The organism is Limnothrix sp. FACHB-1083, assembly GCF_014696485.1.
Lineage (GTDB): Bacteria > Cyanobacteriota > Cyanobacteriia > CACIAM-69d > CACIAM-69d > CACIAM-69d.
In genome coordinates, this window is record NZ_JACJQD010000004.1 from 229,808 (window position 1) to 345,150 (window position 115,343).

Here is a 115,343-nt window from a genome sequence, read left to right on the forward strand (position 1 = left end):
CCAGATTTGGGGCTGCCCGATCGCTTCGAGGCGGATCCCTTTGCGGCATCGGCATCGCCCACCAGCGATGATGCTTTTGGGGCCAGCATGGATTTTGGTGATCAGTCTTTCGACTTAGATCAAGCTGATTTTGGGGCAACCAGTGGGGCGGATCCCCTGGCCGCATCAGCCTTTGGAGTTGATGACTTCGCGAGCGATTTGCCCGGCGACACAGCCGATGGTGATCAATTTGGCGCAGGTCAATTTGGCGCCGCGTTGGCTGACCTCGACTTCGGCGAATCGGCCGGCTTTGATGAGGCGGTGGGCTTTGGAGCGGCTGGCTCAGAAGACTTTGCCGCGTCCACCTCTGAAGCTCCGGTGTTTGGGGACTTGGATGCTGATCCCATTGAAGATTTTGGTGATCTTGGAGGTGACTTTGGGGCAACATCTCCCGCAGCGCCCTTTGAAGCCAGCTTTGAGCCGCCTAATTTTGCCGATTCGACGGAGACCGATGACTTGGCGACCGATGGCTTCGGTGACTTTGAGGGCTTTGACCTCGAAACCCCGGCTGATCCGGCCGCGGCGGCCTTTGCAGAAGACTGGGCAGCACCGGCAGGCTCTGAATCATCTGCCCCTGAAGATTTTGGATTTGGCGTGTTTGATGCGGATGGGCTAGCGAGTCAACCCCTGGCCGCTGAGGCTGATTTTGATTTTGGTGGCACTGATTTTGGTGGCGCTGAGGTTGCCGCAGGGGCCGAAAATCCCTTTGGCTCCGAGACGTTTGGGGACGGCTTTGGCGATTTCTCAGAGCCAGCGGCTCCGGCCGCTGCTGGGCCGCTGGCGGGCGCGAATGCTTTTGATGAACCCTTTGGCGTGTTTGTGGGGGACAGTGCCGACGACGATCGCACCCTCTTCATGCCGCCGCCGGCCGGCACGCAAGAACCAGCGGTTAAGGAGCCAGCGGCCAGAATCGAGTTGCCTTTTGCGGCCCCGATCGAGGGATCTTTCCCGATCGATGATGAGGTGGAAGAAACCCTGTTCATGATGGCGGGGCCCAGCACCCTTCAGGGAGCCACAGCCCAAGACTTGGCGGAATTTGGCAGTGGGAACTTCAACGGGGCAGAGTTCAACCCGGATGAGTTCAACGAGTTCAACCCTGAAGACTTGAGTGCCACAGCCTTTGGGGGCGGCTCCTGGGACGCACAGCCGGAGCCGGCCTTGGGGGCGATCGAACCGGAGGACAACGAAGCAGGTGACTTTGGCATCTTCAATGATCCGCCGGTCATGGAGCCGGAGTCCGATGATGATGCATTCCCCCTCGACATGATCAATGGGGCCCCGGGCATGGCTTTCGCTAGCCCTGCTCGATCGGTGGATGATCCGGCCTCTGGGGCCCTGTCCGCGATCGCGGATGACGGAGCCGCCGCCGCCAGCGACTTCATGGATGACTTCGATGAATTCGACGACCTCGGCAGCCTACCGGACTTCAGCTTGACCAACACCTCCTCGGAATTCGTGCCGCGATCGGACGGTGGCGACGAATTTTCCCTTGGGGAACCCTCCCTGGGCGTGATGGGAGAACCCCTCTCTAACTTTGTTGGGGGGGACAACGAGGTTTTCAACATCGCCACCAGTTCCAATAACGAAGAACTGCTGAGCTTTGACCAGCCCGAAAGCCGCGCCGCCGAACCGGTCACCCCATCCGAAGATGGTTGGCTGGCTTCCTTCGACAATGCCCGCCTGACAACCAAGCAAACCGTTACGGCGGTGATGGCTGGGATTGTGTCATTCCTGGCCGTGGCGGGCACCACGCACTTAACCATGACCCATGTGCGCGATCGGGGCATCAGTCCGCAACTGATGGGCGACATTCGCACCATCGGTCTGGTTTCCTCCCTGTTGGCGGGAGCCACCGGAGGCGGGGTGGCCCTGTTCCTGGGCCGTCGCACTGCCCAGCATGTGGAGCGGGCCACGGGCGATTTGCAAGCCCAGTTGGATGCCGTTTGCCAAGGCAGTCTCCATGCCACGGCTCGGGTTTTTGGGGATGACGAGTTTGGGGAACTGGCCAACTCCTTTAACCAAATGACCCGGGTGATTTTGAGCACCATGGGCGAGGCCCAGCGCAAAGCCCAAGAACAGGAGCAGGCTCGCGAAGACCTCCAACGGCAAGTGATTCGGCTGCTGGACGACGTGGAAGGGGCTGCCCGAGGCGACCTGACCGTACAGGCGGAAGTGACCGCCGACGTGCTGGGCGCAGTGGCCGACTCGTTCAACCTGACCATTCAAAACCTGCGAGAAATTGTGCAGCAGGTGAAAACGGCCGCTTTGCAGGTGAACAAGCGCTCCTCGGAAAACGAGTCTTTTGCCCGATCGCTCTCCTCCGATGCACTTCGGCAGGCGGAAGAGTTGGCCGTGACCCTCAATTCTGTGCAGGTGATGACCGACTCGATTCAGCGGGTGGCCGAAAGTGCCCGCGAAGCCGAGGAAGTGGCTCGTTCCGCCTCCGCGACCGCTTTGAAGGGGGGCGAAGCGGTGGAACGCACCGTGGCCGGGATTTTGCAGATTCGGGAAACGGTGGCGGAAACCGCCCGCAAGGTGAAACGACTGGCGGAATCCACCCAGGAAATTTCCAAGATTGTGGCCTTGATTGCCACGATCGCCTCCCGTACCAACCTGCTTGCCCTCAACGCCAGTATCGAAGCGGCCAGGGCTGGCGAAGCGGGCAAGGGCTTTGCAATTGTGGCGGATGAAGTGCGACAGTTGGCCGATCGCGCCGCCAAGGCTTCTAAGGAAATTGAAAAGATCGTGATGCAAATCCAAAGTGAAACCAACTTGGTGATGCGAGCGATGGAAGACGGTACACAACAGGTGCTGGAAGGAACCAAGCTGGCGGAACAGGCCAAGCGCGCACTCGATGACATCATCCAGGTGTCAAACCGGATTGATGTGCTGGTGCGATCGATTACGGCGGACACCGTGGAGCAAACGGACACCTCCCGCTCCGTAGCCCAAGTGGTGCGATCGGTCGAAAAGACCGCCCAAGACACCTCCCAAGAATCGCAGCGGGTGTCCGAGTCCCTGCAAATTCTGGTGCGCGTGGCGGGCGATCTGCTCTCCTCCGTGGAGCGTTTCCGTGTTGACAGCAGCAATCAGTAGTCCCGGGGTATCCTGAGTCCCCATTGGAGGGGGCATCAGGGGCGATCGTGGCCAATTGCGAACTGATCAGCGGCCCATTGCCCAATCACGGCTCAAAATTTTGGAGGGTGAATGCTGTTGTTTCCTGGGCTGTCTTGAGTCCTCGCCCTCTGGGGTTGGGATCAATTAGATTCGGGTCGATTTAGACCAGCCTAATTTGGGTCAGTCCCATATTGAACAAGTCCAATTTGAACGAATCAAACCCAAGTGGATCAGACGGTTCAAGATGTATCCATGGAGGCTGATCTGAAATGGATCGAGTACAGTAGATTCCAAGCTGGAGATTCCATGCTGAATTCTAAAGTCATTGTCACGGCTTGGAAGGTTCAGCGGCTCGCCCCGTGAGCGAGTTTGAGTCGCCAGCAACCCTTTGTCGATCCATCTTTTGATTCGCCCCAAATCCGCATCGAGTTGGCTGGCAGTGCCCTTGATCATGCGGGCAAACGCTTCGGAGGCTATGTTCCATGCAAGATCAACAGCAACGCATCGTCGGTTATTTCATTGAGGAAGCCAAGGACTACCTCACAACCATCGAGCAAGGCCTCATGAACTTGCAGGGGACGATCGAAGACCCGGAGCTGATGGATGAGGTCTTTCGGGCGGCCCACTCGATCAAGGGGGGCGCGGGCATGTTGGAATTCGAGAGCATCCAACAGGCCGCCCACCGGATTGAAGACTTTTTCAAAGTCCTGAAAGAACATCCGATCCATATCGATCGAGAGTTGGAAAGTCTCTTCTTGCGGGCCTTTGACACCCTGGTGGAACTGCTCGACCATCTCCAGGGCCCCTTTGGCCTCACCACCGAAGTGGGCAACCGCGTGCTACAGGATTCGGAGCCGGCGTTTAACGCCCTGGCAGAACGTTTGGGCCTCGCCGTCCATGAAGTGGACATGCCCAGCGTGCTGCATCGTACCCTCTCATCCCAAAGTGAGGATGCTTGGGCGGCCGATCGCACCCATCAGGTTTTTCAGCAACAGGTGCCCCAACTGTTGCGGGAAATGTTGGATCTGTTTCGCCAAGGGGACAGTCCTCAGCAGCGCGCGCAGCTCCAATGGATGTGTCAGCGCTTGTCTGACTTGGGCAAAAGCAGTCGCATTACCGGCTGGGTGGAGCTACTGGATGCGGCCAGCCAGGCGATCGGTTGCCCCACCAACTCCTACAAAACCCTAGCGCCCACCATTATTCGCGACCTGAAGCAGGCTCAAGATCTGGTTCTGGACGATCGCAGCCAGGAGATCTGCTTGGGCAGTGAGTTACGGGCCTTGGTTCCCCAGCCGGTTGCCCCCAGCCCCAGCAGCCTAGATGTGGATCTATTTGACTTCGACGACTTACTCAACGACGAATTAGCACCCGAAATTACCGACATCACCCACAGCCAGGGCGATGAGTTTGAGCAAGATTGGTTTACAGAAACCAGCAACACCGTCGTAACCCGGATGGATGAGCTGGATTTAAGCCCCACCCCATCACCCACCCAAACCAGTCGGGTGGAACGGCCAAGGGCAGAACCGGGCACGGGGCCGGAAGTGGGCGTGGCCGAATTGGACGTGTTGGCGGACTTGTTTCGCCAAAGCTCCCAGGATTTGGAGGCTGATCTGCCGGGGCAAAGTTCGGAGTCAGGGGCTGGGTTACCCCTAAATCAGGCCGCAGACTATGACCTGTCAGATCTAATCTTTACCCATGAGGAATCGTCAGCGGATGCTGATGCCTTGACCAGTTCTCTGGATGCACTGGGCTACGATCTGCTGGATGAGATGGATACCACCGATTCGGTGGCGGATATGGGCTTAGAGTCCATCGATGACCTGTTGTCCTTTGGGGATGAGCCATCGAGTGGCAATGGACTGCTGGCGAATGCGGTTCAAGGCTCAGGGGCGATCGATCTCATTGGTGATGATGATCTGGATGCGCTGCTGGATGCGGTGGAAACGGCCACGGAAGTCAACCTGATCGCCTCGGATGACCTGTTCGATCTGGGCTTGGATGCGGAAGAGGAACCCACCGATCTGCGGGTGGTGCCCAGCGGCGACCTGACCTTCTCCACGGAGCTGATCAGTAATCCCACGGCGATCGAACCGATCCCCAATGAACTCCAAAAGTTGGGAGATGATGACCCGGATTTGACGACGGTGATTGATCCGGCGCTGGGGAATCTGGATGATCTCGATGGCAATTTCGGCTCAGACCTGGGGTTGGATCTGATTGATGGCCTGACGGGTGAGATTGCGCCTCCAGAGCTGACCCTCGATCCGTTACCAGAGACTGGGGCGATCGATGACATGGCTGATCTGGATGCTTGGGCCGCAGATTTGGCCAACGTAGATCTGGCCCATGCAGACCTAGACTTTGGCAATGCAGGACTGGCTGATCTAGCTGATCTAGATGTGGCGGCCGCAGCGACCCCGGAAGCAACCGCAGATCGTTGGGGGGATGGGTTGGATCTCGGGGATATGTCGCCAGGGGAGTTGCCTGACTTGGCCGCGATCGACCTGGACGATAATTGGTCGGACTCCGCCCCTGATTTGGACTTCAACGATTTCAATAATCTGAGTGACTTCAGCGCCGTTGACCTGACCGATGATTTCAATAATCTGAGCGACTTCAGCGCTGTTGATCTGACCGATGAGGATCTCGCGCCGACTACCGCCATGCCGGCCCTGGTGGATCCGTCCCTAGACGACTTACCCGCCCTTGATCAGTTCGACTTGGATGGCATCTTGAATGCCAATCCCTTGGAGGAGGTGGATCCCTTCGCGAATCTGTTGGTGGAATCGCCCGATGTGATGTTGCCGGATGCGGAAACCTCAACCGCTGAGAACTTTATCCAAGACATCGATACCCTGCTGGACGATCCGCTTTCTGCGGAGCCGGCCGAGCCGGTCTATGAGGCGGCTGACCTCAGTTACGACGTGAATGGGGCCAAAGCCATTCGGATCGATCGCTCCACCCTCAGTTCCGAAGGTCTGGAAGATCTGTTCTCCGATCGGCGAACGACCGATCTGAGCGGTCTAGAAGAAGATCTAGACCTGGCCGAGGCCGAAGCAGATCTCGCAGGGGCCAATGATGATGCAGCCGCCCTCTGGACTCCGGAAAACTTCACGGAGCCGCCCATTCTCTCGGATTTGGATGCCCTGTTGGCCCCCGCTGCCGCGTCGGCCCCTGCTCCTGCGCTGGATGATGATTGGGCAGCCTTGGACGATTTGGACTTTGGGGAAGCGACCAGCCTGGAAGCCACCGCTGATGGCGAAGCCCCTGACTTCTTGATGGGAACGGCCGACTGGAGCAGCCCCTTGGATCTCAGTGAGCCACAGGAGGCAACCAGTGCCGATCGCGCCGATGACTTTGACTTCGGGGGCCTGGGTGATCTAAACGACTTGAGTGGCTTAGGAGACTTGGGGACTTTGGGTGATTTTGGTAATTTGGGTGACCTAGGATTACCCGTTGATGCGGTTGATCCGCTGGCCGGTTCGGACTTGGAAGATTTGGATGCGCTCTTGGGTGCGCCCCCCACCAGTGAGCCGATGATGGACGGCCTCAGCGGTTTGGGTGATTTGGGCGATCTGGATCAACTGCTGAATCAGGAGCCGGGATCTGTGCCGGCCGGTGACAGCACCCTCGATGACCTGCTCAATGCCCTAGAGGGTTCCGCTGCACCGGCTCCGACGAGCCAAGCGGCCAGCGATGCCGATGAGCTGGATAATCTGCTGAAGAATCTGAATCTGTCAACGACGGCCGCCACCAATAGCCCTGATCGCTTTGAGGATCTATTTGGCGATGTGGCGGCCCCAGCCACAACCCCCGCGCCCGCTGGCAGCACCGGTGGCCTCGATCTAGACTTTGACGCTTTGGTGGAGATACTGGAGGCCCCGGCCAAGGCTGCCCCAGCGACCGGCCCCAGCCCTGCGGGATCTCCAGCTCGATCGGCCCCAACTCCCGTGGCGAACGGTCAGCGCGAAATGGAAGCGGCCGCCAACCGCAATTTACGGGCCGAGCAAATCATCAAAGTGCCGGTGCGGAACTTGGACAACCTCAACAACCTGGTTGGGGAAATGGTGGTGAACCGCAACAGCATGGAACAGGGCCAAGAGCGCCTGCGCCAGTCCTTGGAAAACTTGACCCAACGGGTGCAGCAGTTGGGGGATGTGGGGCAACGGATGCAGGACTTTTACGAGCGATCGCTCCTGGAAATGTCCCTGCTGTCGGGGCGGCGCGGCGGCAGTGGCGGCGGACATTCCGAGACCCATCACAGCGGTGAGTCTGACACCCACGGTGGCCGGATGGGCTTGGGAGAACTGGAGCTGGATCGCTTCACCCCCTTCCACACCCAATCCCAAGAAATCATTGAGTTGATTGTGCGGGTGCGGGAGTCTGCCTCCGACATTGACTTCGTGGTCGAACAAACCGATCAACTGGTGCGGAACCTGCGGCAAATCACCACCCAGATTCAAGAGAACTTGAATAAGTCGCGCATGGTGACCTTTGCGCGCACGGTGGAACGGTTGCCCCGGGCAGTGCGATCGGTGTCTGAGCGCTGTGGCAAGGACGTGGATCTGATCATTGAGGGCAAAGAAACGGCGATCGATGAGTTCCTATCCCAGGAGCTATCGAGTCCAATTACCCACATGATCAATAACGCCCTGGTGCATGGCATTGAAACGCCTGAAGCGCGGGTGGCGGCAGGCAAACCCCCCACCGGCAAGCTGACCATTCGGGCGTTTTATCAAGGGAACCAAACGGTGATTTCCCTGTCCGATGATGGGGCGGGAATTAATACGGAGCGGGTGAAACAAAAGGCGATCGAGAAGGGCTTGATTGACCCCAACCAGGCCCGCAATATGGTGCGCCAAGAAATCTATGAAATGCTGTTTCTGCCGGGCTTCAGCACCAAAGACCAAGCCGATGAGTTTGGCGGACGCGGCGTGGGCATGGATGTGGTGATGCGCAAAATTCAGGAACTGCGCGGCAGCATCAGCATTGATTCAGAATTGGGACGGGGAACGACCTTCACCATCCGGTTGCCCCTGAACCTGAGTATTTGTAAGGCGCTGCGGTGCTTGAGCGATCACGCCACGATCGCGTTTCCGATGGATGGGGTGGAAGACACGCCGCCCGATATTCACCCGGAGGATGTGCAGACCGATAAGGAAGGCCGCCGCTGCATTGCCTGGCGCGATCGAATCTTGACGCTGCATCCCCTCACTGAGTTGCTGAAATACAACCGCCACCTGAGTCGCGGCAACATCTACGGCGGCAACCAGGAGGATGACTCCTTGGCGATCGTGGTGTTGCGCAGTGCCGGTGAGTTCATTGCGATCGAGGTCGATCGGGTGCTGGGCGAGCAAGAAATCGTAATTAAGCAACCGGAAGGCCCCGTGCCCAAGCCCCTGGGCATTGCCGGGATGACGGTGCTGGGTGATGGGCGCGTCATGCCGATCGCCGATGTGCTGGAGCTAATTGACCTGGCGAAGGGTCGCATCCGGCGCGATACCGTCAGCGGCCGTTGGGAATCTGACAACATCCACATCGTGGAGCCGCCGACGGAGCAAAAGGATCCGATGGTGTTGATTGTGGACGACTCGATCACGGTGCGCGAGCTGCTGAAGATGACCTTCCAGAAAGCGGGTTATCAGGTGGAGCAGGCCCGCGACGGTCAAGAGGCCTGGGAAAAACTGCGATCGGGCTTGCCCTGCGACTTGGTGTTCTGTGATATTGAAATGCCGCGCATGGACGGCTTGCAGCTCTTGCAGCGATTGCAGACGGAAGAAACCCTCTGTGAACTGCCTGTGGCCATGCTCACCTCTCGGGGAGCCGACAAGCACCGAAAAATGGCCGTTGACTTGGGCGCAAAGGGTTACTTCACCAAGCCCTACCTGGAAGAAGCCCTCCTGGATGCGGCGCGGCGAATGCTGCGGGGTGAGGTGCTGATCACGGCCAATGCTTAACGCCTAAATTCCCGACCAGCGCCTAAGCAGTGCCTAACTAGTGCCTAAACTGCTCGGCCGAGCAATGCTCAATGGATCCTGAACCAACGGATCCTGCGCGAACGGCTTGATTGCCCTATTGGTAGAGAGCCTGGAGTTCGGCCACCGGTTCGATCGCCAATCGATGCACCCGGTGGCCATCTAGCACTGCATGGAAGGGAACCACCTCCACCACGCTGTTGGAATAGGCGATCGCCTCGAATTCTTCCACCCAATCGGCAGTCCAGGGTTGGTCAACGCCGATCGGTTGCCCGTGACGTTGGAGTTGGCGAATTAGGTGCGATCGAGCAATGCCCGGTAAGCAATCTCCCAGGGGCGGAGTCCACCAACGCCCATCCCGAAGTCCCCAAAGATTGCCCGTGCTGGTTTCCAGCCAGCGCCCATCCTCATCAACCAAAATGGCTTCGGATGCCGGTTCGGGGCCCAAAAACTGTCGCTGGGCCGTTTGCAATGCCAGCCAACAGGGAAGATAATTGCCCGTTTTGTGAGTGGCGATCGAACGGCGGTAGTGGGCTGCCTGGGCCACCCAAGCCACAATGCCCTGTGTTTGTTTTTGGGCCAAATTGGAGGGCAATTCGCGCCCCACAATCCATTCCCGCCCATCGGAAAAAAGAGTGACCCGCAACACCGGATATTCAGCCGCCAACAGGGTTGCTCCCTGTTCCACCTGTTCCCAATCCGGCTGGGGCAGGCCCAACTGACTGCGAGTGTTGTAGAGCCGATCGCGGTGAGCCAGCCATTGGGTCATGGGCCCGTGGAGATCGCGATCGTAAACGCGCAAGGTTGTGAAGGTTGTGGCCCCAAATATCAACCCTGGATCCGTGACATCCAGAGTAATGGTGCGCTGATCGAGGGATTGACCGTGATACCACTGGGCAGGCATGAAACCAATTGCGGGTAAGCTCAAAAAATACTGACGGGATCATTGCCCCGCTTGTTTACCGTAATCGTTGCGCTGAATTTTGTCCCCTTGCTGGAACCTTGATTGGGTTAACCAACCGTTTGCATCGATCGAGTTGAGTGCCAAGCCGGTTGAGCTAATCCGGTTGAGCTAATCAGCATGATGGCGATCGAGTTCAGGACTCAACCAAAACAGCGCCATTGCGGAGAACTAGAACTACCTCAGGTTTTCGGTTGCCAGGAGCGATCGACCGGAGGCCATTGGGAAACTATAGGAAAACGGGATCTGGGGAGATGCTTGACTGGGGCTTGATTTGGGCGCTGGGTTTTTTGGGGAGTTTTGGTCACTGTGCAGGCATGTGTGGGCCTTTGGCGGTGGCCTTTGCCCTGTCGGGAGACCCTCGAACCCTGCCGCAAGCAGGAGCCAAAACCTGGTGGCAGTTGGGCCGCTTCCATCTGTTGCTGAATTTGGGGCGAATTTTCAGCTATGCCGTGGCGGGCGGGGCGATCGGGAGTTTGGGATCTCTGCTGGTGGCGGGCGGACAACTGACGGGGATTGATAGCCCCCTGCGCCAAAGCCTGAGCGTCCTGACGGGGTTGATGTTGATTTGGTTTGGCCTTGCCCAAGCGCGACCCCAATGGTTGCCCCGCTTGCCTCTCTGGCATCCCCTGGCCCGGGGGCCCCAGCGCGATCGCCTCGAAAAAACCATGCTCACCATTGCTGGCCAAACCTGTTGGTGGATGCCGTTGGCCGTGGGGCTGGTTTGGGGGCTAATTCCCTGTGGATTTTTGTATGCGGCCCAGATTAAGGCAGCGGAAACGGGCAGCGCGATCGGGGGCAGCCTGACCATGTTGGTTTTTGGGCTGGGAACCTTGCCCACCATGGTTTTAACGGGCGCTTGGGCTGGCTCCATTGGCCAAGATCGACGCAGCCAACTCTTTCGGATGGCCGGTTGGGTGACGATCGCGATCGGGCTGTTAACCCTGGGTCGCACCAGCGCCATGCAAGATCTGACGGGCTATGGTTCCTTGGTGCTGCTGAGTTTATCCCTGATCGCCCGGCCCATCAGTCGGTTGTGGGCGGCCCCCCTGCGCTATCGTCGGGCGATCGGGGTGGGCGCTTGGTTGTTGGCCCTGGCCCATACGGGCCACATGCTCGATCACTCCCTGGATTGGGATTGGGAGGCGGTGGGCTTTTTGCACCCTCGCCAGCAGGTGGGGATTTGGGCCGGTGTGGGGGCGATCGGGCTGCTAACGTTGTTGGCCCTCACCAGTTTCGATCGAGCTATGCGCTGGTTAGGCTCCCACTGGCGCACCTTACACCTGGCGGCCATTCCGGCCCTGGTAGCGATCGGGATGCACATGACCCTGGCGGGTGGGCCAACCATGATCGGGGATGGGGGATCGGTTTGGCGGCGGGCGATGGGGGTTGGCTGTGGGCTAGCTCTGGTTTTGTTGATGCGGGTGCGTTGGTTTTGGCAACTGTGGGGCCTGGGTGCGCTCTATCACGGCGTGGCCGGTGCGTCTGCGTCCCTGACCGCCGCCCCATCCCAGGAGTTCACTAGCTCCAGCGATCGGGTCTGATAGCCCAAAGATTGATAAAGGGCGATCGCCGCTTGGTTACTGGCTCCCACTTGCAGCCCCAGGCGATCGCAACCGGCCTGTTTGGCCTGCTGTTCCGCTTGATGCAGCAGGGATCGAGCCAAACCACGCCGCCGTTCCGTCGGTTGCACATAGAGCCAAAGCAGTTGGGCCCGTCGTTGGCCAGTTTCCGGGTCGATCGCCCAGCCCAACCACAGACCCGCAACCCAAAATTGACCGCTAGATTGACCGTCGCTGGCTTGAGCCGTGGCCGCTTCCACCCACCACAGTTGCCCATCGGCCGTCCAGAGTCGATCGACCAACAGGGCGATCGACTCTGGGTCTGGACTCAGGGGCATTAGCTCCCGGTAGGTGGCCGCCAAGCCCGCCAACAATTGGGGGCGATCGGCCCGGCTCCCTCGCCGTAATCGGTAGCCTGTGGGTAACTGATTGGATGGTTGCCCCATCCCAGGCTCCGGCCCTGGGTCGGATGGCTGATTCATGGCGGCATTAGTCCGCAGACTTCAACCCGCAGGCTACAAACTGGCAGAGAGATCCAAATCGGGCGCAGACCCTTGCACCAACGCAGACAGGGAAGGCGGCAACGGTGCAGAGGGCGTAGTTTGTTGAGCAATGGGGGAAGGGAAGTCGATCGCCCCGATCGGTGCGGGCGCGGCCAAATCATTGGGCAAGAAGATCCGCGCACTCACGGCGATCAATGCCACCGCGAAGATCAACACCACCAGGAAGGGAGCCACATACTGCCGGAAAAACGCCATCACCGACCTCTCTAATTTTGATAACGTTCTGTAATATTTCTTGGCACTTATTTTGACAGAAAACCCGCCCAATCCCGCATTGGGTTTCTCAGAATTTCTCGCGGAAATTTTTCGTCGGCATTTCCCGTGAACATTTCCCGCAGATATTTCTACCACCGACAATCCAAAACCAACGATCCAACCCAATTGCTATGGATGCAGCCACCCCTCGATCGCCCCTGTTAGCTTGCCAAGGCGCAACCCAAGGCGGTCGATCGCCCTTGGGGCCGATTACGGGGGCGATCGAACCCGGAGAGCGGCTGTTGATTGTGGGGGCACAGGCCCCGGAGATTTTGCGCTGGTGGGTGCGGCTGTCGGAGCCAACGGCTGGCGATGTGCTGGTTCAGGGACAGCGGGTGCAGGCGCTGGATCCCGTTGCCCTGCGGCGGCGGGTGGCTTGGGTGGCTCCTCGATCGACCTTGCTGGCTCCGACGGTGGCGGCAACCCTCGCCTATCCTCTGGCGTTGCTGGGCCAAGACTCCCGGGCGATCGAGGCGGCCATTCAGGAAACCTGCGATCGCTTTGGAATTCCCACCAGTTGGTTAACCCGCCAAGCCTTTCAACTGACCGCCGCCGAGCAACATTGGGTGGCGATCGCGCGGGCTAGTTTGTTGCAACCGTTGGTGTTGCTGTTGGGCGATGGGTTTGAGGGCTTAACCAAGGAACAGAGCGATCGCCTGCAAAACCTATTGCAAAATCAAGCATTCAGCTCCCAAACCGCCGCAGTTGTTTGCACCGCCACCACGATCGCCGGACTGAGGGCTGCCCCGATCGCCACCCGCTGTTGGGTGTTAACGCAGGGGCAACTGACGACCGATCGGCCGGCTTCCGAAATGGACTGGGCTGCTCTGGAAAAACAATTCCCCTCGGTTAATCAGGCCGGCCTTAATTCCGGCATGAATTCTGGAATAGATTCCGATCCCGAAGCCGATTGGTTTTGAAGTGGTTTGGCTATGCTCTGCCAGTGGCCCTGCATGGCCTGTGTCGTCATCGGGCCCGTGGCATTTCAATCGGCTGGCAAGACGACACGCGGAGCCAATAGCGGCCCCGCCTCTTCCGTCGTTAGGGCCCCAACTCCCAACAACCGACCGGACTGATCCAAAACACGGGCGATCGGGTCGGTTTGCTCCTGCTTGAGGGATGCGCCGCATTGCGGTGTTGGGGGCCATTCCGCGAGGGTGATCGCTTGGCCAAAAAACCAGCGCTTCACGGCCTCTTCCGCCAAGGTCACCGTGGGCAGATGGGTCAAGCCCAAGGCTGGGTCGATCGGTTGCCACCCTTGCCCGATCGCCGCTTCCAATTGCTCCAGCGTCAGGCTGTCTTCCAAGGTGAAGCCGCCGCTGGCCGTTCGTTTCAAATGGGCCAACGTGCCCCCCACGCCCAAGGCCGCGCCCAGATCTCGGGCGATCGAGCGGATATAGGTTCCGGGGCCACAGTCGATGGTTAAGTCCAACTCCGGCTCGGTTCCCGGTCGCCAAGCCTCGATCGTGATTCGATCGACCTGCACTTGTCGCTCCGGCACTTCCACGGTCTTACCTTGTCGCGCTAAATCGTAGAGCCGCTGCCCATCCACCTGAATAGCGCTGTATTGGGGGGGAATCTGTCGAATTGGGCCGATGAATTGCGATATTTGGCTGGAAATGGCTTCTAAGGTGAGGCTGGTTAAGGCCTCGGGCGATCGCGCCGTCAGCACTTCCCCTTCCAGGTCATCGGTGGTGGTGGTGATGCCAAGGCGCACCGTGGCTGCGTAGGATTTGGCCCCCGGCAAAAATTGCAACAGACGGGTGGCGGGTCCCAGGGCGATCGGCAACACCCCGATCGCGGCCGGATCCAACGTGCCCCCATGGCCCGTCCGTTTGCACCGCGTCAGCCGCCGTACTTTGGCCACGCAATCGTGGGACGTGAAACCCGCCGGTTTGCACAAGTTCAAAAATCCACAAACCATCGCCTAATTGCACCTACAGGGGACAAACACCTGATTTTTGATTTCTAATTTCTAATTTCTAATTTCTGAATTCTTGGTTCTAATTCTTGCTAATGCTGGATTGCTGCTAGCGTTCTGTTTGGTCAGATGTGGGCCGAGAGCAGCCGTTTCAGCCAGCCTCAGACACGCAAAGGGGTAGAGATGCAGCCCACATCTCCACCCCCTGTGATTGCAGCCTGCGCCCACCGCGATCGCCCGAAAACGACCTTGAACGCAAACCAAATTTCATGGGTTTTTGGTCTCTGAAGGAACGGCCCTAGGCCGCCATTCCCTGAATGATGTAGTCGAAGTAAGGCTCGGTGGCGGCGGCATCTTCGGTGCTCAGAAGGCCCAAAGTGGCTTCCTTGAGACAACGCACGGCTTCCACCATCCCCGGCAGCGGGACACCCAAGGAGTTGTACATTTCGCGTGCGCCCACCAGACCAATGGTTTCGATCGGTTCTTTGTCGCCCGCCAACACGCCGTAGGTCACCAGTCGCAGATACCAGCCATAGTCCCGAAGGCACTGGTTCCGCTCCCGTTGGCCATAGGCATTGCCGCCGGGAGCAATAAAGTCCGGACGACGTTGCCACAGCTTGCGGCTGGCTTCTTGCACAATCTTTTTCTCACTGTCGGCCAGCGTTTGGGCAATCCGAATACGCTGCTCGCCGGTTTTTAAAAATTCCGAGATGCTCTTAAGCTCGCCACTGCTAGGGTAGCGAAGCTCATCGTCGGCTTTCAGAATGACTTGGCTAACTACGCTCATAATATCGAGAGTATCGGAATATCGTTTCCACTCTACCAAAGTTTTTTCGCGGCAAAACCTTCGGGCGAATTGACCCCTGATTGGGGCGATCGCCCGGGGCTGGAATGGGCCGAGACCCCTTAGCAAAAATGGGGTCAAACCATTGCCCAGTCGGTTTTCGTCGATCGGGAAATCGTTGGCTTGGATTTACTTAGGGGCGATCGATTCAGAGGGCTGTTGCTGATCCCAGATCCTCCACAAAAGGCCTTGGTCGGGGGTGTCAATCGGTGGCAGCTTTGGTGAAGATTTGTAACAGATACCCCGAAGCCTGTCTCAGGTTTGGCGACGACTGCCGGGGACTGGGCCAGGAGTAGCCAAGATTCAGAAAGATTCGGATTCTGACCTGGATCTGATCCAGATCAGATCTAGACAGGAATGGGCAAAAGGGGCAGGAGGAAATTTTGCTGGAATTGCATTGTCATACGACGTTTTCCGATGGCACGCTGACTCCGACGGAGTTGGTGGCGGCGGCGATCGAGGCGGGGGTGCGGGCCCTGGCCATTACGGATCACGATACCTGCGCTGGTTTGGATGAAGCGATCGAGGCGGCGGGCGATCGGCTCGAGATTGTGCCGGGATTGGAACTGAGCGTGGTTCACAACGGGCGATCGCTCCATATTTTGGGGTTTTATCCCGATCGCGATCAAATTCATGAACCGCTGGCCGTGCGCTTGGCCGGCCGTCGCCAGCGGGCCCAACGCATGGCGGAAAAGCTGGCGGAGTTGGGCTACCCGATCGAGCTGCCGGAATTACCAGGCAACATGGCTCCTGGACGACCGCACATCGCCCAAGCGCTGGTGGCGGCGGGCCATGTCACGTCGGCCCAGGAAGCGTTTACCCGATTTTTGGGGGATGATCGCCCGGCCCATGTGCAGTACGACAAATTTTCGATCGTGGAGGGCATGAACCTGCTCCGATCGGCTGGGGCCGTGCCCGTTTGGGCCCATCCTTACCTGTTTCGTGGGGGCAATGTGGAAGACACCTTGCCGGAACTGGTGGCGGCGGGGCTGCTGGGCTTGGAGGTTTATCATCCCAACCACAGCCTGACGGAGCAAAAGCGCCTTTTGGAACTGTGCGATCGCTATGGATTGTTGGCCACGGGCGGCAGTGACTACCACGGCCCCGCCCCGAGTACCAGGGCTGAACGCCGCGACAGCTTAAATCAATTTCAATTGCCCCTGGCCCTGCTCGATCGCCTAAAACAGGTCAAGGCTACCTTGGAAATGGAAACCGATTATTGATTGGGCAGCCACCCAAACCCGATCGATCCCAAAATCGCCACCCCAAAGATCAATCGATAGATCACAAAAACCCAAGTGTTTTGGGTCTGCAAAAACTTCAGTAACCAAGCGATCGCCGCATAGGACGACACCGCCGACACCACAACACCCACCGTCAGTGACAACCCCGCGCCGGCCGGCAACCCTTCTTTCAAAACACCCACCAGTTCCACCAATCCCGCCAGGGTAATGGCGGGAATGCCCAGCAGAAAGGAGAAACGCGCCGCCGCTGCCCGATCGATGCCGGACAACAGGCCCGCCGTCAGGGTTGATCCCGATCGCGAGACCCCGGGAATCAGGGCCAGGGCTTGGGCTGCCCCTAAAATTAATCCATCGTTTAGACCCAGGGCGTTGTAGTGGCGGTGGCGGCTGCCGGTCACTTCCGCCAAACCCAGCAGCAGGGCCATGACGATCGAGGCGATCGCGATCGCTCCCAAGCTCCGTAGCGGGGAATTGTCAAAATCGGGGATGAATTTCTTAATTGCTAAGCCGCCAGCCACAATGGGCAACGTTCCCAGACCAATGCCAAGGGCAATCCGAAACTGCCGATCGCCCCAATCCTTGCGGGAAATGGCTTGGGCTGACCCGATCGCCAGGGCCGTTAAATCTGCCCAAAAATAAGTCAGCACCGCCGCGATGCTCCCCAGTTGGATCACCGCCGTGTAGGCCACGCCCGGATCGCCCCAACCGAGCACCACGGGCACAACCTTCAAGTGGGCCGTGCTGCTGATCGGTAAAAACTCCGTCAGCCCCTGCACCAGCCCCAGGCCGATCGCCTCCAGCCAGCTCACGCCATCACTCACCGAAACCGTTGGGTCAGCCGCTTGGGCCGCAGCCCCCAAGCCCACCAGCCAAACCCCCAGCCCCATCCCGGCCCACCAGCGGTAAACCCGCTTGATTTGACTCTGCCCTTTGCTGCTTGATCGCCCTTGCTGTGAATTACCCATCGTTAAACCTGATTGGCCCCAACCATGCCTGAAAATGCTCAGCACCTTCAACCACTGTTCTGAATTTCTGCTGGATTTCTAAGGACTGATGCTAAGGACTGAATACGATGTCCTTGATTCGCAATCCGCCTTCCTTGCCATGCTACCCAACGGCGTTCCTCCGCCATCATTCCAATCGCGGCTGATATTGTGGCTGATTTTGCCGCATCTCGAAAACCAACTGCTATCGGTGATGCACCGTGGGGGCTATGGTATGTTAAGAAAACTAAAGATAAAAATTAATAAACCTAACCAAAGTCGCAGGTTTTCTCATTTTGGTTGCCTATCCCTCCTCTGCCAGCGCCATTACGCCGTTTCGTCGATCGGCTGGCCCCGGTCGTTTGATGTCCGCGAGTTTGGCGGCGGATGCCTCGGCTAGTGATTGCCCTGATGAGACAACCCTGATTCCCCCCGCCCCGCCGATCGCCAGCCGATCGCCCGTGGCCTTGGGCTGGATGTTTGTGGCGGGGTTGTTCCTGGTGTCAGGCCCCGTGTTTGTGGAAGCCCCCTTGGTGCGATCGTTCCCCATCCTTTGCACCGCCCTCACCCTGCTTTGGAGTCTGTTGGGGGCCCGGTGGCTGGAGTCGCCCAAGTGGCGGGTTTGGGGCGACCTGTTGGTGGGGTTTAGCTGGAGTTGGCTGGCGGGTTCGCTCTATTGGGGCTGGTTGCGTTGGGAACCCACAGTTCACCTGCCCATGGAGGCGATCGCCCTGCCCCTGGCGCTAATCTCCGTGCGATCGAGCTGGGGACGCATTGGCAGCCTGTTCTATCTCGGCTCCTTGTTGGGAACCGCCATCACCGATAGCTATTTCTATTGCGTGGATTTGATGCCCGCCTGGCGCGAGGCGATCGCCGCCGAAAGTGCCGATCTTCACACCGTTGCCCCGATCCTGCACGGAGCCTTGGCCAAAATGCATACCCCCTTTGGCCTGGGCTGGGCCGCGTTGCTGGCGGGTACGTTGCTGTTTGCTGGCCTGGGCGCGGGTTGGTGGGCCAAGCGATCCCAGGATGCTGGCTGGATGGTGTTTAGTGCGGCCCTGTTGGGCACTCTCTTTGTCGATGGCCTATTCTGGCTGAGTGCCCTGTTTGCCTAATTTGCCTACTCGGCCCCGTTGGCCCCAACCGTGGCGTAGCCCAAAATCTGCACAGGCTGTACGGAGGAGCTGTCAATGGCGGTGTATATTGTGCCGGACTAAAACAACACCTAGTCTCCAGGACTTTCACTTGTGCGCGCGTGGTTACGCTCCAGCCCTGTCCGCATTTAATTCTGAGAACCGAATCCGGCAGCCGGTACTTACCCCTTGTCGGTAGCGCTTGCTGGACGATCGGTCGTAGCCCAGACAATGATTTTGTGCTGGGCGATCCTTGGATCTCGCGCAACCATGCCATGCTCCAGTGCATGGAGGATGGCGCGTTCTATTTGATTGATCTGGGAAGTCGCAATGGTTCCTTCGTGAATGGCCGCCGGGTGAGCATTCCCGTCACCCTGCAAAGCGGCGATCGCCTGACCTTTGGCCAAACGGAACTGGATTTTTATGCGCCCGCCCACGATCGGGACTACAGCACCAGCGATAGTTTTGAATTTTCTGTGACTGCAACGCTCCATGTGCGACGGCTGATCACGATTTTGGTGGCTGACATTCGGAATTTCACGGGGCTGACCCGACAAACGGACGAAAAAGTCCTCTCGGAGGCGATCGGGACTTGGTTTCGCCAAGCGGGCAACATCATCCGTGAATCCGGCAGTTGGGTGGATAAATATATCGGCGATGCTGTGATGGCCGTGTGGATTCACGGGGAGCAGGAAGTGAGTCCCCGGGAAGTGCTGCAAATTTTTGAGGCGGTCAATGCACTGCAAAAAATGACCCGCGACTTGCATTTGCACTATCCTTTGCCCTTTCCGTTGCGAATTGGCACCGGGGCCAACACGGGCTATGCCATGGTTGGCAACACCGGCAGCAACGATCGCCCTGATTACACCGCCCTGGGCGACACGGTGAACGCCGCCTTTCGGTTAGAGTCTTGCACCAAGGAATTGCAACTGGACGTGGCGATCGGGAAAACCACCTACCAGTATCTCTGTGCCTTGAATGGCTCTGCCTGCGAGATTTTTCAGGAATATCGCGTGAACCTCAAGGGCTATGACACCGAAAGCGTCACCTATGCCGCCACCTACGACAATCTCGATCGGTTTTTAACCGCCCATCATCGATCCCTGGAACTGGATTTTTAAAATTCAACTTGATTAAAATCCAAATTAAAATCCAATCAATTGCCTCCCTTGACCCAAGTTTGGCCAAACTGGTGAATTGAGATGAAGACCAGGGCCGCGTGGAAAATCCTGGGGCCGATCGTTGGTCAATTGTTCTCGATCGAGATTCAAAACTTTGATCAATCCCATGGGCGCAAACGGTATTACTCAACACGACCCTAACCATGATTTTGGGCTTCTGTTGCTATAGTGGAATGAAATTTTGTTGGGTTTTGCATCCAAGCAATGGGACAAAGAATCGACTATTGGCAACTTTTACTGACTTGAGTCACTGATTTCTTTCAAACAGCGATCCAAAAAACAACCATAAGGAATGATCATTCCTGGAGTTTTTGATGAACGTCCTGCTGCTATATCCTCTTTTTCCGAAAAGCTTTTGGTCTTTTGAGAAAACCCTAGCCTTGCTCGATCGCAAGGCAATGCTCCCGCCCTTGGGATTGGTGACGGTGGCGGCGCTTTTGCCCCAAAGCTGGAATTTTAAGCTGGTGGATTGTAATGTCCGTGACATCACTGAAGCGGAGTGGGATTGGGCTGATTTGGTGATTTTGTCAGCGATGATTGTGCAAAAAGATGATTTGCTCGATCGCATCAGAGCCGCAAAACAACGGGGCAAACGGGTTGCCGTGGGCGGCCCCTACGCCACGGCCCTGCCGCAGGAAGTGAGCGACGTGGGGGCCGATTATCTGATTTTGGATGAAGGGGAAATTACCCTGCCCCTGTTTGTGGAGGCGATTGAACGAGGCGAGCTAGCGGGCACTTTCCGCGCCAACGGGGTGAAGCCCGACGTAACCGAAACGCCCATTCCGCGCTTCGACCTGCTGGAATTTGATGCTTATGCGGAAATGTCGGTGCAATTTTCGCGGGGCTGCCCATTCCAGTGCGAATTCTGCGACATTATTGTGCTCTATGGTCGCAAGCCGCGCACCAAAACGCCTCAACAACTCTTGCGAGAATTGGACTACCTGTATGAGTTGGGATGGCGGCGCAGCATCTTCATGGTGGATGACAACTTCATTGGCAACAAACGCAATGTGAAGCTGTTCCTAAAAGAGCTGTTGCCTTGGATGGTGGAGCATCAATATCCCTTCTCCTTTGCCACGGAAGCTTCGGTGGACTTGGCTCAGGATCAAGAACTGATGGATATGATGGTGCAGTGCAATTTTGGGGCTGTGTTTTTGGGCATTGAAACGCCCGATGAGGAGAGCCTGACCCTGACCCAAAAGCATCAAAATACCCGAGATTCCTTGAGCGAGGCGGTGATTGCCATTGCCCGATCGGGCCTGCGGGTGATGGCCGGTTTTATCATCGGTTTTGATGGGGAAAAAGCCGGTGCGGGCGCAAGAATTGTGCAATTTGTGGAAAAAACGGCAATTCCCACCGCCCTGTTCAGCATGTTGCAAGCCTTGCCGGATACGGCCCTTTGGCATCGATTGGAGCGGGAAGGGCGGCTGCGCAGCAAGTCGGCCAACATCAACCAAACCACATTGATGAACTTTGTGCCCACGCGCCCCCTTGAAGACATTGCGCGGGAATATGTGGCGGCTTTCTATGAACTCTACGATCCGGAACGGTTTTTAGATCGGGTTTATCGCCACTTCCGCTTGCTGGGGGAAGCGACCTATCCCAAGAAGGGCAAGGGATCGCGCAAGCCCATTAACTGGGTGACGGTTCGGGCGTTGCTGACCATTTGTTGGCGGCAGGGGGCGTTGCGGAAAACGCGCTGGCAGTTCTGGCGCAACCTTTGGAATATGTGGCGGCATAACCCCGGTGGCATCAGCAGCTATCTATCGGTTTGCGCCCAAATTGAACATTTCATGGAATATCGCGAAATTGTGCGATCGGAAATTGAAGAGCAAGTGCAGCAGTTCTTGGCGGAGGAATTGCGCCTGAAGAATAGTCAACGGGCGGAAGCGATGGTTTAAGGATCGGGAGCCTGTTGGGCCTAAGGGTGGCAGCCAAGAATGGGCGATCGCACGCCCAAAATCTATGCAACAATTAGCTCTCGACTGGCTCTCGCCCGTTTGTCTGTTTGCGAGCAATAGCGAAAAAGGTTGGTGGGGCTTCCATCAGCCCGGTCGCAGGTGGCTCGAAACTTGAGATACTGGTGATATTATTCGACTTTTTCACCAGCGAAGGCCGTTGCCCAGTCTCGGTGCCCATGGGTAACTGAGAGCGAAGCGCGATCGCGTTGGTGGTTCCGCCATGATTTGCTGTGTCTTGTAAGGAGGTACCGGTTCTCATGAAACGGTTTGTTCGCCTGGTATTTGCGATCGCCCTGGTCGCGCTCACGTGGATTGGCGCGGGCTATCCTCAGGCTGCATGGGCTGAAGCATCTTTAAACAATGCCGATGCCAAGTTGGCGACGGAATTTGGCAAAAAAATTGATTTGAACAATACCAATATCAGCAACTTCAAGGCTTACCGGGGTCTGTACCCGACGTTGGCGCAAAAGATTATTGCGAATGCGCCCTACAGTGCGCCGGAAGAAGTGCTGAAGATTGGCGGCCTGAGCGATCGGCAACAGAGCCTTTTAAAGGATTACTTGGATGCGGGCACCTTCACGGTGACGGAACAGGATCCGATCTTCAATGAAGGGGATCACCGCATTAACGATGGCGTTTACAAATAACGTTAGGTTGTCCCTGATTGGTTTCCAGGACTAATCAAAGGGCTAATCAAGGGTTCCGGTCATCGCAATATTGCCACTGGAACTGAAGATAGTGATTCACCCCGCCCGATGATCGGCTTGGCCGGTTTGATTGCTCCATCGGGTTTGGGGCCCCGCACTCGGAATTCCCGTATCCGGAATCCGTGAACTAGATTATTAAAGGCGATTGCGCAGCGGTAGTTTAGCTCCCGGCGTGATCGCCTTTTGCTTAAATCTGGTTGAATCTCGTTAGGTCTCGGGCAGTGATCCGAGAAATTCAACGTCTGTTGCGGCTTGGCGGCGGTGATCGCTGGCTGTGGCGCTTTTGCTTGGCAATCCCACGATTTTTAGCTTTCTGTGCCCAATGATGCATGACCCTTTGCCGGCTGTGGAAATTGAGCGCCCAACGGTCGATCGCTTTGATGTGATCGTGGTGGGTTGTGGGGCGGCGGGGTTATATTCAGCCCTCTGTTTACCGGCTGAGCTGTCGGTGGCGGTGGTGACCAAGGCCACGGTGTCGCGATCGGCGAGTGATTGGGCCCAAGGGGGGCTGGCGGCGGTGACGGCTCCCGATGATTCGGTGGCGTTGCATGTGGCCGACACGCTGGCGGCGGGGGCAGGCCTGTGCGATCGGGTGGCGGTGGAATTTTTGGTGGCGGAAGCGCCGGCCTGCGTGGCGCAGTTGGTGGAGCTGGGGGTGGCGTTCGATCGTGATCAGGGACAGTTGGCCGTCACCCTGGAGGCGGCTCACTCCCGACGGCGGGTGCTCCATGCGGCAGATGCAACGGGGCGAGCGGTGGTGAGTGCCTTGGTGGCGCGGGTGTTGGAGCGATCGAACATTACGGTGCTGTCGGAAACCCTGGCGATTGACCTGTGGTTGACCCCCGATCGACAAAGTTGCCAAGGAATTGCCTGTTTGCAGGAAGGGCAACTGCGGTGGCTGGCGGCTGGAGCCACGATCTTGGCCACGGGCGGCGGCGGCCAGGTATTTGCCCACACCACCAATCCCAGCGTTAGCACGGGCGACGGCGTGGCCATGGCCTATCGCGCTGGGGCCGTGCTGCGCGATTTGGAATTTGTGCAGTTTCACCCCACGGCCTTGGATATTCCCGGCGCACCGCACTTTCTAATCAGCGAGGCGGTGCGGGGTGAGGGGGCCCACTTGGTGGATGACCAAGGGCGGCGGTTTGCTTTTGATTTTCATGAAGCGGGAGAGTTGGCCCCGCGTGATGCGGTCAGTCGGGCCGTCTATTCCCACTTGCAACGGCATGGGGGCGATCGGGTGTGGTTGGACTTACAACCCATTCCCGAAGCGCAAATTTTGCACCGGTTTCCCAATATCTTGAAGGCTTGTCGTGATTGGGGCATCGATCCGCTGCGGGAACCAATTCCCGTGTCGCCTGCGGCCCACTATTGGATGGGGGGCATTGCGACTGATCGAGCCAATTGCACCTCCTTAGGGGGGCTATACGCCGTGGGCGAAACCGCCAGCACCGGGGTGCATGGGGCCAATCGCTTGGCCAGTAATTCCTTGTTGGAATGTATTGTGTTTGGGGCCCAGTTCCGAGACTTGACCGTGGCCCAAGGGTCGGTGCTGCCGATCGAGCGGTGCTTGTCGCTGCCGACCATCGCCTTTGAGCCATCGCCGGACTTGGCGCACTGGCGAAATTATTTGCCCAAGCTGGTTTGGAGTGCGGCGGGCATTTGTCGCAAATCATCGACCCTGATCGACGCGATCGCCCAGTTGCAAGCGGCCCAATCCACCCTGCGCAACTTGCCGATTCAACAATTGTTGACCCAATTGCAGCCGGGTGAAACCTGCCAAATTTTGGACGATCGCGCAATCTCGGCGGTACATCAGTGGGTGGAAACACGTAACTTGCTGGATGTGGCCACCTCGCTGCTGGAGAGTGCCCTGTTCCGAACGGAAAGTCGCGGCGGCCACTATCGAGTGGATCACCCCAATACGGATCCAGCTTGGGCTTGTCACACCCTGTTGCAGGGGAACAAGCGCTGGATTTCCCAATCGGGTTTGGGCGATCGCACCAGTCTCCCTTGGGTCTGATCGTTCGATCGCCTTATGACAACTTAGCTCAGGAGTTGGGCGATCGCCTGGCGATACTCACTCTTTTGCTTCACGCCGCGAAACTCCGCTGCCTTGGCCTTGTTGTGGAAAATCATCACCGTTGGCGTTCCGGTGACCCCCGCCCCTTCGGCAATTTGCGGCTCATCCTTCACATCCACCTCCACAAAGTGAATTTGCCCCTCAAATTCATCCACCACCTTATCCAGCATGGGTTTCAGGATGTGGCAAGGGCCGCAATCGGGGGCAACAAACTTCACCACCAAGGGGCGATCGGTCTCGTGGTAAAGCTTGCGAACCGCGTAGCCGCCAAAGTGGCGTGTGGCTTGTGGATTGAAAGTTTCTTCCGTATCCGCCACGATCGGCTTGTCTTCGGTCACGGAGGCCGCCGTTGGCTCGGTGCTGTCGCGCTTCACCTCCTGGGCCAAGCCCTGAGCCGAAAGCCACCGTTCCGCCAACAGGGCCGCTGCGCAACCGGTTCCGGCCGCCGTGATCGCTTGCCGATATTCATGATCTTGCACATCACCGGCCGCAAACACCCCCTCCACGCTGGTTTCCACGCTGTGGGGACGGGTTTTGATATAGCCCACCTCGTCTAGGTCAAGCTGCCCCACAAACAAATCGGTGTTGGGTTTGTGCCCGATCGCGTAGAACAAACCACGGGCGGCGATCGTTGATTCTTCGCCGGTTTGCTGGTGCTGGACCCGTAGGCCGGTCATGCCCGTTTCGTCCCCCACCACATCGATCGCGGTGGTGTGCCAATGAACCGTGATCTTGGCATTGGCCAACACCCGGTCTTGCATGGCCTTGCTGGCCCGCATTTTGTCCGATCGCACCAACAAATGCACCCGTGAGCCATATTTCGTCAGGTACATCGCTTCTTCGGCGGCCGAGTCGCCCCCACCAATCACCACCAGCTCGGCGTTTTGGAACATGGGCATGGCTCCATCACAAATGGCGCAGGCGGAAATGCCCCGGTTCCAAAATTCCGTTTCGCTGGGCAGCCCCAGCCGCTTGGCCGTGGCTCCGGTGGCGATGATGACGCTGTGGGCCCGCAATTCCCGATCGGTCGATCGCACCACAAAGGGCCGCTGGCTCAAGTCCACAAAGGTGACATCTTCCGTCACCACCTCCGTGCCCCACCGTTCCGCCTGGGCGCGCATCCGATCCATCAATTGCGGGCCCGTGATGCCCTCCGGGAAGCCGGGGAAATTTTCCACTTCCGTGGTGGTCATCAGTTGGCCACCGGGCAGACCGCCCGCCTGGAAGCCCGCAAACATAAAAGGTTTCAAGTTGGCACGAGCGGCATAGATGGCAGCCGTGTAACCGGCGGGGCCGGAACCGATGATCACGACATTTTCAACGGTGTTGGGTGCAGAAGCGGCGCTGGTCATGGATGCTTTATCTAAACTCATACCGACTATGAATAAAATAGCATAGTCAGAATTCCGTTGCCATCCCAGCAATTGATTCAGCAGTTCAGGCATTCGTTCAGGTATTGATTAACCCTTGCCCCGTTGCTTCAAGGCAGGAAGGATGTCACCCTAAAATCAATGTGATGGTGTGGTGTGCGTGGTGAGTAACGTTCCTGCGTTTAATCTAACGGAGCAATTTCCGCAAATTCGCGACGAAGTGAATGCGGCGGTCTTGGAGGTATTGGCTTCCGGTAAATACATTGGCGGTGCGGCGATCGAGTCCTTTGAGCAGGATTTTGCCCGCTATGTGGGTACGGAATTCTGTGTGGCCTGTAATTCCGGAACCGATGCTCTGTATTTAGCGTTGCGGGCCCTGGGTGTTGGCCCGGGGGATGAGGTGATTGTGCCGCCTTTCACCTTCATTGCCACCACGGAAACCGTGAGCGCAGTGGGTGCGGTTCCGGTGTTTGTGGATGTGGATGCGGAGACCTTTAACCTGGATCTGGACGCGGTGGAACGGGCGATCGGGCCGCGCACCAAAGCGATTATTCCCGTACACCTGTTTGGCCAGCCGGTGAATATGGAGCGGCTGATGACGATCGCCCGGGCCAGCAACCTGTGGGTGATTGAAGATTGTGCCCAGGCCACGGGAGCAAAGTGGGGCGATCGACGGGTGGGCAGCATTGGCCACGTGGGTTGCTTTAGTTTCTATCCCACCAAAAATTTGGGCGCTTGCGGTGATGGCGGGGCCATGACGGTGAACGATCCTCAACTGGCGGCGGATTTGCGGATGTTGCGGGAGCATGGCCAGCGCCAACGCTACTACCACGAGGCGATCGGGGTGAATAGTCGCCTCGATGCCATTCAGGCGGTGATTCTGCAAATTAAGTTGCGATCGCTCGATCAGTGGAACCAACAGCGCACCGCGATCGCCCAGCGCTATCAACAGGGTCTCGCCGGTTTGCCGGGCCTGCGTTTGCCCCAGGCGATCGCTGGCGGAACCAGCGTTTGGAATCAATACACAATCCAAGTGGGCGAGGGCAGCGCCGGCCCAGAACTGCGCGATCGGTTGCGGCAAGCCCTGCAAGAGCGGGGTGTGGGGACAGCGGTTTACTATCCTTTGCCGCTGCACCTACAAGCGGTCTACGCCAACTTGGGCTATCAGCCGGGATCTTTGCCCGTTTCCGAGCAACTGGGCCATTGTGTCTTGTCCTTGCCCATGTTCCCAGAGCTGACCCCAGAGCAACAGGATCGCGTCATCAACGACCTGCGAGAGGTGTTGACTGCGGTTCCTTTGCCGACGAACTGTGTTGGGGTTTAGGGCAAGCGATTAACCAATGCATTGATTGACAAATGCATTGATTGACAAACCCATTGATTGGCCAATAAGTCAAGGAATGGGTGAGTGAATAATCGATGAAGTGATGAATTAAGGACTGTGAATGAGTCGTGAATTGGTCGTGAATTAATGGTTGGCGGATTGATTTTGGGCCCGCCGAAGGGCCCAGCGGCGCATTGCCCAAATGCCCAGCCCAAACAGTAACCAATAGGGGGTGTAGGCCAACAGCCATAGGGTGATTTGCAAGAGGCCGATCGTGACTTGGCCCACCGATTGCGTCGCCTTACCCCAGGTTTCCGCCAACTGGGCCGTAATGGGGTTGGCATCGGCCAAACCAGCCACGCTCTGTTCGATCGTTAAGTTCACGGTGGAATAGGCCACGCGGGTGCGCAGATTTTTCAGTTGGGCTTCAATTTGCTCAATCTGTTGGCGAGTTTGGCTGACCTGCTGATTCACCGCCAAGATGTCGCGCACGGAGCCAGATTTTTGCAGCAAGGCGAGCAAGCTGTCTTCGGTGCGGCGCAAGTTGCGTAACCGAGCATCGGCATCCACCAGTTGATCGGTCACGTCTTCCGCTTGCATGGCTCGGTTTTGCAGGTAACCCAATTGGGTGACGGCGGCCACGGCGCGATCGAGTTGGTTGGCGGGAACCCGAAACTGTAATTCTGCAATCCGGCTGGTGTCGGTGCGGCGATCGTTGAGACTAATCACATCGCCCTGCTTTTCCTTGACAATCGCTTGGGTGGCTTCCAGGGCTTTGGTGACCGAATCTGCCTTCAGGGCCAGGGTGACGGTTTTGATCAGTTGCGGTTGGGCGATCGGGCTAGGGGGCGACTGCGCACTGGTCGCCAAATCGCTATCGTTGGGGGCTAATGCCTGGCGCTCTTGGCCGCCCGCTGCGGGAGCCATGGCCTCGGGCATGGGTGCTGCGGCTTTGTTGGCCATGCTGCCCCCGCCACAGCCGGTTAACGCAACACCCAACAGGAGGGCCCACAGGGGCGATCGACTGTTACGGGTCACTTGGGGAGAATTCACCAGCACCAACGATCGAGCCATGGAAGTTGCCTGCTCTGTGTGTTTCAGACTTGGGAGTTCAAACTTGTTGTGCTTCCGACGGTTTCAGCGATTAATCAACCAATTAATCAACCAATTACAGATTAACCAGTGACCAATCAACCGGTGACCAATCAACCCATCAATCAACAAATTTGGGAAGTCGATTTTTATCGTCGGCCCATGACCGACACCGCAGGGCAACCCCTTTGGGAATTAGTCCTGTGCGATCGGGCCCAAACGTTTGTGTTTCGAGATGTTTGCCCCCAAAGCTCGATCGACACCAATTGGTTAACGGAGCGGCTGGTGGCGGCTATGGGTGACAATGCTACCCCGCCCGATCGGCTCTGTGTGTTTCGGCCCCAATCCCTGAGTTTGGTGGAAGCGGCGGCCTCGCGGTTGGGTTGGCCCGTGACCGCCACACGTCGCACCCAAGCGCTGAAGGATTGGTTGCAAAAACGGGCGATCGAGTCCCCCCTGCTCGACCCGGCCACCGGTCAGCCTTACGATCCCTTGGCGATCGATTCGCCGCCACCTTTGCCCCTGGCGGACTCGCTATGGGGGGATTCTTGGGGGTTTGCCAGTTTGTCGGCGGAGGTGTTGGCTCGGCAGTTAGCCCAGCGGCCCATCCCCTACGGCGATCGCCCTTCGGAATTATTTCCCGATCGCCTGGGATTGTCTGCCAAGGCTCCCATTCCCGGGGTTGTGGTGAACGGTGGGCGGCGATCGCGTGCGTTGGCCCAATGGCTCAATGGTGTGCAGCCCGTTGCCCTCAGCTTCGTGCCCGGCGAGCCGGATGGGGTAATCTTGGAAGCCGGCCTGTGCGATCGATGGATTTTAGCCACCAGCCAAGATTCGGAATTGCGCCAAGCTGGCCTCGCTTTTGAGTCTCGAAAGTCCACCGTGCGCCACCTGCATTTCTTGCTCATTCAACCGGATAATTCCGGCATGACCTATACGGGGCTTTGGTTTTTGCAACCTGCCTGAGCTGATCACTGCTCGGTGATGGCGAGGGATTGACCTGCCGGATCGTTCGGTTTTGTTCAATTTCAATCTTGTTCAATCGTGTTTGATCAAATGCGCCTAATTAAACACGTCTAATCAAACGCACTTAATTAAAAAACTTGTTCAAACACGCTCGATCGCCGTCGATCACGCGCGATCGGCTTGGTATCACGAGCTGTGTTCGATCGACTCTCTCCGTTGTGCGGCATTGCTTTGTAACAATTTCTTTAGATTCATTTACATTGCTTATTGTTGATTTTACGAAACTCAATCGTTGTTTATTTTACTTCAAATTCAATCAAGCTTTTTCATAAAAATATATTCAACTTCGTGGACGTTACGGAAGGTAAGTCTCTAGGATCTAAAAAGCAATTTGGATTGACATAATTCATCAATTTCCAATTGCCTCATTTCCATTCTTCAACACGGATTCATTTACAAATGACTGCAACGATCACCCGTCAAGGTGGTAGCAGTTGGGATCGCTTCTGCGATTGGATCACCAGCACCAACAACCGGATCTATGTCGGTTGGTTTGGTGTGTTGATGATCCCCAACCTGCTGACCGCAACCATCTGCTACATCATCGCCTTCATCGGCGCTCCCCCGGTTGACATCGACGGCATCCGCGAACCCGTGGCTGGTTCGCTGCTGTACGGGAACAACATCATCTCTGGTGCTGTGATCCCCTCGTCGAACGCCATCGGTCTGCACTTCTACCCCATCTGGGAAGCTGCTTCCTTGGATGAGTGGCTGTACAACGGCGGCCCCTATCAGTTGGTGGTTTTCCACTTCCTGATTGGCATCTTCTGCTACATGGGTCGTCAGTGGGAACTGAGCTACCGCCTCGGTATGCGTCCTTGGATCTGCGTGGCTTACAGCGCTCCTGTGGCTGCTGCAACCTCCGTGTTCCTGATCTACCCGATCGGTCAAGGTTCGTTCTCTGACGGTATGCCTTTGGGCATCTCGGGCACCTTCAACTTCATGTTGGTGTTCCAAGCTGAGCACAACATTCTGATGCACCCCTTCCACATGTTGGGCGTTGCTGGTGTGTTTGGTGGCTCGCTGTTCTCGGCAATGCACGGCTCCTTGGTGACCAGCTCGCTGGTGCGTGAAACCTCGGAAGTGGAAAGCCAAAACTACGGCTACAAGTTCGGTCAAGAGGAAGAAACCTACAACATCGTTGCAGCCCACGGCTACTTCGGTCGTTTGATCTTCCAATACGCTTCGTTCAACAACAGCCGCTCGCTGCACTTCTTCTTGGGTGCTTGGCCGGTTGTGGGTATCTGGTTCACTGCACTCGGTATCTCGACGATGGCGTTCAACCTGAACGGCTTCAACTTCAACCAATCGGTTGTTGATTCGCAAGGTCACGTGATCAACACCTGGGCTGACGTGATCAACCGCGCCAACCTGGGTATGGAAGTGATGCACGAGCGTAATGCTCACAACTTCCCGCTGGATCTGGCTGCTGGCGCTGAAGCTCCGGTTGCCCTGCAAGCTCCGGCAATCAACGGCTAAACCTGCCTTGGCTCGATCGCTCGATCGAGCCAACAACACAACTGAATCTTGCTGGAAAGGGGAGTGGTTTTGCTGCTCCCCTTTTGATTGGTTTGGGGGGTGTTTTGGGAATGTTGGGTTTGGTTGGATGATTGCGGATTGCAGCCCTGAGTCTGTGTGGATGCATCGGCGAATCCGAGCGTCTTAATCGAGGACTGAAAACCGTTGGCAAATGGTTCAACTGGGCGATCGCCCCTTAGAAGCCCCTTGGAAAAAGTTGGGATGGCCCCGACAATTGATCTAAAAAGTGCCTCAAATCGAAGATAGGAGCCTGAATTGCGCACATTAACCGCAAATATGGATCCTGAGTGCGCCAACAGCTTCTGAACCAGTCTGATAAGATCGTGGCAGTTGGAGCCATCGTCATTCAATCTCGCTCCCCGTTCGATCAGATAGCACTAGTGCCTAGTTAGCGAACCGATCGGGTGAGTGCTGAAGGGGAAGCAGCATTTCATAAACGCTTGAACGTCTGAACGTCTAAACGTCAAAATTCTAAACGTCGAGATTCAGCCTGCGGCTATCAACACTACCAACGCTATCAATAGTTATCGAAAGCATTAGAGTTTTTAGCCATCAGGAAGAGGGGATATCGATCAACACTGAACTGTTCATCTCCCATGAAACTTTCTGATGTTATTAGACGATGTGTTAGAGACTTCTGGAAAAAGACAGCCGTAGTTGCGGTTGCCTACTGTGGAACCGGCTTATTGTCGGGCTATTTTGCCATTCCACCGGGCTATGCTTCGCCGGTTTGGCCAGCAGCGGGGATCGCCTTGCTGGCTGCCTTGTATTGGAAAAAATATTCCTATTTAGGCATTTGGCTAGGGTCTTTTGTCCTGAATGTGTTGATCGGCACAAGGGCGATCGGCACGATTAATCTCAGCATTGTTTTGGTGGGAGCTGGCATTGCTCTGGGCGCAATTTTGCAAGCCTATGTTGGCAATGTTTTATTACAAAAACTGTTTAAGCATCCCATTTGGCGAGAAGAATTTTTAGGAATTCTGGCGCTACTGGTGTTGGCGGGGCCCATCAGTTGCATGGTGGGAGCAACGGTGGGCAATGGTGTGTTGCTCGCCAGCCATTCCATTGCTTGGTCTCAGATTTTGGAGTCTTGGTGGAATTGGTGGATTGGTGATTCGTTGGGAGTTTTGGCGGTTTTGCCCGTTGGCATCGTGTATATGCTCAAGCGCCAACGCATTGTCTTGAAGCTACACCGCGAGTCTAACCGCGATCGACAATTTGCGTCCTATATTCTGCCAGCTTTGTTGGTTTTAATCTCCACCATTTTGGCTTTTCAAATCACAAAAAATGCGGAACGACAGCGCCTCTATGCTGTGTTTGAAAATGACACGGAAATTATTACTCAACGGCTACACGAGAATTTGGACAAGGCCACGCAGATTCTCTTTAGTTTGCAAGGGCTGTTTGATACGGCTGACCGCGATCGGGGTTTGATTCCGGTGAGTCGGCAACAGTTCAAAATCTTTACGGATCCCTATTTTGAGCGAGTTCGAGGCATCCAAGCCGTTGGTTGGAATCCGGTGGTGAAACGGGGCGATCGGGCGAAATATGAAGCCTACATTCGCGAAGAAGGCTTTGTGAACTTTCAATTTCAACAACGAGATGAAAATAATCGGCTGATTCCCGATCGCGATCGAGAAACCTATTACCCCGTGTTGTACATCGAACCGCTGAATGGAAATCAGCGTGCTTTTGGGTTCAACTTAGGGTCAGAAAGTCGCCGTCTTCGGACTCTAGAGCTGGCTCGGGACTCTGGCGGCTTAACGGCCACACCGCCAATTAAACTCGCCCAAGAAACGGGTCAGCAGCAGGGCGTAATTCTCTATTTACCGGTTTATGAATTGCCGCTGCCAACCACCACAGCCGATCGGCAAAAATCTCTGTCTGGCTATTTATCTGTTGTTTTCCGAGTGGGGGATTTGCTGGAAACTTCTTTTCGGAATTTAGTTTCCAAGGGAATTGAATTTACCCTGTATGATCAGCCGCTTTCGGAAATGCTGTACCAGTCCAACCTTCAGGAGACTCAACAGAATAAAAATGCCTATATGGCCCGAGAGCAAATGATTCGCTTTGGGGGACGAGCTTGGGAAATTCGGTTTTGGGCGACGGAAGCTTATATTCGTGAATTAAGTACCAATGAACCCATGGTGGTGTTGCTTTCTGGGTTTTTCATTACGGGGTTAACGGGGGCTTTTTCGATCGCCCAAATTCGCAACTCCATTTTGGTGAACCTGTTGGTAGAAAAGCGAACCTATGAATTGGAAAGAAGCCAAGAAGCGGCTCTGCAAGCGGCCAGCAATGCTGAAAAGGCGAATCGAGCAAAAAGTAATTTTCTGGCGATCATGAGCCATGAATTGCGCACGCCCCTCAACTCTGTTCTGGGTTTTACGGAATGCTTGAAAGAGGATATGTTTGGCCCTGTGACGGAGGAGCAACGCAATGCTCTGGAGACCGTTGAGCGGAATGGTCGCCATTTGCTGGCTCTGATCACAGATATTTTGGATCTATCGAAAATCGAAGAAGGCAAGTTTGAAATTGAGCTGGCTCCAGTGGATATTGAGCTGCTTTGTCGGTTTTGCCTAACGTTAGTCAAACAACAGGCGATCGCGAAAAGCATTACGGTCAATCTTGATCTGCCGTTGGTGATACCAACCCATGGAAATTTGCAATTGATGGCAGATGAACGACGGCTGCAACAATCGATCGTGAACTTGCTGAGTAATGCGGTGAAATTCACCTCTGAAGGTGGCTCAATTACGCTGCAAGTGTTGCTACCAGACCCTGATCATCCATTCATCCGCTTTGCTGTCATTGACACTGGAATTGGAATTGCAGAAGCAGATTTTCACCGGTTGTTTCACCCCTTCACGCAACTGGATGAGGCGCTGAATCGTCAATACGAAGGAACAGGCTTGGGCTTGTCCTTAGTGAAGCGCTTGGTTGAATTGCATGGTGGACGAGTTGGCGTTACCAGTCGGGTGGGCTTCGGCAGTTGTTTCACGATCGACCTTCCCAGCGCATTGTTGATTTCCGTGTCGGATGATGTTGAGAGTCCTGTTGAGTTGGATGATGAAACTGAGCCAAATTCAGGATCAACACCGGAATCAAGATCGGATTGCGATCGAGCAAATCATCTTGATCCACTCAGGGGAGAAGATTTGGTGAATTTGTGGGCCCCAACGCTGAAAATTTCTCCCCACTTGCCAATTGTTCCGCCGCTTATTTTGCTGGCCGATGATAATTTTGAAAATGCCCAAACCATTGCTCGATATTTAACTAATCGAGGTTATCGATTCTTGCGGGCTGGCAATGGCCGGGAAGCCGTTGAAATGGCAATCGACTATCAGCCTGATTTGATTTTGATGGATATCCAAATGCCAGAAATGAATGGGTTGGAGGCTATGGAACTCATTCGCGAAAATTCCCAAACGGCTCATATTCCAATGATTGCTTTGACGGCTTTTGCCATGGCTGGCGATCGGGCCCGTTGTTTGGCTGCTGGGGCTAATGAATATCTTTCCAAACCTGTGGAATTGGCCCATTTAAACAAGGTGATTCGTGGCTTTTTTGAATAGTGTTTTTGAATAGATGAGTGTTTTAAAGTGTTTTTAAATAAATCTTTAAAGTGTTTTTAAATAAATAAGGTGTATGCAAAATACCGACACGAAATGCACACACGAAATGCGCATACCAAACGCTCAAACCCTAACGTCCCAACCCTAACGCCCCAACTGATTAACAGCGGCCTTAGCTTCTCGGCGTAACCCTTCGGCATTGCGGAAAAACTCCTGGCCGTCGTGGAGCCGGGTTTCGTCATAATTCAGCGGGAAGTAGGCTAACTCTTCTAATCCATCGCCCAGGTGGTTCAAGCTGTAGTACAAATTGGCGGCAATGCCAGCGGTGCTGCGGGGATTGGGCATGGATTGCAAAGTGGCCTTGGCCCGATCGAGTGCCGTGGTCATCCGTTCCAAATAGGCTTCAAAGTTTGCCATCAATTCGTCGTCGTAGGGATCGGCGGCGAGGGCGTTCACGGCTCCCTTGAGCGATCGGGCAATTTCGCGAATGGCGCGATCAACCGGTGTATGAACCCGCCGTAACCATTGTTCCAAGTCTTCATCAGCAGCTCGACCCGTTTGGCGCGATCGCCGCTGTTGACGATGCTGTTCCGTGGCGGTGGTGCTGCGTTGTTCCCGTTGCCGATCGGCCGCATAGGGCTGGTGGTTCCAATTGTCGGGGCGATCGAATTGCCCATAGCGCAATGCCACGTCATAGTCAGCACGCCGTTGGTCATCGCTGAGCACTTCGTAGGCGACGTTAATGGCGGCAATGAGGTCATTGTTGGGCAAATCAGGATTGCAGTCCGGGTGAAATTGCTTCACCAAACGCCGATAGGCCTGCTTAATTTGAGCGGCGGTGGCAGTGCGATCGACCTGAAGGGTTTCGTAGTGGTTGGAAGCGGCCATGGGTGGAAAACAAAAGGCAAGCGGGCAATGATCCACCCATCATCGACATCTGACAAGCATTGGCCGATACGGTTGAAGGGGAATCTGCGTATTAAGATAGTTTGCGAACCACCCTTGTAAGCAAAGTGTAGGCAACGCTTGTGACTGCCCGATCGCATGAAGCGACTCTCTTCGTCGATGGCTACAACGCCATTGGTCAGTGGTCGCAAATGCGAAAATGCTCCATGCATCGACACCTCGAACGGGACGACTTGGAGGCAGCCCGTTGGGAGTTGATTCAGCAACTTTGCAACTATAGTGCCTATCGGGCGTTTGCAACTTATCTGGTCTTTGATGCCCAATACCGAGCAGAGCGAGCTTCTGCGGAGACCATCACAGATCACCTAACGGTGCATTACACGGAATTTGGGCAAACGGCTGACACCTACATTGAACGGGCCTGTGCGCTCTACAGCCGCGAAGTGAATCGAGCCAGTCGGCGCGTGATTGTGGCCACGTCCGATCGCGCCCAACAGATGACCACGATCGGCTACGGTGCTGAGTGGATGTCTGTTCAGCAATTGCTCCACGACATTGAATTAGCGGAACAACAGGTGCGTCGTCGGCAGCGATCGACCCAAACCAGCAGCGGCCGCTTCCTGAGCAGTCGCCTGGATGATGCGGTGCGTCAGCAGCTTGAACGATTGCGCTATGGCGATTCCGCTTCCTCTTGATTTTTGTTTGATGGCCCTAGGGCTGGTCGTTAGATCGCCTGAAACCCTGATTCCACCGTTGGTAGATCGTGGGGGACAAGGGGCTTAAGCCCCTTGTTACGACGACTGGGGCATGAAAAATCAATCATTTTTGCTTGACTCCAGGAAATGGCGACGGGCCCTAAGCCATTGCCCGGCCTGTCCAGATCAACATCAATCTTCAAAAGTCTGCTCATCCCATAACTGTCGCAGCCGATCGAGCAAACGCAGGGGCAAGGTTTCCCAGTCTGCCGCCGTTTCCGACTCCCCAGTCGTAGGCTGCGATCCATAGGAACTCCGGCGATCGCGCACTTGGGGCGTTAAGGATGATGACTTTTGCCCATAGGTCATTGGGGGGCGCGATGTGCCTCCTGGTAGCTCTCTGGCGGCATCGGCATCGGCTCCCGGCCCCTCCGTGCGATCGGGCTTCAGGTTAGGGGGTAAGTTCGTTGAAAACCATTCAGTTAATCGATCGGGCAGTCGATCGTTGAAATTCCCGGGAATTTGCGACTCTGAAGGTGATGGGTTCCGTGTGGATTGGTAAAGCCGCTCCAGGTACATCACAACAGCAGCCCGTTGCTTTGGAGCGATCGCCTGGCGAGTTTGACGGGCGATCGGATCCGTAGCTTCCGCAATCCAAACCAAGCCCGATCGAACCCGCGCCAAATAGGTTTCCAAGGCCTCCCAATCCTGAAGCGATGTCACTGGTAATCGTTCTGGCGCGTGGGGTGGCAAGGGCAAATCGCCCACGGCCAACCAGCCCCAGAGCCAAGCCTCCGTCAGTTGCGCATTAATTCCCACGGGCACAAAGGCCACCACATGATCGGGCCAATCCAGCGGCATGGCCAACGGCTCAAGGATGCTGGAGTCTTGCACCTTCGGGATTTGTGTCGCCCCTGGCGCTTCGGTTTGGGACTCCATCACAAAGGGCAACAGGGCGATCGACCCCACTTGCGGCACGGCCAAACAAGCCACCTCGCCGGGCAGCCTGGAAACCGGCCGTAACTCACCCGACGGTTCAAGGGCCAACCACTGCCAAAGATGCCCCAACGCATCCATCGCCAAACTTTCCAAAAATACCGCTCGTCCTTGATGGGGGTTGGCCGCCTGACCCGCTTGGGCCAAGGCCCTTTGCCGATCGGTCTGATCCAAAGACAGGATAAGTGGATCCCAGTCCATTACGGCGCTCCTGTTTTGGGGGTGATCAAGCCTAGTAATTCCATAAATTGGGTTGGCTGGGTGCAAATCTCCTGGGCGATCGCCTGCAACATGGGATAGCACCGTCGCTTCCAGTGACTATGAATCGTTTGTTCATTCATTTGCAACTGCTGAGCTAAAGAACGCCAAGTCACCTTTTTCTCGGGCGGTTGTCGCTCCACCCGATCGCCCCGAGTCTGCAACAAAATCGACTGAGCCAAGAACTGACAATTAAGCTGTGGATCCTTCATGCCACAACAACCACTGAGGCGGCCTTCTGGATCTCGCTCAATATAAAGCTCCACCAGCAACCCTTGGCGCTGCACAGTTTGACGTTGCTGCTGTTCAATCAGGGTTTCAATGCCATCTAAGCGCAACCCGGCTGGCACGCAGTCTCCCAATGTGGAACTAGCGCGATCGCCCCGATCGGTTCCCACCGGAGCATCCAAGCTGAGGGCATTGAGCGGCATTTTGGCGCGGCGATAGAGATCAATAATTCGATACTTCAACTGACCATTCACCCAGGTCACAAATCGTCGGCGCACCAACTCCGGGCTGCTGTGGTCTAAGTCGCACCGAAAGGCAGCGATGTTTTTTTGGACATATTCCAACGCCAGGTTCAGCGCTTCCAAATAGTCCGGGTGTGAATCTTTCCGCAGACCCGGCAGCTTGGGAATTAGGGCCAATAACTGCTCAAGGGCCCGTTTGCGGTTCCGGGACTTGGGGGGCTGAAGTTGGCGCAGCAGCCGGATCAGCGCCAGGTCAGGATCCGCCGGCTCCGCTGGGTCGGGGGAATTTGGGGAGTCTGGGGAATCTATTGAGTTTGAGTTGATCGATCGAGCCACGTTTGCCGCTCCTAGGAACGAGAGGGAATCGGTGGAATAAGAGGGCTAATTAACAATTGACGATGGAATCAAGATTGCAGCCGCTTTGGTAATCCCCCCTAACGGGTCTGCATAAGTTTCTGGGACTTAGCCGATTAATAGAAGCCACAGTTGCATGTTTCCTGGCTGATTACTGCCGGTGAATGACTCCCGGTGAATGACCCTCGGTGAATAACTCCCGGTGCATTCTGCCTGGGCTGATTACTGCCGGTGAGCAACTTCCGGTTCATTTTCTTCAGCTTATTTTTCCTGGCCCATTGGCTCATTATTACGGGAGACTAACCCATGACAATGCAGGGGATTGCTAGTGATTATTCTGTTGCCCAGTCGCAGTTCACCTCAGATCCAGCCACCGCTCCATCTGATCAAACCATGAGCACCCAGCCTCTGGCTAACAATTCCCACGGGGCCAGCTCGATTCACGGACGCTTGCGACAAATTGACTGGCGACCGATTTTGTTCAAACTCACGGATGCAACCCATGGGTTGGGTTGGTCGATGGAGCGTGCAATCCCAGCGTTGCAAGGCTATTTGCAATTTTTACGAGCCATCGATCGCTATCCTCACATGGCCCTTGTACCCAGCGAGGACGTGGATGAAGTGTGGCACTGCCATTTGCTGGACACGCAAAAATATGCGGCCGATTGCCAGTGGCTCTTTGGTCGTTTTATTCACCACAATCCCTATTTGGGCACGCCAACCACGGGGGGCAAGGAGGCTTTGGCTCAGGCTTGGCAAGAAACTCGCCGGTTGCTCCAAACCTCAGCGGATGAACTGGCGGGCGGGTCTTGGGGCTGGTTGAGCGACGGCCCTTCCACTTGTGTGTTGTCCTTTCAAGATTTGGGCGATCGCCCTGGTTTGCCTCTCCGAATTCGGGCGGATCTGTCGGTGGAATTGCTGCCCTGTGCTTAGGGGATGTCTGGCAAGGATTGGGGGGCACTGGCCAATTGGGACACTAGCAAAGCACCAATCGTCGTGGGGGCAAGATTGCGAGGGCAAGATTATGGGGGCAAGGGGCTTAAGCCCCTTGTCTTTGGCGGTTGGTGAGACCCGCAAGGTAGCAATTTGGGCTGTTCAGACACCCTCTGAGGAGTTGAGTCTAATGCTCTGCTGCCCGGTACGGTGCTACTGGGGAGTGCGCTGCAAGTCCGATCGCTCTTCGGGGACGATCGCCCCTTCCACCGGACAAACTTGGAGGCAAATGCCGCAATCAATACAGGTAGCAAAATCAATCCAGAACCAATCGGTTCCCTTGTTGTTTTTGCCAGGGCCGGGGTGAATGCAAGCGACGGGACAAGCTTCCACGCAGTCGCCCACGCCTTCACAGGTGTGGGTCACAATTGAATGAGCCATAGGACAATTAGGGGCGGTTCTTCAGGTGTGTTCTTCTCAGGCCATGAGGCGCTCTTCAGTGTATCGCGACGTTAAGTAATGTAACGCGCGGCAGAATCGTGCAAAAGCATGGCGAGAACTCTCGGGAATCTGCTGACTGGTGGGCCGGGAGGGGATGTCCATGAAACAATGTCCAGAAAGCAACTGTTGTGGAAGGATGATTGGCGTTGGTTTCTGAGAACCTACAACTCGTAAAGCGCGATCGGGAGCCTGTCAGTAGTTGGGCGCTTTACCATCTCCTGAAGTGGTCGGTGATTAGCCCGGTGTTGCATTCCTATTTTCGGGTGCGCATCTACGGAGCCGAGCGGGTGCCGAAGACTGGGCCGCTGATTGTGGCCAGCAACCACGCAAGCGATTTTGACCCCCCGATCGTGGCTAATTGCACGGGCCGGCCGGTGGCTTTTATGGCCAAGGAAGAGCTGTTTAATGTGCCACTGTTGGCTCCCGCGATTCGGCTCTATGGGGCCTATCCGGTCAAGCGTGGTACGGGCGATCGGGGAGCCATCCGAGCCGCCATGGATTATTTAGATGCGGGCTGGGCTGCGGGTGTATTCATTGACGGCACGCGCCGGCCCGATGGCCGCATTCACAACCCCAAGCTGGGGGCAGCGCTGATTGCGGCTAAAACTCAAACGCCTTTGTTGCCCATGAGCTTGTGGGGGACGGAGCAGATTTTTGCGAAGGGGAACGTTCCCTGCCCGGTGTCGGTGACGGTGCGCATTGGTGAGCTGATTGACCCACCCCGATCGAGCAATCGTGCTGAACTGGAAGCCGTCACCCAGCGCTGTACGGATGCGATCCATGCTCTCCATGCTCTGGGTCGTTAGGGGCCAAACGGTTATGCCGTAGGAAGCATAAAGGGATAGGGGCATACAACCGTATGCCCCTACTGGAAACTGTGTTGGGGGGTGAAGCCGCAAGGGCACCCCCCATTTGTTGTCAAAAATCGTTGCCAAGCAACGATCGCCTAGTGCGGGTCTAGGACACGCTCGACAACTGCGCCAAGTTGGCTTTCAGGGCCTCCACCTTGTCCAGGGCTTCCCAGGGCAAATCCAAGTCTGAGCGGCCCAAGTGCCCGTAGGCCGCCACCTCTTGATAGAACCGGCCACCCCGATCGCCCGGTAACCGTTGCAGATCGTAGGTTTGGATGATGCCAGCGGGCCGCAGCTCAAAGCAATTGCGAATGGCTGTGAGCAGTTGGTCTTCGTCTACCTTGGCAGTGCCAAAGGTTTCGATCGAGATACTGACCGGGCGGGCCACCCCGATCGCGTAGCTGACTTGCACTTCGCATTTTTCTGCCAAGCCAGCGGCCACCACGTTTTTGGCCACATGGCGACAGGCATAGGCCGCGCTGCGATCGACCTTGGTGGGATCCTTACCCGAGAAAGCGCCGCCCCCGTGGCGAGCATAGCCACCGTAAGTGTCCACAATGATCTTGCGGCCCGTTAAGCCCGAGTCTCCTTGGGGCCCACCGATCACAAACTTACCTGTTGGGTTCACCAGAAAACGGGTTTCGCTCGAAGGCTTCACGCTCAAGTCCGTGAACACCGGCTCCACCACCGCTGACCAAAGATCCTCCCGGATTTTGGCTTGCACGGCCGCTTCTTCGGAAATATCCCCGATCGAAGCGGTGTGTTGCGTCGAAATCAGAATCGTATCGATCGCCACCGGCCGGCCGTCCTCATAGACCACCGATACTTGAGTTTTGCCATCGGGCCGCAGGTAAGCCAATTGACCCGTTTTGCGAACCGCCGCCAACCGTCGCGCCAACCGGTGAGCAATGCTAATCGGCAGGGGCATCAATTCCGGCGTTTCGTTACAGGCATAGCCAAACATCAAGCCCTGATCGCCTGCCCCGATCGCATCCAGGGCCTCATCACTCATCGCCTCCCGAGTTTCCTGGGCCGCATTCACCCCTTGGGCAATGTCCGGCGATTGTTCATCCAACGCCACAATCACAGAGCAGCTCTCGGCCGCGAACCCATTGCTGGAATCGGTGTAGCCAATTTCGGCAATTTTGCGCCGAGCAATCTCAACAAAGTTCACATGGGCCTTGGAGGAAATTTCCCCTGTAATCAACACTAAGCCCGTGTTAACCACCACTTCAGCCGCCACCCGCGCCTTCGGGTCAACGGTGAGCAGCGCATCCAAAATGGCATCGGAAATTTGGTCACAAATTTTGTCGGGGTGACCTTCCGTGACCGACTCAGACGTAAATAGGGAGCGACGAGACAAGGACACTGGCCCTCCAACAGCGAGACAGACTGATTGCTGATAAGCGAAGCGATTATATCACTGGTCTCTATTTGCCTTAGGTGACCATTCGTACTTGCGCTTTTCCATGAAAACTCTGAGAGCTATGATTCACGAATGAGTTCAACCAATTGTTTGGGTTAATTCATGGAACTCATGTGGGCTTAATTGATGAAACCCATTCTTGAACGGGTTAATTAACGGTTGAATCAATGGGGCGATGTATTGCTCGGCTTGGCAGTTAATTGAGAAATGAATCTGAAAAATTAGTTTATTAATAAATTTGAAATCGGTTTGAGAACTGATTTGTTAATTTATGCGATCGAAACCTAGGCGATCGAAACCTGAAGTGCATCCAAACTCTGAATCAGAAAATCAGCCTGCAGTTCCGATCGAGCCTGGTTGCGCATCTCTTGAACATCAATCGCCTTGGGGGGAATGGTGCGCGAAACGATCGTGTTGGGGATTGCGTAGGTGCGGTCGATCCCGATCGCGGCGGCCAGCCCCGCAGCCCTCGCTGCCTGCATGTCAATTGCAGAGTCACCCACGAGCAAGACCCGATCGGGCGCAACTCCCAATTGCTCACACAAGCGCCAAACACTAGCCGGGTCTGGCTTGGCGGGCCCCGTGTTCGCCGCGCCAATCACCTGAATCCATTGGGCCAGGTCATACCGCACCAGAAACGCTTGGGTATGTTCCAGCGTATCCCCCGTCAAAATCCCTAATTCCAAGCCCGATCGCGCCAAGCGCTCCAGGCAAAATTCCGTATCCTCGTAGGGCCAAGTTTGCAACGCCTTGTCCCCACAGATTCGATCGGCTTCGGCAAAGGCCTGTTGCACCAGGGCGATCGCTGTGGACCAGCTACAGCCGGTTTCCGCCACGTAGGCCGCTGCCGCCACACAGTTTTGCTCACGAGTTCCCACCGCCATCAGCCCGGCCGGATTCCAGCGATCGGCACCGGCCCCCATGGCCAACAGCAGGCGATCGTCCACCTCAGGAATGCGGGACTGAATAGCCTTGACCCTCGCTTGGGCCAACAGCCGCAAAAAACTGCTTGTGTCGGCCAGCGTTCCGTCCTTGTCGAACAGAACTGCCTCAATTCCCTCTAGGGGGTGACCATCTACCCAAACTGTTAACACGAGTGGTTTTCCCAAGGGCGATCGCCCATAAAGACTACCCCCCCAAATGTTGATCTGGCCTGAATTTTGGATTCAGCCACCCAATTCCCACACCAAGGGCAAGCAAGATTTCAAACAGAATTCAAAAACCAGACTTCAAAAACCAGAACTCAAGAATGCAGCGAAAATGCAACCCAAAGACGCGATCGAAAAACGCCGTTTAAGTCCCTGATCTCTAATCCAGAAACCCTAATCCAGAAACCCTAATCCAAAAAACCTAACCCAAAAACACAACAGGCAAGGGTTTTTTGTTCCTTGCCTGTCGGGTCTCGTCAATCTTACTCGTCTGCTGCGGTGGCGTAAGCGGCTTCGTCTGCGCTTTCTTCCACCTCTTCCGGCGCTGCTTCTGCAACCGGCTCAGCGGCAGCACTAGCACTGCCCCCTTGCTGTTGCAGTTTCATTTGCTCGCGGTACTTCGCTGCCATTTCTTCCGCCTTGTCATAGACCAATTGGCGGTTCTTGAGCATGTCACCGGGTTCCGGCTCAAGCTGCTTGGTCGAAAGCGAAATCCGGCCGCGCTCGGCATCCAAATCGATAATCATCACCTTCACTTCGTCGTTGACGTTGAAGATGCTGTGGGGCGTATCGATGTGCTCGTGCGAAATTTCGGAAATGTGCAGCAGACCGCTCACGCCGCCGATGTCGATGAACGCACCGTAGGGCTTGATGCCACGGACGGTACCGATCACCACTTCGCCCACTTCCAGGCGGTTCATCTTGCGCTCCACCAATGCACGGCGGTGGCTCAAGACCAGGCGGTTGCGATCTTCGTCCACTTCCAGGAACTTGAGGGGCAGCTCTTCGCCCACCAGTTCTTCCTTGGGCTTGCGGGTGCTGATGTGGGAACCGGGGATGAAGCCGCGCAGGCCTTCGATCCGCACCAGCGCACCACCCCGGTTGGTGGCAAACACAGCCGATCGCACGGTGGCATCTTCCGCTTGCAGTTGGCGCACCCGTTCCCAGGCCCGCATGTACTCAATGCGGCGGATTGAAAGGGTTAATTGCCCATCCTCATTCTCATCAGCCAAGATGAAGAATTCGCGCGTTTCGTTGGGCTGCAATACCTCATCCGGATTTTCGATCCGGTTGATGGACATCTCCTGGATGGGGATATAAGCAGAGGTCTTGGCACCGATGTCAATCAATGCGCCGCGCGGTTCGATGCTGAACACCGTCCCTGCCACGATGTCACCAGGGCTAAAGTGATAGTCGTACTTATCAAGCAGGGCGGCAAAATCGTCGTGGCCGAAGCCAACGTCAATGCTGTTGATGGCTGAGATTTCTTGGGTGGGCATGCTAACGTGATGGTTTGAGTGCAGTCCGCTCACAGGTTCGCCGGTTACTCGAATGCTAGGCCGTCTACTAGCGAACACGACGATGGGCTATGGCAAGCTGCGAATGCTAGTCACTGGTCTAGATTCGCCTACAGAGACGGCGTGGGGCGAACTCCAGCAACCAGGGTTGACCGACTTAATATACTAGCACGATGGGTTGGTTCCGGTGGCTTGGTTGCACGGATTGGCCGGACAAGCTTCCCCAGTGTTGTTGGCCATGGCCGAAATACCGCCGAAATGCCGTTGAATGGGGTTCCCAAAAGACGGCCTCAGTCCCCATAGAGCATGACCCATAGAGCATTCTCGATCGCCTAGCTAGAATCGGGGGCATCAGGTGGCCCCGCGTGGGCCCAGGAGGGGGGAAATCTTGAGTACGAATCTTCCAAGCAGCAATTATCGGCAAGCGATCGGCAGCATGACCCAACAGGTACAAACCCTGGAGGCCAAGCTACCCCTGAAGCATCCGGACTGTCGATCGCGCTTTTGGTTACACGATCGCCCAGTGCAGCGCGTCTGTCTGCTATTTCACGGGTTTACCGCTGCGCCCTATCAATTTGTCCCGATCGGGGAAGCGCTCTATCGGGCCGGTTACAACGTTTTGGCTCCCCTGATGCCGGGCCATGGGCAAGCGGGCAAATGGAACAGCCAAACCCCGCCTCCCCTCCCGATCGACCCCAAGGTTTATCAGGACTTTGGGTTGGAGTGGGTGGCCAAAGCACGCACCTTTGGCCAACAGGTGTCGATCGGGGGGCTTTCCGGCGGCGGCACATTGGCTGCTTGGTTAGCGCAAGAACGCCCCCAGGATATCTACCGCGCCCTTCTGTTTGCGCCCTACCTCAGCAGCAGCAGCAAAGTGGTTGACTTGTTCGTTTCCAAAACCCAAGGCTACTTTTCTTGGGGCAAAGGGGCCGAAAGCAGCAGCTTCGATCGCCCCGGCTATCCGGGTTTTGCAGTGCCCGCCCTGGCCACCATGCTGAAAATGGGGCAACAGGTGCTCGATCGGGCCCGTCGCCAGCCCAGCGCCCCCCTATTTGTGATCTCCAGCCAAAGCGACCAAGCCGTCGGCATTTGGGATCACCGTGCCCTTTGGGAAGACACCCGCAAACGCCAACCCATTACCTGGCAACTGGTGTTTAACCGTGTGCTCGATATTCCGCACACGATGATGACCCAAGAGGAAGGCAACCGCTACGCCTCCCTGTTGATTACCCTCACCCAGGCCTTCATTGAAAGTAGTCTCACCTGGTCAGATGTGGAGGCGATCGCCCGGCGGATGATGAACAGCGAAACCTTCATGGATGCCGCCACCAAACTGCGACTCACCGATCGCGTTTCCGTGCATATGCCTGCTGCCATGACCTTGTTCGACAAGCGGGCCTTTGCGATGGATGACTTACTCGGAGAAAATCGCGACTGATTGTGGCGTGACTGACTTGGCGTGACTGACTTGGAAAAATCGCGATCGATCCTGAGCACTGCGGATTTTTTGCGGTGAACGCTTGGATTAACACCTGAATTGACCCCTGGATTGGCCCTTGGATTCCTGATCCTTGCGGGGCTGGGTTTTGATGCGATCGCATTCAGACTCGGCCGGTTCTTTCGCAACTGATTTTTTCGCAACTGATCCAACAATCCCAAACCTCAGGTATTCTGCAAAAACTAAAAACTCGCTGATGGCAATGCCTAATTTATGACCCCAGCCAGAACCATTTGCCTGGGCTTTTTAATGGTGATTACGGTAGGCGCAATTCTCCTCATGCTGCCTATTTCTCTGACTAATCATCAGTGGAGCGATCCGATTACCGCGCTTTTTATCTCCACTTCGGCTGTTTGTGTGACCGGACTTTCAGTGGTTGATGTGGGGAAATATTACTCATTCTTTGGTGAGTTTGTAGTTGCTCTCCTAGCCCAAATTGGTGGATTGGGCTATATGACCGCCACGACTTTCCTGTTGCTGATTTTGGGTCGTCGTTTTGGCTTAAAGGATAAACTCGCCCTGCAACAATCGCTAGATATGCCCGGCATTTCAGGCGTTTTGCAACTGGTGAAATCCATCATTGGCGCAACCCTCCTGTTTGAGCTAACCGGTGCATTTTTATTGCTGGGGGCTTTTGTTCCTCAATTAGGTTGGAATTTGCAGGCAATTTGGTTCTCGGTATTCCACAGCGTCAGCGCCTTTAATAATGCCGGCTTTGGGCTATATGCCGATAGCTTCGTGAAGTTTGTAGAATCTCCTTTGCTGAACTTCACCATCACAGGCTTGATTATTTTTGGAGGAATTGGTTATCAGGCAATTATGGAGCTGTTCTTTTGGGGGCGATCGCGCTTAGGTCGTAATCACGCCGCTAGCCTGCGTCCCGATCGCTTCATGTTTTCGCTCAACTTCAAAATTGTCACCACCACAACCTTGGCCCTCCTGGTGATTGGAACAGTTGCCATTTTGATTACCGAGTTTAATAATTTGGACACACTCGGTAACCTCAGTTGGAATGGCAAACTTCTGGCTGCCTGGTTCCAGTCGGTTACCACCCGCACGGCTGGTTTCAACACAATTGATAATGGAAAATTGGGATCGGCTGCGCTGTTTGTGACTATTGCCCTGATGTTTGTGGGAGCCAGTCCTGGCAGTACTGGCGGCGGCATCAAAACCACCACCATCCGAATTTTAACCGGCGTGACTCGAGCAGTTCTGCAAGGTCAAAGCTCCGTCATTTTGTTTAATCGCCAAATTCCAATGGCGTTGATTATGAAGGCGATCGCGGTTTTTTTGGGATCCCTCAGCGTGGTTGTGGTTTCTACCATTTTGTTAACACTATTTGACCCAACGATTCCGTTTGTTCAGTTGTTTTTTGAAGTAGTTTCTGCTTTTGCAACCGTTGGCCTATCCACAGGTATTACAGCGCAGCTCTCCGTTGGTGGCAAATTAGTTCTCATTGGCACGATGTACATTGGTCGGGTTGGCATTTTGATGCTCATGAGTACTTTAATTAGTGAAAATGCTCGCAGTGTGATCCGCTATCCCGAAGAGGAATTGCTAGTGGGATAATTTGGCTCTGGCGCAATTTTCTTTTCCGATTAGCCCATTTTTCGATGAGCTGATTTGATGCGATCGGCCTGATTAATTCACTAGATTAAAGAAATTGATTGGCTAGCTCGATCGGCTCGATTAAATCAGTTTGCTTGATTCGCCTCATAGGCTCGATTTAAATCATCTTGATTTTGTTATTGATGGAGATCTCAAATGCAGTTTGGTTCCCTTGGTTTTTGGCGCAATTTTCGCAGCACCAACAAACAATACGTGGTGCTGGGCTTGGGTCGTTTTGGCCGTGCTGTTTGCTCAACGCTGCACCAAATGGGCTATGAAGTGATGGGAATTGACTCGGGTGAGAAACAGGTAACTCAGGCGCTGAATGATAATATTGTGTCCCACGCATTGCAATTAGATACAACCGATCGCCAGGCCCTTGCAGAAGCTGGAGTCTTTGAATTTGAAACAGCAATTGTGGCGATCGGGAATTACATTGAAGCCAGCACCATCACCACTCTAAACCTCAAAGATGGCGGCGTGAATTACGTGGTTGCTAAGGCATCCACTGAAATTCATGGGCAATTGCTGGATAAGGTGGGAGCAAATTTGGTCATTTTTCCCGAGCGCGAGATGGGCTGCCAAGTGGCACGAATGCTCACTCGGCCCAACGTGCTGGAACGACTAGATTTGGATGCCAACAATAGCGTGGTTGAGCTGGTGATTCCTGAGGAATTTGAAGGAAAAACGCTGCAAGAACTGCAACTGCGATCGCGCTATGGTGTAAATGTTTTGGCTGTGGCTCAACAATGCACAAAGGGCGGCGTGGAGAATATCCAAGTTAACCCCAATCCCTACGATCGACTGCACAAGGGAATGGTGCTCATTGTGATTGGGTCCAATGAAGGAATCGAACGGTTGCCGATGTAGATAATCTAGGTCAATTGCTGATTCAACTTGGCAATTCAACTTGACAATTCAATTTGGCAACTCAACTTGATGACCTAGATCAGCGATTGAGATGGGTGATCTAAACTGCTAAGGCAATTGCCCCCTGAATCTTGTGCCCGCCTAAATAGCTTCTTGCCAGGGAAAACCGCTACCGTTGCCATCACCCAAAGGCAACGTCATGAAGGGAATACCATTGGCAAAAACTGAAAGATGGCGGGCCACATTCAAAGCTGTGATTGGCTCCACCAAAGCCCCATAAAGACCCAACAATTTTTCAGCAACCGATCGATTGGGACAGTGAATTTCCAAGGTGCGCCACCGCCGCCGAATTCGACATTGGCGCAAAATTTGTAAGCGGCGGTTCAGGTCAGGATCTTCGCGGTAAAAATCCAAAATGACGCGCCCAAAGTCGAGGTTGAAATTCATAGTCTATCCTCCCGCGATCGAAACGGGCGATCGCCCTCATCACACTAATGATGGTCGGTGGCGATTCCCATGGGCATCACCTTTGGTGGCTGGGGATTAGGAGCCAATAACCGTATTTCGATTGAAACGCGCTTTCGGAAAGGCGGCCAGGAACTGACAAAAGAGTTCACGACCGGTTGCACCTCGTTACGAAAATCGTTAAAGTCCGCAATTTTCCGTTTCAATTGACATGGATGAACCCAAATTGACGGGATCCACTGATCAGCGGCCGATTCAAAGCTGATCAGATTCTAATCAAAGTGATCAAAAGGTGATCAAGCTGATCAATTTGCTCAATCTGATCAAAACTTGAGCGATTGGTGGTCAAATGCCGGTCGATCGCTGGTTAAAATTTGGGCCGCTGGCGGTCTAGAGGATGGCCAGTTCAAAGGCACACAAAATTGCATCAAATCGCACAAATTGACGAAAAATTACAGTAAATTACAGTCGATCGGGGTGAATCGAGACGGATGCTGCCATCGGAGCTATTAATTCATCGACGACGCGGCGAACAAATTATCCCGAAGCGCTTGCCTTTGGGCCCAGAGCACCTCAGCCAAGCCCAGGCCACAATCGCCCAATTTCAAGCGGCCGTGGGTCAGCCTAAATTGCAACTCGATCGCACCTTGGCTGAACTAGAAGGCACTAGCCCAGATTTCAAAGTGCAGCGAGGATTTGCGCATTTGTTGGAATCGGGATTTTCGACCTTTGAAGTGGTCAGCCCGATCGAGCCGTTGGCCCTCCGTCAGCGGGTCTTTGCCTTGGCCAATGCTCAGCCTCCCAGCCGCGATCGCGCTGTGGCCGTTTGGGAACAGGTGGCCCGGGAGTTGTCCATGGAGGGCGATCGGGAAGTTTTGCCCTCGGAATTACAGCAATCTTTATATGCTGATTTGCCCCAAAACCGAATTTTGACGCAGTTTGATCCTCCCACCCCCGAAGCCCTGATTCATCGCTATAACCTGTCCCAAGTTCAGGGAATTTTCTATCGTGCAAGTCACCTAAAAATTGATGCCTATCGCAATGATCCCGGTGAGTATAAATTGCTCTTTCGCTATTTAAAACTCTTTCAGTTAATGACCTATATTGAAGGCGATGAAGATACGGGATTTACGATTAGTGTGGATGGGCCCGCCAGTTTGTTCAAAGCCAGCACGCGCTATGGTTTATCGCTGGCAAAGGCGATCCCAGCCCTGTTGCATGTGACGAAATGGCGGGCAACGGCCACCTTGCAGGATCCCGATCCCCTCACCCGATCGCCCCAAGAACGGTTCTATGAGCTGACAGCAGATTGCGGCTTAGTCAGTCACTATCCAGCCGGTAAACCCTTTGACAGCTTAATTGAAGAATCTTTTGCCAAGCGCTGGGAAAGCACCAAAACTGATTGGAAGCTGGAACGCGAAGTGAACCTGATTCCCATTCCTGGCAGCGTGGCCATTCCGGATTTTCGGTTGGTGCATCCCGATGGGCGATCGTGGATCTTAGAAATTGTGGGCTATTGGCGACCGGACTATCTGCGCAAAAAGTTCGCCCAGGTGATCAAGGCCGATCGCCCCGATTGGGTTTTGGCCATTTCCGAGCGCTTAAACCTAGAAAAGGCGGGTCTCGATGCGCGCCAACTACCCGCCAAGGTGATTTGGTTCAAGGATCGGTTGGCTCCCAAGGCGGTTTTAGAGGCGATCGGGGAAACCGATCCCTAGGGGAAAAACGCCGATCGCCTAGGGGCTGTTGAGGAAGATGCCCAGCGCACCATGCACTCGGGCCGCGCTGCGGGACGGGCGATCGACAATCCGCCCACCCACAACCAACGTGGTGGAACTGCCGCCATCGAGGTTCACCCCGTTCACAATCCCCATTTGCCGCATTAATTGCGCCATTTCCGAGAGCGACGGGCCGCGACCGCCCACGCGATTTTGCACAGCCACCACCAACAACCGACCATCAGCCGTTTGTCCAAAGCCACTGCGTGCCGCCAACTCCACAATGAAGGCATCGCTGAAGCCTTCGCGCTTGGCATCCAAGACAATTTGCCCGTTTTGCAGCATCAGAGGGCCAGCGGCAACAATCTGGGGTAAGCCGTCAAAGCCGCTAGGGTTGCTGCTGCTTTGCAACCGCACAGTGGTTCCCACAGGCAAGGCCGCCGCCACGCTGGAGAGCGATCGCGCCACGAGCAGATAGCCATTGGCCGGAATCGGAAAATTGCTGCTGCCGGCTGTGCCCCCCGTGAGCTGTTGCGCCACCCGATCGCCCTGCACCAAAATGCCTAGTTCCCCATCGCTGAGGGTTTTGTAGCTGCTGCCCCAATCGCTGGTGTAGCGAGCGATGCCCCCTTGGATGTAGCCACTGTTGAGGGTGGTGAGCGTCCAATTTTGGCTGCCAGCGCTGATTTGCTCCCGCAGTTGCAGGCGATCGAACAAAAATTGCCCCGCATCATTCCAACCCACGGCCCCACGACCCAGGATCGGCCCCGATAGCCACCGGCCATCGCGCCGCAGGGCCCCCAAGGGCAGTTGGGTGTTGCGGTTGAAGTAACCGCCATTGATACCAGCAGGCGCTTCCCAGTGGCGGATGGTTTGCACAAGGGGGGCAATACCCGTTTGGCCGGCCGCATTGGGCGGCAGGGGCCGCAGCCGCAGACCCGGTTGGCGCGGGTTTAGCTCCAGCCATTGCACCGGAAACCGGGCAGACCCAAGGCTGAGGTATTGTTGCCGCCAAGTGAGGCCATTGGCCCAGGCGATCGAGCGGCTGGGGAGCCAATCGGGCCGCAGATCAATCACCAGTCGATCGGGCTGCACCAGGGTGAACGCCCTGGGCCGCGATCCGCTGGGAATGGGAATCCGGATGATGGTGCGGTTTCCGGCGGCGGTGATGTCGAGGGTGCTGCTGTTGGGCGGCAGGGCCGATCGGGCATCGAGGGCCACGATCAGGGTGCTGCCGTCTTCTTCCAGTTGCACCGCCGTGGGCCGATCGAAGTCCAACACATAGCGCGGGCCCCAAGCCTGATTGCCTTGGCGCAAGGTGCGGAGGGTGGAAACGGCGGCGGTGATGTCCAGGGTGCTGCCGTTGGGCCGCAACTGCCACCCCCGATCGCGGGCCCAATCGGTAATGTCCAAATAGCGAAAAGCACCAATTTGCCGAGCCGCCAGGGTCACGGGCATGGGCGAAAACCACTGAATTGGCTGGCGATCGGGCGCATTGGTATCCAGCAAATCAGCCCCCACCAACTGGGCGATCGCCCCGTCGGATAGGCCAATGCGGGTTTGGCCGTTCTCGCTCCAGCGGGCCCAACTGGCCCAACTGTTGGGAATCGATCGGCCATTCACCGTGATTTGGGTGCTGGTTTCCGCCCCGGCCGCCACTTGGGCAATCACCGACAGCGGCAACAGGGAATCGGCTTCGCTCAAGGACTCGGAACCGGTGAATTCAGAACCGTTTGACACAGAACCGTTTGACACAGAACCCATCGATCCAAAATTTGCGGGTTTTTCAGATGCTTTTGCTAATTCAGCGGCTAATTCAGAATTGTCAGAATTGGCGGACTCAGAACCCATGGGCCCGGATGCTGCACTGGGTAAGGCGATCGGTGCAACGGACTTCAGGCTAGCGGCTTGCATTCGGGGTTGGGGAGCCGTTTGGGCCAGGCCAGGCATTGCCCCCCACCCCAGGACGATCGCCCCACCCACGCCCAGCCACCAGCGGCCCGAGCCTGTTGAGTCGAATTGCTGACCCGATCGCCCGTAGCCACGTCGGCTCGATCGACTTCGTGCTTGCTTGCTCTGCACCGTTGTCACCCCAATTCTTGCCATGACTGCAAATTACCGATCGCCAGTCCACTGATTGCCAATGATTGCTAATCGATCGATCCCGATCGCCTGATCGCCCCGCACTGCTCGCCACATCCGTCAGCAATAAGCCATTGATTAGCCCACTGGAAAGCCCGCCGCCTCGATCGCCTCGCGGATCGTGCCTTCTGCCGACTGGGTTTCCACAATCACCTGCTTGGTGGCCGGATCGCCCTGCACCGTCGCTTGGGGATCCACCTCCTGCACCGCGCGGGTAATGGCCGCCGCACAGGAAGCACAGGCCATGCTAGGAACCGTAAATTGCAGTGTCATAGACTCTTGAAAATCTTAAAAATGACGTTGAGATGGCCTTGAAACCACATTGAATAATCACGCTCCAAGAGCGCGGCCGGGGCGCAAGCTAATTTCCAGACGCTTGGCCAAGCGGTACACTGGCAACCGTCGCCCAGCCTAGCATTATCGCCCTCGATCGCTCATGGATCTGCAACTGGTTCAGTTTCTAATTAACGGGGTCGCCGTCGGCTGCATCATTGCCCTTGCCTCCGTGGGTTTAACCCTCACCTACGGCATTTTGCGCTTGTCAAACTTCGCCCATGGGGACTTGATGACCCTCGGAGCCTATCTGGCTTGGGTCGCCAACAGCGCGGGGGTAAATATTTGGCTGGCGATCGCCCTCGGAGCCGTGGGAACCATTGGCGTGTCCCTGTTGAGCGAAGTGGCGATTTGGCAACCCATGCGCCAACGCCGGGCCAACTCCACCACCTTGATCATCATCTCGATCGGGGTGGCCTTGTTCCTTCGCAACGCGATCGTCCTGATTTGGGGCGGCAACAACCAAAACTATGACCTGCCCGTGGCTGCGGCCTTTGACCTGTGGGGGCTGAAGGTCAAGTTTTACAACATTGTGGTGGTAGGTTTGGCGGCCCTGGCGATCGCCGGTTTGCATTACCTTCTGCAAAATACCAAGGTCGGCAAGGCCATGCGAGCCGTGGCCGATGACGTGGATTTGGCACGGGTGACCGGCATCAACGTGGATTGGGTGGTGCTGTGGACTTGGATCATTGCCGCTGGCCTGACGGCTTTGGGCGGCGGCATGTATGGGCTGCTAACGGCCGTGCGCCCCAACATGGGCTGGTTTTTGATTGTGCCGATGTTTGCCTCGGTAATTTTGGGTGGCATTGGCAATCCCTACGGGGCGATCGTGGGTGGCCTGGCGATCGGGATTGCCCAGGAAGTCAGCACCTATTGGCTGCCTACGGAATACAAGATGGCTGTGGCCTTGGTGATGATGGTTTTGGTGCTGCTGGTGCGGCCGCAAGGTCTGTTTCGGGGCACAACTTAAAAGTGGCAGCCTGAGAAATCAAGACAAACTCGAAAAAACCAACTCAAAACGACCAGCTCAAAACGACCAACTCAAAACCACAAACTCGAAAAACAAGATCCACAGACCACTATTGCGAATCGATCGGCTAGCTTGCGATACATCGGTAACCGTTGAATAGCCCCGATCCGGTTGACCTCCCCCCACCCGCTGACGGCCGTTTCGGCGGTTTGAAGCATCACAGCGGCGCAGGGATACGGAAAAACAGTAGTGGTTGCTACATCAACCTTGACGAACTCCGTTCGCAATTGCCGTTATTTAACCTGCTCGCCTGGAAATTCTCCTGAAACTGGCCCCACTGACTGGAAGCAGTAGATCAGCCAGCCAGGAGGGGATTTCATGCTTGCTCAAGCCACACCGCCAGGGTTACCAGATACCCAACCAACGGATGTTTTGTTGGGGCAAATTGAAGCGGAACTAACGCGCAGTTTGGTTTATCAGCAGGCGATCGCCTCCTTGCAGGATTTGTTGGGTGAATCGGCGGAGGCGGCGCGGCGAGCGTTGGTGACGGTGGGCCGAGAGGCGGCGCGGCTTGCTTTGCACCGCAGCCAGTCGATGGCTGTGCCGATCGCCCTGCAAGAGCCAATGACCCCGGCCGCCGGTTTAGCGATCGCCCGCCAACAGGCCGGGGCGATTGGTCTCTGGCCGGATCCCGCTATGGTTCCGGCTCCCACTGACAACCCTTTTGATTTGCCTGAGTTGTTGATGAACGTGTTTGAAGGAACTTGGGCCACGCCGGATTACCAGAACACCGCTACCCAGCAGCCGATCATTGATGCCACACCCCAGGGCAAAGCGCCCCGGAAGGCAGGGTTAAACGGGTCAAGGCTAAATGATGCAGATTTGAGCGATTCAGGGCTGAATCATTCAGGGCCGAATCACTCGGGACTGAATCATTCACCGCTCAACGATGCAGCGCCCAGACCCTTGAGCAGTCCCCTGAGCAATCCCCGATCGGTCGTCGCCATTACCCTACCGGAGATGGATCCAATGGATTGGGATGAGAGTTTGCGGGCCATGGGTCGCACCTTGGCCGAGGTTCGGCAACAGTTGGGCTTCAACTTGGAACAAATCCATGTGCGCACCCACATTCCTTTGCGCCATTTACAGGCGATCGAGTCCGGCGACCTGAGCCGTTTACCGGAGCAGATTTATGTGCGTGGTTTTGTGCAGCGGATGGCGGAAGCGTTGGGCCTGGATGGCAAGGCATTGGCGGCCGCGTTGCCCCGCACGGAATCGGTGGCGGTGGTTCCCGATTGGTCGCAGCGCGATCGCAGCACCAACCCTGCTTTGGAACTGAAGCCTTGGCATCTCTACGCGGGCTATGGGGTGATGGTGGCCAGTGGGTTGGCTTGGGTTTCCCATGCGGCTCCTGGTGCCAGCTCGCAACCGCTCAAGCCAGTGATTCTCGATCGCGAAGCGGTGGTGTCTCCGCCCACCAAGGCCGACCAGCCCCAGTCGGCTCCCGCCACCGAGGCCGAAACCCTGGATTCTTTCATTGCTCCGCCGGAAGCCACGCGCTAGGGCCTGTCGTCGATCAGGCGGAAATGATTGATTTTCCATGTCCCAGTTGTTGTAACAAGGGGCTTGAGCATCTTGTCCCCCACGATCGGCTAACGGCGGAATCAAGGTTTCGGGCGATTTGACAACACGCGCTAGGTTCAAGGCTGCTTGATGGGGCGAAATTTTGGGTGCAATCTTGGGCGAATTCGGCAGGGTGGAGCGGTTACGCTGCTCTGGCCCTGGGCGATCGCCTTGAAATTAGCCATCTTTAGCCATCCGTTGATTAGCCCTTAAACTGGCGATCGTTGCGTTTGGCTTCCCCTATGATGGCTTCGATCGCCCCATCCCCCGCCCAGTTGGCAGCATTTGACCAGGCCTTGGAACGGGCTTTGTCCGGTGCGTTGCTGTCGCCCTCTGAAGGGTTGGTGTTGCTGGAAACAGCCTATCAATCCAAGGATTCGGCCCCGCGCGATCGACTGCGATCGGTGGCGGATCAGCTTCGGCAGCGGCAAGCGGGTGAAACGGTCACCTACGTGATTAATCGAAATATTAATTTCACCAATATCTGCGAGCAGCATTGCAATTTCTGTGCGTTTCGGCGGGATGCGGATCAGGCGGGGGCCTATTGGCTCGATCGGGCGCAAATTCTGGAAAAAGCCGCCGACGCGGTGGCCCGGGGAGCCACAGAAATTTGTATGCAAGGGGGACTGAACCCCGAGGCGAAATATCAGGGGCGATCGCTGGATTACTACTTGCAACTGGTGCGATCGATTAAAGACACCTTTCCCCAACTGCATCTGCACGCCTTTTCGCCCCAAGAAGTGCAGTTCATTGCCCGAGAAGATGGCCTGACCTTTGCGGCTGTGATTGGGGCCCTGCGCGATGCGGGAGTGGGGTCAATGCCCGGCACGGCGGCGGAGGTGTTGGTGGATTCGGTGCGGCGGATTTTGTGCCCGGAAAAAATCAACAGTGCCACTTGGTTGGAGATTGTGGAAACGGCCCATCGCCTGGGATTGCCCACCACCAGCACCCTGCTCTCGGGTCACATTGAAACCCCCGCTGAACAAATCGCCCACTTGGAACACCTGCGATTGCTCCAGCAACGATCGCGCGATCGGGGCGATCGGGGCATCACGGAGTTTATTCTGCTGCCCTTTGTGGGCCAGGATGCGCCACCGACCTTACGGCGACGGGTGGGCCGCGATCAGCCAATTCTGATTGATGCGCTAATTTTGATGGCCGTGGCGCGGCTATACCTGGGCCCGGTGATTGCCAACCACCAGCCCAGTTGGGTGAAGTTGGGTCTGGCGGGGGCCACCGAAGCCCTGCGCTGGGGTTGCAATGATTTGGGCGGAACCCTGATGGAAGAGCACATCACCACCATGGCCGGAGCCACGGGCGGGACTTGCCAAAGCCCGGAGGATTTGCGTGGGGCGATCGCTGCCTTGGGCCGACCGGCTCGCCAACGGGACACCCTCTATGAGGCGATCGACGGCCCAATCAATGGGGCAACTGACCCAGCCATCGACAGGGCGATCGATCCTTCCCGATCGGCCGCATAATGATCCGGCTGTTGCGATCGCCCGCACCCCCATGGACTATCCCGATGCAATGCCTGCCGACTTGGCCCCCGACGCGATCGAGCCGGTGGCCCGCCCGCCCCTAACCACCGAGGATTTGGAGCCACCCACGGATCTGAGTTTGCAGTTGCCGGATCCGGAGGACGACAAAATCAGCTTCAGCGATTTCCAAATCCAAATTGACAATGCCTGGCGCGTTTGCGATCGCTTCGACCTGCAAACGGATATTTGGCGGGGACGGATTTTGCGGATTGTGCGCGATCGGGAAAAACGCAGCGGTGATGGCCGGGGCACGGGCTTCCTGAACTGGCTGAAGGATCGTGAAATCAGCAAAAGTCAAGCCTATAGCCTGATTGAGCTGGCCGACAGCGCCGATCGACTGATGGATCAAGACGCGCTGGAACCGGAAACCCTTCGCCACTTCAGCAAGCGTGCCTTTGTGGCCACGGCCAAAGCCCCCGCCGAAGTGCAACACATGGTGGTGGCCGCAGCTCATCAGGGCGATCGAATCGCCACCAACACCGTTCGTCGCCTCACCGATGAGTGGCAGGCCGCCACCTCCGAGCTGCTGCCCGAAAACATTCGCATCAAAGCCGCCGAGCATTCCCTGCCGGCCCGCTACCTTGCGCCCCTGGTGCGGGAAATGGAAAAGCTACCCGAGGTGCATCAGGTGGCCCTGCGCGAGGAAATTGAAGACCAACCGGATAAGGAAACGGTGAAACAGGCCACGGCCCAAGCGAAATTTTTGGCGCGATATTTGGATGCGGCTACGCGAGTTGCGGCACTCGATCGCCCGGAACTGGATCTCGAACAGGCCCTGGAGGAAGCCCTGCGGCTCGGCAGCTTGAATTTGGCGGCGGACTTGGTGAACCAAGCAGCTCAACTGGAACAGGCGATCGCCAAAACCTACAGCAGTTGGAAACGGGTGCGCGACCTGGCCGATCGGCTCTGGGTAGATAGCGGAGCCAGCACCCCCCACCTCCGCAACCTGATTAGTTGTCTGGGAACTCTTTCCAGCGAGCAAGTCAGCGTTCCCCTGGCCGGTGGGGGCGATCGGGTCGTGCGCTTGCAAGTGCTAGAAGAAGCCGGAGTTGGAGCCGAAGTCGAACCATTCCCAGCGCCATAAACCAGTTCCCAAGGAATATCAAAAGCCAGGGCAAGATGATTGGGTTTATGAATTAAATTCGCCAATTTGATGGATCAGGTGAATTTTTAGAACCGATCCAGGTATTTGGAAGAAATCACCCCTCCTATTGTCGAAAAATGCCCAAAAACCGACAAAAACGCCCATCATCGTCAATCGTTAGAATCACGCAGGATCCGTGAGGATCCATCGCTAGGCAATTACTAAGCCGCATGTCAAAATCGCGATGATGGTTGACGGCGGCACAGTACTTAGCGCAGACGGTGACACGGGCTATGGCAACAAAACGGACGAACGTGAAGACGGCGTTAGGGCGAATTGCGATCGCCCAGGGCCTGGGATCTCTGCTCTGGTTGGGGGGGCTGTGGGGGCCGATCGCACCGGGTTGGGCGATCGAGCCGGAAGCCGCCCAAACGCCCCAACGGCTGGCCCAACTCCCCCCCGACACCCGCCCGGTTCCCGACCTCAACCGCGATCGGTTTCCCAAAACGGGCCCAGACCCGCTGCAACCCCTGCCGGACGATCGCCCCGCGATCGACTCGCCCAACCCGATTACGCCACCCCAGCCCTTGGATCCCAATGCGCCCCGCTTTTTGGTGAAGCGAATTGTGGTGGAAGGCAGCACCTGGCTCTCGGCCGCCGAACTGGCCGCCCTGACCCAACCCAGCGAGGGCCGCGAACTCACCCTCAGTGAACTGCAATCCCTGGCCGACCGCATCACCCAGCGCTATTTGGACGCGGGCTATCTCACCTCCCGTGCCTACGTGCCCGAACAGACGATCGGCCCCGATGGGATTGCCAAAATCGCCGTTATTGAGGGCTACCTTTCGGATATTCGGATCGAAGGAACCCAGCGCCTGAGCCAAAACTACCTGCGATCGCGCATTCAACTGGGAGCCGGCCGCCCCCTCAACGCCGCCCACCTGGAAGACCAACTGCGGCTGCTGAAAGCGAATCCACTGCTAGAGACGATCGAGGCCAGCTTGCGAGCCGGCAACGATCCTGGCGAAAGCGTCCTTACCGTCCGAGTCACCGAAGCCAAAGCCTTGCGCGGCAGCATCAGCACCGACAACTACTCACCCCCCAGTATTGGCTCCGAACGCGGCATCCTTGCCCTGCAATATCGCAACTTGACGGGCATTGGCGATGAAGCCAGCTTCAGCTACAGCCACACCTGGCAAGACGGAGCCGACGTGTTGGATTTTGGCTATCGTCTGCCCGTGAACCCCATGGAAGGCACGATCCAGTTTCGGTTCTCGCCCAACTGGAACGAAATTGTGCAGCCCCAGTTTGCGGAATTGGGAATTCGTGGCAAATCCCAGCTTTATGAAGTGACTTACCGCCAGCCCCTCGTGCGATCGCCCCGCGAAGAATTTGCCCTTTCCCTAGGATTCAGTCACCAGCGCGGTCAAACCTTCCTGTTTGATGACGTGGGCTTTCCCTTTGGCATTGGCCCCGACGAAGACGGCCGCAGCATCACCAGCGTGTTGCGGTTTGGGCAAGATTACCTGCGCCGCGACCCCAATGGGGCCTGGTTGTTGCGATCGCAGTTCAACCTAGGAACCGGCCTGTTTGATGCCACCACCAACGACGGCGACGACCCCGACGGGCAGTTTTTTAGCTGGAATGGCACGGTTCAGCGAATTCAGCGTCTGAATCCCACCCATCTCTTGATTCTGCAAGCGGATTTGCAATTGGCCTTTGATGAACTATTAGCCTCGCAGCAGTTTGTGATCGGTGGGGGGCAGTCCGTGCGCGGGTTCCGACAAAACGTGCGATCGGGCGATAGCGGCTTTCGATTGTCCGTGGAAGATCGCATTACCCTGCTGCGCGACTCTTCCGGCGCACCCACCCTCACCTTGGCTCCCTTCATTGACGCGGGATATGTTTGGAACCATGGCAACAACCCCAACTCCATCCCAGATCAGCGGTTTCTGGTCGGTGCGGGAGCAGGACTGTTGTGGGAACCCTTCACGGATTTTCTGGTGCGTTTAGATTACGGTCTGCCGTTGGTGGATTTGGACGATCGCGGCTCCAATGCTCAAGATTCCGGAGTCTATTTCAGCGTCACCTACCGGTTCTAAATCGTGTTTGTGCCATTTTTCCTGTGAGTTTGATGGGGTTTGCTGCTGAAAACAATTCCCCGCCCGATCGACCGATCGGGCGGGGAAGCAATAGGCTGGAAACTTGAAAAAAGGGACAGGCAAAACCAACGACCACCACCCTGCAAAAGGGTTGCGCAATATTACAGGTCGATCGGGATTACAGGTCGATCGGAGCCACCACTTCCACCAACTCCGCTTCTAACCGCAGGGATCCCGAGGGCATCTCTTCCACCTCAGCCCGCTGCTGGCGAGCACTCCAGGCAATCAACCCCGGCAAAACCAAGCACAGCACGCCGCTACCAATGCCGCACAGCGTAGCAATCGTCACTCCGCTATCCATAGCAACCCCTCCTGGCTTTGTATTGAGATTTGTATTGAAAACGAATTGGCTATGTTCGGTTCTGTTGTCAGGGAACCGGTGCCCAAAAGTCGGGTCAAGCTGGGCCAAGTTGAGCGCTTCAACCTGAATTTCATTGTCGCTAAATTTCTGATCAAAACAGAAGGCTTTGGCGATTCAAAAAAGCTGTTTTGTGTATAAATTCCGCTAATGCTTGATGCCCATTGACTCCAATTGTTAATCAATAAATTCATAATTCTTTAAGATTTGAGACCCATTTCAGAGCCAAAATTCTTAGATTTTTTAAGACATTCCAAAAGAAAGAAACTTATGCCATCAGTCTTTGGGGGAATTGCTGGGCGGAGGGCGATCGACTCTGCCGAAGGGGCAAGGGGGCGATCGATCCGGGCGAGCATCGAAAAACTCCCGTTCATCACCTCAAAAATTGTCACAACACTTATTCCTAGCCGCAGGAGCACCCCAAACAAGAGGCTGAACCCCCTTGCCCGCAAGATTTCGCAACGGTAGAACCAGAGTTTGGAGGATCCGAGAACAGGCTCTCCGCCCCAGACCGCAGGCTCAAACGCAGCCCCAGATCGACGACTGAAACAAACCCTAGGACAGTTGCGTCATTGGCTTCAGCAGTTACCGAGCAAAATCGCCCAAAATGCCGGTTTTTGCCCGCTAAACGTTGGGTCAGGCTGTGGCGTTCATGGAAGCGGCTAATCGTCCGCATCATGCCCAACTCAACTCGCGACAATCATCACTAGCTTTCATCACTCGCTCATCACTCGCTTTGATGCCTTGCTTCCATGCCTCCGCAGGCTGTCTTTGGGTCGCCTGGCCCTTGGATGACAGTCGGCGGGTGGCGGCGCTTGGGTGACGATATGTAGATGAAGGTGCGATCAGTCCTCGATCGACTTCCCGATCGGGTGTTTGCCACCGCCCATTGCCGTCCTTCGTTTAGTTTTCCCTATCACCAGGAGTTGAATCATGCCTACCGTCACTGTTGCCGGGACGATCAATGCCGTTGATGCCAATAACAGCGGTCTCTATCCTTTACGCACTGTGCCCTTTGGGGAATACACGATCACGGGATTAACGGCAGGCAGCACCCAAATTGTCGCCTCGGCCAATGCCAGCACCCTCGATCCCTACCTGCAAGTTTTTAAGAAAAGCGGCACAACCTTGACCCTGGTGGCCGATAACTATGACTCTTCGCCCACCAACAAAAATTCCTTGGTGCAATTTGCCGCCGAAGCGGGAACTCAGTACGTGGTGCGCATCGCCCGCAGCAGCGCCGATGCTGGAGGGTTCAACCTACAAGTGACCAATGATGCCAGTGCCGTGATTGCGGGGCCCACGGCCGCCGGGACGGCCGATCTGTCGGTGGGTGACATCACGAGTCAATCTTTCGCGTTCCCTTCCTTCCCCACGGTGGCGGAACTAGCCTCGCCCAATGGCATTCCTAGCGGCCCTTCCACAGGACGCGATGACCTGTCGGGATTGCCCCTGTTTTACCTGTCTGACGATGCGGATAACACCAACTTGGGTGTGCGGGTCGAAACTAAGGGCTTTTTCGTGGTGGGTCTGAATGGCAACGACACCATTACTGGCTCCTCGGAGAATGATTTCTTCAACGGCAACCGGGGTAACGATGTGTTGCTGGGTGGGGATGGCATTGATCAAATTCGGGGTGGCAAAGACTCCGACAGCATTGATGGCGGAATCGGCAACGAAATTATTCTCAATGGCAACGATGGCAACGATTTGGTGCGGGGCGGCGAAGGCAATGACACGGTGAATGGTGGCCGCAACTCCGATTTACTGTTTGGGGACAATGGGGACGATCAACTGTCGGGCGATTTTGGCCAGGATATTTTGACCGGGGGCGCGGGGGCTGATTCCTTTGTGCTGCGGGCCGATCGCGACACCACGGCGGGCTTGTCCAACACGGCAACCAGTGCCAACAGCGCCGATATTGTGGCGGATTTTGTGCTGGGAACAGACAAGATTCGGCTGAACACGAGCGATAGCCTGACGCTGGAGAAGCTGAGTTTTGAGTTTGTGGCGATTAATGTGTCCACGGAGATCACCGGGGCCCTCACAACGGGGGTGAAAACGGGCACAGCCATCAAGGTGAATGACCCAACTTCGGCGGTGAATGGTCAGTATTTGGGTGTGGTGTTGGGAGTGTTGCCGGGGGCGCTGAATCAGTCGGCTAACTTTACGGTTGGTTAGGGGTTGGGGTGCTGGGTTGATGGGTTTCCCTCTGACCCGCTGCACCTGATCCTTTGTGCCTCGGCCTTAAAAAGGGGATGAACCTGTGATCAGTTCATCCCCAATTACGTTTGGATTGGTCAAGTTTGTTCAGTCAAACTTGCACCATTTCGGTTGTGTTGATTCGGCCGCGCTTGCTCATCACCCACGATTGATCTGTGATCCGGCGAAGAGCAGCGGTCGATCGCCAACCCTAGCCAGACTAAGGAGTCGTGGTGGGGCTGGGGCTAGCAGCGGGGCTAGCGGCGGGGCTGGCAGCAGGGCTAGCTTCGGGGCTAGCAGCGGGGCTAGCAGCGGGGCTGGCTTCGGGGCTAGCAGCAGGGCTGGCTTCGGGGCTAGCAGGGGCTTCACCGCCGCCACCACCGCAAGCAGTTGCCAGACCGGCAACCAAGCTTGCAGCCACAACACCACGGGCAACGCGGGAAACCAAAGTCTTCAGGGTAGATTTCATGTTTGTTGTCACTCCTCAACAGCACAAAATGGGGTAGTCAAATGAACCCGACTGTCATCTTAAACGATGCGATCGGGAATCCGGGTAATTTGGCGGAGATCAGATTCCTGAGGATTCTATGACAACCGCCGCAATGGAGGTCGTGACCGCTCTCCATTGGGTTTTGGTCACGTTAACCCATCGTTAACCAAGAAACCTAACGCTGATTCTAGATCGACCTGTCGCTTTTGGTACGACAAGCGGGGCATTCTCGTGCAATGGTAGTTCGATTTTGCACTTTTCCTCAGCAATCGGTTGTAATTCGCCTAGGGCTGTGGGCCTGCGGTGGCGGAAACGCCTGACGTGGCAACCGATGCAGCCCCTTGGGGCCAGTTCAAGACGCGGTTGAGCTTGCCGCTCACGAGTCCTTCCAAGTCCAGGCAAACATACAAAAACCCCAGTTCTTGGAAATCTTGGACTAGTTTGGGCAGGTCGATCGCCCCCACAAAGTCCTTAATCAGCGCTGGCGGCAGTTCAATGCGGGCCGTGTCGCCCTCCGATCTCACCCGCAAATCGCGATAGCCCAACTGTCGGAGATAGCGCTCGGCTCGACCCACCCGCTGCAATTTTTCGAGGGTGATGGTTTCGCCGTAGGGAAAGCGGGAACTCAGGCAGGGTTGGGCCGGTTTGTCCCACCAGGGCAAGGCCAATTGCTTCGAGAGTTCGCGCACTTCGAGCTTGCTGATCCCCAGCTCGGCCAGGGGCGATCGCGCGCCTCGTTCCTTGGCGGCCTGGATTCCCGGTCGGTAGTCCCGGAGATCATCCGCATTCACCCCATCCACCACGTAGGGATAACCCCGGGCGATCGCGATCGGCTTCAAGGTGTCGTGTAGTTCGCTCTTGCAGAAGTAGCAGCGATTGGTGGGGTTAGCGGCGTAGTTGGGGTTATTTAGTTCATGGGTTTGCACAATTTCATGGGCAATGCCGATGGCCGCCGCTTGGGCTTGGGCCTCCAGCAAGTCATCGGGCAACAGGGAAGGGGACTCGGCAGTGATGGCCACTGCGCGATCGCCCAGCACATCAAAGGCCACCTTTGCGACGAGGGTGCTGTCAATGCCACCGGAGTAGGCAATGAGGGCGCGATCCATCTCTTGAAACAACGATCGAAGGCGATCCAGTTTGGCGGTGATCGTCATTTACCCATGCTCCATGGAACTTGCGAGAGAACTAGTTTAAAAGTTCCGTCGCGGCCTTTCCCAGCTATGTACACCCAATCTTGGATGTTTTGGGGTGATAGGGGCCTTGGTGGGTTCAGAATGGTTTCAGCCACAGGGCATGATCAGCCACAGGGCATCATCAACCACGGCGCATGATCAGCCACGGGGCATTATTTGAAAAAGCCCGTGAACGTGTAGCCCACACCCAACAGGAGGGCCACATCGGTGTTGTCGTCTAAGAAGGCGGCGGCCACTCGTCCGGTGGCTGTCCAGCGGTAGCTGAGGGGGACATCAATGCCGCCCGTGAGCGCGAAGCCCACGTCTGTGTCATCGCCGAATAGGTCACTGATGGCTAAGCCGCCACCCACGAAGGGCACGATCGAGATGTCGCCCGTTTCCTGATTGCGAATGGGAAAATCAGCGGTTAGGGCAATCACCGAAGTGCCACCATTGCCCAAAATGCTGGCGTTGTGTAGGGAAAGGTTTTCGCTGAAAGCCGTTTTGCTCAGAAGGGCAAAGCCGCCTTCACCCAGGGCGCTGGAATCGTCATCGCCGCTCAGGCCGATCGCCCCACCAACACCGATGTAGCTAAATTTGCTGCTGGTGCGGCGGCCATTGGCGGCGCGATCGGGCTGTTGAGCAAGCTGACCATCGAAATGCGAGTCAGCTTCCAAAGCAGCAGGGGCAACGGCGAGGGTGGGTACTGCTTCCTGCAACCGATTGGCCTGAGTGGACGGCGCACCGAATTGATCAAGGGCGATCGGCTGGCGGCTGTCTTGCTCGGTGGCGGGCAAGTCTGCCGCCAATTCCGTCAGCTCAGCAGCGAGGGTTGCTTGGGCCGGTTGGCCAACGGCTCCTAACCCGATCGTGAACGCCAGGGCCAAGCCAGCCCGTAGGGGATCCAACATCAAAGGCATGGTCTACACTCCTCCACAATCAACGGCAACAGACGACAAGACAAGCAACTCAAGGTGAGCAACTCAAGATCAGCAACTGTTGAGCAGCCCATCACGGAGACTTGTTGGGCGATGGGTTGAGCTGCTTGCCCGATCGTGATGGGTTGAACCGTGGGCAATGGGTTGCCAGCGGCCAAAACCGGGTTCCCCAGGTCTCAACAGGTCTCCATGGATGTGGGCTGAGGGGTCAGTCCCTCCAGTTGCCGCGATTATAGGAATTGCCCTTGAGCGCACCATGGGGTGAGTGCCAGCCCCCCATCTGGGCTAAGGGGGTTGGGCCAGTTGCCCGGCAGACTATGCCACCCATGAAAGGTTCTGAACTGAGGACTCTAAATTTGCAGCACCCCCTCCGGCCGAACAGTCAACAGGGTGCGGCGTTGTAATCCTTCCTCATGACAAATTTCATTGGCTGCCAGCAGGCCACTGCTAATGGCCCGTTCCATCAGACCGCAAGGGAAGGGCATTTTCACCCAATCGCCCGCAAACATGAGGTTGCTTGCGCCCGATCGCGTGGCAGGGCGTTGGGAATAACTGCCGGGGGGGAAGCCAGAGAAATTCTTTTGGTTCACCAGCTCGCGATGCAAAATTGTGGCTCCTTTGAGGGCCGGCACCAACTCGTATAGCTCCTGCTCAAAGGTGGTGAGCAGGGCTTCTTGGGTGGGGAATTCGGCTTCTTTGTAGCAGTAAGCATGGAGTTCAACCACGCTGCCCCCTGTGCGATCGGCCCAGGCTTTGTAGTCCTCTTGGATTTTGTGATAGCGGGTGATGCTGTCCGTTAGGCGGTAGCCCGAGAGGGAGGTGAACTCGCTTTGATCCCAATCAAAGTCGCGATCGAACCAGATGCGAGCCACCGCAAAGGGATCCGCCACGGTGAGCTGGGCCACTTGCGATCGGGTGGGTTCAGCCACGTCTCCTTCGGCAATGTCAAACAGATGGCGAATGCCTTTCACATCCGCTGCAAACACGAAATAGTCCGCTTCCACCACCTGGCTCGGAGTCCGATCGACCGCTGCGGCCGCCAATTGCACCCGATCGCCCGATCGCTGCTCCACGTTGTAGCGAGCTAGGGGCTTGGTAGCGGGCCCCTGAAGCACCTTGCCCTCGCGATCGAACCGGGCCCCATGGCAAGGACATTGGAACGTGCCGTCCGCCTGGGGAGCCACCGTACAGCCCTGGTGCGTGCAGGTTAACGACAGCGCCGATCCCTCCGCCACCGCATAGACCTCATCGCCGCCCCCAAAATATTCCGGGCGATTCGCCAGCGGTTGAGCTGTGACCGGCTGCTCGGTGGCCGCAACCTTCTGGGTTTCTGGGCGCTGGGAAGTGGCTTGGGCACTGGCTTCGTTCAGCGAACTGTGGCGATCGACCCAGAACGGAACTGGAATGGCGGATCCCGTTTGGCGGTAGCTCAGGGACGTGATTTGTTGATCCTGCCACGCCACCTGATCGACCTGAGCATTGGCGATGACTTTGCCCCCGTTGGCCTCGATCGCCCGCATCATCGGCTCCACCAACGTGCGGCCCATGTCCTGCTTCGTGCCGTTAAAGGCCAGCCCCTCCGGATTGCCAAAGAAATAGAAATGGAAAAACTGCATTAACTCGCCCGCACTCAGCACATCCGGCGAGTTGAGCGTGGATTTGCCAAAGGGTAGGAAATACAGGTCATATAGGCCCTTGGGGAAGTCATTGGCCGCCCAGTCTGTCACGGCGATCGCATCGAGTTCCTCGTAGGTCTTCGTGGGTTCAAATCCCGTAATGGCCCGAAACACGGCCCAATGGGCGGGGCTGGTGAGATTTAACCCCCAACGAAACCGATTCGGCGAAGAAATGGCCAAATCGACAATATTCCAAGGGAAGGATGAATGGGTGGGGCGAAATACTTCCGGTGCATAGGTTTTATCCTTGTACAGCACCGAATAGCGCTCCAAGGACAGAAAATCTTGACGGATATTCATTTCTTCCGTCAGGGCCCACAGGTTGTAGTACTGCGGGAAAAAGCCATGAAACCCATGCTCCATCATCAGCGATTCACCATTGACCGTGATGGGCCAACTGGCAATTTTGCCGCCTAGGTGGGGCGATCGCTCCAGTAGTGTCACCACAAATCCACGTCGGCTCAATTCATAGGCCGCTGCCAAACCCGCCAAGCCACCGCCGACCACAGCCACCCGCTTAGGGCGATCGTCCGGTAACCGCGTTGGCAACGTCAGGCGATCGGGTTGATATTGACTAGGCTCCGGCTTCATGAACCGTGAGTAGCCGAGGGCGCTGCCCACCGCACCCACACCAAGCAACTGCAAAGCTGTGCGACGCGAAAACGTTGATGCAGGATCCATTGATGCCGAGTCTGTTGATCCAGAATCCGCAGAATTCGGCTGGGGAAAAAGAGTCATGGGGAAAGGAAGACAGTAAACGGCACAAGTTACGGCACAAATTCCTGAACTGGTTCAGGAACCGTTTTCCGAGTTGCCAACAGGGCCAAGTGGTGCGGCGGGCGCGTGGTGCTCCCTCTTTGCCGCCACTCGCGAATCCTAGCCTACGATTGTGCCGAATTCCCTGGGGTTCTGTCACCTACATCCGGTTTAGGAATCCCGTGGTGGCAAGTTCCCGCGCGATCGCTCCAGCCCTGAGCAATGACCAATTAATGACCAATCCAGGATCAGCATCGATTCAGCACCGATGTGGGTCTGCTGTAGATCTGCTGCGGATCTGCCAATCTCTAGGGTTCTTGATCCTGCACCAAAGCAGGGTTCCAAAAATCGCCATAAATTGCCAAAATTGATGCTTATTCGGTGTTTTTGCTGAAAATTTTGAATTCTGTGCCAAGCGATCGATCTTCCTTCCCCAAGACAGACCCGGTAACTTTACCGGTAACTTTAATTGAAGACCTCAACTCAACCTTGGGTTCGAGATCACTTCAAAACCACTACGGGGTGAAATCAAAAATATGGCGCTTCTGACTGCATCCGAAATTCAAGACCACCTGACTGCTCTGCCCAACTGGGTGCTGGAGGGAAGCACTATTGTTTGTCGTCGCCGGTTTGCGGACTTCATCACGGCGATCGCCTTTGTTAATCAGCTTGTGGAACCCGCCGAAGCAGCCAACCACCATCCGGATTTGGAAATCAGCTATAACAAAGTGACGATCACCCTCAGCACCCATGACGAAGGGGGCTTGACGGCCAAGGATTTTGATCTGGCTGCCAAGATTGATCAGTTAGGCTAAGAGGATGTCTGAAAAGTATTTGTTGGCATAGGTCAAGCAATAATCGCCGCCGGGGCAAGGGACTTAAGCCCCCTGTCGTCGTCGGTTGGCAAGACCTGCAAGGCAGCTATTTAAGCTTTTCAGACATCTTCTAGAGATGGACGAAACGAGGACAAACTGCTGAGATCAACCCGGCAAGAGGTTGAAAATAGAAACATTGGGGAAAAGCTGTCTGAAGTTGCCTATTTCCTTAATTAATTGAATCCTCTTGCGCTGCAATGCTCAACTGATTATCTGCAGTTCACTTCAGACTTGATTGCTAAATCATTGAGCAACACCAGTCCTTTCATTCGTCATTCTTTTGATGCATTATTCCTGCGATCTTGGTAAATGTGCTTGACTGCAAGGCTTGACTGCAGATTAATGACCAGTCTCTGAGGGGGTTTTGCATCGTTTTTAATAACTAAGCTTCCCTTCCCACCCTGTTATGCTATCGAGCGAATCGGTGAATTCAGTTTCTATCTGGGGCGAACGGGATTTCTTACAGGAAGCAGCCAGCCAAGCTTCTTTGGTTGAAGAGTTGCTGGCGATCGCCACGGCCCTGTCGGCGGTTAGCGACCTGGATGAATTGTTGGCGCTGATTCTCACCACTTGCCGAGAGCTGACTTGGAGTGATGCGGGCAGTGTCTATCTAATCGATCGCAGTGATGACACACCTAAGCTGATTTTCAAAGTTGCCCAAAATGCCTCGCAGCCCAATGCCTCGTTTCGAGAATTCGCCATGCCCCTGGCCCGACGCAGCTTGGCGGGCTATGTGGCGCTCACGGGCAAAAGCCTGAGCATTCCCGATGCTTACTGTTTGCCAGCGGGAGTTCCCTACCAGTTCAATCACAACTTCGATAGTGGCTTTTCCTACCGAACCCGATCGGTGATTGTGGTGCCCATGCAAAACCTGAATGGCGAAACGATCGGGGTGTTGCAACTGATTAATCGCAAAACGGATCCCCGCGTGATCGTGGATCCTTGGAATGCGATGGAGGTGACCCGTCCCTATACGGAATGGGAAGAGCGCGTGGTGCAGGCCCTGGCTAGTTTGGCGGCCATTTCGATCGAGCGCAGCAATCTACAGGAAAGTATTGAAGCTCTCTTTGAGGGGTTTGTGCGGGCGGCGGTTCAGGCGATCGAGTCTCGAGATCCTTGCACCTCCGGCCACTCGGAGCGGGTGGCCACCTTGGCGGTACGCCTGTGCGAAGTGGTGAACGAAATCCACACAGGGCCCTTGGCGGCCACCTACTTCACCCCTCGCCAAATTCAGGAAATTCGCTACGCCAGCCTGTTGCACGACTTTGGTAAGGTTTGTGTGCCCGAAGCGGTGTTGGTGAAACAGAAAAAGCTTTATCCCGATCAGCTAGAGGTGATTCGTCACCGGTTTGCCCTGGCCCGGCGGACGCTGGAACTGGATTGTTTGCAGGTGAAGTACCGCTACTGGGTTGAGCACCCGGAATTATTAACCGCTTACCAAAGTCGGTCGTCGGCTCCTGAGTCCTCGAATGGGGCCTCTAGCTCTGGGGCTTCTAAGCTGGCGGAGTCGAACGGCCATGAGCTAGCGGCCGCCAAGGCGACCCAAACCATGGCCCCTCATAACCCCCATACAACGATCGCCAATGCGGTGGCGGTGAACCCGCTCGATCGTCTGGACTCGGAGCTAACGGCGGCCTTGGATGAGTTGGATCAATATTGGACATTACTCCTAGAAGCCAATGAGCCGCAGGTGCTGGAAGCGGAACCGCTGGCCCAGCTTCAGGAATTGGCGAGTTACACCTATCGCGATGTGGATGGGCAACAAAAACCCCTGGTGACGGCGGCGGAAATTGAGCAGCTCACCGTTCCCCGAGGCACGTTGACCAGTGTGGAACGAAATGCGATTCAGTCCCATGTGACCCACACGTACCAATTTCTGAAGCGCATTCCCTGGACGAGCTATCTGCGTCAAGTGCCAGAAATTGCCTATGGCCACCACGAAAAGCTGGACGGCTCGGGCTACCCCCGGGGACTGCAAGCGGGTGAAATTCCGATTCAAACGCGCATCATGTCGATCGCGGATGTTTACGATGCATTGACGGCGGCCGATCGCCCCTATAAGCGGGCAATTTCCACCAGTTCTGCCCTCACGATCTTGCGGCAAGAGGCCCAAATTAATCGGCTGGATTCGATGCTGGTGAGCCTGTTTGAGGAAAAAGCGGTTTACCAGGCGATCGGTCATGCACTCGACCATCAATTGCTCCGGCCCCAGTCGGCGCTAGACGGCCCGTTCTGGAGCTGAAAGGGCCAGAAAACCCGCCCAGCCTCCGCAAAAGATTTTTTGAAAACTTTAAAAACTTCGGAAAGTCTTGCGATCGCCCGCCCACAAACCGATTGGGATTTTCGGCAGCGGTCACTAATTTTCAGTGGTACTCTATAAAGGTGATATGGAAAAATCGGCCCGAGTCGCCTTGCTGCGATTTTTCAGACCATCTTCCAGACAGGTGTGAGGATAGGAGAGCGTAATGTCAAAGTTGATTTGGAAAGCCCTGCTGGCTAGCCCGGCGATCCTGGGCGCTGCGGTTGTGGCAGCCTCGCCGGCTTCAGCCCAACAAGTTTCTTCAACCACCGTGCCGTCGGTGAGCGCTCTGGAAGCGACTGGCGACGGTTCGACCCTGAGCAACCTCGACCAGCTCAACCAGTATGGCCGCGAGGGCCGTGCTCGCCGCACCAACAGCGCCGAGCAAGTGACCTCCGTGTCGCAACTGTCGGACGTGCAACCCACCGATTGGGCCTTCCAAGCTCTGCAATCGCTGGTTGAGCGCTACGGTTGCATCGCCGGTTATCCCGACGGAACCTACAAGGGCAACCGGGCCATGACTCGCTACGAGTTTGCGGCTGGTTTGAATGCTTGCCTCGATCGAATCCAAGAATTGCTCGTGACCAACGTGGCCGACTACGCCACCAAGGCCGATCTGGAAGTCCTGAAGAAATTGCAGGACATGTTCAAGACCGAGCTGGCTGCCCTGCGCGGTCGCGTAGACACCTTGGAAGGTCGGATTTCTTACCTGGAGAAAACCCAATTCTCCACCACCACCAAGCTGACCGGCGAAGCCATCATGATGCTGGCCGGCGCTACTTCGGCCAACCTGGATGATCTGGGCGATGCCTTCAGCGGCAACAACGGTGACGACAACCAAGTGGTGTTCCAAAACCGTGTTCGCCTGAACTTCAACACCAGCTTCAGCGGCAAAGACCTGTTGATCACCCGCTTGCAAGTGGGTAACTCCAAGGGCTTCAACGGCGTGGCTGGCGAAACCGTGTTGACCAACCAAGTGTTTGGCGACACCGGTAACCAGTTCACCTTGGATACGCTGCAATACCAATTCCCGATCGGGGAAAAAGGTCGCGGCTACCTGATGGCCAACGCAGGCGTGTGGGATGACATCTCCAACACCCTGAACCCCTACTTCGAAGACTACGACGGTGGTCGTGGTTCCCTGTCCACCTTCTCCCAACGCAGCCCCATCTACCGTCTGGGCGGTGGTGCTGGGATCGGCGTGAAGTACGACTTCAGCGAAAACTGGCAACTGTCGGCTGGTTACCTGGCCGGTGAAGCGGCTAACCCCCGCAGTGGCGACGGTGTGGGCGAAGGTGGTCTGTTCGACGGTCAATTCTCGGCCATGGCCCAGTTGACCTACACGAACGATGCCAAAACCTTTGGCTTGGGTCTGACCTATAACTACTCCTACTTTGGCGAAGGCGAGTTCGGCTTTGATAACGCCGGTTTCGTCAGCGGCTTCACGGGCACTCTGGCGGCCAACCTGTTGCCCCAACAGGATGCTGTAACCTCCAACTCGGTTGGTCTGCAAGGTTACTACCAATTCAGCCCCAAGGTGGCTCTGACCGGCTTCGTGGGCTACACGGGTGTTGACTCGAAGGGCGGCCGCTTCGATGATGCCGACATCTGGTACTACGCTTTGGGCTTGGCCCTGCCTGACCTCGGTAAGGAAGGGAACCTGGGTGGCATCTTCGTGGGTGCTCAACCCTACCTGACCAACATCGATGGCGATGATGTGGATACCGATATCCCGCTGCAAGTGGAAGTGTTCTACAAGTACGCGGTTAACGACTGGATCTCGATCACCCCGGGTGTGATCTGGCAGATGAACCCGAACCAAGACAACGACAACGATGATGTCGTGATTGGTACGCTGCGGACGACCTTCGTGTTCTAGAACGCTTTGCGCTGGCGCAACCGCTAGCGCTGTTGAGGCTGATGGTGAGTTTCCCTAAATCTACAATTTTTGATTGGATTTAGGGCGGCTCCCCGGACTATCACGGTGGCTCAGCCTTCTGTTGAATCAGTCATTTCAGCCCCCTTTTAGCCTCACCTGTCACGGGTGGGGCTTTTGCTTTGTCAGCAGGCCGCGGGCAGCGATCCCAGTTCCCACAAATCTTTACAGCCGGGTTCTGGTAGAAGAGTTCGGCGCGATCGCCCCCCTTTGATAGACTAACTGAGCAAGCCCGAACGACTCTGGGGTTTCGTTGGCCAGCACTTGGGAAGGAGATTTTTGTGGAAACTACCCTCGGTTTAGAAATTATTGAGGTCGTCGAACAAGCAGCAATTGCGTCTGCTCGTTGGATGGGCAAAGGCGAAAAGAACACCGCTGACGAAGTGGCTGTGGAAGCCATGCGGGAGCGGATGAATAAGATTCATATGCGCGGCCGCATTGTGATTGGTGAGGGCGAGCGCGATGATGCGCCTATGCTCTACATCGGTGAAGAAGTGGGGATCTGCGCAACGCCCGACGGTGCCCAGAGCTGCAACCCTGACGAGTTGGTAGAAATTGACATTGCTGTTGACCCCTGCGAGGGTACGAACTTGGTGGCCTATGGCCAAAACGGTTCGATGGCGGTGTTGGCGATCGCCGATAAGGGCGGTCTGTTTGCGGCTCCCGACTTCTACATGAAGAAGTTGGCAGCGCCTCCGGCAGCCAAGGGCAAGGTGGACATTAACAAGTCGGCCACCGAAAACCTGAAGATCCTGTCGGAATGTTTGCACCGCTCGATCGAGGAGTTGGTGGTGATCGTGATGGATCGCCCCCGGCACAAGGATCTGATTGCTGAAATCCGGGAAGCCGGTGCGCGCGTTCGGTTGATCAGCGATGGCGACGTGTCGGCCGCTATCTGCTGTGCCTTCTCCGGGACGAACGTCCATGCCCTGATGGGGATTGGGGCAGCTCCTGAGGGTGTGATTTCCGCCGCCGCCATGCGCTGCGTTGATGGTCACTTCCAAGGCCAACTGATTTACGATCCCGAAATCGTGAAGACCGGCCTGATTGGCGAAAGCAAGGAGAAAAACCTGGAGCGCCTGGCCAGCATGGGCATCACCGATCCCGATCGGGTGTACAACGCTGACGAGTTGGCTTCGGGCGAAAACGTCCTCTTCGCCGCCTGCGGGATCACCCCCGGTGTGCTGATGGAAGGTGTGCGCTTCTTTGGCGGTGGTGCGCGGACTCAAAGCTTGGTCATCTCCAGCCAGTCCCGCACGGTGCGCTTTGTGGACACCATTCACCAATTCGGTAAGCCCTCGGTTCTGCAACTGAAGTAAGGGCTGACGGTTTGTAGTGGCTTGCTGAGGTCGCTTTGGCGATCGCGGCAAGCCATTGCCATGTCTACAGGTCTCGCCCTGTCTATGGGTCGATCGCGCCTCAGACTGCCAACAGCAAGTTTTGGTCAGATGCCAATGGCCAAAAGATGGTTAGCCGAAAACCAGAAATTGACGTTTTGTTGCATTCACGAAGTCGATCGCCGTTTCGGTAGCCTTAGCCTCAGACCAAACTCCCCCAGCAATCGTTTGATCATGACTCAACCAGGGGGTATAGCTAACCAGCGGTTGGCGATCGCTCCCCCCTTTTCTTAAAATCCCTGGCATAAAATCCCTGAAATTTGGCTAATCCAAACCCAGCTTGGCCCAATCAAGTGTCAAAGTTTCTATAGACCGATCGCCCGACGATTGGTAAATCCGTTAAAGTCGAACTTTCAACGCCGTTTGAGTACGTTTTAGCAAGAGGCCATATGAATATTGCTGTGATCGGACTGAGCCACAAGACGGCTCCGGTTGAAGTGCGCGAAAAATTGAGCATTCCCGAACCACAGGTCGAGGCAGCAATCGCCAGCTTAAGGAGTTGCTCCCATGTGGAAGAAGTGGCGATCCTCAGCACCTGCAACCGACTAGAACTCTATTGCGTTCTGAGTGAGGTCGATCGCGGCGTGCAGGAAGTGGTTGAAATTTTGGCAGAGCGCAGTAAGCTGCCCTTGGAAGCCTTGCGCCACCACCTGTTTGTTCTGTTGCGCCAGGATGCGGTGATGCACCTGATGCGGGTGGCGGCCGGCTTGGATAGCTTGGTGCTTGGTGAAGGTCAGATCCTCTCGCAGGTGAAAAACGCCTATAAACTCGGCCAAGACTACAAGGGAATTGCCCGCATCTTGAATCGATTGCTGAAACAGGCAATCACCGCCGGTAAGCGCGTCCGCACTGAAACCAGCATCGGCACGGGAGCCGTGTCCATCAGTTCCGCCGCCGTGGAATTGGCGCAACTGAAAGTGCCGGATTTGTCGCCCTGTCGCGTGGCCATTGTTGGGGCCGGCAAAATGTCTCGCTTACTGGTGCAACATTTGCTGTCCAAGGGCGCAACCCAAATTTCGATCGTCAACCGATCGCTCGAACGGGCAGAAGAACTGGCTCGCCGTTTTCCGGATGCGAAGTTGAATCTGCACCCCCTGCCAAGCATGATGAGCACGATCGCCGCTTCAGACCTCGTGTTCACCAGCACCTCCGCCACGGAACCCATTCTCGATCGCGCCAAGCTGGAAGCCATCTTGCCCGAGCATCGATCGCTGATGCTCTTTGATATTTCCGTGCCCCGAAACATTGCCAGCGATGTGAATGAGTTGCCCGGCGTGCAAGCCTTTGACGTGGACGACTTGAAAGAAGTGGTGGCCCAAAACCACGAAAGCCGCCGCAAAATGGCGATCGAAGCCGAAGCCCTGCTTGACGAAGAAGCCGAAGCCTTCGAAGCCTGGTTGCAATCCCTAGACACCGTTTCCACCATCGACAGCCTGCGCCGCAAAGTCGAAACCATCCGCACCCAAGAACTCGAAAAAGCCCTGTCTCGCCTGGGGTCAGAATTTGCCGAAAAGCACCAGGAAACGATCGAAGCCCTCACCCGTGGCATCGTCAACAAAATTCTGCACGATCCCATGGTGCAACTGCGCGCCCAGCAAGACATTGAAGCCCGCCAGCAGGCCATGCAAACCCTGCAAGTGCTGTTCAATCTAGAAACCGCCGACAGTGCCGCCTAGGCGGCCTCAGTCGCTGCCAGACCCTTAGAAATGACGGGTGGCTTGAGCAACCGCCCGTCATTCTGAATCGATGGTTTTTGAGACTATTCTTTTTGAGACGATTCAATAACAACGATCACGCTTGCTGCGGTGCGATCGTTGTTATTGAATTGGTTACTGAATTGCTTAGCTCAAGACATTGCTTGGCTAAAGCATTTCGCAACAAGGATACAGGTTGAGGCATTTTTCAAGAACGGCCGTGAGCTGAGGGATGGCGCGATCGCGATGCCTCGCCCAAGTCTTATGTCCATTGAGATCGCTTGAGATGAGGTTGCTTGGGATCGCTAATACAGCCGCCGATGAAATTACCAACAACGATCACCCACAACTATTTCAATTGCATTGGTTCAGAATTGATCAAATCACTACCTACAAGGTGATAACCCTTTTGGGAAGCCAACTCAACAATTTGTTGAATATTCAAGCTCCGTACCCAACTCATTTCCTCGTGGGTTAGGGTTTGGGATTGCAGGTAATGGATCATAGAAATAAGATCAATACCCAGATCGCTCATAAAGTGCATGATTTTGAAGCTCCTGCAAGATGGCTAGACATAACCTTCGTGTCAGTTATGTTGAGGTGCTTTGAAACGTCAAAAGCGGGTGGCTTGATGGGGTTCCAGGTCGCTCAACAGGGGTTAGAAAATAGCCCGGAGAAAGTTTGGGCAAGGGGTCGCCAAGGGAGATCAAGTCTTGGCGTTGGCATGAGTGGTTGTTAAGGAAAGTAATGCGATTAATTTCAAAGATTGAAAAATTCTAACAAACAACAGCGCCTAAACGCGGAATTTTAGCACCCCTAAAGCAACCGCGACTGATATATTGCGAGTCTTTGAGCATTGCGGTTAATTTCTTTGGAAAATTTTTGTACTGCTCTTAGGAAAACTTCATCAAGAGTCTGTAAACATATTGTAATTGCCTCGTAAATATTTTGGAAATGCTCAGGCAGTATTCAGAGATTTATTCTCTGGCTGGATACTCAGACTGTGGTGAGTTGTGATGGCTAATGGTCTGGATTACCTCAATCTCTGAAGTGCGTGGTTACATGTTCAATTGGGCCACGAGTCGTTTTCGTCATCGGCTGTAATCGCGAGTTGTGACCGATGAACGCTAGGAGCGCCGATCGCTCAGGGGTTTCGCTGGGTGCAGCTTGGTTTAGCCTCTTTGAGCTTTGTGCTGGTTTTTGCGAGTTGAATCGGGTTTGTGCGAATACGGGAGAGCAATCATGGGGATGTTGGTAGCAGAGGGGCTGCAAAAGTCCTATCAAGTGGCCCTGAAAGCGCCGGGGCTGCAAGGGACGATCGCCCACTTTTGGCGACGACGCTACCGAACGATCGAGGCTGTGAAGTCTGTGTCGTTTTCGATCGCCCCCGGCGAGGTGGTGGGTTTTTTGGGGGCCAATGGGGCCGGCAAAACCACCACATTGAAAATGCTGGCGGGGCTGATTTATCCCTCCGGCGGTCGGGTGCGGGTGGCGGGCCATGAACCCTTTGCCAGAGAGTCGGCGTTTTTACATCAAATTGCCCTGGTCATGGGGCAAAAGCAACAATTAATTTGGGATTTGCCCGCCTGGGATTCGTTGCGGATTAATGGGGCGGTGTATGGCCTGAGCGATCGGGAACTGACCCAGCGGGTGGGCGAGCTGAGCGAACTGTTGGCGCTGGAGTCCAAACTGACGCAGCCGGTGCGTAAGCTGTCTTTGGGCGAGCGGATGAAGGCGGAGTTGCTGGCGGCGCTGCTCCATCGGCCGGCGGTATTATTTTTGGATGAGCCGACCTTGGGGCTGGATGTGAACGCCCAGGCCAACTTGCGGGATTTCTTGCGGGAATATAACGAGCGCTATGGGGCGACGATTTTGCTTACGTCCCACTACATGGGCGACATCACGGCCCTATGCGATCGGGTGTTGTTGATTCATGAGGGGTCGTCGATCTATGACGGCAGCCTCTCGGGGTTGGTCGATCGATTCGCACCCTATCGGGAAGTGCGGTTAGAGTTGGCCCAACCGATGACAACGGCCCAACTTCAGGATTTTGGGGAGGTGGTGGCGATCGAGGGGCGATCGGTGCAACTGCTGGTGCGACGAGAGGTGCTGACCCCAACGATCGCCCGCCTGCTGGAGCAGTTGCCGGTGCAAGACCTGAGCGTGACGGAACCCCCGATCGAAGACATTATTGGTCAGGTGTTTCGTTCAGGCTCGGCGACTGAAGCGCAACCGGATCCAGCTTAGCGGCCGCCAAGTTCAAGGTCGTGAGCCGCTCATAGGCGCGATCGACCGACAGGGCCCCGCGCAAAAAGCCCACACTGGCCCCCGGGCAGCAATGGGCCAGGTTGACCGGCGAAAAGCGATCAATCAAGGCCTGAACCGATCGTAGTTGGCGGAACCAATGGAAGGTTTTGGCGGTTTTGAGGGGCATCAACTCCCCCTGGGGCGTGGGCAACAGATGACGACCACTAAACAAAATGCCCCCCGCCCGATCGAGCCAAACGCAGGCCGAGCCGGGCGTGTGGCCCGGAGTCCAAATCACGCGCAGTTCTGGACTCAGGGTCACTTCTTCCCGAAACGTGGTCACCGGCAAATTGGGCAGCAGATAGGCCTCCTGTTCTTGCACCACCAATTCGCAGCGAGCGGCCGCGGACTGGGCGGCCGGCTCGCCCTCCTCAAGGGTTGTGGCCGGATTGCTGAAGGCCCGATGCAAGGCCCGCACGGTTTGCAGCGGGCCAAAGGAACTGCGGTGGGTAAAAATCCACCAACGCACTCCCCCATGCTGGGCCAAAAAATCTGCCGTTTCCTCATGCCAAGGTGGACAATCGATCAGAATATTGCCTGGCAGTTGATGGGCTGGTTGATGAGCTGAAGAATGATCTGAATGATTTGAGTGATCTGATGGATCCGTTGGATTCGTCAGATTATGAACCGATTGAGTAGGATCATCAGTCGGTTGCTTGAACCCAGTCGGCTGATGAGCGGATGGAACTGATGAATTTGATGAATTGGCCGGTAGGCCATTATGGTCGGCCGAGTCAGCAGGGTTGATCGAGTTTCCTACAATGAAATAAGCAGTCCCGCCTAACGTGTCGCGGTTGGGTGGAAAGGCATAGATCGAATCGAAAACAGCCTGCGGTGGCTTGGGCATCAGATGATTGTTTGGCTAGTGTTGATCGGCATCGTCGCATATTTTATTGTCCGCCAGAGCGTTAGCGGCATCACACGCGCCTCCGTGTGGGTGTTGTGGTTGGTGATGATGGCTCCGGCCTTGATTTGGACGGCTTGGACGCTGGCCAATGGCCCCGGCCAGCCCGTGCCGCCCTGGTTGGCCCTGCCGCCGTTTATTGCCTGTCCGTTGATTTATGTGTGGTTGGTGCAACAGGGGCGATCGGCCCGGCCCCAACAGCCCACCAATGGGGATTTGGAATCCCCCATTTCGGTGCTGGCGGATCCCAGCAGTCCCGCCGAAGCCCTGGCCCTGGCCCAAGCCCTTGGCTCTGCCAAAATTTCGCCCCGCCTGCTCGATCGCACCGAAGAAGCCAGCCTGCAAGATTGCTTTCCCTGGTCGGTGTTTTACCTCAGCAGCGTGGAACATCGTCCCCAAGCGGCCCTCTGCTATGGGCAATTGCGGGCGGAACCGGCCCTGGCTTACCGGACGGTTTGCGACAAAATTCGCCAAAAGTTTAGCGATCGATTCCTGGTGATTTTCCAAGAAGGGCAAAACGGTAAGCCCTTCTTTGCCCTGGTTCCGAATCCTCAACGCACGCCCTTGGGCCAGGCCCTGAGCAAAGAACCGCCCCTCTGGAAACAGATGGTTTGGTCGGTGGGGTTGCTGGGGTTGTCGCTGCTGTCCATGACCCTGATGGGGGCGGAGATGCTGCGGAACCCGAAGCTAGATTTGGTGCGAGATTGGGCCTTTATTCAGTCCGGTGCGCCCTACGCGATCGGGTTGTTGTTGGTTTTGGGGGCCCATGAACTGGGGCACTACTGGGCCGCCAAGCGCCATCGGGTGTCCGTTTCGTTGCCGCTGTTTATTCCGATTCCGGCCCTGCTGGGAACCTTGGGCGCGTTCACGCCCCTGCGATCGCCCATGCCCCACCGCCGCGCCATGTTTGATGTGGGCTTTTGGGGGGCGATCGGGGGGCTGTTGGTGGCCCTGCCCCTGTTGGTTTGGGGGTTGGCCCACTCCACGGTGGTGAATCCTTTGCCCGGCTCGGGGTTGCTGAATTGGCGCTCGATCGACCCTAGTTACTCCATCGCCCTGACCCTAATTAGCAAAGCCACCCTCGGCGCGGCCCTCACGCCCGGCAAGGCGATCGCCCTCCACCCGATCGCCCTGGCGGGCTACATCGGCCTTTGGTTAGGGGCCTTTCACCTGTTGCCTCTTGGTTCCTTGGATGGGGGGCGCATTGTTCGCGCTATGTTGGGAACCCAAGGAGCCATGCTGGTGGGACACATCACCCGGTTTGCTGTGTTGGCCCTGGCCTTGGCCCGTAGCGAATTCCTGGCGCTGGCCCTGTTGGTCTTCTTTTTGCCTGCCATTAGCCAACCGGCCTTGGACGATGTGACCCCGCTGGACGATCGACGGGATGGATTGGGCTTTTTGGCCTTGGCATTGTTGGTATTGGTGGTGCTGCCTGCGCCGCGTTTGTTGCTGAGTTGGTTGAGCTAAGGGGTTGAGCTAAGGGGTGGCCAGGGTGCTGGATTGGCCACGGGCTGCCACACCCAAGGACTCCCGGATTTAGGACGATCGCCTCCGAAACAATAGCTAGTCACTCGGTCAGAGCCGGGGATCAACATCGACTCGCAATTGACTCGCAACGGGTTCGGAGGCTGTCTACATGAGTTCTTCCCGCAGCAATTTTGGTGAAACGGGCGATCGGGGCCGGGCAGCGGTTTGGGTTCCGGCCCTGGTGGTTCCCTTGGTGGCTCCTCTGGCCTTGGCGGCCAGCCCCGCCCAAGCCGTGACCCGCGCCACAACCCCGGTTCCTTGCCCTGTGACCGAAGCGGGCCAACCCCAGGCTACCTGTGCCAGCTTGGCGGAACCCGAAGCCCCGATCGCCGCCGCCGAGGCCACCGACCGCGCCGATCTGACCTTTGCCACCGCCAACATCAGCACCGGAGAAGCGATCGGTCTGGAGCGCACCCTTGGGGGCCTCAGTTGGTTGCTGATTGCTTTGGGAACGGCTCCCTTGGCCATGACGGCGGCCCTCTGGTTGGGGCGACGCAAGGTGGTGAATCATTTGGTGCAGTCGGTGCGCCACAGCCTGAAGGATTTGGGCGATTTGGAAGCTCGGGTGAAGGTAGCTCGCCATCGGGCCGATCGCAGCCTGCAAGACCTGCAAGACCAGGTGGAACGCACCAAAATCTCGGCCGCCGCGTTGATTCATGAGCTGGAAACCCATGTGGCCGCCGTCAAGGGAACTGCCAACCAGGAACTAACCCAGTTTCAAGAACGGTTGGCCAGCGATCGCCGGGTTTCGCGTCACCAAATTGCGGAACTGGAGAAGGAATTTATTTCAAATATGCAAATTTTGGCGGGTCAAGCCGATCGCCAAAAGGCCTACATCATCCAAGAATTTACGCAAAAAGCGCCTCAAGAATTGCTGGCTTTGATTCAGCCGCAAATTCAGCAGGAATTGCGCACTTTGGTGGAGCAGTTGGTGTCTTTGCAGATGCAACAGATGCCGATGTTGGCTCCCACGGCGTTGCCCGCGAATGCCGATAATATTGCCGATCGGGCTGAACAACTGTTCCGTAACGGTGATCCGGAAGGGGCCTTGGCGGAATATGACAAGGCGATCGAGCAACAGCCGGACTGCTACGCCGCTTGGTGGGGAAAAGGGGTGGTTTTGGAAGCATTGCAGCGCTATCCAGCCGCGATCGCTGCCTACGATCGAGCCGTGCGCCTGAAGCCCGACAGCTACGAAAGTTGGCACAATCGCGGGCTGGTGCTGATGCGGCTGGGCAAATTTGAAGAAGCCGCCACCTCCTACCACCAGGCGATCGCCCTGAATCCCAATCACCCGGAACTGTGGCTGCATCAGGGATTAATCCTCAGTAAGTTGCAGCAAACCGATCAAGCCCTCAAGTCCTATAACCAAGCGATTTCCCTGAATCCTGATAGCCACGAAGCTTGGTATAACCGGGCCAATGCCCTGGCGCGGCTGCAACGGCCCCAAGAGGCCCTGCAAGCCTACGATCGGGCGATCGAGCTAAACGGTCAAAATGCCAGCGCCTGGCACAATCGCGGCATTGTGCTCACCCAGTTGGGCCAGTTTGCCGCCGCCCTCAGTAGCTATGACCAGGCGATCGACCTCGATCGCGCCGACCCGGAAACTTGGTACAGCCGGGGCAATGTGCTGGTGCGGTTAGACTGCTACCCCGAGGCGATCGAGTCCTATAACCAGGCGATCGCCCTCAATCCGCAGCATGAGCGGGCCCAGCGGAACCACAGCCTGCTGAGCGATCGCTTGGCCCAAGAGGCTGCCGCCCTGCAAACCGGTTAGCGCCCCTTTGCCCTGGGCCCGTAAGCCTGCCAAGCCAAATCCACCAGCCCGCCCATGGCCGCGATCGCCACGATTGGGCTGCCCTTGCGACCTTCCACGCAAATGTGGGACACCTGGGCATCGCGCAATCGGGCCTTGGTGGTGTCCACTTCCACAAACCCGGCCGGGGTGGCAATCACCAGGGCCGGGTTAATTTCTTCCGCCTCAATTAGTTCAATCAGTGCCAGCAGGGCCGTTTGCGACTCGCCCACCAAAAAGATGGCCTCCGGGTAACGCCGGGCCAGGGTTTGAATTCCCCAGGCGGCCTTGGTCAGGGCCTGTTGCGGCCGGACGATCGCCTCCGTGGCACAAAACACCGGATTGGCAAAGGTCGCCTGAATAGCGGGGGCAATCCCCACCTGCACCATCGGCACATCCACAATCACCGTTGTCCGCGCTGCCAGGGCCGCCGCGCCCGCACTGAGCGATCGCTCGGAAAAGCTCAGGCAACTGGCATAGTCAAAATCTGCGGTGGCATAGATCACCCGACGCACCATCTCGTATTCTGCTGGTGAACGATCGCCCCGATCGCCCAACTCCCGATCGATCAGAGCCAGGCTCTGTGCGTCCGTGATATGCCACTCCATCATCAACAACTCGTGCCAACTCAGCTTGGGCGGGCCATGGCCCCAACCCTGCTCTAATTTCACCCACCAAAGACACGGTGGCAACGATCGCGATCGCCCCGATGCTGAATTGGAGCACCGATCGCTAGAAAACTATCGCTAAAAAACTACCGCTAAAAAACGATTGCTAGAAAACTATCGCCAGAAAACGACTGCTAGAAAACGGTTGATTAACCTGTAGCCCCAAAACTGGGTTTCATTGCCTGATCCTAAGTTTCGGCCTCTGAAGGGGGGCGACCAAAGACCGGCGACAGGAAAGCCACCAACGCCCCGATCGCGAATCCGGCAATGTTGCGCACCAGGGGCAGCCAGTCCGCCGTGCGGGTCACCACCGGGCCAATGCCAAAGGCAATGAACAAAATGCCCCACAGCGGCGACAAAATCAGCGCCCATTGCCAGGAAATCCATTCGCCGGCCTTGCGCGGGTGGGCCGCAAAACCACAAATCACGCCGCCCAGCACCGAAGTCACCAGGGTTAGGATCCATTGCTCCTGGGGCAAACCGGGCACAAACTGACAGCCCCCTTGGCGCAGGCAACCCATCACCGATTCCAGTGATTGGACGATCGCCTGATTTTCCCCGTTTTCGCGCACAAAGAACTGGTTACCGTAGCGGGTTTGCAGCTCAATCCAAAAGGTGCGCGGAAAGACGCTATAAAAATCGCCACCCACATTGAAGTTCAGCAAGTTGCCCCCCCGGGAGTCGGCCACCACCAGCAGGGTCTTGTTGTCCACATCCCAAAACCGCTTCACGGCCAGGCCGGGCGTTTGGTCAAATTGGGTCAAAACACGCAATTTCCAGCCGGTTTCCGCCTCGAAGTCCGCCAGGGTTTGGGCGAGTTTTTGCTCTTGGCCACTGGGCAACTGGTTGGCCAAGTCCACAACGGTGGTGAACTCCTTGGGCAGCAGGTCGGGGTTGTCGAAGGCTTGGGCGGGGGCCGGTGCGGCGATCCAGGCGATCGCACAAAGCACCAACGATCCCAGCGTGGCCATCAACCACTGCGACCAGCGGCGGGAAACCAGTTGTGTTGCCTGTTGCATAGGGACGCGCTCCAAAAGCCAGGGCGGAAGGATGGGGGACAAAATCGAATGGGGAAAAGAACTGAAAACCCTTGGTCTGTGGGGCAATCAAGGGGCCGGAGGATGGAAACCGTTGATTAATCGCAACAGTTCTTTACAGTCCATTAATGTAACTCAATGGTAAGGATCAATCCCCACTACAGTCAATTGCCTGGGGCCGATCGCCCCGATCGGGACGGAGCACAGCAACTTCCAGCCATCGCCAATCGGGCATCATAGGGCCAGGCTTGTTTTTGATTGGGTTTGGCTAAATTTCGGCTGGCCCACGGGCCATGATTGGCCGCTAGATCAACCCGCTGTGTTGCAAGGGGAGTAGGTGCTCGATGTCGTCGGTATGGCAATGGTTTGTGGCCGGTGGGGCGGTGATGGTTCCTTTGGCGGGTTGTGCGATCGCCACGATCGCCCTGGCGGTGGAGCGGGGCCGGTTTTGGTGGCGTTTGGCCCAGGAACAACCGCTCCTAATTCGGGAGGCGCTCGTGTTGTATGGGCGGGAACCCGATACCGATCGCACCCTGCGTTTGTTGCGATCGGCTCCAGAGGATTGGCCGATCGTGCAGATTTTCCTGGCGGCGCTCACGCTCGATCGCCCCACCCCCGAGGAGTTTCGATTAGCCCTTGACAGCGCTGCCCAAGCCCAACTGCCTCAACTCAAGCGGTTTGGTACGGCTTTCGACACGATCGTTGGCATTGCGCCCCTCTTGGGCCTGTTGGGCACGGTGTTGGGCTTGATGGGATCCTTTGCGGCCCTCCGCTGGGACAGCATCGGCTCCACGGGCGGCCCCAATGGCGCGGGCATCGGTTCGGGCCTGAGCGAGGCGTTGGTGTCCACGGCCACGGGCCTGGTGGTGGCGATCGGGGCGTTGCTGGTGGCGAATGTGTTTCGGAGTTTGTATCGGCGGCAGGTGGCGGCGATCGCCCAGCATTGCGGCCAGCTTGAATTGCTCTATCGTCATCATTGGGAAACCAATGGCGGGGTTCCCTTCGATTTAAGTTGACTGAAATGATTTGAGTTGATTGAAATTGTCTTGAATCGCCGTTGATTGCTGCTGATTTGAGTTGATTGAAATTGTCTTGAATCGCCGTTGATTGCTGTTGATTACTGTTAATTTCTATTAATTTCTATTAATTCTCATGCCGCGTCGTCGCACAGCCAATCCTCAACCACGCCCCTGTGAACTCTGCCAGGTTCTGTCATTGGTTCGCTATCGAATTCAGGTCGATCGCACTGATCAATGGGTTTTGGCCTGTCCCCGTTGCCAAAAACAGCAAAGCGCCACCAATCCGCACTATCGCTATGGTGGCACTTGGAAGGCTCGTTAATTAGACCTCTTGCGCGGATCAATGTATTAAGCCTGTCGTGCTAGTAGTAGCGTGGCTGCCTTAATCCGTTGGGTTGAATTACATGGCTGTTACCGTCACCTGATCGTTAAGCAGCAAGATGCTCAAGCCCCTTGTTACCACGACTGGCTCCGCAACTTTGACCCAATGCATTAAGCCTGTCGCGCTAGTAGGTTGGGTTGAGGTACGAAACTCAACAGCAATAAGGTTCATGCTGATCTGCTGTTCAGAGATTTCAAGCGCAATGAGCACTAATCGCAGCCTAGACTTTCGCGGGTGCTGACACCGGTTTTTTGATTGATGCCGCTGGCGACTTTGCAAAGTTGGGCCACGTCGTACCGATCGATTAATGCATCGGTGAAGTCGGCTCCCTCGATCGTGGTGTCGGCCAAAATTGAGCGCGTAAAAATTGCCTCACGGGCGATCGCTTGGGTTAAGTCTGCCCGTTCCAACACCGCGCGATCGATCAAAGCGCCCGTTAAATCCGCACCTTGCAGGTTGGCTCGCAGCAGGGTGGCTTGGGTGAGGGTGGCATTGCTCAAGTTGGCTCCCGCCAGATTGGCATCGCGCAAATCGGTGGCCAAAAAAGCTGCGCCCACCAAGTTTTCACCGGCAAAATTCTGCCCTTCCTGGTTGGTTTTGCTGTAGTTGCCCATCGCTTGGGCGGGCAAGGCTCCCAACAAAACCCACAACAGGGCCAGCCCCAACACCAGGATTAATCGTTTGCTGATGTTTTTACCAATGTTTTTACCAATGCTTTGGATTCCCAGGTTTCGGAGATTGATCATGGCCAATTACCGGTTGATGTCGTCGGAGGTCGCAGTGGAGAATTCCGGCTCGATCGCCCCGCGCCAATCGGGACAAGGATCGGTTCCTGACCAACCAAAGGGGTGAATGCCGCAAATCAGCCTTGCCCGTCGATCTCGGCTGTAACCGTAGGCGATGCCGTGATAGTTTTCGCAGCCCCGACAGACGGCCGGTTGATGGGGGGTGCTGGCTTGGCTAAACCCCAGTTGCGATCGCAGCAAGTAGCGTTGGTTTTGGGCCCGATGCCAACCTTCACAAAATCGCTTCATGCCCTGCGCATTGGCCCGCTGAAACAAATCGCGATCGGCCATGGTCGTCCTCCTATTCTCGATGCCAGGCGGTTTCACCGGGGCGATCGATCAACACAATGCCCTGAGCTTTCAGCTCGTCGCGGATCCGATCGGACTCGGCAAAGTTTTTGGCCTTGCGGGCGGCCGTCCGTTGGGCAATTAAGGCCTCAATTTCCGCATCACTGGGGCCGGCCGGGGTTTCCGTTGGGGTTTCCGCTGTGGCCACCAGGCCCAACACATCCGCCAAATGCACCAAGGTTCGCCACTGCTGGGCGATCGCGGCGGCATCTTGGGAAAATTGCCCCTCATGGACGCGCAGATTCTTTTCTCGGCGCAACTCCTTCGCCAGCTCAAACAGCACGGCCAAGGCTTCCGGTGTGTTCAGATCGTCATCCATGGCCGCCCGGAATCGATCAAGCGCCGTGGGGTCATAGGTGGACGCACCGTTGAGATCCCCTAGCCCCTCGAACAACAGCCCCTCTTTGAGCGTATTCCAAGCATTTTTGGCCGCCTCGATCGCCTCCCCCGTAAAGTCCATGGGCTTGCGGTAGTGACCTTGCAGCACAAACAACCGCAGGGCCATCGGGTGAGGCCCCTCCGGTGCATCCAACAGGGCGCGGATGGTTGTGAAGTTGCCCAAGGATTTCGACATCTTCTCGCCGCCCACGTTCACCATGCCGTTGTGCAACCAGAACCGGGCTAGGGAATGGCCCGTGGCCGCTTCCGATTGGGCAATTTCGTTTTCGTGGTGCGGAAAAATTAAGTCACCACCCCCCACGTGGATATCAATGCTTTCGCCCAACTCTTGGCGCACCATGGCGGAGCACTCAATGTGCCAGCCTGGCCGGCCGGGCCCCCAAGGGGACTCCCAGGCCGGTTCGTCGGGTTTGGCTCCTTTCCAAAGGGCAAAGTCGAAGGGATCTTGCTTTTTGGTGGTTTCGTCGTCCGTGCGGCCGCTGGCTCCGGCTTGCAGGTCGTCTAATTTGCGGCCGGAGAGCTTGCCGTAGTCCGCAAATTTACGCACTGCAAAATACACATCGCCCCCGGCCGCATAGGCCACGCCCTTGGCTTCCAATTCGGCAATCAAGCGCTGAATGCCGTTCAGGGTGTGGGTGGCGCGGGGATAGGCATCGGCTTCCCGAATGTTGAGCCGGGCCATGTCTTCAAAGTAGGTTTCGGTATAGCGATCGGCGATCGCCTCCATGGAAACCCCTTCGTTTTTGGCGCGATTAAGAATTTTGTCGTCAATGTCGGTGAAGTTTTGCACATAGCGCACGTCATAGCCCCGCCATTGCAAAAAGCGCCGCAGGGTGTCCCAAACGATGTATGACCGGGCATGGCCCAAATGGCAGTGGTCATAGACTGTTACGCCACAGCAATACATCCGCACCCGACCCGGCTCGATCGGCTCGAAGGGTTCTTTGCGACGGGTGAGGGTGTTGTAAAGCTGGAGCGACATGGGGAATTGGAGGGGCGGTCTGACGGTCTAAGTGATCTAAACCAATGCTCGATCTCAAGGTTCGATCTCAAGGCTTGATTCGGATGCCAATGTCGGAGATCGACCATGAATCGATCATGGATCGATATGGATTGATGTCGAGCAAGAGGGGCGATCGCGCTTATCCTATCCCAATCCTGAGGGCCCTAGCGCTTGTCGTCGGGGCGATCGATGCTGATTCAATTTTATGGGATTGCTTTCAAGGGATCTCTAATTTTCTCGCCTGGCCCGCCTTGGACTTTGCTCGCTAGTCTGCAACTTCAATGATTTTCTGGCGACCCGCTTGGCCAACTTTGATCGTGATTGCTGATTTGCTAACGCCTAAATGGGCCGCGAGGAGTTGAATTAACTCGCGATTAGCCTTGCCATCGATCGGGGGAGATTTTAAGAAAATGGTTAGCCCCCCATCGGCTTCTTCAACAATTTTCTGTTGTTTGCTGTTGGGTTTGACTTTTACGGCCAGTTTCATCATTAGTTTGAAGTCTAATTGTTCGCTTGAGGGCCATCAAAGCGCCACAGCAGATCGGTGAATGAACCGTGAATTAGCCCTTGAGGCTGGGTTGATAGCTGCTGTGGATGCGACCGGCTCCTTTGTATTGGGAAAAATAAGCTTGCGCCACCCGATCGCCCTGATCCGACAAAAAATCAACCGCAATTCTTCCCCGCCCCTGTTCATAGCCGGAACTGTGAAGATAGCAAGGCTGCCCGATGGTTTTTCCTAAATACAGCGCCACATGGTTGGTTTTGGTGGGCATTCCAAAAAAGAGCAAGTCGCCGGGTTGCAGGTTTTTTAGTTCAACCGGCTCGGTGAATTCCTGTTGTTGATATGAATTACGCGGCAACCAAACGCCCACACTCATAAAGGCCGCTTGAATGAGGCCAGAGCAGTCATAATCAGGGGCGATCGTGCCGCCCCAAAGATAGCAATGGGGAACGGCCATGGCCGCTTGGGCAAAGGCGATCGCCTGGGGAATTCGATCGACAATGGCCGATCTCGACACGATCGGGGCCCGATAGGGGCCAATGGCCGGGGCCAGGTGAGCCAAAGCGGCCAGGGGCAACCAAGCAGCATAGTCATCCTCGCAAAGCACCACCTCGATCGCCCCTTGATTGAAATCCCCGTTGGCTCCCGAATTGGCCTCCAGATTGGCTCCCGAATTGGCTCCTGCACCAGCGTTCAAGCGTGCTGCCAAATCCGCCGACAGTTGCCGAAACCACAGTTGCCGCCCGGGAGCCACCTGGGTGCTCAGTTCTTCCCCGTCGGGCCGGGTGAATAGGTCTAGGGGTTCGGTGCAGCGATACTCCGGGCGATCGGGAATCGGTTGGCCCAAGTCAGCCAGCACGCGATCGAGGGCGATCGAGGTCATGGAAGGTCTCCGGTGCAAACAAGGACGATCGCCCCAAGCATAGGCGAGAATCGTTGGGTTCACGCCAAACACCGTAGGCATGATTTTTTACCAACAGGATGGGGAACTGGAGCGGTTGGGAAAACAACTGCTCGATCGGCTATGGATCCAATATCCGCTGTTAGCCCGCAACCAATTGGCCCTGACCTGGTGGGTTTACGATCCGCCCTACATGGTGAACACGGGTGGGGCCCTGGCTCCGGCGGATTTTTGGGCCCATCCGGTACGTGGGTTCAGCTATCGCGGTGTGGAGCGCATTTATCCGGCCAGCGTGGTCAAGCTGTTTTACGCGGTGGCCGTGCAGGAATGGTTGGAAAAGGGCATGATTTCGCCCACGGAAGAGGTCGATCGGGCCTTGCATGATGCGATCGTCAATTCCAGCAACGATGCCACGAGCTATTTGGTGGATGTGTTGTCGGGAACCACCAGCGGCCCGGAGTTGCCAGCGGGCCCCTTTGAAACCTGGCAACAGCAACGACAAATCGTGAATCGCTATTTGCAATCGTTTGGTTGGGAAGAGTTCCAAACTATTAATGTTTGCCAAAAAACTTGGGGTGATGGGCCCTATGGTCGCGAGCGAGTCTTTTTGGCGGCAGACTACAGCAATCGCAATTATTTAACGACGGATGCGGTGGCGCGGCTGCTCCATGCGATCGCGGGTGGGGTGGCGGTGTCGGCGGCGCGATCGCAAATGCTGATGAACCTCCTGGCGCGATCGCTCGATCCGGCCACCGTGGCCAGCTTGGATTCGGATTACAACCAAGTCACCGGTTTTTTGGGGGAAGGATTGCCCCCCACCACGCGCCTGTGGTCTAAGGCGGGGTGGATGAGCCGGGTGCGGTGGGATTGTGCCTATGTGGAGCCGGTGGATGGGCGGCCCTTTGGGCTGGTGGTGGCGATCGATGCGCCTTTGGGCGATCGCGATCGCAGTATTCTGCCCCAAATTGCTCACGGGGCCCTCGAAGCGGTGCGATCGCTCGGAAACCCGGAGCCATCGCGTTAGAATCCAAACTGCCCCTTTGAATCTGGTTGCGTTCCATCCCTTGAATCGTCCTGATCACGACCCTGCACAACCTGATAATCACCCTCACCCTTCCGCTGATTCCGACCAGTCCCATCAGCCCGCCCCCAGCTCTGCCCAGCATCTCGACTCCAATCCCGCTCCCAGCCATGCTCACGGCCATAGCCATGGCCCGTCCCACAGCCACACCCACAACCCGGAAGCGATTCGCAAAATTGTGAATCGTCTGTCGCGGATTGAAGGCCATGTGCGCGGCATCAAGGCCATGGTGCAGGATGGGCGAGATTGCCCCGATGTGTTGATTCAGTTGGCGGCGGTGCGCGGTGCGATCGATCGGGTGGCGCGGGCCATTTTGGATGAGCACCTGAATGAGTGCATTGTGCGAGCAGCACGCGAGGGCAACATTGACGCGGAATTGGCGGAACTGAAAGCGGCGCTCGATCGCTTTTTAATCTAGGGGGAGGTTCGGCAGATGACGGCAACGCCTTCCCCAGCGCCGACCACCGTGGGCGAAGTCACAACAGTGCAGCCGGGAACCCTGTATTTGGTGGCCACCCCGATCGGGAATTTGGAAGATATCAGCTACCGAGCCTTGCGAATTTTGCAGGCCGTGGACGCGATCGCGGCGGAAGACACCCGGCACACGGGCAAGCTGCTGGCTTACTTCCAAATCAGCAAGCCCCAACTGAGCTATCACGAACACAACCAGACCAAAAGGATTCCCGAAATTCTCGATCGACTGCGGGCGGGCCAGGCGATCGCCCTAGTCAGCGATGCAGGTACGCCGGGCATTTCCGATCCGGGCGTGCCATTGGTGGCGGCTTGCGGGGCGGCCGGGTTGTCCGTTGTGCCAGTGCCGGGAGCCTGCGCGGCGATCGCGGGGCTAATTGGCTCCGGCTTACCGACCGATCGCTTTTGTTTTGAAGGATTTTTACCCACCAAGGGCAAAGAACGGCGCGATCGACTGGCTCAACTGGCCCAAGAGGCCCGCACCGTGATTCTTTACGAAGCGCCCCACCGCCTGCGGGAAACCCTGCAAGACCTGGCCAACCACGGCGGCGACCAACGACCGATCGCGATCGCCCGGGAACTGACCAAGCGCTACGAACAGTTTTGGCGCGGTTCCCTCTCGGAGGCGATCGCCACTTGGATTCCCGAGAATCCCGCCTGTCCCATCAAGGGGGAATTTGTGCTCATTTTGGGCGGAGTGCTCCCGGTGGCCCACCAACCCACGGAAGCGGAAATTATCGCCGCTCTGGCCGATCGCATGACCCAAGGGATGAGCCGATCGGCTGCCAGCCGCGAGATTGCCGGCCAACTGAACCTGCCCAAGCGATCGGTCTACGAGCTGTCCCTCAAAATTCCCGATTAGGGCCCGGTCAAAGTTGCCCGATCGCCTTGTGGGTTTGTGGAATCACAATCACCTGCGGTAACCACTGTTTCAGGTGTTGTTGCCAGGCCAACACTTGTTCGGGCTGGGGTGGTTGCGGTGGTTGGCGATCGGGCTTAATCGGCGCGGGCAAGGGCGAAACGGGTTGCATCACGTAAACCAAATGGGGATCGATCGCCGCCACCAACTCAGCCGATCGAGTCAGATCCGCCAGCGTGGTTGCCTCGGAAACAATCGCTTTCACAAACACCCACTTTTGCGCTGCCACCGCCAACCGCAAAAACTCCCCATGGGCCTCCCAGTGGGTTTCGCCACTGACGCTGGGCAGCTTCAAATCCATGCCAATCCAATCCAGCCAAGGCAACAGGAGTTCCAACTGTTGTGGCCGATGGCCTCCGGTTTCCAAATAAACCGGCAGGCTGGAAACAGTCTTCAAGGCTGGTAAGAAATCTTGCAAAAAACGACTGTGCAACAGGGGTTCACCCCCCGTGATGCTGATGCTGTCGTGTAGATGGGGGCGATCGAGCTGTTGCACCCAGTCCAGGAGCTGCGATTGGCTCACGGGGTTGGCAACAGTCACAAAATCCCGCAGACCAGGGGTTTGCTCAATGTCGCAATGATCGGGAGCCACCCAGGTGCGATCGCTATCGCAATAGTCACAGCGCAGATCGCATTGGGCAAACCGGATGAACAGTTGCCGCGTGCCCACGATCGGCCCTTCACCCTGGATTGCTGAAAAAACTTCAATTAACCGTGCCGTCGCCACCCGATCGCTCATGATCTTCAGGCGCTGTTCGCCCGCAAAAAACCGCTAACTATCTTAGACAGCCAGCGGTCTGGATTTAATCAACTCGATTCAAGGAGAAGGCAAACTGCAATCTCCCCAGTCATTGCCCTCGCTGTGATTCAGGGCCGTGATCGGGGAATTTGGCAGGCTACGCACAGCTTCGCTTGCGATTTTTTGTTAAGCGTCGCTTTCGATATACAGGAACAGCAGGGCCATTGTTACAGCAGGAAATACCCAGCCAACAATCGGCACGAAAATCGAAGGAAGAAAAGAGGCTGCCATGGGAAAAGATCCTTATTCTTAATCGAATTCAGAGGATTTCCCATTAACTGTACGAGCTGGCCTCCGGTGTGGCGTGGGGTTGCTAAAGATTTTTAACAAACAAGCGAACCAACGCTTGAATCAAGGCTTGAATCAATGCGGGGAGCCGATCGCCCCCAACATGCCCTGTGATTGGGTTTTGGATCCTTGACCGGAGGCTCAATGCCGCCCTAATCCCAACGGGAGGGCGACAGGGCCTCAAACAGGTTGTTGATCGCCAATGGGTCCAACGTGGGGCGATCGGGATGGGCCTCGGGGGGCAACACGGGCGCAACAATCACCGCCTTGCGGCTTTCGCGGTGGGTTGCCAACTCCATCACCACCGCCTCAATGCTCAGTTCCGCCACCAGGGCCGGCACGGTCAGGGTGACACGGGTTTCCAATTCCCCCAGGCCATTGGGGGGCAACTCCAACAGCCAGCGCGGTGGTTCCAAGATTTGGCGCGTTTGTCGATCGCTCGTCCAAACCTTAATGCAGAGTCGTGAGGGCACCTCCGTCACTCGCAACCGCAAGGTGGCCGTGGTTTCCGCCACCAGAGGATGGGTCAACAGCTCGATCGTGGGCTGTGGAATCGGCATCGTGGGCGGCAAGGTGGCATCGGCGGGCGGCGGCGGTGGTGGGCTGGCTTGGGCAGACCAACCATTGGATCCGTTTTGCAGCGGCAACAGGTCATCCACCAGCACTTCACCGGCCGTCCAGTCCGCATCGGGATCCGGTGGCTCCGGGGCGGGCGCAACCCCCTCTCCTCGGGCCCGCATCCAGGCCCGTAAATCTTGGTCATCGGCCAGGGCCGTGAGCCTTGACCAGAACCGGTGACCCTTGGGCAGCGCATCAAAAGGTGAAGGCTCACTGGGTAAGGGGTCGATTGCCCAAGGGGCCGGGCCGTTGGCGGTGGGAATCGGCGCAGCGGGGGGCAACCCTTGCAAAATGGCAGCTTCTGGCAACTCAACACCGGCGATCGGGGCGGGGGCAATCTCGGGCATGGACGGCGCGGAGTCCATGGACGGCGACATCGATGGCAACATGGGCGCTTTCGCCGGTTGCACAAAGTTCAGCAGCTTCAGATCCAAGCTCTTTTTGGCGGGGGCTTGGGAATTGGGCCGAAACGGCAGGGATTCGTGCGGCAATGCGGCCGGGGCCCGATCGTTCTCTGTGCAATCCTCTGGGCGAAAATCCGGCTCGATCGCCCGCAACAGGGCATCGGCATCGGCGGCCACCGCGAAGGCCTGGCTGGTAAGGGGTTCGGCGCTGGGCAAACTGTGGGGATACAAAGCCAGCTCGCCCAGCATCAAAAAGGTGCTGGCTTCCAGGGGCAATTCCACGGTGCAGGTGAACTGACCCGGCAAGGGGCGATCGCTTGGCCGGCTCCAGCGCGACCCGGCGATCGGCTGGCGCAACCGCACCAACACCCGCTGACTGTTGGGATCGCGCAGGGTTACCCGCCATTCCAAGGTGGGCGGCAGTTGAGCCAGCATGGGAGCCTTGGTTGGTTCGGCCCAATCCAAGCTGCCTTGCAACACCAACTGATCGCCCCAAGCGGTGATGTAGGTGGTGCGATCGAGCCGTAAGTGCAAGGGAGGAAGCTGGCTGGCGGCCACCAGTGGGTCGATCGCTTCCATGGGATCCGGTTCCGCCGGTTCCACCATTTGCTGCAACAGGCGATCGGCAATGCGCAACAGGCGATCGTCTTCCACCTGAATCAACCGCTCGATCGGGGGCGTGAAGGGTTCCGTGGGCGGTAAGGCCGGCAGAGGAATCGATGGGGGCTTGGCCGAGGCTGGCTCTGGGGTAATTTCTGGAGCAACTTCTGAAGCGATTCCTGAAGCGATTCCTGAAGCGATTTCTGAAGCAATAGGCTCTAGCTCCGTGGCCTGGGGAATTTGCGGGGCGATCGAATCGGCCAGCTCGTTCGCTGCGTTCGCTTCCGCCACTAGCTCCGGCATGACCTCTTCAACGGCCCCCTCAGCACCATTCGCGCCATGGGACGGGGAGAATTCATCGGGCGATCGGCTCACCACTTCCGACCCGTTGGATTCCTGGGCCAGTGCATCAGCCGTCGGTTGCGGTTCCACATCCACCCAATCTTCCGCCTCCACGGCCAACACTTGCAGCGTCACCGCATAGCGCCAGGCGGGCCCCGTGGTTGTTGGATCCGCCTCCTCGCCCACCGATTGCCGACAGCTAAATTCCCAAAGCCCCGGCCGCAACACCGTGAACGGAATCACCACCACCAGCCCATTGACATTGGTTTGGGCCGATCGGGACTGGGTGCGTTGGCTAGTGCCCCCGATCGCCCCATCCGGCTGGTAGCCCACACGAATTTCCACTGCCGCATCGGGATAGCTCGATCGGGCAATCAGGCGATAGCGTCCTTCCAAAACTTCGACGCTGGGCGACTCCAGTGGCAACCAAGCCCGATCGCCCTCCTTTTGCAGCAAAAACTCGCAATACTCCATCGACAACGTGCCCCGCAGGGTGAAGATTTAGCGGCGCGCGCAACGCCCAAAGCCAGCACCGTTGACTGGAATTCCTGAATTCAACCCCAAGGTTAAATCCCCGGCCCATCCACAACGGCGCTCAGCGGAAAAAGTGCCCCTATCCTACTCCATTAACCAGGGAACCCTGGGCCACTCCGGGGCATTCTGTCCGTATGGCAATTGACGGAGCAAAGGGGTCTAACTCTCTACAATTCAAAGCTTCTCAGCCGGTGATCCGGGTTCAGGTGTTTTGCCAATAATCTAAGCTCCTTTAAGCTCCTTTTCAGACATTCTCTGAAATTTCTGTTGAGATTTCCCTGCGATTCCTATGACATTTATCGATAAATTACACCGGGCGGCCCAATCGCGCGGGAGTTTGCTGTGCCTCAGTTTGGATCCGAGTTCTGACTTTTTGGAAGCGGCTGTGGCCGACATTGCGGCCGGAGTCGATCGCCCCCTGACGGCCTTGGGAGACTGGCTGCGAACGATGGTGGCCCAAACGGCGGATTTGGTTTGTGCCTATAAGGTGGCGATCGATCCCTATTTGCTATTTGGGGCGGCGGGCTTGGCCCTATTAGAAGACCTGTTGCGGCACACGATTCCGGCAGAATTGCCCGTCATTTTGGATGCCAAACATGCGGACTGGATCAACAGCGGCCTGTTTGCCCGCACAGCGTTCGATCGCTGGCAGGTGGATGCCGTAACGATCGTGCCCTTTTCGGGCCAAGACCACGCCGCGCCCTTTTTGCTCCAAGCCGATCGCGCCCTGTTTGCCCTGTGTTACACCGAAAACCCCTCCGCCCGCGTTTTGCAAGACCCGGCCCCCGAGGCCGAACCCCGCTACCTCAGCTTGGCCCGCGAGGTGCAAACCTGGGGCATTCCCAGCCAAATGGGCTTGGAACTGGAAGCGGCGGATCCGGAAATCTTGCGGCGGCTGCGGGCGGTGGCTCCAGAAGCGCCCATTCTGTTGCGGGGGGCTTGGTCAGGGGCGGGGCTGGCAACGGTGGACTACAGCCAAGACCTGGACGCGGCCACGGGCGATCGACTGGATGCCAATCTGCGCCAAACCCTGCAAGCGGGCCTGGCGGCCGATGGTGATGGATTGATTGTGCTGGTGCCTCGGGCGGCCCTCAGCCACCCGGAACCCCGTCGCCAAATTACGCAACTGCGCGATCGACTCACCCAAGCTCAGACGGCCGTTTGCGGGCCGATCGCGGAAGCCTGCCCCCTTTGGTTGCCCGCTCCCGCCAGCACCAACACCAGCGCCCATCCCCACGCGGAATTGATTGTGCAGCTCTTCGACTTGGGTTGCATTTTGTTTGGTGATTATGTGCAGGCCTCCGGGGCCACCTTTCCCTATTACGTGGACTTGCGGCAAATCATCTCGAATCCCCAAGTCTTTCACAAAATTCTGTTGGCCTATGCCGATCGGGTGGCTCCCCTAACGTTCGATCGCCTGGCCGGCATTCCCTACGGCTCCTTGCCCACGGCCACCGGCTTGGCCTTGCACCTGAACCGCCCCATGATTTTTCCGCGCAAGGAAGTGAAGGCCCACGGCACTCAGCGGGTGGTGGAAGGAAACTTCACCCCTGGCGAAACGGCGGTGGTGGTGGATGACATTTTGATTTCCGGTAAAAGTGCGATCGAAGGAATTGGCAAGTTGGAATCGGTGGGGCTGCGGGTCACTGATTTGGTGGTGTTCATTGACCACAACACGGGGGCCAAGGAACGCTTGGCCGCCAAAGGCTATCGATCGCACGCGGTGCTCACCCTTGGCGAAATTGCCGACACCCTATTTGCAGCAAACAAAATTGCTGAACCCCAATACACCGCCCTCAAGGCGATCGACCATGCTTAGCGCAGGGGATGCGGGTTGGCATTCGACCAGGCTGAAATTGCATAAACTGGCGCAAGTTTATCGACGGATGATGAGTCGATTGATTCTGAGATTTTTGAGCGATGGCCGACTTTACTGCTCTGCCGGAATTTCCTGCTCGATCACCCGCGCCGCCGTCGGGTGCTGCCTTTGGCACAGCCCAGGTCTATCAAACCCAAGCCCGATCGCTGCTGATGCCCGCTTCTGGCTTCATCGGAGCCTACGACTTTACGCTCAATCCCTACCAAGGCTGTCAGTACGCTTGCACCTACTGCTATGCGGCAGCTTTTAGCCCCACGGCTCGGTGGCGGGATGATTGGGGCAATTGGGTGGTGGTTAAAACCAACGCCGTGGCAGTGCTGGAAAAAGAGCTAGAACGCTGGTTTCGGCATCACGACCAACCGCCCAGCATCTATATGAGTACTAGCACTGATCCCTACCAGCCGATCGAGGCAAAAACCCAACTCACACGGGCCCTATTAGCAACCCTGCTTCCCTATCAACCGACACTCGTGATCCAAACTCGCAGCCCGGCGATCGTGCGTGATCTCGATCTGTTGCAGCGGTTCCAGCGGTTGCGAATCAACATGAGTATTCCCACCGGTTCCGAGACCGTGCGGCGGGTGTTTGAGGAGCGATCGCCCAGCATTAATTCTCGGTTTCAGGCGTTGCAGCGTTTTCGCTATGGCATTGCCCTATCACCTGATCACGACGTTTATATTCCCAAACTATCCGTCACCCTCACACCGCTGTTGCCCACGGAGCCGGCCGATTTGCCCAGATTGGTGCAGCGGTTGGCCATTGCCGATCGGGTGGTGTTGCAACCATTCCATCCCGATCGGGGCAATCGGATGCGCCAGGCTTCTACCCGCCCCATCGCTACAGCCCTAAAACAGCGCTTTGCTTGGTGGTACGACTGTGAAGAAAAACATTATGAGCTGCTTAAAAATGATATTTTACGCTTAATTGCTGAAGGGCAATATGATCTAGAGCTTTGTGAACGTCAAGCGGGATTTGGCTATGATTGAAGTCCTGCGGCAATGGTGGAGCGATCGTCAATTGGCGGCGGCCCTCCAGCGGCGAGATTTTCGCCAGGTGCGACTGCTAATTGCACAACGGCAACAGCGCGGTTCAGTTCAGTCACCTTTGGCGCGGCTTTGTGTAGACTTTCTGCAACAGGAGCAGGATTTACGCGAAACGCGATCGCAGCTCAAAACCCTACAACAGGCCCAACGCGCCGCCGCCCAAACTTCCCCCTATTGCGAGCCAAATCCCGATTGCTGCCAAGACCTAAAACAACAACTGAAGCTACGGGCGATCGACCAGGGATTGTGGCAAACCACCGGGCTGCCGGAGGCGGTGTTTCACCCTCTGGAGATCATCCTAACGAAACACCTTGAGCAACGACTTCCTTCCCGGAAGACATCGGCTCAAAAGCAGGCTCTCAGGGATGCTTTAGGAGATTTACGATTGCTAAAAGGTGGAGCAAGTCCCACGTACTGCTTCCAATATTCTGCGGAAGCTTATTTATTAGAATATTTTCTAGAAAATACCCTCTGTCTCTTTATTAGTTGGCTACTGATTTATGAACGTCGACAATTACCAAGACAACCTCGAATTCTGGACTTAGCGGCGGGGCCAGGAACAACGCTGTTTGGGCTGTTGTTGTTGCGGGAATTGCTTGATCCAGGGGTACGATCGCCCGATCAGGTCTTGAACTATTGCTCTGTTGACTGTCAATCTGCCTTTCAAGATATTGGGCATCAACTGCTGAGGCAATGGTCTCTGGCAATGGGAATTAGTAACCAAAGTTATATCCAATTCAAAACGCTCAACCTTCAGGAAGATTCCCGATCACAGTTGCCACAGAAATTTTTTGATTGGATCACAATCGCCCATTGCTTCCCCTGGGATTCCGTGGAGCGTGCAATTTTTCTACAACAATATCAGCGCATCATTAGCCATGGCTTGAGCGATGCGGGCTATGTGTTATTCGTGATTCAAGATAAAAAGTTTCGATCCTTTCAAGGACTCAATGATCGATCGCTGACGGATACCCAAGAAAAAGCTGCCGTCATCACGTTTTTGCGAATGCTGAATCTTGATTTGGAGTGGTATTGCTATCTCAATTCCACCGGTCAGCGATCTCCCTTAGGCAAACAAGAGTTCAAACAATTTGCGATTAAAAATTTGCCTCCGCAGTCTAGGATTAGTCGTCTACGGCGGGATTATGCCGGTGCAACCTTTGATCTGAATTACGGCCTGGATGATTATGTGATTGTGGCGCGGCCGGTGCGGAACCGGTGACGGCTTCCCCAACTGGCATGAAATGATGATTGCCGAAGCGGGGGGATTTTGCTATGATATCTGGGCTTAAGCGGATATGGCGGAATTGGTAGACGCGCTAGATTTAGGTTCTAGTGCCGCAAGGCGTGTAGGTTCAAGTCCTATTATCCGCATGGGTTCAGCGCAGCATGTTGCGAATTGAACGGTTAACTAAATCCTATGACGATCGCCCGGTATTGCGAGGACTGAGTTTGTCCTTGCGACCGGGCGAAATTTATGGGCTGCTGGGCCCCAACGGTGCGGGCAAAAGCACGACGATTAATATCCTGGGTCGCCTGTTGGTGGCTGATGGGGGTGAGTTGTGGTTGGGCGATCGCCCCTTGGCCCAGGCTCCCCGCCACTGGTTGGGAATTGCCCCCCAGGACAACTTGCTCTACAAAAGCCTGACCTGTGCTGAGAATTTAGATTTTTTTGCCAGTTTGTATGGTTTGCGGCAATCGGAACGGCGATCGCGTTTGGCTCAGTGCTTGGCTTGGGTGGGCTTAACCGATCGCGCCGATAGTCCCGTGGAAACCCTCAGCGGCGGGATGCAGCGGCGGTTGAACGTGGCGATCGCCCTGGTGCATCGGCCCAAGTTGGTGATTTTGGATGAACCCACAGCGGGTTTGGATTTGGAAGCCCGTTATGACCTGTGGGCCATGATTCGGGATCTGAAAAAGCAGGGTTTGACGGTGTTGCTGACCACCCATTTGCTGGAGGAGGCGGAGCGCCTGTGCGATCGAATTGGAATTTTGAGTCAGGGGGCGATCGCGCTGGAGGGAACTTTGGCGGAACTGCGGTCGACCATTCCCGCCGCTGAGTTGGTGCGGGTAACGACGGCCGATCGCGCCGGGACGATTGAACGGGTGGAGCAACTGGGCTGGCCTTGGCGGGAAGCTGGGGGAGAGCTGGTGTTGTGGTTGCCGGAGTCCCTCAGTTTGCCGGAGTTGCTGGAGCGGCTGGCGGGCCTGCCGATCGATGGCTTGGCCCGTCAGCCCGTGGGTCTGGAGGCGGTGTATTTGGAAATCACGCGCCGTAGCCTGGCGGTTGGGGCGCGATCCAACTCGGCTTGATTAATCTGCCTGATCAACCTGCCCGATCTCGATCAGTTGACTGACTCACCATAACCGGCTCACCCGCCCGATCGATGGGTTTGATCCACTTGCAGGCCGATTAACCTTGGGTGAGCCGCTCCAGGGTGGGCACAAAGTCCGGATAGGAAATGGCCGCCGCCTCTGCCCGATCGATGGTGGTGGTTCCTTGGGCCACCAACGCCGCGATCGCCAGACTCATGGCAATTCGATGATCCGTGTGGCTGTCCACATCGGCCCCCCGCAGTTGCACCGGGCCGGTAATTTCCAGCCCATCCGGCTGTTCCGTCACCTGGGCCCCCATTTTTTGCAGGGCCGCCGCCATCACCGCCAGGCGATCGCTCTCCTTCACGCGCAACTCTTCCGCATCGCGAATCACGGTTTTGCCTTGGGCCACGGTTGCCGCCACGGCCAAAATGGGGATTTCATCGACCAACCGAGGAATCAGGGCCCCGCTAATTTCGCAACCGTTGAGGGGGCCATAGCGCACCCGCAAATCTGCCACCGGTTCGCCCGCCGCGTCGCGCTCGTTTTCGAGGGTGATGTTGGCTCCCATTTGGTGCAGCACGTCGAGGATACCGGTGCGGGTGGGGTTAATGCCCACGTTCTCGATCGTCAGGTCAGAGCCGGGCACGATCGCCGCTGCCACCAGCCAAAAGGCCGCTGAACTGATATCCCCGGGCACGATTACCCGCTGGCCATGGAGCTTGGCCGGGCCGACCACCGTGGCGCTGATGGTGTCCGGATCCACGATCACCTCTGCCCCAAACGCCCGCAACATTCGCTCGCTGTGGTCGCGCGACAGGGCCGGTTCACTGACGGTGGTTTGTCCTTCGGTCATCAACCCTGCCAGCAAAATGCAGGATTTCACCTGGGCTGAGGCGATCGGGGATTGGTAATGAATGGGCTGGAGGGCCTGACCCCGCACGGCCAGGGGCGCGAGGGTGTTGTCACGGCGGCCCCAAATTTGTGCCCCCATCAGGGTCAAGGGCTTCACGACCCGACCCATGGGCCGCGATCGCAGGGAGTCATCGCCCGTAATTGTAAAGAAGCGATCGGGATGGGAAGCCAAAATGCCCAACATCAGCCGCAGGGTCGTGCCCGAGTTGCCCGCATCCAACACCCCGATCGGCTCCTGCAGATTGCCGATGCCAATGCCGCGCACGGTTACCCGATCGGTGTTCAGCTCGCTGATTTCGGCTCCCAAGGCTCGGAAGCAAGCGGCGGTACTGCGGGGATCTTCGCCTAACAGCAGGCCCTCAATGGTTGTTTCCCCTTCCGCCAAGGCCCCGAGCATCAGGGCCCGGTGGGAAATGGACTTGTCGCCGGGGATCCGCACGCGACCCACGAGGGGGCAGCCCTCGGCAGTGGGAGAAAGGATCAGCCGTTGGCGGGCGTTTACAAATTCGGATGTTACGATCGGGTGGAGCATCGGAAGATCGACAGGGTTCGGACTCGCGATCGCGCCGGGAGAATTGCCACAGGCAGAATTGCCCTAGGCAGTGATTGGCTTACCGGGCCCTAAGGGCTTGGCAAACCCATCGCCCAGGCTCGCCCGACAATCCTATCGCTTTCCGGGTTTTGCGCGTGATGCTTCTCCTGAGCCAACAAGGCTGCAACCTATGTCGCCGATTCGTCACCGCCGTCCGATTAGCCTGTCGCTGTTGTCGTTAGATTTACCAACGGCCGCCTCGATCGAAACTTCCGCCACGATTTACGAAAATGAGCGCGATCGCTTCCATATTCTGCTGGCGGAACCGGCAGTGAAGGCGATCGAGCCGGTGCTGATGCCCGGTTATGCGGCCAATGCGGAACCCCAGGGCGATCGCAGCTTGTGGTTGGAACTTTCCCCCCAGCGGGCTGTGTTAACCATGCAAAGCGCCAGCGGCTTCCACTACCGCCACCTGTGGGAGCGGGGGGTCTATGGCATCAGTCGCTATTGGCTCCAGGAAGCCACAGACCAGGGCTACGAACAAATTCGCCTCCGCAACTTCACCCGCAGCCTCACTCTGTCGGGCCGGCCGGTTCCCGATTGGGTGCGTTTGGAATATGAGCTTTGGGCCCAGAATTTGCCTCTAGGTCGCTATGTGTTGAACCTAGAGGTGTTTTAGGCATCTCAATTTGAGGCCTCAAACCCCCAGAAACCGTGCCAAATCTCAGCGGACAGGGGGCTTGAGAGCCTGTCGTCAAATCACCTGAAACCCTGATTCCACCGTTGGCAGATCGTGGGAGGCAAGATGCTCAAGCCCCTTGTCCTGACGGCTGGAACGAGGCAAGGGGCTTAAGCCCCTTGTCCTGACCTGACGACTGGGACATGGGGAATCAATGTTCCCGCGACCTTTGAGGTTTAAGCGGCTTTAGCGGCTTCGTAGCGCTGGTTAATTACCGGCCAGTTCACCACATTCCACCACTGCTGGAGATACTGATCGCGTCGGTTGCGATAGTTCAAGTAGTAGGCATGTTCCCAAACGTCATTGCCGAGCAGGGGAATTTGACCCTCCATTCGCGGGCTGTCCTGGTTGGCGGTGCTGGTGACGGTGAGTTTTCCTTGGCGATCGAGCACTAGCCAAGCCCAGCCACTGCCAAAGCGCTTGGCTCCCGCTTGGTTGAACGCGGTTTGCAGGGCTTCAAAGCTGCCAAAGGTGTCTGTAATTGCCCGGGCGATCGCCCCAGTGGGTTGGCCGCCCGCGTTGGGGCCCATGCTTTCCCAAAACAGGCTGTGGTTGTCGTGGCCGCCGCCATTGTTGCGAACGGCGGCGCGAATGTCGGCGGGCAGCGCGTCGAGATTGCTGATCAGATCTTCAATTGAGCGCTTGTGCAGTTCGGGGTAAGGTGCGATCGCGGTATTCAGGTTTTTGACGTAGGCGGCGTGGTGCTTGTCGTGGTGAAACTCCATGGTTTCCCGATCGATCGTTGGTTGCAGTGCGTCGTAGGCGTAGGGTAAGGGCGGTACTTTGAAAATTTCGGGTACGGTCGGGGTGGTTTGGGCGATTGGAGCGGCGATCGCCCCATCTTGTCCCCACAGCAACCAGTCCGCCAGGGTGAAGCCCGCAGCCGCAGCCAAGGATTGCCGAATTAGCGCACGACGAGAGAGAGCCATAGGTAAAACCCTCGAATTGTTTTTTCTGATTTTTTGAGGCCGGTTTGAATTGGGTCGCCTGCCCTAGTAGCGTGGCTGCCTTAATTTGCTGGGTTAAATTACATGGCTGTTATCGCCACCAAATCGTTAGGCAGCAAGGGGCTTAAGCCCCTTGTTACCACGACTGACTCCGCAACTTGACCCAACGAATTAAGGCTGTCGTGCGACTAAGCCGGGAAGATCCGCAGGCGGCGGTTGGGTTCCTCGCCAAAGCTAGTGGAGGTGAGTTTGTAATGCTCGATTAGCTCGTGCTGCATTTTGCGCACATGGGCCGATCGCGGCAACAACTCCACCGGTTGCCCCTTGGGAATCACAATGTTTTCCACCGCCAGCCGCGCTTCTTCGAGGGCTTCCAGCTCGTCATCGCTGGCATTGTCCGCAAACAACCGCAGATCCACCGGTTCCACCTCACCGCCCTCGTCGTCCAGCTTCAGAATCCGGCGCAGGGTGCGGGCAATGTGGGCCGTGCTGTTGGACTTCAGGATATAGATCGGCAGTTGGCGGGTTTTGGCCAGGTGGCGCAACTTGGTGTGATTTTTCAAGTGGGTGCGCAACGCCAGCACCGCATCGGCCGTGTCCAGCTCCTTGGTCAAAACCACTGGCAAATTCAGCAACCGAATCGCCTGCTCCAACTGGTGGCGGCTGACGGCGTAGGGGTAGACGTAGAGATAGCCGTTTTGCTTCAGGTCGTCCGTTTCATCGATCGCCCGGGGGCTGTAGTCGGTGCGATCGAGCAGTTGGGCGAATTCCTCATGGGGCGTGGCGGCTCCCAGGGGCACAACGGCCCGGCGACTGGGCGGCACAGGGGTCATTTGCCCGCTCGATCGCCAGCCGCGATCGCCCTTGCTGGGGCCGCCGTTGCGGCCCGCTGGGGCCAGGGAGCGATCGGTGCCCGCCGTCTCGGCTTCCGGCAGCTCGTGGGTAATCGTCACCTGGCCTGTTTCACTGATGGTGCGCACCTGCCGCTCGGGAATCCGCCCACGCAACAGGGAATCCACCGTGGTGGCCACATCCTCATGCACCACCCAGCGGCTGCGCTCCTGCATTTCCACCGCCACCTCAAAGGTGGGCGGGGCCTTGCGTTCCAGGACGGTTTTTTGGGAGCCGCGCCGCCGGGCCTCTTCGTCGCCCAAGGTGACGGATTGAATCCCGCCGACCAAATCCGAGAGAGTTGGGTTTTTGATCAAGTTCGCCAACTGGTTACCGTGGGCCGTGCCCACCAGTTGCACGCCACGCTCGGCGATCGTCCGAGCTGCCAAGGCTTCTAGCTCCGTGCCGATTTCGTCGATCACGATCACCTGCGGCATGTGGTTTTCCACCGCTTCGATCATCACCTTGTGTTGCAATTCCGGTTCGGCCACCTGCATTCGTCGGGCCCGCCCGATCGCCGGGTGCGGCACATCCCCATCGCCCGCAATTTCGTTGGAGGTGTCGATAATCACCACCCGCTTCTGGAGTTCATCGGCCAGTACGCGGGCAATTTCCCGCAGGGCCGTGGTTTTGCCCACGCCGGGCCGCCCCAACATCAAAATCGACTTGCCACTTTCCACCAGGTCGCGAATCGTGGCGATCGTCCCGAACACGGCTCGCCCCACGCGACAGGTGAGGCCAATCACGTCGCCCCGGCGGTTGCGGATGGCGCTGATCCGGTGCAGGGTTTGTTCGATGCCCGCCCGGTTGTCGCCGCCAAAATGCCCAACCCGAGCGGTGGCATAGTCCAAATCGTCGCGGGTGACGGGTTTGTCGCTGAGGCTTTCGGTGCGGGCACCGGGGAACCGGGCCTCGGGCAACCGCCCAAAGTCCATCACCACCTCCACCAACTGATTCAAATCCGTATGATTTTCTAAAACTTTCCGCAGGTGAGGCGGCAAAATACCCAGAAGTTGGCTCAGGTCATCGGTGCTGCGAGTGCGACCCAGATCGATCGCTTCGCTACCCACAGCCGGTGCGCCAGCGGAATCAGCCATTGCTGCCAAGTCAGTTCCTTCCTTAACTTGTTGGGCGGTTTGCAAAGTCACGGGACGATCGCCAGTATCGGGAAACATCACCATAAGAGCTAATTAACAGCAAGAGGGCGCGGCAAGTTGGACTCGGAGCAAAGCAGCGCTACAAACCTAGCCACGGGCTAAGGCGGCAGCGCTGCCAGCGGAATCGGAGCATGGGGAGCTTTGAGCGGAGCGAGCAACGGTTGCGCCAAGGTCAGCGCCTCGGCCAGTAATTCCGGTTGGGTTTCGATCGGCACGGCTTGGCCCGCTGCCAGTTCCAGGGCCTCGAGCCGATCGGTCACGGGTTTCAGGTGCGATCGGGCATAGCTGCCATAGGCCACGCCGGCCAGGCGATCGGGCCCCAACAGATCTAAATCTCGCAGCTTGGGCACGGTGCGATCGTTCGTGCCCCCGGCCAACTGCACAAAACCGGGTAAGCCCAATTGCAAAACTTTCTGACCCAGGGCGATCGCCGCGCGCGTGGCCCCTGCGCCAATGTCGCCACTCATGGGCCGCCCGTCCGTTTGCCAAATCAGGGCGCAACCGGCCGCTCGCAAGCCGGGTGCCATCAAGTCGTAGAGCGATCGCAAGTAATCTGCCAAATTCGGGCCATCGGGACAACTGACCGCCACCAACTGCAACCGATCGAGGTGGGGTTCCACCGATCGCCACAGCCGCGCAAAATCATCATAGCGACCCGGAACCGTGTGGATCTCGATCGCCTCCACGCCCAAGGGCAACACCAGCGAGGCGATCGCGCTGGGGGTGGATACGTACGATCGGGCCCCAATCAAATCCAGCGGGCAAATATGCAAACAGCGGCCGCAGCCGTAGCAAAGGCTTTCGGTTACGCCGTCCGGGTCGATCGCCCCCGTTGGACAAACCCGCTCGCAGGGCCGAGAACAATCACTAGGGCACTGAGTTGGGTTAAACTGGGCTTTGCGAAAGTGGGGGTCTTCACCATCGTTCAGGCTAACCATTAGCCAGGGCGATCGACCCGATCGGGACTGGACAACCTCCAAGCCTGATCGTGCTGCCGCAATCACCGCCGGATCAGCAGCCACATCCACACAGTCAGCCCCCGCTAGCCCATAGACCAGGGCCAGAGTCCGGATGGCCGGCAAATGCTGGAAACTCGCGCCACAAATCAGCTTGAACCAGCACCCCGACTGCAATGAAACCAGCGGCGAAGGAAAAACACTCACCCTTCCATGCTACGCCCCCCCCGCCAACTTTGCGATCACTCGATATTCCCCGCCTGGAGCACCTCCTCTGCCAGATCTAGCACCTGCTGCGTCCAGGTAGGTCTCTAGGTATTAGTCCGCCTGCGATCGCAGTTCATGGTCGGGGAAAGGTCTCCGAGCAGGGCGAGCGCTTCGAGAAGATCATCGAGATTTTTTTGCTTGCGGCTAACTCTGCGTAGTACAATCAGACCAGCGCTGGCGTGATCGGCCAAAATATCGCTGGGCAGCTCGGCAATGCCGGCACCCAGAGGAGCACCATGATCGCGCCAGCAGCCACAAAAACCAAGTAAAATATCGCACCGCTGCTTAGCCACAACAACAGGTGTTGTCTTGTGAATAATGGAATTAGCAGCTCGGCGAGACCCTGACGGCTACGTGGGGCCACATCAACGTAAATCCAAAACAACAAAAATAAGTCGCTTATATTGTGCAGTTTAAGCAAATCGAACTGCAACTTCAACCAAAAAATTCAAACTTCAATACATCCGAACATGTCTTTAATTAAGAGAGTAGGTGGCGAGCAGATTAATACTATCGTTCATGTGGGTGCTCATTATGGAGAAGAAGTTTATCTATACGAGCAATTGAAACCCCAAAACGTTATCTGGATAGAGGCAGACTCGTCCCTGTGCGAAGTACTTGAACATCACATCCAGAGCGTCAATCCCCAATCAAAACAGATCTGCGTCAATGCACTGGTATCAAATAGGGATAATCAGGAGATCCCTTTCTATCGCTTCAATAATGAGGGGGCCAGTAGTTCAATGCACCGTTCCACCTCTCTTCTACGAGAGACATGGGAGGGACTTAGCGAGTCTGGAGACGTTATTAGAATGTCGACCCTGACGCTCTCGACCATCCTAAAAGGACTGAATCTGCATCCTGAGCAGATTGACGTAATTGTAATTGATATTCAAGGCTCCGAATTACTATGCCTTGAAGGAATGGGAGATTATGGAGACCATGTAAAATGGATAGAAGTGGAGTGCTCTCAAGAAAGGATATACGAGGGTGGTTCCCTTTTTCCAGATGTCGATCAACACTTACGAAAGAAGGGGTTTAGAAGAGTTTCGGGAATTCCTTGGCATGGCAATTGCATCTACGAACGAGTTGGCTACAAGGAGCTGCAAGGAAACATTGGCATTGGTACAGACAGCCCTAGAATACTAGCAAACCTCAGGCCTCTCATTCATGAGTCCTACAGATCGCAATGTGGCCAAGATTACTGGATCCACAAGAAGTACTTTAGCAACAAGCCGAATGGCTTCTTTGTTGATGTCGGTGCAAACAACGGCGTTGAGCTTTCATCAACATATTTCTTTGAAAAATTCATGGGATGGAAAGGCATCTGCATAGAACCTAACCCCGCTTGCTTTCCTTACCTGTACAGCAGTAGGTCGTGCCTTGTAATTCCATGTGCAATTGCAGACTCATTGGGCGTAGCAGAGTTTCAGCAAGTCACAGGGGGCCTCAACACGCTATCGTCACTCAAAGACCATTGTGACCCAAGGCACGCGAGACGGGTTCAGGAGGAGCTTGAAGGAACGGGGCAAATGCTGCAAACCATTAAGGTGCTGCAAGTGCCGCTCTCAGAGATCCTACGCAGCCTTGGTGTGACGAGGGTTGACTTTCTAAAGATAGATGTTGAAGGTGCCGAGTTGGCTGTCCTCAAGTCTATCGACTGGTCGTCAGTTTCCATATCCATCATTGAAGTAGAGGATAATTACGGCGACTCAGGGCTTCATAGTTACCTGAGAGATAAAGACTATGTACTAGATTCCGTGTTTGACTCATTCGTCTACGTGTATGCCCACAAAAGTCGATTCTTCAATCCGTGAGCATCAATTCAAGTGACCTTGAGTTTCTCCGAGAGGATTTCGTAGATAAATCGAAATCTTGTAGGAGGCGGTAGCTGTCTAAGAAGCATCATGACCGTCTCTACGCATTACCTGCAATCAGCTCAGGTGAGAAAGCAGTGGCAGCGTAAGCAGTGTATTCACTTCAAGCGACGAGCTTACATTGATCACGAAATAATCGTCAATCATGGGAAAGATAGTAACTTTTACCGGAGGACTGGGCGCTCAAATTTTGAGCTGCTCAGCTTACTTCTTCCTACAGCAACTGGACGGAATCTGCTATTCCGACATGTCATATTTCAATCTAACACAAGAGTCAGGCAGGATGAGCAGCGGAGTATCTTTGTGGGACTGGGAGCTATCTGAGTTTGGCATTCCTTTATCAACTTTTCGCCCTCATGACGATGTAAGCAATAAAGGGCATCTGGAAGTTTTGGATGATGCAAACATTAAGAAGCTGGAGTTCGCGTACGCGGGACTCCAAACTCCTAGTGTTAGAAATTTATTCCTTATCCCAGACCTCGTCAAAGCAAAATGCAGAGAGCTTCTTGGAGACAAACCATACGCTTGCATACATATTAGACGAGGCGATTATCTGCGCGTTGCTGACTATCTGGTTTCAGATCGATCATTTTCTCTTATCATTCAAGGTCTTTCTCGAGTAATCCCACATATCGTGATCGTTACTGACAGCCCATTAAGCCAAGAGTTTCAAAACTTTCAAGAGAGAAAAGTGGCTGACGTAAATATCACACCGATTGTTGGTGGCAATTCGTTCCTCTCACATGCCATAATGAGAATGTCGTCGATTCTTGTATGCTCCAACAGTCAATACAGCTACACTGCAGCTTGCCTCATGGAAACTGGTTCATTGAGTCTCTTCCCAAAACAATACCTAGGGGAAAGCAGAAGCTCTGAGGAGCTTCATGATTTCTTCGCAGGTCAAAGTGACTTTATGGTCATCAACAACAAGAGCAGTAGAGAGATTTCTCGTGACGAAGTGATAATATTTTAAGATGGAGATGCATAACATTCGCAAATAGCTTTTATTACTTCCTCCGAGAAGGAGTTACACCAGTTGAAAGAATTTTGTCGACATACGTCGATAGACTTTTCAAGTTCATCCTTATACTTGCGAAGTTCTGACAGAGATTCCAAAAAAGATTCTAGAGAAAGCTCTTTTAGTAGAATAAACGTACCGGCAAAGCGCCCCTGAGCTGTCTCATTATCACCGTAGTAAATTGCAGGACGCCTTGCCAAAACGCTGTCAGCCAGCTTTTCAGTGACATATCCTGAGCACACGCAATTTTCGATAACCAGTGAGTAGGAGTATTTTTCAATAGTAGCGATTTTGTCTTGAGCTGACCCGTGAAGTCCTCGGTCAGGAATATATGGCCAGTGGTTTCCGTAAAGATCAATAATCCCCTGGGCAGCGAGATCTAGGTATAAACTGTCTCTTCGAGGCGGTAAACCTCGTTGACTTTTGGCAGGATTCGCAATTGCTACGCCCTTCTGAGAGACTGTGGACATGGAATAATCAGTATTGAGAGGAATACCGTCGGCGATAGGAATGTCGTAGTAAATGACATTCGGTAGACGAATGGCACGATTCCATGTCAAAATCCTGCGCCACCTAGGATGAGCCAAAATGGACAGATCATGAGAATGTGGTGAATAGATTGGCGACTCCATACAAATCAAGATGCAAGGAATGCTTGGAGGCAGTTGCAGAACTTCTTGATAAATCTGAGCATCAATATCGAATACAATAACCACATCAAGCGATTCTAGATTCGCTTGAGATAGTGGTATGAGCCGATGCCCCAACAACTCCAGTCGCAAACGTAGATCTACAGTGCCTGCCAGAAGCCGATAACCAAAGCCAGGGATGTGACTGGTTAAGCCAAAGTATTCTTCCTGTTCACGATAATAGAGTCTTAGTCCTATATTCATGAAATCCAACTAAAATCCAGATTTGGGGGACAATTGGGAATGAAGTGCGTGATTCTTGCAGGTGGATTAGGAACGAGAATTAGCGAAGAAACACATATAAAGCCAAAGCCTATGGTTGAGATAGGGGGCAAGCCAATCCTTTGGCACATCATGAAAATCTACTCGTTTCATGGAGTCCAAGAGTTTATTGTTTGCTGTGGCTACAAAGGCTACATTATAAAGGAATATTTTGCAAATTACGTTCTGCATATGTCGGATGTAACATTCGATATGGAAAAAAATTCCATGGAGGTGCATCAACGTCACGCAGAGCCTTGGCGTGTGACCTTGGTTGATACCGGTGAGCAAACAATGACCGGTGGACGCCTAAAGCGGGTGTCCAGCTACTTGAAAGGAGAGGAGGATTTTTGTTTTACTTATGGCGATGGAGTGGCAGATGTCAATATCTCGGCTCTCATTAGCTTCCATAGGCAACACGAGAAGCTAGCCACCGTGACGGCGGTACAGCCGCCAGGACGCTACGGGTCCCTGGAACAGGAGGGTGACGAGGTTCGTGGGTTCCTTGAAAAACCAAAGGGTGATGGCGGACGAATCAATGGCGGTTTTTTTGTGCTGTCCCCAGCCGTTCTGGACTATATTGAAGGTGACTGCACAAGCTGGGAAAAGGAACCGCTGATGACCCTTGCAACCGAAGGGCAGTTGCGTGCTTTCGATCACCATGGTTTCTGGCTACCAATGGATACACTACGGGATAAAGTCTACTTGGAGAAGCTGTGGAGCGAAAGGCAGGCTCCTTGGAAAGTATGGTGATCAACTCGTCACCTTGGCAAGGTCGCCGCGTTTTGGTGACTGGACACACTGGTTTTAAGGGTTCCTGGTTATGCCTCTGGTTACATTCCCTGGGCGGGGACGTCTACGGGTTGGCTCTAGATCCACCGACACAGCCGAACCTATACAAAACTTTGTTGCTTCACGGGCTTCTTGTAGCGGATGCACGAATCGACATCCGGAATTTTGAAGCGGTGAAGAGGGTGATCATACAGGCTGAGCCAGAAATCATCTTCCACTTGGCGGCTCAATCCCTAGTTCAGACTAGCTATGCCTCACCGATCGAGACTTATGCCACCAACGTGATGGGAACGGCCCATGTGTTAGAGGCGGCGCGGCTAGTTGATTCGGTGCGGGCGATCATCGTGGTTACAACGGATAAGTGCTACGAGAATCAGGAGTGGGTGTATCCCTATCGGGAGAATGATCGCTTGGGGGGATTTGATCCTTACAGCAACAGCAAAGCTTGTGCAGAGTTAGTAGTTTCGGCTTATCGATCGAGCTTTTTGGGGCCACAGGGTATCGCCGTGGCGACGGCTCGGGCTGGAAATGTCATTGGTGGTGGCGACTGGGCGACAGGTCGATTGATTCCTGATTGTGTGCGGGCGTTTCAGGCAGATGAACCACTGAAGTTGCGCTATCCGCAGGCAGTTCGTCCATGGCAGCATGTTTTAGAACCGCTGTCGGGTTATTTGCGCTTAGCAGAGGCATTACTGGGTGATCGTGCTCTGGAGTTCTGTGAAGCCTGGAACTTTGGCCCAGATGCGGTAGATACGGTGACGGTTGGCGAGGTGGCAAAGTTGGCTGCTGAGGTTTGGGGAGGAACAGTTGAGATCGCCAAGATTAATCCGGATTACCATGAAGCAGGATTATTGCAACTGGATTCTAGCAAAGCGCGATCGCGATTGCAGTGGAAACCCCGATGGTCTCTAAATCAAGCAGTAGAGTCCACAGTTTCATGGTATCGTGCGTACTATGACGGGCAAGAGATGCAACAAGTTACGCAGGAACAGATTTTAGAATTTGTTGGTGTTACCCATCGGCAAACTTAAGGATGATAGTGACGAGCGAGTATGACTTCTAGCGAAATTGCCTCTACACAAAGTTCCGCTAGCATTCTTGGCCGCGAACAGCAGCTTCGAGCTCGCGTTCTAGCAGCAGTTGCCGAGTTTTATGAGTTTAAATTTGCAAAGCAACCTTTCCTCCCGGGTCAAACACCAGTTCCTGTGTCGGGAAAAGTTTTCGACGAGTTAGAGCTGCTGAATTTAGTTGACTCTTCCCTTGATTTTTGGCTGACCACTGGGCGCTACGCAGCGCTATTTGAGCAACGATTCGCAGAGTGGATTGGTGTAAAACACTGCTTACTGGTTAACTCAGGGTCATCTGCTAATTTGTTAGCCCTGAGTGCCCTGACTTCAAAGCAATTGGGCGATCGCCGCTTGCAACCTGGGGATGAAGTCATTACGGTAGCTGCGGGATTTCCGACAACAGTAAACCCAATTTTTCAGAACCAGCTCGTTCCTGTCTTTGTTGACATTAGCCTACCTAGCTACAACATAGATGTCACGCAGCTAGAACTGGCCTTGTCTACTCGCACGAAAGCAATTATGGTTGCCCACACCTTGGGTAACCCATTTGATGTCGATGCAGTCTTAGCTTTTGCAGAGAAGCATCAACTTTGGGTCATTGAAGATAACTGCGATGCTGTTGGCAGTCTCTACAAAGGTCGGAAAACCGGCACATTTGGGCATCTATCCACTGTTAGCTTTTATCCTGCTCATCACATAACAATGGGAGAGGGTGGAGCTGTCTTGACAAGTGACTCTCGGCTCAAGAAAATCGTCGAGTCATTTCGGGATTGGGGGCGAGACTGTTGGTGTCCTCCTGGAGTAGACAATACCTGCCGCAAGCGATTTGACTGGCAGTTGGGTGACTTACCGTTTGGTTATGACCATAAATACACTTACTCACACGTTGGCTATAATCTAAAACTGACAGATATGCAGGCTGCAGTTGGTGTTGCTCAGCTAGATAAGTTGCCAGACTTTATCGCAAAACGCCAGCAGAACTTTAGCTTCTTGTATCAACAGTTGAAGAAGCTAGAGGATGTTTTGGTACTGCCAGAATCATCCCAAGATGCTGATCCAAGCTGGTTTGGCTTCCCGCTGTCTGTAAGAGATAACGCACCATTCACTCGCAATGAATTCGTGCAGTATCTGGAGAAGAATTTGATCGGTACTCGGTTACTCTTTGGCGGAAACTTACTCCGACAACCTCTATACCAAGGATTAAATTATCGATTTGTTGGGGAGCTTCAAAATACAGACAAAGTGATGGACAAGACACTATGGCTGGGTACATTCCCGGGGTTGACAAAGGAAGCATTAGAATATGCTGTCGAAAAAATTAAATACTTTACAGCACGTTTATAAAGTTGAAAGACAAGGAGCGCTCAACGTATGAAAATCAATCCCTTAGCAGAAGACCTAGATTATATTCTTGAAACTACTCATGATCTGTGGGAAGACCTGCGATCACAACGTATTTTTATTACGGGCGGTACAGGTTTTTTTGGTCGCTGGCTATTAGAAAGCTTGATCTGGGCTAACGACAAGCAGGCGCTAGGAGTCAAAGCTTTAGTTTTAACCAGAAGCCCAGCGGTATTTGCAAAGAAAACTCCTCATTTGGCAGCTCATCCGGCGATCAAATTTCACGTGGGCGATGTCAGATCGTTCCCTTTCCCTGATGGTTCTTTTTCACATGTAATCCATGCGGCAACAGAGGTGGGTGCCAAGCTAAATCAGGAAGATCCTCTACTCATGCTAGATGTGATAGTCCAAGGAACAAGGCGGACTCTAGAGTTTGCACGACACTGCGGGGCTAAGAAATTTTTGCTCACTAGTTCTGGGGCGGTCTACGGGCAACAGCCACCTGATATGACCCATATACCCGAAGATTATAGGGGAGCACCCGATACTATGGATGTTGGGTCTGCTTATGGGGAGGGAAAACGAGTAGCTGAGCTTCTGTGTGCGATTTATGCCAAGCAATACGGTCTAGAAGCAAAGATTGCTCGGTGCTTTGCCTTTGTTGGCCCTTACTTACCGCTAGATGGTAATTTTGCAATAGGAAACTTTATTCGGGATGGTATTCAAGGTAGTCCAATTCGGATAAACGGAGATGGAACATGTTATCGTTCCTACCTCTATATGGCTGACTTGGTGATCTGGCTATGGACAATTTTAGTCAATGGTACTGTTTGTTATCCCTACAATGTTGGCTCAGATAGAGAAATTACTATTCTTGATTTAGCGAATGATGTGTCTCGATTGTTTGATTTAAGGTCAGAGA

Annotated in this window: 91 protein-coding genes, 1 tRNA gene and 1 pseudogene (2 of these 93 running past the window's edge); 52 read left to right on the forward strand and 41 right to left on the reverse strand. The window is 55.9% G+C overall.

What is annotated here, in order from left to right:
• Both H6F46_RS19695 and H6F46_RS07260 read left to right on the forward strand, forming a co-directional pair.
• Positions 1-3,135, forward strand: the 3' portion of a protein-coding gene (locus H6F46_RS19695; protein WP_190354121.1) for a methyl-accepting chemotaxis protein. It extends 888 nt beyond the left edge of the window; 3,135 of the gene's 4,023 nt are visible here — the last part of the coding sequence; the start codon falls outside the window, past its left edge; its stop codon occupies positions 3,133-3,135.
• A gap of 503 nt (positions 3,136-3,638) precedes the next feature.
• On the forward strand, positions 3,639-9,116 hold the full coding sequence (locus tag H6F46_RS07260; protein ID WP_190354122.1) for a response regulator: 5,478 nt from the start codon (positions 3,639-3,641) through the stop codon (positions 9,114-9,116).
• Between the two features lie 115 nt (positions 9,117-9,231).
• On the opposite strand, the gene H6F46_RS07265 is transcribed toward H6F46_RS07260, so the two are convergent.
• The gene (locus H6F46_RS07265; RefSeq protein WP_190354123.1) at positions 9,232-10,038 is read right to left on the reverse strand and encodes an aminotransferase class IV; all 807 of its coding nucleotides are present in this window, start codon (positions 10,036-10,038) and stop codon (positions 9,232-9,234) included.
• Between the two features lie 311 nt (positions 10,039-10,349).
• On the opposite strand from H6F46_RS07265, the gene H6F46_RS07270 reads away from it, so the two are divergent.
• Positions 10,350-11,639: a sulfite exporter TauE/SafE family protein gene (locus H6F46_RS07270; RefSeq protein WP_190354124.1), complete on the forward strand. Its 1,290-nt coding sequence runs from the start codon at positions 10,350-10,352 to the stop codon at positions 11,637-11,639.
• Here the strand turns inward: H6F46_RS07270 and H6F46_RS07275 are convergent.
• Both H6F46_RS07275 and H6F46_RS07280 read right to left on the reverse strand, forming a co-directional pair.
• Positions 11,561-12,103, reverse strand: coding sequence for a GNAT family N-acetyltransferase (locus H6F46_RS07275; protein WP_190354125.1), 543 nt, complete (start codon positions 12,101-12,103; stop codon positions 11,561-11,563). The two genes, H6F46_RS07270 and H6F46_RS07275, sit on opposite strands and share 79 nt — an antisense overlap.
• Before the next feature lie 69 nt (positions 12,104-12,172).
• Entirely contained in the window at positions 12,173-12,415 is a 243-nt protein-coding gene (locus tag H6F46_RS07280; RefSeq protein WP_099531800.1) for a hypothetical protein, read from the reverse strand.
• Positions 12,416-12,606: 191 nt separating this feature from the next.
• Here H6F46_RS07280 and H6F46_RS07285 point away from each other — a divergent pair, with 191 nt between their 5' ends.
• Positions 12,607-13,395 (forward strand): ATP-binding cassette domain-containing protein, encoded by a 789-nt coding sequence (locus H6F46_RS07285; protein WP_190354126.1) that lies wholly within the window; start codon positions 12,607-12,609, stop codon positions 13,393-13,395.
• A gap of 65 nt (positions 13,396-13,460) precedes the next feature.
• On the opposite strand, the gene truB is transcribed toward H6F46_RS07285, so the two are convergent.
• Positions 13,461-14,399 carry a tRNA pseudouridine(55) synthase TruB gene (truB, locus tag H6F46_RS07290; protein WP_190354127.1) on the reverse strand — a complete coding sequence of 313 codons (939 nt, stop codon included), beginning with the start codon at positions 14,397-14,399 and terminating at the stop codon, positions 13,461-13,463.
• Positions 14,400-14,694: 295 nt separating this feature from the next.
• Positions 14,695-15,183 carry an allophycocyanin subunit alpha-B gene (locus tag H6F46_RS07295; RefSeq protein ID WP_099531803.1) on the reverse strand — a complete coding sequence of 163 codons (489 nt, stop codon included), beginning with the start codon at positions 15,181-15,183 and terminating at the stop codon, positions 14,695-14,697.
• A 440-nt stretch (positions 15,184-15,623) separates the two neighbouring features.
• On the opposite strand from H6F46_RS07295, the gene H6F46_RS07300 reads away from it, so the two are divergent.
• Positions 15,624-16,463 carry a PHP domain-containing protein gene (locus H6F46_RS07300; protein WP_190354128.1) on the forward strand — a complete coding sequence of 280 codons (840 nt, stop codon included), beginning with the start codon at positions 15,624-15,626 and terminating at the stop codon, positions 16,461-16,463.
• Here H6F46_RS07300 and H6F46_RS07305 read toward each other — a convergent pair.
• The gene (locus tag H6F46_RS07305) at positions 16,457-17,371 is read right to left on the reverse strand and encodes an undecaprenyl-diphosphate phosphatase (RefSeq protein ID WP_190354246.1); all 915 of its coding nucleotides are present in this window, start codon (positions 17,369-17,371) and stop codon (positions 16,457-16,459) included. The genes H6F46_RS07300 and H6F46_RS07305 overlap by 7 nt on opposite strands.
• A 392-nt stretch (positions 17,372-17,763) precedes the next feature.
• On the opposite strand from H6F46_RS07305, the gene H6F46_RS07310 reads away from it, so the two are divergent.
• The 5 genes from H6F46_RS07310 (at position 17,764) to nadB (ending at position 24,472) form a co-directional block, all read left to right on the forward strand.
• Entirely contained in the window at positions 17,764-18,582 is an 819-nt protein-coding gene (locus tag H6F46_RS07310) for a DUF3120 domain-containing protein (protein ID WP_199291435.1), read from the forward strand.
• Positions 18,583-18,722: 140 nt separating this feature from the next.
• A complete protein-coding gene (locus H6F46_RS07315) occupies positions 18,723-19,721 on the forward strand; it encodes an adenylate/guanylate cyclase domain-containing protein (RefSeq protein ID WP_099531807.1) in 999 nt (332 codons plus the stop codon).
• 374 nt (positions 19,722-20,095) lie between these two features.
• Positions 20,096-21,682 (forward strand): B12-binding domain-containing radical SAM protein, encoded by a 1,587-nt coding sequence (locus H6F46_RS07320; RefSeq protein ID WP_099531808.1) that lies wholly within the window; start codon positions 20,096-20,098, stop codon positions 21,680-21,682.
• A gap of 317 nt (positions 21,683-21,999) precedes the next feature.
• On the forward strand, positions 22,000-22,389 hold the full coding sequence (gene psbU, locus H6F46_RS07325; RefSeq protein ID WP_099531810.1) for a photosystem II complex extrinsic protein PsbU: 390 nt from the start codon (positions 22,000-22,002) through the stop codon (positions 22,387-22,389).
• A 382-nt stretch (positions 22,390-22,771) separates the two neighbouring features.
• Positions 22,772-24,472 (forward strand): L-aspartate oxidase, encoded by a 1,701-nt coding sequence (nadB, locus tag H6F46_RS07330; protein WP_242027829.1) that lies wholly within the window; start codon positions 22,772-22,774, stop codon positions 24,470-24,472.
• A gap of 23 nt (positions 24,473-24,495) precedes the next feature.
• On the opposite strand, the gene trxB is transcribed toward nadB, so the two are convergent.
• A complete protein-coding gene (gene trxB / locus H6F46_RS07335) occupies positions 24,496-25,905 on the reverse strand; it encodes a thioredoxin-disulfide reductase (protein WP_099531811.1) in 1,410 nt (469 codons plus the stop codon).
• A 148-nt stretch (positions 25,906-26,053) separates the two neighbouring features.
• Between trxB and H6F46_RS07340 the strand changes: the two genes are divergently transcribed.
• Positions 26,054-27,226, forward strand: a complete 1,173-nt coding sequence (locus tag H6F46_RS07340) for an aminotransferase class I/II-fold pyridoxal phosphate-dependent enzyme (protein ID WP_190354130.1) — start codon at positions 26,054-26,056, stop codon at positions 27,224-27,226.
• Between the two features lie 144 nt (positions 27,227-27,370).
• Here the strand turns inward: H6F46_RS07340 and H6F46_RS07345 are convergent, their stop codons facing one another.
• A complete protein-coding gene (locus tag H6F46_RS07345) occupies positions 27,371-28,300 on the reverse strand; it encodes a DUF4349 domain-containing protein (protein ID WP_190354131.1) in 930 nt (309 codons plus the stop codon).
• Between the two features lie 108 nt (positions 28,301-28,408).
• Here H6F46_RS07345 and H6F46_RS07350 point away from each other — a divergent pair, with 108 nt between their 5' ends.
• The 3 genes from H6F46_RS07350 (at position 28,409) to H6F46_RS07360 (ending at position 34,458) form a co-directional block, all read left to right on the forward strand.
• Positions 28,409-29,284, forward strand: coding sequence for a Tab2/Atab2 family RNA-binding protein (locus tag H6F46_RS07350; protein WP_206753577.1), 876 nt, complete (start codon positions 28,409-28,411; stop codon positions 29,282-29,284).
• A gap of 459 nt (positions 29,285-29,743) precedes the next feature.
• The gene (psbA, locus tag H6F46_RS07355; protein WP_099531814.1) at positions 29,744-30,823 is read left to right on the forward strand and encodes a photosystem II q(b) protein; all 1,080 of its coding nucleotides are present in this window, start codon (positions 29,744-29,746) and stop codon (positions 30,821-30,823) included.
• 656 nt (positions 30,824-31,479) lie between these two features.
• Positions 31,480-34,458: a CHASE domain-containing protein gene (locus H6F46_RS07360; protein WP_255508920.1), complete on the forward strand. Its 2,979-nt coding sequence runs from the start codon at positions 31,480-31,482 to the stop codon at positions 34,456-34,458.
• A gap of 144 nt (positions 34,459-34,602) precedes the next feature.
• Here the strand turns inward: H6F46_RS07360 and H6F46_RS07365 are convergent, their stop codons facing one another.
• Positions 34,603-35,346 carry a J domain-containing protein gene (locus H6F46_RS07365; RefSeq protein ID WP_099531817.1) on the reverse strand — a complete coding sequence of 248 codons (744 nt, stop codon included), beginning with the start codon at positions 35,344-35,346 and terminating at the stop codon, positions 34,603-34,605.
• Positions 35,347-35,486: 140 nt separating this feature from the next.
• On the opposite strand from H6F46_RS07365, the gene H6F46_RS07370 reads away from it, so the two are divergent.
• On the forward strand, positions 35,487-36,059 hold the full coding sequence (locus H6F46_RS07370) for an NYN domain-containing protein (RefSeq protein ID WP_347278291.1): 573 nt from the start codon (positions 35,487-35,489) through the stop codon (positions 36,057-36,059).
• Between the two features lie 192 nt (positions 36,060-36,251).
• Here H6F46_RS07370 and H6F46_RS07375 read toward each other — a convergent pair whose 3' ends face one another.
• Together H6F46_RS07375 and H6F46_RS07380 are read right to left on the reverse strand one after the other, a co-directional pair.
• The gene (locus H6F46_RS07375) at positions 36,252-37,256 is read right to left on the reverse strand and encodes a DUF1822 family protein (RefSeq protein ID WP_190354134.1); all 1,005 of its coding nucleotides are present in this window, start codon (positions 37,254-37,256) and stop codon (positions 36,252-36,254) included.
• On the reverse strand, positions 37,256-38,119 hold the full coding sequence (locus H6F46_RS07380) for a hypothetical protein (protein ID WP_099531819.1): 864 nt from the start codon (positions 38,117-38,119) through the stop codon (positions 37,256-37,258). The genes H6F46_RS07375 and H6F46_RS07380 overlap by 1 nt, the downstream gene beginning before the upstream one ends.
• A 411-nt stretch (positions 38,120-38,530) precedes the next feature.
• Here H6F46_RS07380 and H6F46_RS07385 point away from each other — a divergent pair, with 411 nt between their 5' ends.
• Complete coding sequence (locus tag H6F46_RS07385) at positions 38,531-39,070, forward strand: glycine-rich domain-containing protein-like (RefSeq protein WP_158234321.1); 540 nt, start codon at positions 38,531-38,533, stop codon at positions 39,068-39,070.
• Positions 39,071-39,283: 213 nt separating this feature from the next.
• On the opposite strand, the gene H6F46_RS07390 is transcribed toward H6F46_RS07385, so the two are convergent.
• Entirely contained in the window at positions 39,284-39,511 is a 228-nt protein-coding gene (locus tag H6F46_RS07390) for a ferredoxin family protein (RefSeq protein ID WP_099531821.1), read from the reverse strand.
• A 206-nt stretch (positions 39,512-39,717) separates the two neighbouring features.
• On the opposite strand from H6F46_RS07390, the gene H6F46_RS07395 reads away from it, so the two are divergent.
• The gene (locus tag H6F46_RS07395) at positions 39,718-40,377 is read left to right on the forward strand and encodes a 1-acyl-sn-glycerol-3-phosphate acyltransferase (protein ID WP_099531857.1); all 660 of its coding nucleotides are present in this window, start codon (positions 39,718-39,720) and stop codon (positions 40,375-40,377) included.
• A 151-nt stretch (positions 40,378-40,528) separates the two neighbouring features.
• Here H6F46_RS07395 and metK read toward each other — a convergent pair whose 3' ends face one another.
• From metK to H6F46_RS07410, 3 genes are all read right to left on the reverse strand, one after another.
• Complete coding sequence (metK, locus tag H6F46_RS07400) at positions 40,529-41,785, reverse strand: methionine adenosyltransferase (RefSeq protein WP_099531858.1); 1,257 nt, start codon at positions 41,783-41,785, stop codon at positions 40,529-40,531.
• A gap of 347 nt (positions 41,786-42,132) precedes the next feature.
• Positions 42,133-42,942, reverse strand: coding sequence for an HAD family hydrolase (locus H6F46_RS07405; protein ID WP_190354135.1), 810 nt, complete (start codon positions 42,940-42,942; stop codon positions 42,133-42,135).
• A 317-nt stretch (positions 42,943-43,259) separates the two neighbouring features.
• Positions 43,260-44,276, reverse strand: coding sequence for a 30S ribosomal protein S1 (locus tag H6F46_RS07410; RefSeq protein ID WP_099531823.1), 1,017 nt, complete (start codon positions 44,274-44,276; stop codon positions 43,260-43,262).
• 406 nt (positions 44,277-44,682) lie between these two features.
• Between H6F46_RS07410 and H6F46_RS07415 the strand changes: the two genes are divergently transcribed.
• The 3 genes from H6F46_RS07415 (at position 44,683) to H6F46_RS07425 (ending at position 48,270) form a co-directional block, all read left to right on the forward strand.
• Positions 44,683-45,732 carry a carboxylesterase gene (locus tag H6F46_RS07415; RefSeq protein ID WP_242027830.1) on the forward strand — a complete coding sequence of 350 codons (1,050 nt, stop codon included), beginning with the start codon at positions 44,683-44,685 and terminating at the stop codon, positions 45,730-45,732.
• 273 nt (positions 45,733-46,005) lie between these two features.
• Positions 46,006-47,361, forward strand: a complete 1,356-nt coding sequence (locus tag H6F46_RS07420) for a TrkH family potassium uptake protein (protein WP_190354136.1) — start codon at positions 46,006-46,008, stop codon at positions 47,359-47,361.
• A 195-nt stretch (positions 47,362-47,556) separates the two neighbouring features.
• Entirely contained in the window at positions 47,557-48,270 is a 714-nt protein-coding gene (locus tag H6F46_RS07425; RefSeq protein WP_190354137.1) for a TrkA family potassium uptake protein, read from the forward strand.
• A gap of 141 nt (positions 48,271-48,411) precedes the next feature.
• Here H6F46_RS07425 and H6F46_RS07430 read toward each other — a convergent pair whose 3' ends face one another.
• Positions 48,412-48,717 (reverse strand): hypothetical protein, encoded by a 306-nt coding sequence (locus H6F46_RS07430; protein ID WP_099531827.1) that lies wholly within the window; start codon positions 48,715-48,717, stop codon positions 48,412-48,414.
• A gap of 509 nt (positions 48,718-49,226) precedes the next feature.
• On the opposite strand from H6F46_RS07430, the gene H6F46_RS07435 reads away from it, so the two are divergent.
• Positions 49,227-50,453 carry a DUF790 family protein gene (locus H6F46_RS07435; protein WP_190354138.1) on the forward strand — a complete coding sequence of 409 codons (1,227 nt, stop codon included), beginning with the start codon at positions 49,227-49,229 and terminating at the stop codon, positions 50,451-50,453.
• Between the two features lie 18 nt (positions 50,454-50,471).
• Here H6F46_RS07435 and H6F46_RS07440 read toward each other — a convergent pair whose 3' ends face one another.
• Complete coding sequence (locus H6F46_RS07440) at positions 50,472-52,559, reverse strand: phosphodiester glycosidase family protein (RefSeq protein WP_190354139.1); 2,088 nt, start codon at positions 52,557-52,559, stop codon at positions 50,472-50,474.
• A 114-nt stretch (positions 52,560-52,673) separates the two neighbouring features.
• Positions 52,674-52,868: a heavy-metal-associated domain-containing protein gene (locus H6F46_RS07445; RefSeq protein WP_099531830.1), complete on the reverse strand. Its 195-nt coding sequence runs from the start codon at positions 52,866-52,868 to the stop codon at positions 52,674-52,676.
• Positions 52,869-53,031: 163 nt separating this feature from the next.
• Between H6F46_RS07445 and H6F46_RS07450 the strand changes: the two genes are divergently transcribed.
• The 5 genes from H6F46_RS07450 to H6F46_RS07470 all read left to right on the forward strand — a co-directional run bounded on the left by H6F46_RS07450 (position 53,032) and on the right by H6F46_RS07470 (position 60,248).
• Positions 53,032-53,898 (forward strand): branched-chain amino acid ABC transporter permease, encoded by an 867-nt coding sequence (locus H6F46_RS07450; protein ID WP_190354140.1) that lies wholly within the window; start codon positions 53,032-53,034, stop codon positions 53,896-53,898.
• Positions 53,899-54,276: 378 nt separating this feature from the next.
• Positions 54,277-55,461: a helix-turn-helix transcriptional regulator gene (locus H6F46_RS07455; RefSeq protein WP_190354141.1), complete on the forward strand. Its 1,185-nt coding sequence runs from the start codon at positions 54,277-54,279 to the stop codon at positions 55,459-55,461.
• A 302-nt stretch (positions 55,462-55,763) separates the two neighbouring features.
• Positions 55,764-57,002 (forward strand): 7,8-didemethyl-8-hydroxy-5-deazariboflavin synthase subunit CofH, encoded by a 1,239-nt coding sequence (gene cofH, locus H6F46_RS07460; protein ID WP_305068600.1) that lies wholly within the window; start codon positions 55,764-55,766, stop codon positions 57,000-57,002.
• A gap of 85 nt (positions 57,003-57,087) precedes the next feature.
• Positions 57,088-58,146: a hypothetical protein gene (locus tag H6F46_RS07465; protein ID WP_190354256.1), complete on the forward strand. Its 1,059-nt coding sequence runs from the start codon at positions 57,088-57,090 to the stop codon at positions 58,144-58,146.
• Positions 58,147-58,439: 293 nt separating this feature from the next.
• The gene (locus tag H6F46_RS07470) at positions 58,440-60,248 is read left to right on the forward strand and encodes a ShlB/FhaC/HecB family hemolysin secretion/activation protein (protein WP_190354142.1); all 1,809 of its coding nucleotides are present in this window, start codon (positions 58,440-58,442) and stop codon (positions 60,246-60,248) included.
• Between the two features lie 178 nt (positions 60,249-60,426).
• On the opposite strand, the gene H6F46_RS07475 is transcribed toward H6F46_RS07470, so the two are convergent.
• Positions 60,427-60,609 (reverse strand): hypothetical protein, encoded by a 183-nt coding sequence (locus H6F46_RS07475; protein ID WP_190354143.1) that lies wholly within the window; start codon positions 60,607-60,609, stop codon positions 60,427-60,429.
• 990 nt (positions 60,610-61,599) lie between these two features.
• Between H6F46_RS07475 and H6F46_RS19275 the strand changes: the two genes are divergently transcribed.
• On the forward strand, positions 61,600-62,847 hold the full coding sequence (locus H6F46_RS19275) for a calcium-binding protein (RefSeq protein ID WP_190354145.1): 1,248 nt from the start codon (positions 61,600-61,602) through the stop codon (positions 62,845-62,847).
• 241 nt (positions 62,848-63,088) lie between these two features.
• On the opposite strand, the gene H6F46_RS07485 is transcribed toward H6F46_RS19275, so the two are convergent.
• The 4 genes from H6F46_RS07485 to H6F46_RS07500 all read right to left on the reverse strand — a co-directional run bounded on the left by H6F46_RS07485 (position 63,089) and on the right by H6F46_RS07500 (position 67,825).
• On the reverse strand, positions 63,089-63,337 hold the full coding sequence (locus H6F46_RS07485; protein ID WP_190354146.1) for a hypothetical protein: 249 nt from the start codon (positions 63,335-63,337) through the stop codon (positions 63,089-63,091).
• Positions 63,338-63,642: 305 nt separating this feature from the next.
• The gene (larE, locus tag H6F46_RS07490; RefSeq protein ID WP_190354147.1) at positions 63,643-64,512 is read right to left on the reverse strand and encodes an ATP-dependent sacrificial sulfur transferase LarE; all 870 of its coding nucleotides are present in this window, start codon (positions 64,510-64,512) and stop codon (positions 63,643-63,645) included.
• Positions 64,513-64,703: 191 nt separating this feature from the next.
• On the reverse strand, positions 64,704-65,450 hold the full coding sequence (locus tag H6F46_RS07495; RefSeq protein WP_190354148.1) for a hypothetical protein: 747 nt from the start codon (positions 65,448-65,450) through the stop codon (positions 64,704-64,706).
• 368 nt (positions 65,451-65,818) lie between these two features.
• The gene (locus tag H6F46_RS07500) at positions 65,819-67,825 is read right to left on the reverse strand and encodes an FAD-dependent oxidoreductase (protein ID WP_190354149.1); all 2,007 of its coding nucleotides are present in this window, start codon (positions 67,823-67,825) and stop codon (positions 65,819-65,821) included.
• 611 nt (positions 67,826-68,436) lie between these two features.
• Here H6F46_RS07500 and H6F46_RS07505 point away from each other — a divergent pair.
• The 6 genes from H6F46_RS07505 to H6F46_RS07530 all read left to right on the forward strand — a co-directional run bounded on the left by H6F46_RS07505 (position 68,437) and on the right by H6F46_RS07530 (position 78,348).
• Complete coding sequence (locus H6F46_RS07505; RefSeq protein ID WP_190354150.1) at positions 68,437-68,715, forward strand: 4a-hydroxytetrahydrobiopterin dehydratase; 279 nt, start codon at positions 68,437-68,439, stop codon at positions 68,713-68,715.
• 466 nt (positions 68,716-69,181) lie between these two features.
• Positions 69,182-71,017: an HD domain-containing phosphohydrolase gene (locus H6F46_RS07510; protein ID WP_190354151.1), complete on the forward strand. Its 1,836-nt coding sequence runs from the start codon at positions 69,182-69,184 to the stop codon at positions 71,015-71,017.
• A gap of 223 nt (positions 71,018-71,240) precedes the next feature.
• Positions 71,241-72,953 (forward strand): iron uptake porin, encoded by a 1,713-nt coding sequence (locus H6F46_RS07515; RefSeq protein WP_190354152.1) that lies wholly within the window; start codon positions 71,241-71,243, stop codon positions 72,951-72,953.
• A gap of 338 nt (positions 72,954-73,291) precedes the next feature.
• Entirely contained in the window at positions 73,292-74,329 is a 1,038-nt protein-coding gene (glpX, locus tag H6F46_RS07520; protein WP_099531459.1) for a class II fructose-bisphosphatase, read from the forward strand.
• Positions 74,330-74,796: 467 nt separating this feature from the next.
• Positions 74,797-76,083: a glutamyl-tRNA reductase gene (locus H6F46_RS07525; RefSeq protein WP_099531458.1), complete on the forward strand. Its 1,287-nt coding sequence runs from the start codon at positions 74,797-74,799 to the stop codon at positions 76,081-76,083.
• Between the two features lie 1,260 nt (positions 76,084-77,343).
• Positions 77,344-78,348: an ATP-binding cassette domain-containing protein gene (locus H6F46_RS07530; RefSeq protein ID WP_190354153.1), complete on the forward strand. Its 1,005-nt coding sequence runs from the start codon at positions 77,344-77,346 to the stop codon at positions 78,346-78,348.
• Here H6F46_RS07530 and H6F46_RS07535 read toward each other — a convergent pair.
• Together H6F46_RS07535 and H6F46_RS19795 are read right to left on the reverse strand one after the other, a co-directional pair.
• Positions 78,290-78,895, reverse strand: coding sequence for an MBL fold metallo-hydrolase (locus H6F46_RS07535; RefSeq protein ID WP_190354154.1), 606 nt, complete (start codon positions 78,893-78,895; stop codon positions 78,290-78,292). The genes H6F46_RS07530 and H6F46_RS07535 overlap by 59 nt on opposite strands.
• Before the next feature lie 261 nt (positions 78,896-79,156).
• Positions 79,157-79,255 (reverse strand): annotated as a pseudogene (locus H6F46_RS19795) (MBL fold metallo-hydrolase); the annotation flags it as partial.
• Positions 79,256-79,258: 3 nt separating this feature from the next.
• Here H6F46_RS19795 and H6F46_RS07540 point away from each other — a divergent pair.
• Positions 79,259-80,779, forward strand: a complete 1,521-nt coding sequence (locus H6F46_RS07540; protein ID WP_190354155.1) for a site-2 protease family protein — start codon at positions 79,259-79,261, stop codon at positions 80,777-80,779.
• A 169-nt stretch (positions 80,780-80,948) separates the two neighbouring features.
• Positions 80,949-82,616 carry a tetratricopeptide repeat protein gene (locus H6F46_RS07545; protein ID WP_099534633.1) on the forward strand — a complete coding sequence of 556 codons (1,668 nt, stop codon included), beginning with the start codon at positions 80,949-80,951 and terminating at the stop codon, positions 82,614-82,616.
• On the opposite strand, the gene H6F46_RS07550 is transcribed toward H6F46_RS07545, so the two are convergent.
• Both H6F46_RS07550 and H6F46_RS07555 read right to left on the reverse strand, forming a co-directional pair.
• Positions 82,613-83,242 (reverse strand): precorrin-8X methylmutase, encoded by a 630-nt coding sequence (locus tag H6F46_RS07550; RefSeq protein WP_190354258.1) that lies wholly within the window; start codon positions 83,240-83,242, stop codon positions 82,613-82,615. The two genes, H6F46_RS07545 and H6F46_RS07550, sit on opposite strands and share 4 nt — an antisense overlap.
• A gap of 248 nt (positions 83,243-83,490) precedes the next feature.
• A complete protein-coding gene (locus H6F46_RS07555; protein WP_099534634.1) occupies positions 83,491-84,321 on the reverse strand; it encodes a TPM domain-containing protein in 831 nt (276 codons plus the stop codon).
• 362 nt (positions 84,322-84,683) lie between these two features.
• Here H6F46_RS07555 and H6F46_RS07560 point away from each other — a divergent pair, with 362 nt between their 5' ends.
• Entirely contained in the window at positions 84,684-85,355 is a 672-nt protein-coding gene (locus tag H6F46_RS07560; RefSeq protein ID WP_099534635.1) for a MotA/TolQ/ExbB proton channel family protein, read from the forward strand.
• 136 nt (positions 85,356-85,491) lie between these two features.
• On the forward strand, positions 85,492-85,680 hold the full coding sequence (locus H6F46_RS07565) for a hypothetical protein (protein WP_099534636.1): 189 nt from the start codon (positions 85,492-85,494) through the stop codon (positions 85,678-85,680).
• Positions 85,681-85,949: 269 nt separating this feature from the next.
• Here H6F46_RS07565 and H6F46_RS07570 read toward each other — a convergent pair whose 3' ends face one another.
• From H6F46_RS07570 to H6F46_RS07590, 5 genes are all read right to left on the reverse strand, one after another.
• Entirely contained in the window at positions 85,950-86,486 is a 537-nt protein-coding gene (locus H6F46_RS07570) for a pentapeptide repeat-containing protein (protein WP_190354156.1), read from the reverse strand.
• Between the two features lie 6 nt (positions 86,487-86,492).
• A complete protein-coding gene (locus H6F46_RS07575; protein WP_199291436.1) occupies positions 86,493-86,816 on the reverse strand; it encodes a hypothetical protein in 324 nt (107 codons plus the stop codon).
• Between the two features lie 10 nt (positions 86,817-86,826).
• Positions 86,827-88,254, reverse strand: a complete 1,428-nt coding sequence (gene cysS / locus H6F46_RS07580; RefSeq protein WP_190354157.1) for a cysteine--tRNA ligase — start codon at positions 88,252-88,254, stop codon at positions 86,827-86,829.
• A 286-nt stretch (positions 88,255-88,540) separates the two neighbouring features.
• The gene (locus tag H6F46_RS07585) at positions 88,541-88,762 is read right to left on the reverse strand and encodes a DUF167 domain-containing protein (protein WP_190354158.1); all 222 of its coding nucleotides are present in this window, start codon (positions 88,760-88,762) and stop codon (positions 88,541-88,543) included.
• A gap of 73 nt (positions 88,763-88,835) precedes the next feature.
• Positions 88,836-89,741 carry a C40 family peptidase gene (locus H6F46_RS07590; RefSeq protein ID WP_242027833.1) on the reverse strand — a complete coding sequence of 302 codons (906 nt, stop codon included), beginning with the start codon at positions 89,739-89,741 and terminating at the stop codon, positions 88,836-88,838.
• Here H6F46_RS07590 and H6F46_RS07595 point away from each other — a divergent pair.
• Genes H6F46_RS07595 through rsmI form a run of 3 tightly spaced genes read left to right on the forward strand, consistent with a single transcriptional unit; the run spans position 89,740 to position 92,092 of the window.
• Positions 89,740-90,702: a serine hydrolase gene (locus H6F46_RS07595; RefSeq protein WP_190354159.1), complete on the forward strand. Its 963-nt coding sequence runs from the start codon at positions 89,740-89,742 to the stop codon at positions 90,700-90,702. The two genes, H6F46_RS07590 and H6F46_RS07595, sit on opposite strands and share 2 nt — an antisense overlap.
• A gap of 40 nt (positions 90,703-90,742) precedes the next feature.
• The gene (locus H6F46_RS07600) at positions 90,743-91,177 is read left to right on the forward strand and encodes a metal-sensitive transcriptional regulator (protein WP_242027834.1); all 435 of its coding nucleotides are present in this window, start codon (positions 90,743-90,745) and stop codon (positions 91,175-91,177) included.
• A gap of 15 nt (positions 91,178-91,192) precedes the next feature.
• Positions 91,193-92,092 carry a 16S rRNA (cytidine(1402)-2'-O)-methyltransferase gene (gene rsmI, locus H6F46_RS07605; protein ID WP_190354160.1) on the forward strand — a complete coding sequence of 300 codons (900 nt, stop codon included), beginning with the start codon at positions 91,193-91,195 and terminating at the stop codon, positions 92,090-92,092.
• Between the two features lie 7 nt (positions 92,093-92,099).
• Here the strand turns inward: rsmI and H6F46_RS07610 are convergent, their stop codons facing one another.
• From H6F46_RS07610 to H6F46_RS07620, 3 genes are all read right to left on the reverse strand, one after another.
• The gene (locus H6F46_RS07610) at positions 92,100-92,888 is read right to left on the reverse strand and encodes a 7-carboxy-7-deazaguanine synthase QueE (protein ID WP_190354161.1); all 789 of its coding nucleotides are present in this window, start codon (positions 92,886-92,888) and stop codon (positions 92,100-92,102) included.
• 186 nt (positions 92,889-93,074) lie between these two features.
• Positions 93,075-93,179 carry a photosystem I reaction center subunit VIII gene (gene psaI / locus H6F46_RS07615; RefSeq protein ID WP_099534644.1) on the reverse strand — a complete coding sequence of 35 codons (105 nt, stop codon included), beginning with the start codon at positions 93,177-93,179 and terminating at the stop codon, positions 93,075-93,077.
• 209 nt (positions 93,180-93,388) lie between these two features.
• Positions 93,389-95,674, reverse strand: coding sequence for a hypothetical protein (locus H6F46_RS07620; protein ID WP_190354162.1), 2,286 nt, complete (start codon positions 95,672-95,674; stop codon positions 93,389-93,391).
• A 349-nt stretch (positions 95,675-96,023) separates the two neighbouring features.
• Here H6F46_RS07620 and H6F46_RS07625 point away from each other — a divergent pair, with 349 nt between their 5' ends.
• The 5 genes from H6F46_RS07625 (at position 96,024) to H6F46_RS07645 (ending at position 100,969) form a co-directional block, all read left to right on the forward strand.
• Entirely contained in the window at positions 96,024-97,553 is a 1,530-nt protein-coding gene (locus H6F46_RS07625) for a phosphoribosyltransferase family protein (RefSeq protein WP_190354163.1), read from the forward strand.
• Between the two features lie 101 nt (positions 97,554-97,654).
• Positions 97,655-98,599: a radical SAM protein gene (locus H6F46_RS07630; RefSeq protein WP_199291437.1), complete on the forward strand. Its 945-nt coding sequence runs from the start codon at positions 97,655-97,657 to the stop codon at positions 98,597-98,599.
• The gene (locus H6F46_RS07635) at positions 98,592-99,878 is read left to right on the forward strand and encodes a hypothetical protein (RefSeq protein WP_190354164.1); all 1,287 of its coding nucleotides are present in this window, start codon (positions 98,592-98,594) and stop codon (positions 99,876-99,878) included. The genes H6F46_RS07630 and H6F46_RS07635 overlap by 8 nt, the downstream gene beginning before the upstream one ends.
• 70 nt (positions 99,879-99,948) lie before the next feature.
• Positions 99,949-100,030, forward strand: a tRNA-Leu gene (locus H6F46_RS07640).
• Positions 100,031-100,045: 15 nt separating this feature from the next.
• A complete protein-coding gene (locus H6F46_RS07645; protein ID WP_190354165.1) occupies positions 100,046-100,969 on the forward strand; it encodes an ABC transporter ATP-binding protein in 924 nt (307 codons plus the stop codon).
• Positions 100,970-101,069: 100 nt separating this feature from the next.
• Here the strand turns inward: H6F46_RS07645 and aroA are convergent, their stop codons facing one another.
• Positions 101,070-102,419, reverse strand: coding sequence for a 3-phosphoshikimate 1-carboxyvinyltransferase (gene aroA / locus H6F46_RS07650; protein ID WP_190354166.1), 1,350 nt, complete (start codon positions 102,417-102,419; stop codon positions 101,070-101,072).
• 190 nt (positions 102,420-102,609) lie between these two features.
• Between aroA and H6F46_RS07655 the strand changes: the two genes are divergently transcribed.
• Positions 102,610-103,098 carry a hypothetical protein gene (locus tag H6F46_RS07655; protein WP_190354167.1) on the forward strand — a complete coding sequence of 163 codons (489 nt, stop codon included), beginning with the start codon at positions 102,610-102,612 and terminating at the stop codon, positions 103,096-103,098.
• 236 nt (positions 103,099-103,334) lie between these two features.
• Here the strand turns inward: H6F46_RS07655 and H6F46_RS07660 are convergent, their stop codons facing one another.
• From H6F46_RS07660 to H6F46_RS07675, 4 genes are all read right to left on the reverse strand, one after another.
• Positions 103,335-104,087, reverse strand: a complete 753-nt coding sequence (locus H6F46_RS07660; protein ID WP_099534651.1) for a superoxide dismutase — start codon at positions 104,085-104,087, stop codon at positions 103,335-103,337.
• Between the two features lie 206 nt (positions 104,088-104,293).
• A complete protein-coding gene (locus tag H6F46_RS07665; RefSeq protein WP_190354265.1) occupies positions 104,294-106,093 on the reverse strand; it encodes a R3H domain-containing nucleic acid-binding protein in 1,800 nt (599 codons plus the stop codon).
• A 158-nt stretch (positions 106,094-106,251) separates the two neighbouring features.
• Entirely contained in the window at positions 106,252-107,316 is a 1,065-nt protein-coding gene (gene ldpA / locus H6F46_RS07670) for a circadian clock protein LdpA (protein WP_190354168.1), read from the reverse strand.
• Positions 107,317-107,420: 104 nt separating this feature from the next.
• Positions 107,421-107,669, reverse strand: a complete 249-nt coding sequence (locus tag H6F46_RS07675; RefSeq protein WP_190354169.1) for a hypothetical protein — start codon at positions 107,667-107,669, stop codon at positions 107,421-107,423.
• 177 nt (positions 107,670-107,846) lie between these two features.
• Here H6F46_RS07675 and H6F46_RS07680 point away from each other — a divergent pair, with 177 nt between their 5' ends.
• Together H6F46_RS07680 and H6F46_RS07685 are read left to right on the forward strand one after the other, a co-directional pair.
• Entirely contained in the window at positions 107,847-109,193 is a 1,347-nt protein-coding gene (locus H6F46_RS07680; protein WP_190354170.1) for an FkbM family methyltransferase, read from the forward strand.
• Between the two features lie 205 nt (positions 109,194-109,398).
• On the forward strand, positions 109,399-110,226 hold the full coding sequence (locus H6F46_RS07685; protein ID WP_190404988.1) for a hypothetical protein: 828 nt from the start codon (positions 109,399-109,401) through the stop codon (positions 110,224-110,226).
• On the opposite strand, the gene H6F46_RS07690 is transcribed toward H6F46_RS07685, so the two are convergent.
• Positions 110,223-111,164: a glycosyltransferase family 10 domain-containing protein gene (locus H6F46_RS07690; RefSeq protein WP_190354172.1), complete on the reverse strand. Its 942-nt coding sequence runs from the start codon at positions 111,162-111,164 to the stop codon at positions 110,223-110,225. The genes H6F46_RS07685 and H6F46_RS07690 overlap by 4 nt on opposite strands.
• 39 nt (positions 111,165-111,203) lie before the next feature.
• Here H6F46_RS07690 and rfbF point away from each other — a divergent pair, with 39 nt between their 5' ends.
• The 4 genes in view from rfbF to H6F46_RS07710 are tightly spaced (at most 27 nt apart) and all read left to right on the forward strand, a layout consistent with a single transcriptional unit that may run on beyond the window.
• Positions 111,204-111,974, forward strand: a complete 771-nt coding sequence (gene rfbF, locus H6F46_RS07695; protein ID WP_190354173.1) for a glucose-1-phosphate cytidylyltransferase — start codon at positions 111,204-111,206, stop codon at positions 111,972-111,974.
• Entirely contained in the window at positions 111,968-113,044 is a 1,077-nt protein-coding gene (gene rfbG, locus H6F46_RS07700) for a CDP-glucose 4,6-dehydratase (protein ID WP_190354174.1), read from the forward strand. Before rfbF ends, rfbG begins: the two co-directional genes overlap by 7 nt.
• Before the next feature lie 21 nt (positions 113,045-113,065).
• Positions 113,066-114,424 (forward strand): lipopolysaccharide biosynthesis protein RfbH, encoded by a 1,359-nt coding sequence (gene rfbH / locus H6F46_RS07705; protein WP_190354175.1) that lies wholly within the window; start codon positions 113,066-113,068, stop codon positions 114,422-114,424.
• A 27-nt stretch (positions 114,425-114,451) separates the two neighbouring features.
• Positions 114,452-115,343 carry the 5' portion of an NAD(P)-dependent oxidoreductase gene (locus H6F46_RS07710; protein WP_190354176.1) on the forward strand. It continues 149 nt past the right edge of the window, so 892 of the gene's 1,041 nt are visible here — the first part of the coding sequence; its start codon is at positions 114,452-114,454; its stop codon lies off the right edge, out of view.

Bases quoted from the DNA above. Each gene is read 5' to 3' on its own strand.
- H6F46_RS07385 (WP_158234321.1), top strand. From the start codon at position 38,531: ATGAGCACCCAGCCTCTGGCTAACAATTCCCACGGGGCCAGCTCGATT.
- H6F46_RS07410 (WP_099531823.1), bottom strand. From the start codon at position 44,276: ATGCCCACCCAAGAAATCTCAGCCATCAACAGCATTGACGTTGGCTTC.
- truB (WP_190354127.1), bottom strand. From the start codon at position 14,399: ATGGTTTGTGGATTTTTGAACTTGTGCAAACCGGCGGGTTTCACGTCC.
- H6F46_RS07345 (WP_190354131.1), bottom strand. From the start codon at position 28,300: ATGGCTCGATCGTTGGTGCTGGTGAATTCTCCCCAAGTGACCCGTAAC.
- H6F46_RS19275 (WP_190354145.1), top strand. From the start codon at position 61,600: ATGCCTACCGTCACTGTTGCCGGGACGATCAATGCCGTTGATGCCAAT.
- H6F46_RS07505 (WP_190354150.1), top strand. From the start codon at position 68,437: ATGGCGCTTCTGACTGCATCCGAAATTCAAGACCACCTGACTGCTCTG.
- H6F46_RS07440 (WP_190354139.1), bottom strand. From the start codon at position 52,559: ATGGCAAGAATTGGGGTGACAACGGTGCAGAGCAAGCAAGCACGAAGT.
- H6F46_RS07555 (WP_099534634.1), bottom strand. From the start codon at position 84,321: ATGCAACAGGCAACACAACTGGTTTCCCGCCGCTGGTCGCAGTGGTTG.
- H6F46_RS07470 (WP_190354142.1), top strand. From the start codon at position 58,440: ATGGCAACAAAACGGACGAACGTGAAGACGGCGTTAGGGCGAATTGCG.
- cofH (WP_305068600.1), top strand. From the start codon at position 55,764: ATGATGGCTTCGATCGCCCCATCCCCCGCCCAGTTGGCAGCATTTGAC.
- cysS (WP_190354157.1), bottom strand. From the start codon at position 88,254: ATGTCGCTCCAGCTTTACAACACCCTCACCCGTCGCAAAGAACCCTTC.
- psbU (WP_099531810.1), top strand. From the start codon at position 22,000: ATGAAACGGTTTGTTCGCCTGGTATTTGCGATCGCCCTGGTCGCGCTC.
- H6F46_RS07590 (WP_242027833.1), bottom strand. From the start codon at position 89,741: ATGCCTACGGTGTTTGGCGTGAACCCAACGATTCTCGCCTATGCTTGG.
- H6F46_RS07570 (WP_190354156.1), bottom strand. From the start codon at position 86,486: ATGATCAATCTCCGAAACCTGGGAATCCAAAGCATTGGTAAAAACATT.
- rsmI (WP_190354160.1), top strand. From the start codon at position 91,193: ATGACGGCAACGCCTTCCCCAGCGCCGACCACCGTGGGCGAAGTCACA.
- H6F46_RS07500 (WP_190354149.1), bottom strand. From the start codon at position 67,825: ATGGATCCTGCATCAACGTTTTCGCGTCGCACAGCTTTGCAGTTGCTT.
- H6F46_RS07660 (WP_099534651.1), bottom strand. From the start codon at position 104,087: ATGGCTCTCTCTCGTCGTGCGCTAATTCGGCAATCCTTGGCTGCGGCT.
- rfbF (WP_190354173.1), top strand. From the start codon at position 111,204: ATGAAGTGCGTGATTCTTGCAGGTGGATTAGGAACGAGAATTAGCGAA.
- H6F46_RS07445 (WP_099531830.1), bottom strand. From the start codon at position 52,868: ATGACACTGCAATTTACGGTTCCTAGCATGGCCTGTGCTTCCTGTGCG.
- H6F46_RS07390 (WP_099531821.1), bottom strand. From the start codon at position 39,511: ATGGCTCATTCAATTGTGACCCACACCTGTGAAGGCGTGGGCGACTGC.
- H6F46_RS07510 (WP_190354151.1), top strand. From the start codon at position 69,182: ATGCTATCGAGCGAATCGGTGAATTCAGTTTCTATCTGGGGCGAACGG.
- H6F46_RS07625 (WP_190354163.1), top strand. From the start codon at position 96,024: ATGACATTTATCGATAAATTACACCGGGCGGCCCAATCGCGCGGGAGT.
- H6F46_RS07620 (WP_190354162.1), bottom strand. From the start codon at position 95,674: ATGGAGTATTGCGAGTTTTTGCTGCAAAAGGAGGGCGATCGGGCTTGG.
- H6F46_RS07515 (WP_190354152.1), top strand. From the start codon at position 71,241: ATGTCAAAGTTGATTTGGAAAGCCCTGCTGGCTAGCCCGGCGATCCTG.
- H6F46_RS07685 (WP_190404988.1), top strand. From the start codon at position 109,399: ATGGGAAAGATAGTAACTTTTACCGGAGGACTGGGCGCTCAAATTTTG.
- H6F46_RS07285 (WP_190354126.1), top strand. From the start codon at position 12,607: ATGGATGCAGCCACCCCTCGATCGCCCCTGTTAGCTTGCCAAGGCGCA.
- H6F46_RS07265 (WP_190354123.1), bottom strand. From the start codon at position 10,038: ATGCCTGCCCAGTGGTATCACGGTCAATCCCTCGATCAGCGCACCATT.
- H6F46_RS07455 (WP_190354141.1), top strand. From the start codon at position 54,277: ATGCTTGCTCAAGCCACACCGCCAGGGTTACCAGATACCCAACCAACG.
- H6F46_RS07305 (WP_190354246.1), bottom strand. From the start codon at position 17,371: ATGGGGCTGGGGGTTTGGCTGGTGGGCTTGGGGGCTGCGGCCCAAGCG.
- H6F46_RS07665 (WP_190354265.1), bottom strand. From the start codon at position 106,093: ATGGCTGATTCCGCTGGCGCACCGGCTGTGGGTAGCGAAGCGATCGAT.
- H6F46_RS07550 (WP_190354258.1), bottom strand. From the start codon at position 83,242: ATGGAGTGGCATATCACGGACGCACAGAGCCTGGCTCTGATCGATCGG.
- H6F46_RS07435 (WP_190354138.1), top strand. From the start codon at position 49,227: ATGCTGCCATCGGAGCTATTAATTCATCGACGACGCGGCGAACAAATT.
- H6F46_RS07495 (WP_190354148.1), bottom strand. From the start codon at position 65,450: ATGCCTTTGATGTTGGATCCCCTACGGGCTGGCTTGGCCCTGGCGTTC.
- H6F46_RS07320 (WP_099531808.1), top strand. From the start codon at position 20,096: ATGAACGTCCTGCTGCTATATCCTCTTTTTCCGAAAAGCTTTTGGTCT.
- H6F46_RS07425 (WP_190354137.1), top strand. From the start codon at position 47,557: ATGCAGTTTGGTTCCCTTGGTTTTTGGCGCAATTTTCGCAGCACCAAC.
- H6F46_RS07655 (WP_190354167.1), top strand. From the start codon at position 102,610: ATGTCGCCGATTCGTCACCGCCGTCCGATTAGCCTGTCGCTGTTGTCG.
- aroA (WP_190354166.1), bottom strand. From the start codon at position 102,419: ATGCTCCACCCGATCGTAACATCCGAATTTGTAAACGCCCGCCAACGG.
- H6F46_RS07280 (WP_099531800.1), bottom strand. From the start codon at position 12,415: ATGGCGTTTTTCCGGCAGTATGTGGCTCCCTTCCTGGTGGTGTTGATC.
- H6F46_RS07585 (WP_190354158.1), bottom strand. From the start codon at position 88,762: ATGAAACTGGCCGTAAAAGTCAAACCCAACAGCAAACAACAGAAAATT.
- H6F46_RS07530 (WP_190354153.1), top strand. From the start codon at position 77,344: ATGGGGATGTTGGTAGCAGAGGGGCTGCAAAAGTCCTATCAAGTGGCC.
- H6F46_RS07375 (WP_190354134.1), bottom strand. From the start codon at position 37,256: ATGGACTGGGATCCACTTATCCTGTCTTTGGATCAGACCGATCGGCAA.
- H6F46_RS07560 (WP_099534635.1), top strand. From the start codon at position 84,684: ATGTCGTCGGTATGGCAATGGTTTGTGGCCGGTGGGGCGGTGATGGTT.
- psaI (WP_099534644.1), bottom strand. From the start codon at position 93,179: ATGGCAGCCTCTTTTCTTCCTTCGATTTTCGTGCCGATTGTTGGCTGG.
- H6F46_RS07365 (WP_099531817.1), bottom strand. From the start codon at position 35,346: ATGGCCGCTTCCAACCACTACGAAACCCTTCAGGTCGATCGCACTGCC.
- H6F46_RS07360 (WP_255508920.1), top strand. From the start codon at position 31,480: ATGAAACTTTCTGATGTTATTAGACGATGTGTTAGAGACTTCTGGAAA.
- H6F46_RS07565 (WP_099534636.1), top strand. From the start codon at position 85,492: ATGCCGCGTCGTCGCACAGCCAATCCTCAACCACGCCCCTGTGAACTC.
- H6F46_RS07540 (WP_190354155.1), top strand. From the start codon at position 79,259: ATGATTGTTTGGCTAGTGTTGATCGGCATCGTCGCATATTTTATTGTC.
- H6F46_RS07275 (WP_190354125.1), bottom strand. From the start codon at position 12,103: ATGGGGCAACCATCCAATCAGTTACCCACAGGCTACCGATTACGGCGA.
- H6F46_RS07645 (WP_190354165.1), top strand. From the start codon at position 100,046: ATGTTGCGAATTGAACGGTTAACTAAATCCTATGACGATCGCCCGGTA.
- nadB (WP_242027829.1), top strand. From the start codon at position 22,772: ATGATGCATGACCCTTTGCCGGCTGTGGAAATTGAGCGCCCAACGGTC.
- H6F46_RS07545 (WP_099534633.1), top strand. From the start codon at position 80,949: ATGAGTTCTTCCCGCAGCAATTTTGGTGAAACGGGCGATCGGGGCCGG.
- H6F46_RS07420 (WP_190354136.1), top strand. From the start codon at position 46,006: ATGACCCCAGCCAGAACCATTTGCCTGGGCTTTTTAATGGTGATTACG.
- H6F46_RS07430 (WP_099531827.1), bottom strand. From the start codon at position 48,717: ATGAATTTCAACCTCGACTTTGGGCGCGTCATTTTGGATTTTTACCGC.
- H6F46_RS07485 (WP_190354146.1), bottom strand. From the start codon at position 63,337: ATGAAATCTACCCTGAAGACTTTGGTTTCCCGCGTTGCCCGTGGTGTT.
- H6F46_RS07270 (WP_190354124.1), top strand. From the start codon at position 10,350: ATGCTTGACTGGGGCTTGATTTGGGCGCTGGGTTTTTTGGGGAGTTTT.
- rfbH (WP_190354175.1), top strand. From the start codon at position 113,066: ATGACTTCTAGCGAAATTGCCTCTACACAAAGTTCCGCTAGCATTCTT.
- H6F46_RS07630 (WP_199291437.1), top strand. From the start codon at position 97,655: ATGGCCGACTTTACTGCTCTGCCGGAATTTCCTGCTCGATCACCCGCG.
- H6F46_RS07595 (WP_190354159.1), top strand. From the start codon at position 89,740: ATGATTTTTTACCAACAGGATGGGGAACTGGAGCGGTTGGGAAAACAA.
- rfbG (WP_190354174.1), top strand. From the start codon at position 111,968: ATGGTGATCAACTCGTCACCTTGGCAAGGTCGCCGCGTTTTGGTGACT.
- H6F46_RS07525 (WP_099531458.1), top strand. From the start codon at position 74,797: ATGAATATTGCTGTGATCGGACTGAGCCACAAGACGGCTCCGGTTGAA.
- H6F46_RS07260 (WP_190354122.1), top strand. From the start codon at position 3,639: ATGCAAGATCAACAGCAACGCATCGTCGGTTATTTCATTGAGGAAGCC.
- trxB (WP_099531811.1), bottom strand. From the start codon at position 25,905: ATGAGTTTAGATAAAGCATCCATGACCAGCGCCGCTTCTGCACCCAAC.
- H6F46_RS07610 (WP_190354161.1), bottom strand. From the start codon at position 92,888: ATGAGCGATCGGGTGGCGACGGCACGGTTAATTGAAGTTTTTTCAGCA.
- H6F46_RS07475 (WP_190354143.1), bottom strand. From the start codon at position 60,609: ATGGATAGCGGAGTGACGATTGCTACGCTGTGCGGCATTGGTAGCGGC.
- H6F46_RS07635 (WP_190354164.1), top strand. From the start codon at position 98,592: ATGATTGAAGTCCTGCGGCAATGGTGGAGCGATCGTCAATTGGCGGCG.
- psbA (WP_099531814.1), top strand. From the start codon at position 29,744: ATGACTGCAACGATCACCCGTCAAGGTGGTAGCAGTTGGGATCGCTTC.
- H6F46_RS07680 (WP_190354170.1), top strand. From the start codon at position 107,847: ATGTCTTTAATTAAGAGAGTAGGTGGCGAGCAGATTAATACTATCGTT.
- H6F46_RS07575 (WP_199291436.1), bottom strand. From the start codon at position 86,816: ATGGCCGATCGCGATTTGTTTCAGCGGGCCAATGCGCAGGGCATGAAG.
- H6F46_RS07690 (WP_190354172.1), bottom strand. From the start codon at position 111,164: ATGAATATAGGACTAAGACTCTATTATCGTGAACAGGAAGAATACTTT.
- H6F46_RS07295 (WP_099531803.1), bottom strand. From the start codon at position 15,183: ATGAGCGTAGTTAGCCAAGTCATTCTGAAAGCCGACGATGAGCTTCGC.
- larE (WP_190354147.1), bottom strand. From the start codon at position 64,512: ATGACGATCACCGCCAAACTGGATCGCCTTCGATCGTTGTTTCAAGAG.
- H6F46_RS07450 (WP_190354140.1), top strand. From the start codon at position 53,032: ATGGATCTGCAACTGGTTCAGTTTCTAATTAACGGGGTCGCCGTCGGC.